At 56.0% G+C, this 115,343-nt stretch carries 107 protein-coding genes, 2 tRNA genes and 1 pseudogene (1 of these 110 running past the window's edge); 22 read left to right on the top strand and 88 right to left on the bottom strand.

The window, feature by feature from the left end; all coding sequences use genetic code 11:
- The 11 genes from QGM61_RS04360 to uvrB form a co-directional block, all read right to left on the bottom strand.
- A protein-coding gene (locus QGM61_RS04360; protein ID WP_281132132.1) for a TonB-dependent receptor plug domain-containing protein crosses the window boundary here: on the bottom strand, window positions 1-1,066 show its start. 1,853 nt of this gene lie to the left of the window's left edge; the window shows 1,066 of its 2,919 coding nt (coding positions 1-1,066); it begins with the start codon at window positions 1,064-1,066; the stop codon falls past the left edge of the window.
- A 326-nt stretch (window positions 1,067-1,392) separates the two neighbouring features.
- Entirely contained in the window at window positions 1,393-1,746 is a 354-nt protein-coding gene (locus tag QGM61_RS04355; protein WP_237134212.1) for a MerR family transcriptional regulator, read from the bottom strand.
- Window positions 1,730-2,035, bottom strand: coding sequence for an integration host factor subunit alpha (ihfA, locus tag QGM61_RS04350; protein WP_237134213.1), 306 nt, complete (start codon window positions 2,033-2,035; stop codon window positions 1,730-1,732). The genes QGM61_RS04355 and ihfA overlap by 17 nt, the downstream gene beginning before the upstream one ends.
- A gap of 2 nt (window positions 2,036-2,037) precedes the next feature.
- Window positions 2,038-4,425, bottom strand: coding sequence for a phenylalanine--tRNA ligase subunit beta (pheT, locus tag QGM61_RS04345; RefSeq protein ID WP_281132131.1), 2,388 nt, complete (start codon window positions 4,423-4,425; stop codon window positions 2,038-2,040).
- Between the two features lie 31 nt (window positions 4,426-4,456).
- On the bottom strand, window positions 4,457-5,512 hold the full coding sequence (pheS, locus tag QGM61_RS04340) for a phenylalanine--tRNA ligase subunit alpha (protein ID WP_237134215.1): 1,056 nt from the start codon (window positions 5,510-5,512) through the stop codon (window positions 4,457-4,459).
- A 128-nt stretch (window positions 5,513-5,640) separates the two neighbouring features.
- Window positions 5,641-6,000: a 50S ribosomal protein L20 gene (gene rplT / locus QGM61_RS04335; RefSeq protein WP_237134216.1), complete on the bottom strand. Its 360-nt coding sequence runs from the start codon at window positions 5,998-6,000 to the stop codon at window positions 5,641-5,643.
- Between the two features lie 29 nt (window positions 6,001-6,029).
- Window positions 6,030-6,224: a 50S ribosomal protein L35 gene (gene rpmI, locus QGM61_RS04330; protein ID WP_237134217.1), complete on the bottom strand. Its 195-nt coding sequence runs from the start codon at window positions 6,222-6,224 to the stop codon at window positions 6,030-6,032.
- Window positions 6,225-6,292: 68 nt separating this feature from the next.
- Window positions 6,293-6,823, bottom strand: a complete 531-nt coding sequence (gene infC, locus QGM61_RS04325) for a translation initiation factor IF-3 (RefSeq protein ID WP_411268276.1) — start codon at window positions 6,821-6,823, stop codon at window positions 6,293-6,295.
- A 41-nt stretch (window positions 6,824-6,864) separates the two neighbouring features.
- The gene (gene thrS / locus QGM61_RS04320; RefSeq protein ID WP_281132130.1) at window positions 6,865-8,790 is read right to left on the bottom strand and encodes a threonine--tRNA ligase; all 1,926 of its coding nucleotides are present in this window, start codon (window positions 8,788-8,790) and stop codon (window positions 6,865-6,867) included.
- Window positions 8,791-8,839: 49 nt separating this feature from the next.
- Window positions 8,840-8,916 (bottom strand) — tRNA-Val (locus QGM61_RS04315).
- Between the two features lie 178 nt (window positions 8,917-9,094).
- Window positions 9,095-11,119 (bottom strand): excinuclease ABC subunit UvrB, encoded by a 2,025-nt coding sequence (gene uvrB / locus QGM61_RS04310; RefSeq protein WP_411268277.1) that lies wholly within the window; start codon window positions 11,117-11,119, stop codon window positions 9,095-9,097.
- A gap of 190 nt (window positions 11,120-11,309) precedes the next feature.
- Here uvrB and QGM61_RS04305 point away from each other — a divergent pair.
- Together QGM61_RS04305 and QGM61_RS04300 are read left to right on the top strand one after the other, a co-directional pair.
- A tRNA-Asn gene (locus tag QGM61_RS04305) sits at window positions 11,310-11,384 on the top strand.
- Between the two features lie 209 nt (window positions 11,385-11,593).
- The gene (locus QGM61_RS04300; RefSeq protein WP_317622138.1) at window positions 11,594-12,313 is read left to right on the top strand and encodes a peptidylprolyl isomerase; all 720 of its coding nucleotides are present in this window, start codon (window positions 11,594-11,596) and stop codon (window positions 12,311-12,313) included.
- Between the two features lie 32 nt (window positions 12,314-12,345).
- Here the strand turns inward: QGM61_RS04300 and QGM61_RS04295 are convergent, their stop codons facing one another.
- The 11 genes from QGM61_RS04295 to gyrA all read right to left on the bottom strand — a co-directional run bounded on the left by QGM61_RS04295 (window position 12,346) and on the right by gyrA (window position 25,099).
- Complete coding sequence (locus QGM61_RS04295) at window positions 12,346-14,304, bottom strand: polysaccharide biosynthesis protein (protein WP_281132129.1); 1,959 nt, start codon at window positions 14,302-14,304, stop codon at window positions 12,346-12,348.
- A complete protein-coding gene (locus tag QGM61_RS04290; protein ID WP_281132128.1) occupies window positions 14,301-15,353 on the bottom strand; it encodes an MraY family glycosyltransferase in 1,053 nt (350 codons plus the stop codon). The genes QGM61_RS04295 and QGM61_RS04290 overlap by 4 nt, the downstream gene beginning before the upstream one ends.
- Window positions 15,354-15,432: 79 nt before the next feature.
- Window positions 15,433-15,789: a ComEA family DNA-binding protein gene (locus QGM61_RS04285; RefSeq protein WP_237134222.1), complete on the bottom strand. Its 357-nt coding sequence runs from the start codon at window positions 15,787-15,789 to the stop codon at window positions 15,433-15,435.
- A 99-nt stretch (window positions 15,790-15,888) separates the two neighbouring features.
- Entirely contained in the window at window positions 15,889-16,590 is a 702-nt protein-coding gene (gene pyrF / locus QGM61_RS04280; RefSeq protein ID WP_281132127.1) for an orotidine-5'-phosphate decarboxylase, read from the bottom strand.
- A gap of 61 nt (window positions 16,591-16,651) precedes the next feature.
- A complete protein-coding gene (locus QGM61_RS04275; RefSeq protein WP_237134224.1) occupies window positions 16,652-16,945 on the bottom strand; it encodes a lipopolysaccharide assembly LapA domain-containing protein in 294 nt (97 codons plus the stop codon).
- A gap of 94 nt (window positions 16,946-17,039) precedes the next feature.
- Window positions 17,040-17,330, bottom strand: a complete 291-nt coding sequence (gene ihfB / locus QGM61_RS04270; RefSeq protein WP_237134225.1) for an integration host factor subunit beta — start codon at window positions 17,328-17,330, stop codon at window positions 17,040-17,042.
- Window positions 17,331-17,348: 18 nt separating this feature from the next.
- The gene (gene rpsA / locus QGM61_RS04265) at window positions 17,349-19,025 is read right to left on the bottom strand and encodes a 30S ribosomal protein S1 (RefSeq protein ID WP_237134226.1); all 1,677 of its coding nucleotides are present in this window, start codon (window positions 19,023-19,025) and stop codon (window positions 17,349-17,351) included.
- Between the two features lie 202 nt (window positions 19,026-19,227).
- A complete protein-coding gene (gene cmk, locus QGM61_RS04260) occupies window positions 19,228-19,911 on the bottom strand; it encodes a (d)CMP kinase (protein ID WP_281132126.1) in 684 nt (227 codons plus the stop codon).
- Window positions 19,911-21,707, bottom strand: a complete 1,797-nt coding sequence (locus QGM61_RS04255) for a prephenate dehydrogenase (RefSeq protein ID WP_281132125.1) — start codon at window positions 21,705-21,707, stop codon at window positions 19,911-19,913. The genes cmk and QGM61_RS04255 overlap by 1 nt, the downstream gene beginning before the upstream one ends.
- On the bottom strand, window positions 21,694-22,533 hold the full coding sequence (gene pheA / locus QGM61_RS04250; protein WP_237134229.1) for a prephenate dehydratase: 840 nt from the start codon (window positions 22,531-22,533) through the stop codon (window positions 21,694-21,696). Before pheA ends, QGM61_RS04255 begins: the two co-directional genes overlap by 14 nt.
- On the bottom strand, window positions 22,526-25,099 hold the full coding sequence (gene gyrA, locus QGM61_RS04245; RefSeq protein WP_281132124.1) for a DNA gyrase subunit A: 2,574 nt from the start codon (window positions 25,097-25,099) through the stop codon (window positions 22,526-22,528). Before gyrA ends, pheA begins: the two co-directional genes overlap by 8 nt.
- A 175-nt stretch (window positions 25,100-25,274) precedes the next feature.
- On the opposite strand from gyrA, the gene QGM61_RS04240 reads away from it, so the two are divergent.
- The 6 genes from QGM61_RS04240 to QGM61_RS04215 all read left to right on the top strand — a co-directional run bounded on the left by QGM61_RS04240 (window position 25,275) and on the right by QGM61_RS04215 (window position 30,391).
- On the top strand, window positions 25,275-26,624 hold the full coding sequence (locus QGM61_RS04240) for a TRZ/ATZ family hydrolase (protein ID WP_281132123.1): 1,350 nt from the start codon (window positions 25,275-25,277) through the stop codon (window positions 26,622-26,624).
- The gene (gene ubiG / locus QGM61_RS04235; protein WP_237134232.1) at window positions 26,621-27,331 is read left to right on the top strand and encodes a bifunctional 2-polyprenyl-6-hydroxyphenol methylase/3-demethylubiquinol 3-O-methyltransferase UbiG; all 711 of its coding nucleotides are present in this window, start codon (window positions 26,621-26,623) and stop codon (window positions 27,329-27,331) included. Before QGM61_RS04240 ends, ubiG begins: the two co-directional genes overlap by 4 nt.
- A complete protein-coding gene (locus QGM61_RS04230) occupies window positions 27,328-28,044 on the top strand; it encodes an HAD-IA family hydrolase (RefSeq protein WP_281132122.1) in 717 nt (238 codons plus the stop codon). The genes ubiG and QGM61_RS04230 overlap by 4 nt, the downstream gene beginning before the upstream one ends.
- Window positions 28,041-28,805 carry a YciK family oxidoreductase gene (locus QGM61_RS04225; RefSeq protein WP_237134234.1) on the top strand — a complete coding sequence of 255 codons (765 nt, stop codon included), beginning with the start codon at window positions 28,041-28,043 and terminating at the stop codon, window positions 28,803-28,805. The genes QGM61_RS04230 and QGM61_RS04225 overlap by 4 nt, the downstream gene beginning before the upstream one ends.
- 192 nt (window positions 28,806-28,997) lie before the next feature.
- A complete protein-coding gene (locus tag QGM61_RS04220; RefSeq protein WP_281132121.1) occupies window positions 28,998-29,960 on the top strand; it encodes a GGDEF domain-containing protein in 963 nt (320 codons plus the stop codon).
- Window positions 29,961-29,974: 14 nt separating this feature from the next.
- On the top strand, window positions 29,975-30,391 hold the full coding sequence (locus QGM61_RS04215) for a hypothetical protein (protein WP_237134236.1): 417 nt from the start codon (window positions 29,975-29,977) through the stop codon (window positions 30,389-30,391).
- Between the two features lie 31 nt (window positions 30,392-30,422).
- Here QGM61_RS04215 and rluB read toward each other — a convergent pair whose 3' ends face one another.
- The 5 genes from rluB to QGM61_RS04190 all read right to left on the bottom strand — a co-directional run bounded on the left by rluB (window position 30,423) and on the right by QGM61_RS04190 (window position 34,886).
- The gene (rluB, locus tag QGM61_RS04210) at window positions 30,423-31,229 is read right to left on the bottom strand and encodes a 23S rRNA pseudouridine(2605) synthase RluB (protein ID WP_237134237.1); all 807 of its coding nucleotides are present in this window, start codon (window positions 31,227-31,229) and stop codon (window positions 30,423-30,425) included.
- The gene (gene scpB / locus QGM61_RS04205) at window positions 31,219-32,103 is read right to left on the bottom strand and encodes an SMC-Scp complex subunit ScpB (RefSeq protein ID WP_272907277.1); all 885 of its coding nucleotides are present in this window, start codon (window positions 32,101-32,103) and stop codon (window positions 31,219-31,221) included. The genes rluB and scpB overlap by 11 nt, the downstream gene beginning before the upstream one ends.
- A gap of 24 nt (window positions 32,104-32,127) precedes the next feature.
- Complete coding sequence (locus tag QGM61_RS04200) at window positions 32,128-32,952, bottom strand: segregation and condensation protein A (RefSeq protein WP_237134238.1); 825 nt, start codon at window positions 32,950-32,952, stop codon at window positions 32,128-32,130.
- A gap of 13 nt (window positions 32,953-32,965) precedes the next feature.
- Window positions 32,966-34,180, bottom strand: coding sequence for a tryptophan--tRNA ligase (locus QGM61_RS04195; protein ID WP_237134239.1), 1,215 nt, complete (start codon window positions 34,178-34,180; stop codon window positions 32,966-32,968).
- Window positions 34,181-34,265: 85 nt separating this feature from the next.
- Window positions 34,266-34,886, bottom strand: coding sequence for an L-threonylcarbamoyladenylate synthase (locus tag QGM61_RS04190; RefSeq protein ID WP_237134240.1), 621 nt, complete (start codon window positions 34,884-34,886; stop codon window positions 34,266-34,268).
- Window positions 34,887-35,140: 254 nt separating this feature from the next.
- Here QGM61_RS04190 and QGM61_RS04185 point away from each other — a divergent pair, with 254 nt between their 5' ends.
- Window positions 35,141-35,440, top strand: coding sequence for a YciI family protein (locus QGM61_RS04185; RefSeq protein WP_237134241.1), 300 nt, complete (start codon window positions 35,141-35,143; stop codon window positions 35,438-35,440).
- Between the two features lie 14 nt (window positions 35,441-35,454).
- Here QGM61_RS04185 and QGM61_RS04180 read toward each other — a convergent pair whose 3' ends face one another.
- From QGM61_RS04180 to rd, 48 genes and pseudogenes are all read right to left on the bottom strand, one after another.
- Entirely contained in the window at window positions 35,455-36,081 is a 627-nt protein-coding gene (locus QGM61_RS04180) for a peptidylprolyl isomerase (RefSeq protein ID WP_317622137.1), read from the bottom strand.
- A gap of 35 nt (window positions 36,082-36,116) precedes the next feature.
- A complete protein-coding gene (locus QGM61_RS04175; protein WP_281132120.1) occupies window positions 36,117-36,908 on the bottom strand; it encodes an exodeoxyribonuclease III in 792 nt (263 codons plus the stop codon).
- Window positions 36,909-37,578: 670 nt separating this feature from the next.
- Complete coding sequence (gene moaB, locus QGM61_RS04170) at window positions 37,579-38,097, bottom strand: molybdenum cofactor biosynthesis protein B (RefSeq protein WP_237134243.1); 519 nt, start codon at window positions 38,095-38,097, stop codon at window positions 37,579-37,581.
- Window positions 38,098-38,106: 9 nt separating this feature from the next.
- A complete protein-coding gene (moaA, locus tag QGM61_RS04165; RefSeq protein ID WP_237134244.1) occupies window positions 38,107-39,225 on the bottom strand; it encodes a GTP 3',8-cyclase MoaA in 1,119 nt (372 codons plus the stop codon).
- Window positions 39,226-39,296: 71 nt separating this feature from the next.
- Complete coding sequence (gene ccmI, locus QGM61_RS04160; RefSeq protein ID WP_281132119.1) at window positions 39,297-40,595, bottom strand: c-type cytochrome biogenesis protein CcmI; 1,299 nt, start codon at window positions 40,593-40,595, stop codon at window positions 39,297-39,299.
- Window positions 40,596-40,604: 9 nt separating this feature from the next.
- Window positions 40,605-41,180 (bottom strand): cytochrome c-type biogenesis protein CcmH, encoded by a 576-nt coding sequence (locus QGM61_RS04155; protein ID WP_237134246.1) that lies wholly within the window; start codon window positions 41,178-41,180, stop codon window positions 40,605-40,607.
- Entirely contained in the window at window positions 41,177-41,728 is a 552-nt protein-coding gene (locus tag QGM61_RS04150; protein ID WP_281132118.1) for a DsbE family thiol:disulfide interchange protein, read from the bottom strand. Before QGM61_RS04150 ends, QGM61_RS04155 begins: the two co-directional genes overlap by 4 nt.
- A gap of 2 nt (window positions 41,729-41,730) precedes the next feature.
- Window positions 41,731-43,728 carry a heme lyase CcmF/NrfE family subunit gene (locus QGM61_RS04145; RefSeq protein ID WP_281132117.1) on the bottom strand — a complete coding sequence of 666 codons (1,998 nt, stop codon included), beginning with the start codon at window positions 43,726-43,728 and terminating at the stop codon, window positions 41,731-41,733.
- Window positions 43,728-44,183, bottom strand: coding sequence for a cytochrome c maturation protein CcmE (gene ccmE, locus QGM61_RS04140; protein ID WP_237134249.1), 456 nt, complete (start codon window positions 44,181-44,183; stop codon window positions 43,728-43,730). The genes QGM61_RS04145 and ccmE overlap by 1 nt, the downstream gene beginning before the upstream one ends.
- A complete protein-coding gene (ccmD, locus tag QGM61_RS04135) occupies window positions 44,180-44,431 on the bottom strand; it encodes a heme exporter protein CcmD (protein ID WP_237134250.1) in 252 nt (83 codons plus the stop codon). The genes ccmE and ccmD overlap by 4 nt, the downstream gene beginning before the upstream one ends.
- 11 nt (window positions 44,432-44,442) lie before the next feature.
- The gene (locus tag QGM61_RS04130) at window positions 44,443-45,183 is read right to left on the bottom strand and encodes a heme ABC transporter permease (RefSeq protein WP_237134251.1); all 741 of its coding nucleotides are present in this window, start codon (window positions 45,181-45,183) and stop codon (window positions 44,443-44,445) included.
- Between the two features lie 107 nt (window positions 45,184-45,290).
- Window positions 45,291-46,001: a heme exporter protein CcmB gene (ccmB, locus tag QGM61_RS04125; RefSeq protein WP_237134252.1), complete on the bottom strand. Its 711-nt coding sequence runs from the start codon at window positions 45,999-46,001 to the stop codon at window positions 45,291-45,293.
- On the bottom strand, window positions 45,998-46,738 hold the full coding sequence (ccmA, locus tag QGM61_RS04120) for a cytochrome c biogenesis heme-transporting ATPase CcmA (RefSeq protein WP_237134253.1): 741 nt from the start codon (window positions 46,736-46,738) through the stop codon (window positions 45,998-46,000). Before ccmA ends, ccmB begins: the two co-directional genes overlap by 4 nt.
- 27 nt (window positions 46,739-46,765) lie before the next feature.
- Window positions 46,766-47,164 (bottom strand): DUF2802 domain-containing protein, encoded by a 399-nt coding sequence (locus QGM61_RS04115; protein WP_281132116.1) that lies wholly within the window; start codon window positions 47,162-47,164, stop codon window positions 46,766-46,768.
- Between the two features lie 13 nt (window positions 47,165-47,177).
- The gene (locus QGM61_RS04110; protein ID WP_237134255.1) at window positions 47,178-47,651 is read right to left on the bottom strand and encodes a chemotaxis protein CheW; all 474 of its coding nucleotides are present in this window, start codon (window positions 47,649-47,651) and stop codon (window positions 47,178-47,180) included.
- Between the two features lie 149 nt (window positions 47,652-47,800).
- Window positions 47,801-48,709: a chemotaxis protein CheW gene (locus tag QGM61_RS04105; RefSeq protein ID WP_281132115.1), complete on the bottom strand. Its 909-nt coding sequence runs from the start codon at window positions 48,707-48,709 to the stop codon at window positions 47,801-47,803.
- Window positions 48,702-49,511, bottom strand: coding sequence for a ParA family protein (locus QGM61_RS04100; protein ID WP_237134257.1), 810 nt, complete (start codon window positions 49,509-49,511; stop codon window positions 48,702-48,704). The genes QGM61_RS04105 and QGM61_RS04100 overlap by 8 nt, the downstream gene beginning before the upstream one ends.
- 1 nt (window position 49,512) lies before the next feature.
- Entirely contained in the window at window positions 49,513-50,583 is a 1,071-nt protein-coding gene (locus QGM61_RS04095; protein ID WP_281132114.1) for a chemotaxis response regulator protein-glutamate methylesterase, read from the bottom strand.
- A gap of 14 nt (window positions 50,584-50,597) precedes the next feature.
- Complete coding sequence (locus QGM61_RS04090) at window positions 50,598-52,796, bottom strand: chemotaxis protein CheA (protein ID WP_281132113.1); 2,199 nt, start codon at window positions 52,794-52,796, stop codon at window positions 50,598-50,600.
- Window positions 52,797-52,847: 51 nt separating this feature from the next.
- Complete coding sequence (locus QGM61_RS04085) at window positions 52,848-53,528, bottom strand: protein phosphatase CheZ (protein ID WP_281132112.1); 681 nt, start codon at window positions 53,526-53,528, stop codon at window positions 52,848-52,850.
- 10 nt (window positions 53,529-53,538) lie between these two features.
- The gene (gene cheY, locus QGM61_RS04080) at window positions 53,539-53,931 is read right to left on the bottom strand and encodes a chemotaxis response regulator CheY (RefSeq protein ID WP_237134261.1); all 393 of its coding nucleotides are present in this window, start codon (window positions 53,929-53,931) and stop codon (window positions 53,539-53,541) included.
- 145 nt (window positions 53,932-54,076) lie between these two features.
- Window positions 54,077-54,799 carry an RNA polymerase sigma factor FliA gene (locus tag QGM61_RS04075; protein ID WP_237134262.1) on the bottom strand — a complete coding sequence of 241 codons (723 nt, stop codon included), beginning with the start codon at window positions 54,797-54,799 and terminating at the stop codon, window positions 54,077-54,079.
- 3 nt (window positions 54,800-54,802) lie between these two features.
- Window positions 54,803-55,615, bottom strand: coding sequence for a MinD/ParA family protein (locus QGM61_RS04070; protein ID WP_317622154.1), 813 nt, complete (start codon window positions 55,613-55,615; stop codon window positions 54,803-54,805).
- A 28-nt stretch (window positions 55,616-55,643) separates the two neighbouring features.
- On the bottom strand, window positions 55,644-56,795 hold the full coding sequence (gene flhF, locus QGM61_RS04065) for a flagellar biosynthesis protein FlhF (RefSeq protein WP_281132110.1): 1,152 nt from the start codon (window positions 56,793-56,795) through the stop codon (window positions 55,644-55,646).
- Between the two features lie 33 nt (window positions 56,796-56,828).
- Window positions 56,829-58,952 (bottom strand): flagellar biosynthesis protein FlhA, encoded by a 2,124-nt coding sequence (gene flhA, locus QGM61_RS04060; protein ID WP_281132543.1) that lies wholly within the window; start codon window positions 58,950-58,952, stop codon window positions 56,829-56,831.
- A gap of 196 nt (window positions 58,953-59,148) precedes the next feature.
- Entirely contained in the window at window positions 59,149-60,324 is a 1,176-nt protein-coding gene (gene flhB / locus QGM61_RS04055; protein ID WP_281132109.1) for a flagellar biosynthesis protein FlhB, read from the bottom strand.
- Window positions 60,325-60,339: 15 nt separating this feature from the next.
- Complete coding sequence (gene fliR / locus QGM61_RS04050; protein WP_237134266.1) at window positions 60,340-61,119, bottom strand: flagellar biosynthetic protein FliR; 780 nt, start codon at window positions 61,117-61,119, stop codon at window positions 60,340-60,342.
- 4 nt (window positions 61,120-61,123) lie between these two features.
- Window positions 61,124-61,393 carry a flagellar biosynthesis protein FliQ gene (gene fliQ / locus QGM61_RS04045; RefSeq protein WP_237134267.1) on the bottom strand — a complete coding sequence of 90 codons (270 nt, stop codon included), beginning with the start codon at window positions 61,391-61,393 and terminating at the stop codon, window positions 61,124-61,126.
- A 21-nt stretch (window positions 61,394-61,414) separates the two neighbouring features.
- Window positions 61,415-62,215, bottom strand: a complete 801-nt coding sequence (gene fliP / locus QGM61_RS04040; RefSeq protein ID WP_237134668.1) for a flagellar type III secretion system pore protein FliP — start codon at window positions 62,213-62,215, stop codon at window positions 61,415-61,417.
- A 34-nt stretch (window positions 62,216-62,249) separates the two neighbouring features.
- Window positions 62,250-62,642, bottom strand: coding sequence for a flagellar biosynthetic protein FliO (gene fliO / locus QGM61_RS04035; protein WP_281132108.1), 393 nt, complete (start codon window positions 62,640-62,642; stop codon window positions 62,250-62,252).
- Window positions 62,643-62,657: 15 nt separating this feature from the next.
- Entirely contained in the window at window positions 62,658-63,056 is a 399-nt protein-coding gene (gene fliN / locus QGM61_RS04030; RefSeq protein ID WP_281132107.1) for a flagellar motor switch protein FliN, read from the bottom strand.
- A 38-nt stretch (window positions 63,057-63,094) separates the two neighbouring features.
- Complete coding sequence (fliM, locus tag QGM61_RS04025; protein ID WP_317622153.1) at window positions 63,095-64,069, bottom strand: flagellar motor switch protein FliM; 975 nt, start codon at window positions 64,067-64,069, stop codon at window positions 63,095-63,097.
- 12 nt (window positions 64,070-64,081) lie between these two features.
- Window positions 64,082-64,600 carry a flagellar basal body-associated FliL family protein gene (locus QGM61_RS04020; RefSeq protein WP_281132106.1) on the bottom strand — a complete coding sequence of 173 codons (519 nt, stop codon included), beginning with the start codon at window positions 64,598-64,600 and terminating at the stop codon, window positions 64,082-64,084.
- Between the two features lie 295 nt (window positions 64,601-64,895).
- Window positions 64,896-66,899: a flagellar hook-length control protein FliK gene (locus tag QGM61_RS04015; RefSeq protein WP_281132105.1), complete on the bottom strand. Its 2,004-nt coding sequence runs from the start codon at window positions 66,897-66,899 to the stop codon at window positions 64,896-64,898.
- A gap of 83 nt (window positions 66,900-66,982) precedes the next feature.
- Entirely contained in the window at window positions 66,983-67,426 is a 444-nt protein-coding gene (gene fliJ, locus QGM61_RS04010; protein ID WP_237134273.1) for a flagellar export protein FliJ, read from the bottom strand.
- Between the two features lie 164 nt (window positions 67,427-67,590).
- Window positions 67,591-68,925 (bottom strand): annotated as a pseudogene (fliI, locus tag QGM61_RS04005) (flagellar protein export ATPase FliI); the annotation flags it as partial.
- A 1-nt stretch (window position 68,926) separates the two neighbouring features.
- Window positions 68,927-69,919 carry a flagellar assembly protein FliH gene (locus QGM61_RS04000; protein ID WP_281132104.1) on the bottom strand — a complete coding sequence of 331 codons (993 nt, stop codon included), beginning with the start codon at window positions 69,917-69,919 and terminating at the stop codon, window positions 68,927-68,929.
- Between the two features lies 1 nt (window position 69,920).
- Window positions 69,921-70,931 (bottom strand): flagellar motor switch protein FliG, encoded by a 1,011-nt coding sequence (gene fliG / locus QGM61_RS03995; protein WP_237134275.1) that lies wholly within the window; start codon window positions 70,929-70,931, stop codon window positions 69,921-69,923.
- A gap of 2 nt (window positions 70,932-70,933) precedes the next feature.
- Entirely contained in the window at window positions 70,934-72,649 is a 1,716-nt protein-coding gene (gene fliF, locus QGM61_RS03990) for a flagellar basal-body MS-ring/collar protein FliF (RefSeq protein ID WP_281132103.1), read from the bottom strand.
- 49 nt (window positions 72,650-72,698) lie between these two features.
- Window positions 72,699-73,067 carry a flagellar hook-basal body complex protein FliE gene (gene fliE / locus QGM61_RS03985; protein ID WP_237134669.1) on the bottom strand — a complete coding sequence of 123 codons (369 nt, stop codon included), beginning with the start codon at window positions 73,065-73,067 and terminating at the stop codon, window positions 72,699-72,701.
- Between the two features lie 21 nt (window positions 73,068-73,088).
- On the bottom strand, window positions 73,089-74,513 hold the full coding sequence (locus QGM61_RS03980; protein WP_281132102.1) for a sigma-54-dependent transcriptional regulator: 1,425 nt from the start codon (window positions 74,511-74,513) through the stop codon (window positions 73,089-73,091).
- Window positions 74,510-75,787, bottom strand: a complete 1,278-nt coding sequence (locus QGM61_RS03975) for a sensor histidine kinase (RefSeq protein ID WP_237134278.1) — start codon at window positions 75,785-75,787, stop codon at window positions 74,510-74,512. The genes QGM61_RS03980 and QGM61_RS03975 overlap by 4 nt, the downstream gene beginning before the upstream one ends.
- A 485-nt stretch (window positions 75,788-76,272) precedes the next feature.
- Window positions 76,273-77,715 carry an L-serine ammonia-lyase gene (locus tag QGM61_RS03970; RefSeq protein WP_281132101.1) on the bottom strand — a complete coding sequence of 481 codons (1,443 nt, stop codon included), beginning with the start codon at window positions 77,713-77,715 and terminating at the stop codon, window positions 76,273-76,275.
- Between the two features lie 361 nt (window positions 77,716-78,076).
- A complete protein-coding gene (locus tag QGM61_RS03965; RefSeq protein WP_281132100.1) occupies window positions 78,077-79,060 on the bottom strand; it encodes an IS110 family transposase in 984 nt (327 codons plus the stop codon).
- Window positions 79,061-79,375: 315 nt separating this feature from the next.
- A complete protein-coding gene (gene dcd, locus QGM61_RS03960) occupies window positions 79,376-79,945 on the bottom strand; it encodes a dCTP deaminase (RefSeq protein WP_237134280.1) in 570 nt (189 codons plus the stop codon).
- 27 nt (window positions 79,946-79,972) lie between these two features.
- A complete protein-coding gene (locus QGM61_RS03955) occupies window positions 79,973-81,520 on the bottom strand; it encodes a S1C family serine protease (protein ID WP_237134281.1) in 1,548 nt (515 codons plus the stop codon).
- Between the two features lie 147 nt (window positions 81,521-81,667).
- The gene (metG, locus tag QGM61_RS03950) at window positions 81,668-83,764 is read right to left on the bottom strand and encodes a methionine--tRNA ligase (RefSeq protein ID WP_281132099.1); all 2,097 of its coding nucleotides are present in this window, start codon (window positions 83,762-83,764) and stop codon (window positions 81,668-81,670) included.
- A 36-nt stretch (window positions 83,765-83,800) separates the two neighbouring features.
- Entirely contained in the window at window positions 83,801-83,965 is a 165-nt protein-coding gene (gene rd / locus QGM61_RS03945; RefSeq protein WP_237134283.1) for a rubredoxin, read from the bottom strand.
- Window positions 83,966-84,049: 84 nt separating this feature from the next.
- Between rd and rsxB the strand changes: the two genes are divergently transcribed.
- The 3 genes from rsxB to QGM61_RS03930 are packed head-to-tail and all read left to right on the top strand — an operon-like array spanning window position 84,050 to window position 86,322.
- Window positions 84,050-84,730 (top strand): electron transport complex subunit RsxB, encoded by a 681-nt coding sequence (gene rsxB, locus QGM61_RS03940; RefSeq protein ID WP_281132098.1) that lies wholly within the window; start codon window positions 84,050-84,052, stop codon window positions 84,728-84,730.
- A 30-nt stretch (window positions 84,731-84,760) separates the two neighbouring features.
- A complete protein-coding gene (gene nth / locus QGM61_RS03935; protein WP_237134285.1) occupies window positions 84,761-85,396 on the top strand; it encodes an endonuclease III in 636 nt (211 codons plus the stop codon).
- A 56-nt stretch (window positions 85,397-85,452) separates the two neighbouring features.
- Window positions 85,453-86,322 carry a glycosyltransferase family 2 protein gene (locus tag QGM61_RS03930; RefSeq protein WP_281132097.1) on the top strand — a complete coding sequence of 290 codons (870 nt, stop codon included), beginning with the start codon at window positions 85,453-85,455 and terminating at the stop codon, window positions 86,320-86,322.
- On the opposite strand, the gene QGM61_RS03925 is transcribed toward QGM61_RS03930, so the two are convergent.
- From QGM61_RS03925 to QGM61_RS03910, 4 genes are all read right to left on the bottom strand, one after another.
- Window positions 86,312-87,130, bottom strand: coding sequence for a phytanoyl-CoA dioxygenase family protein (locus QGM61_RS03925; protein WP_281132096.1), 819 nt, complete (start codon window positions 87,128-87,130; stop codon window positions 86,312-86,314). The genes QGM61_RS03930 and QGM61_RS03925 overlap by 11 nt on opposite strands.
- A 17-nt stretch (window positions 87,131-87,147) precedes the next feature.
- A complete protein-coding gene (locus QGM61_RS03920) occupies window positions 87,148-88,362 on the bottom strand; it encodes an argininosuccinate synthase (protein WP_281132095.1) in 1,215 nt (404 codons plus the stop codon).
- Window positions 88,363-88,583: 221 nt separating this feature from the next.
- Window positions 88,584-90,731 carry a TonB-dependent receptor domain-containing protein gene (locus tag QGM61_RS03915; RefSeq protein WP_281132094.1) on the bottom strand — a complete coding sequence of 716 codons (2,148 nt, stop codon included), beginning with the start codon at window positions 90,729-90,731 and terminating at the stop codon, window positions 88,584-88,586.
- 290 nt (window positions 90,732-91,021) lie between these two features.
- Window positions 91,022-91,885, bottom strand: coding sequence for a flagellar protein MotY (locus QGM61_RS03910; protein ID WP_281132093.1), 864 nt, complete (start codon window positions 91,883-91,885; stop codon window positions 91,022-91,024).
- 127 nt (window positions 91,886-92,012) lie between these two features.
- On the opposite strand from QGM61_RS03910, the gene pyrC reads away from it, so the two are divergent.
- A complete protein-coding gene (gene pyrC / locus QGM61_RS03905) occupies window positions 92,013-93,074 on the top strand; it encodes a dihydroorotase (protein ID WP_281132092.1) in 1,062 nt (353 codons plus the stop codon).
- Window positions 93,067-93,711: a ribonuclease T gene (gene rnt / locus QGM61_RS03900; protein WP_281132091.1), complete on the top strand. Its 645-nt coding sequence runs from the start codon at window positions 93,067-93,069 to the stop codon at window positions 93,709-93,711. The genes pyrC and rnt overlap by 8 nt, the downstream gene beginning before the upstream one ends.
- A 183-nt stretch (window positions 93,712-93,894) precedes the next feature.
- Here the strand turns inward: rnt and QGM61_RS03895 are convergent, their stop codons facing one another.
- Both QGM61_RS03895 and QGM61_RS03890 read right to left on the bottom strand, forming a co-directional pair.
- A complete protein-coding gene (locus QGM61_RS03895) occupies window positions 93,895-94,965 on the bottom strand; it encodes a DUF2235 domain-containing protein (RefSeq protein ID WP_281132090.1) in 1,071 nt (356 codons plus the stop codon).
- A 35-nt stretch (window positions 94,966-95,000) separates the two neighbouring features.
- Window positions 95,001-95,399 (bottom strand): hypothetical protein, encoded by a 399-nt coding sequence (locus tag QGM61_RS03890; RefSeq protein ID WP_281132089.1) that lies wholly within the window; start codon window positions 95,397-95,399, stop codon window positions 95,001-95,003.
- A 117-nt stretch (window positions 95,400-95,516) separates the two neighbouring features.
- Here QGM61_RS03890 and QGM61_RS03885 point away from each other — a divergent pair, with 117 nt between their 5' ends.
- On the top strand, window positions 95,517-96,683 hold the full coding sequence (locus QGM61_RS03885) for a nucleotide sugar dehydrogenase (RefSeq protein WP_281132088.1): 1,167 nt from the start codon (window positions 95,517-95,519) through the stop codon (window positions 96,681-96,683).
- Here QGM61_RS03885 and QGM61_RS03880 read toward each other — a convergent pair.
- Window positions 96,680-97,993, bottom strand: a complete 1,314-nt coding sequence (locus QGM61_RS03880; RefSeq protein ID WP_281132087.1) for a PQQ-dependent sugar dehydrogenase — start codon at window positions 97,991-97,993, stop codon at window positions 96,680-96,682. The two genes, QGM61_RS03885 and QGM61_RS03880, sit on opposite strands and share 4 nt — an antisense overlap.
- A gap of 184 nt (window positions 97,994-98,177) precedes the next feature.
- On the opposite strand from QGM61_RS03880, the gene QGM61_RS03875 reads away from it, so the two are divergent.
- Window positions 98,178-98,753 carry a type 1 glutamine amidotransferase domain-containing protein gene (locus QGM61_RS03875; protein WP_281132086.1) on the top strand — a complete coding sequence of 192 codons (576 nt, stop codon included), beginning with the start codon at window positions 98,178-98,180 and terminating at the stop codon, window positions 98,751-98,753.
- Window positions 98,754-98,866: 113 nt separating this feature from the next.
- Window positions 98,867-99,775: an AEC family transporter gene (locus tag QGM61_RS03870; protein WP_281132085.1), complete on the top strand. Its 909-nt coding sequence runs from the start codon at window positions 98,867-98,869 to the stop codon at window positions 99,773-99,775.
- Between the two features lie 49 nt (window positions 99,776-99,824).
- Here the strand turns inward: QGM61_RS03870 and cysQ are convergent, their stop codons facing one another.
- From cysQ to QGM61_RS03850, 3 genes are all read right to left on the bottom strand, one after another.
- On the bottom strand, window positions 99,825-101,165 hold the full coding sequence (cysQ, locus tag QGM61_RS15250; protein ID WP_317622136.1) for a 3'(2'),5'-bisphosphate nucleotidase CysQ: 1,341 nt from the start codon (window positions 101,163-101,165) through the stop codon (window positions 99,825-99,827).
- Window positions 101,146-102,198: an NAD-dependent epimerase gene (locus QGM61_RS03855; RefSeq protein ID WP_281132084.1), complete on the bottom strand. Its 1,053-nt coding sequence runs from the start codon at window positions 102,196-102,198 to the stop codon at window positions 101,146-101,148. Before QGM61_RS03855 ends, cysQ begins: the two co-directional genes overlap by 20 nt.
- A gap of 185 nt (window positions 102,199-102,383) precedes the next feature.
- Entirely contained in the window at window positions 102,384-104,537 is a 2,154-nt protein-coding gene (locus QGM61_RS03850) for a TonB-dependent receptor (protein ID WP_281132083.1), read from the bottom strand.
- A gap of 130 nt (window positions 104,538-104,667) precedes the next feature.
- On the opposite strand from QGM61_RS03850, the gene QGM61_RS03845 reads away from it, so the two are divergent.
- Window positions 104,668-105,771, top strand: a complete 1,104-nt coding sequence (locus QGM61_RS03845; protein WP_281132082.1) for a PepSY-associated TM helix domain-containing protein — start codon at window positions 104,668-104,670, stop codon at window positions 105,769-105,771.
- Window positions 105,772-106,015: 244 nt separating this feature from the next.
- Here QGM61_RS03845 and QGM61_RS03840 read toward each other — a convergent pair whose 3' ends face one another.
- The 3 genes from QGM61_RS03840 to QGM61_RS03830 form a co-directional block, all read right to left on the bottom strand.
- Window positions 106,016-106,846 carry an acid phosphatase gene (locus QGM61_RS03840; protein ID WP_281132081.1) on the bottom strand — a complete coding sequence of 277 codons (831 nt, stop codon included), beginning with the start codon at window positions 106,844-106,846 and terminating at the stop codon, window positions 106,016-106,018.
- 109 nt (window positions 106,847-106,955) lie between these two features.
- Window positions 106,956-109,715 (bottom strand): hypothetical protein, encoded by a 2,760-nt coding sequence (locus tag QGM61_RS03835; protein WP_281132080.1) that lies wholly within the window; start codon window positions 109,713-109,715, stop codon window positions 106,956-106,958.
- A gap of 351 nt (window positions 109,716-110,066) precedes the next feature.
- Entirely contained in the window at window positions 110,067-110,603 is a 537-nt protein-coding gene (locus QGM61_RS03830) for a hypothetical protein (RefSeq protein WP_281132079.1), read from the bottom strand.
- Window positions 110,604-110,884: 281 nt separating this feature from the next.
- Here QGM61_RS03830 and QGM61_RS03825 point away from each other — a divergent pair, with 281 nt between their 5' ends.
- From QGM61_RS03825 to QGM61_RS03810, 4 genes are all read left to right on the top strand, one after another.
- Entirely contained in the window at window positions 110,885-112,312 is a 1,428-nt protein-coding gene (locus tag QGM61_RS03825; protein WP_281132078.1) for a mannose-1-phosphate guanylyltransferase/mannose-6-phosphate isomerase, read from the top strand.
- 57 nt (window positions 112,313-112,369) lie between these two features.
- Entirely contained in the window at window positions 112,370-113,344 is a 975-nt protein-coding gene (locus QGM61_RS03820; protein ID WP_281132077.1) for an NAD-dependent epimerase/dehydratase family protein, read from the top strand.
- A gap of 156 nt (window positions 113,345-113,500) precedes the next feature.
- Window positions 113,501-114,391, top strand: a complete 891-nt coding sequence (locus QGM61_RS03815; protein WP_281132076.1) for an alpha-1,2-fucosyltransferase — start codon at window positions 113,501-113,503, stop codon at window positions 114,389-114,391.
- Window positions 114,388-115,260 (top strand): glycosyltransferase, encoded by an 873-nt coding sequence (locus QGM61_RS03810; protein WP_281132075.1) that lies wholly within the window; start codon window positions 114,388-114,390, stop codon window positions 115,258-115,260. The genes QGM61_RS03815 and QGM61_RS03810 overlap by 4 nt, the downstream gene beginning before the upstream one ends.
- Window positions 115,261-115,343: the final 83 nt, after the last annotated feature.

Below are 115,343 nucleotides of genomic sequence, written 5' to 3'. Positions count from 1 at the left end.
CTCGGACGGTCGGAAGCTCACCGACGCGACCACCCGGGTTTGAGGGAGAACCACGGTTGTAAGTGCGGCGCTTGAAGTAGCCCCACTGCCCTGACAAAGTCAAACCAGAACTGAAGTCATACGTGGCATGTGCAAAAGCCTGACCCTGGTCCTGAGCTGCGCGATAGTCCCAGAACTCACCGAAGTCGAACCAGCACTGGCCAGCAAAAGTAAACCCGTTCGGGTTGTTGCCTGGTACCGTTGGATCTTCACGTGTTCCACCACAGTTTGGATCGGAAATCGTACGGAAACTACCTGTAAGATCACCATTGGCATCACGTACAGGAACACGATAACGGCCCGGATTGGGCGTACTGGATGATGTCAGACCAGAGTTAAAATTGTCAGGGCGGTCGATCATCTCCAATCTGCCATTGGAGCGGTATTCACCTGCCACAACGAGATCGATACCGTTCCACTCGGTACCAGCGAGAACGCTGAACTGATCATCAGTGTAGTCGCCACGCGAATCGCCCTGGCGATAGGCTTCAAAACGAACGCCGTCATAGGATTTGCGTGGGACAAAGTTGACAACACCGGCTACGGCCTGCGAGCCATACAATGCGGCAGCGCCATCTGTCACGATATCCATGCGGCCGATCGCGATCTGCGGCAGAAAAGTATTGACGTTGGTGCCGATGACACGCATGCCATCAACCAGATTAAGAGTAGCGCCCGAACCCAGACCACGCAGGTTAATTGAGGTAGATGTGCTTGATGCTCCAGTAAAGGAGTTCTGCGTAACTGATGAGCCCTGGTTAAAGCTCAGGTTATGGATCACGTCACCCATATTGGGTGTGCCTTCAGCGGCGATATCTTCAGCTGAAACCTGAAGGATTGGCGATGCAGCCTGAAAACCTTCCGAACGACGAATAAAGGAGCCAGTTACAACAACTTCTTCGACTTCCGGTGTATTGGAGTCCTGCTGTGCAAGCACGGACGTTGCGGGGAGCATCATGGCGGCAGCGATAGCTGCGGACAACAGTTTTACTCGGGGATTACTAGTGAATTGAGTATTCGACTTCATCCATGGACCTCTTGATGATTCTTATTAGGTTTATGGTCGTCGATGCAGAGGCAATGAATAGCGCCGGTTTTCTCTCCAGAAACCGGGTCGACAGGACGTGCTGACATTCTGAGGACTACACTAAACAACAACTTCCCTCAGGCAGTGACATTATTTTTATTCAATCATACTGCTAGAGCAATAGGAAACGGTGCGACATGCCCCGCTTTCCGGTGATGGACTATATCACTGGAGTCAATGATGTAAAGGAAAAATTCGAAAAAAAACCAGAAAGTCGTCGTGCGAACGTTCGAAAAAGTGATGTCAGGCGCCGTAGAAACTGGCTATTACAGCAGCGCCAGAGCCTCTTCCAGTTCTTTGATCATCTGCTTGAGCTCGGCCTTTTCAACTGCAGCACCCGGTTGCGGTTCCTGATGGCCGCTCATACGCTGACGGGCCCCACCGATGGTGAAACCCTGATCGTATAGCAGGGATTTGATCTGTCTGATCAGGAGGACGTCTTCACGCTGATAGTAGCGGCGATTGCCACGGCGCTTGACGGGTTTAAGCTGGGGAAATTCCTGTTCCCAGTAACGCAGCACATGCGGCTTTACCGTGCAAAGTTCACCCACTTCACCGATGGTAAAGTAGCGCTTTGACGGTATGGGCGGCAGATCCTGCTTGTCACTGGCTTCCGGCATATTTCTCTACCCTCGCCTTTAGCTTTTGGCCAGGACGGAACGTCACCACGCGACGTGCCTTGATAGGAATTTCTTCACCGGTCTTGGGGTTGCGTCCGGGGCGCTGTTTCTTGTCACGCAGATCAAAATTGCCGAATCCAGACAACTTGACCTGTTCGTTGCTTTCCAGGGCCTGGCGAATTTCCTCGAAGAACAGCTCGACCAGTTCTTTGGCCTCTCGCTTGTTAACGCCGAGTTCATCAAACAGACGTTCTGCCATTTCCGCTTTTGTCAGGGCGCCGTTTTGCATGTTCAATTCCTTAACTTAGCATTAAATTTGTCTTCCAGGCCTTTGACGCAACGCTCAATTATGACATTGATCTCGTCGTCGCTAAGAGTGCGCGAAGGATGTTGCCAGGTCAAGCCCAAAGCTACACTTTTTTTGTCACTTTCGACTTTATCACCTTGATAAACATCAAATATTCTAATTCCGAGCAGCTCTGGGCCTGCCAGTTCACGCAAATGCTGCTCAATATCAGCCACAGCCACAGCCCGGTCCAGCACCAGCGCCAGATCACGGCTTACCTCTGGATAGCGTGACAAAGGCTTGAAAGCCGGTACCGTTGCGGCGCGAATCGCAGCCAGATCCAACTCGAACAGGTACACCCGCCCGTTGATATCCAGTGCCCGTTGCAGTGCAGGATCCAGTGCGCCGACCAGTCCAATGCGCTGTCCATCCAGCGCCACAGCGGCCGCCTGGCCGCCATGCAGGGCCTGATGCTCTGCCTTCTCGAAACGGCAGCGTGGCAACAGTGCACCCAGCTCCAGCAGGCCTTCGACATCACCTTTGATGTCAAAGAAATCAACAACTTCCCTGCCCTGAGACCAGGTGGTAGGGAAACGCTCGCCGTAGATCAGACCGGCCAGTCTTTCCGGCTGACGGATTCCTTCAGGCTCAGGCAGAAACACCTGACCGGTCTCGAAGATGCGAACCCGGGTCTGCTGGCGATTTATATTGTGCTGCAATGTCCGCAGCAGCCCTGCCCAAAGGCTGGTACGCATCACCGACATATCTTCCGAGATGGGGTTCTGCAGTGCCACGGGAGCGGGCGATGCAGAAACCTGCGCCATCAGCTTTGGCTCGACAAAGCTGTAGGTGATGACCTGTTGGTAACCCTGTGCTACCAGACGCTCACGGATCCGTGACAGCGCCACTTCGCGCTCGCTGGCCTCAGGCATCTGAGTGCGCATAACAGGGCGTGTCACGGGCAGGCGGTCATAGCCATGGACGCGTGCCACTTCTTCAATCAGATCTGCCTCAATGGCGATATCGTGACGGAATGACGGTACGTCAAAGGTCAGCTCATCTTCCGAGCGACCAACAAGAGTCACTCCCAGACCATTGAGAATACTGATAATTTCCTCTTCATTCAGCTCCATACCGAGCACGCTCGCCAGGTAGGAAGGACGCAGCTTTACCTCGCTGGCAGTTGGCAGCGTACCGGTGCTCTCGGTAACCGGACCCGGCTTGCCACCGGCGATGGCAATCAGCAGCTCGGTTGCGCGCTCCATAGCCAGCGCCTGCAGGTTATAGTCGACACCACGCTCATAACGGTGGGAAGAGTCGGTATGCAGGCCATAGCGGCGCGCCCGGCCAGCCACCGCAAGTGCATCAAAGCAGGCACATTCCAGGAAAATATGCTGGGTCGACTCTGTCACGCTGCTGGGTTCTCCGCCCATGATACCGGCCAGCGCCAAAGGACCACTGGCATCGGTGATCAGCAAGGTATCGGTGGCGGGTTCAACTGATTTGCCGTCCAGCAGTGTCAGCGTGTCGCCCGCCACTGCCTGACGCACGACGATCTCGCCGCTGAGGCGCTCAAGATCGAAAGCGTGCATCGGCTGACCCAGTTCCATCAGCACGTAATTGGTCACATCAACGACAGGATCGATGCTACGCAGTCCACAGCGACGCAGGCGCTCCTGCATCCATAATGGTGTTGTGGCATTAATATCGACATCGCGTATCACTCGTCCCAGGTATCGCGTACAGGCGTCTGGCGCGTCAACACGGACCGGGAAGGTGTCATCAATCTGAGCGGCGACAGGCGTCACCTGCAGATCCTTGAAGCTAAGCTGATTCAGGGTTGCGATCTCGCGTGACAGGCCGCGAATGCTCAGGCAGTCACCCCGGTTAGGCGTCAGATCCAACTCAAAGTATCGATCATCAAGCTGCAGGTACTCTCTGACGTTCTGACCGACGGGTGCATCGGCAGGCAATTCCAGCAGGCCGTCCGATGAATCGGCCATACCCAGCTCTTCGGCCGAGCACAGCATGCCGAAGGACTCAACGCCACGCAGTTTGGCTTTTTTAATACGGAATGGTTTGTCCGGAGACTCACCAGGCAGTTCAGCCCCAAGGGTGGCGTAAGGGACTTTCATGCCTGGCCTGACATTTGGTGCACCGCAGACAACCTGTACCTGCTGACTGCCATCATTGACCTGACAGACGCGTAGTTTGTCAGCATCCGGGTGCGGTTCGACGCTGACCACCTCTGCTACCAGAATACCCGTAAACGCGGCCGCCACCGGGCCTGAGGCGTCCACCTCCAATCCTGCCATGGTCAGCTGATCAATCAGTGCCTGCGGCTCAAGTGGCGTATCCAGCCACTCACGAATCCATTGTTGTGTGAAAATCATGGTAGTTTGCTCTTGGCTATCAGCTCGCGGTTCAGTTGAACTGCCGCAAAAATTTCAGATCATTTTCAAAGAACAGACGCAGATCATTGACGCCATATCGCAGCATGGCGAGACGTTCGACGCCCATGCCAAACGCAAAACCGCGATAACGACTGCTGTCTACGCCGGAGGCCTCCAGCACTTTGGGATGCACCATGCCGCAGCCCAGCACTTCCAGCCAACCGGTCTGTTTGCAAACACGACAGCCCTTGCCTTCGCACATGACACAGCTCATATCGACTTCGGCAGAAGGCTCTGTGAACGGGAAATAGGAAGGACGGAAACGTACTGCCAGATCGGCCTCAAAAAACGCCCGCAGAAACTCTTCCAGCGTGCCTTTCAGATCGGCAAAGCTGACATGCTCATCGATCAGCAGCCCTTCCACCTGGTGGAACATCGGCGTGTGCGTCAGATCGGAGTCGCAGCGGTAGACGCGACCCGGACAGATCATGCGGAACGGCGGTTTGCCCTGCTCCATGACACGCACCTGCACCGGTGATGTGTGGGTGCGCAGTACCCAGGACATCCCGCTGGCAGCAGCGCCTGCAGCTTTCGCGTCAGCGAGGTTTACATAAAAGGTATCGTGCATTGCCCGCGCAGGATGATGCCCAGGAATATTCAATGCCTCAAAGTTGTGGTAATCGTCCTCGATCTCAGGTCCCTCTGCCACGCTGTAACCGGCAGACTGGAACAGCGTCTGAATTCGCTCGATCGTCCGACTCACCGGATGCAGGCCGCCGGCGCTCTGACGACGCCCAGGCAGACTCACATCAACAGTCTCAGCGGCCAGCTGCGCGCTCAGCGCCCGCTCAACCAGAATCTCACGCTGCGCATCAATTGCCTGCTGTACCTGACGCTTGGCCTCATTGATTTTCTCACCGGCCGCCGGTCGCTCTTCGGCTGGCAAAGATCCCAGGCTCTTCAGCAAAGCCGTCAACTGTCCCTTCTTGCCCAGATAATCAACCCGCAGTTGATCAAGCGCGCGCTCATCTGCGCTGGCCGCAACCGCCTCCAGGGCAGTCTGCAAAAGCGAATTTGTGTCGGTCATGGATTCATCCACTCTGCCATGATGATTCTAATACCTGCATGGACCTGCCATGCACAGAACCCTGAATGCACAAAGCCGGCACGGGCAAACAACTCCCGGACCGGCTCTGCAGGAAAGTACCGCGATTGTTACTGTGCCAGGCTAGCTTTAGCCTGGTTGACCAGTGCAGCAAATGCCGCCTTGTCGTGCACAGCCAGATCCGCCATTACACGGCGGTCCACGGCAATATTGGCTTTCTTCAGACCAGCAATCATCTGGCTGTAGGTCATTCCGTTCGCACGAGCCTGCGCGTTGATACGGGTAATCCACAGAGAGCGGAATACACGTTTCTTCGTGCGGCGATCTCGGTAAGCATACTGGCCGGCTTTGATGACTGCCTGGAACGCTACGCGATAGACACGACTACGGGCACCATAATAACCCTTAGCCTGCTTCAGAATTTTTTTGTGACGGCGACGCGCCGTTACGCCACGTTTTACTCGGGCCATATCAGTCTCCTGTCAAAATCCGCTAAGGGTTACACTTTACGCAACATACGATCGATCAACGGCTTATCGCAGGCAGCTACCAGCGAAGTACCGCGCAGATGACGTTTGCGCTTGGTGGTCATTTTGGTGAGGATATGGCTCTTGTTGGCGCTTTTACGCTTCCAGCCAGTGGCTGTTTTTTTGAAGCGTTTGGAAGCACCGCTGTGGGTCTTCATCTTGCTCATTACTGCAACTCCGCATTTATTCGCCATCACTGGCGACTCAGATTAAGTAATAGAAGCCCTGAAACCTATCAGGCCTTCTTCTTTTTGCTTGGTGCCAGAACCATAACGGCCTGGCGACCTTCCATCTTGGGTTCCTGTTCCACCTGACCATATTCCTCCAGATCCTGGCGAATACGGTTCAAGAGTTCCAGTCCAAGATGCTGATGGGCCATTTCACGGCCGCGGAATCGCAAAGATACCTTGGCCTTGTCCCCATCAGACAGGAAACGTATCAGGTTGCGTAGTTTTACCTGATAATCCCCTTCTTCCGTCCCTGGTCGAAACTTGATTTCTTTTAACTGTGTCTTGCGCTGCTTTTTCTTGTTGGCAGCCTTCTGCTTTTTCAGATCGAAGATATGCTTGCCATAGTCCATGACTTTGCACACCGGCGGCTCGGCGTCGGGCGCAATCATCACCAGGTCGAGTTTGGCCTCAGCCGCCTCAGCGCGGGCCTCTTCAATGGTCACTACTCCTTTCTGCTCACCGTTGGCGAGCACCAGACGCACTTCCGTGGCGTCAATGTTTTCGTTGATGACCGGCTTCCTGGAACTACTCTTCATATTTGACAGCGTCTTCTCTCCTGTTCGGATTCAATTTTCATTCAGTGGTCCGACTGGGTTCTGCCGAAGCGCGCAACGTCTGCCTGTAAATGATCGGCAAATGCTTCCAGAGACATGGTACCCAGGTCCTGGCCGTCACGGGTTCGCACCGCCACCTGACCGTTTTCCATCTCACGATCACCGACAACCAGCAAATACGGAACCTTCTGAATGGTGTGCTCGCGGATTTTAAAGCCGATCTTCTCATTTCTCAAGTCCGCACTGACCCGAAAACCCTTTTCGGCCAGCATTTTACGGACTTTTTCGCAATATTCGCCCTGTTTGTCGGTAATATTGAGAATAACTGCCTGCTCCGGTGCCAGCCAGGCTGGCAGCGCGCCGGCGTAATGTTCGATCAAAACACCGATAAAACGTTCGAAGGATCCCAGGATCGCACGGTGCAACATCACTGGTACTTTGCGGCTGCCATCTTCGGCCACATATTGCGCGCCGAGTCGGTCTGGCATCGAGAAATCGACCTGAATCGTGCCGCACTGCTGCACACGACCCATACAATCTTTCAATGAAAACTCAATTTTGGGACCATAGAAGGCGCCCTCGCCCGGCAGCAGTTCCCATGCCAGCCCACTGTTGTCCAGCGCCTGGCGCAGGGCCGCTTCAGAGCGATCCCAGATTTCGTCACTGCCCACACGTTTCTCAGGGCGGGTTGAAAGACGCAGAATGATCTCGTCAAAACCGAAATCGCGATAGACACCAAACAGCAGCTGCATAAAGGAAGCAACTTCGCTCTGAATATCATCTTCAGCGCAGAAAATGTGTGCATCGTCCTGCGTAAAGCTGCGCACCCGCATCAGACCGTGCATGGAACCTGATGGCTCAAAGCGGTGACAGGAGCCGAACTCAGCCAGTCGCAGCGGCAGATCGCGGTAACTCTTCAGGCCCTGATTGAACACCTGCACGTGACAGGGACAGTTCATTGGCTTGATGGCATACATACGGTTTTCTGACTCGACGCTGAACATCTCGTCAGCAAATTTGTCGGCATGTCCGGACTTCTCCCACAGCGTGTAGTCAACCAGCTGTGGTGTGCGGATTTCCTGATAGCCGTGCTGACGCTGCAGCTTCTGCATGTAGTGCTGGATTTCCTGATAGACCGTCCAGCCTTTGGGATGCCAGAACACCATGCCAGGTGCTTCTTCCTGGAAATGGAACAGATCCAGCTTTTTGCCGATCTTGCGATGGTCGCGCTTCTGCTGCTCTTCCAGTCGGAACAGGTAGTCGGCCAGCGCCTTTTTATCCTGCCAGGCAGTGCCGTAAATGCGCTGCAGCATTTCATTGTTCGAGTCACCGCGCCAGTAGGCACCGGCGACCGATGTCAGTTTGAATGCCTTGAACTTGCCAGTGTTGGGCACGTGCGGGCCGCGACACAGGTCAACAAACTCACCCTGGCGATAGAACGACAACTCTTCGTTGCCGGGGATGTCCTTGATGATCTGCACTTTGTACTGTTCGCCCATTTTCTCAAACATGGCTACAGCTTCGTCGCGCGACATGACTTCGCGGCTGACTGGCAGATTTTCATTAACGATGTCACCCATTACCTTTTCGATCTGCTCCAGATCTTCGGGTGTAAAAGGACGCTCGTAAGCGAAGTCGTAATAGAAGCCATCATCGATCACTGGGCCGATGGTAACCTGCGCGTCCGGGAAAAGACGCTGCACCGCCTGCGCCATCAGGTGGGCACAGGAGTGGCGAATCACATCCAGGCCGTCTTCGTCACGATCCGTCACGATGGCCAGCTCGGCATCATTTGCGATCGTGTAGGAAGTATCCACCAGCGTGCCATCGACACGACCGGCCAGAGCGGCCTTGGCCAGGCCGGCACCAATGGATTCTGCCACCTGGGCAACTGTCACGGGTTGTTCAAACGAGCGCTGACTACCGTCGGGGAGTGTGATTACAGGCATAGAAAGTGATGTTCTGAATTCGGTTAACGATGTGGCACCCGCAAAGGAGTGGTAGGCACGACCAGATTCGAACTGGTGACCTCTACCATGTCAAGGTAGCGCTCTAACCAACTGAGCTACGCGCCTGCTATTACAACCTGCAACGTCACAATGACGCCTTTCCATCCTGTCGCGGGATTTGCCGCTGCTTGCGTCAGGTATTCTGCTTCGGGAATCGATTATTTGATGCCCTGCTGATACACCCGCCGTCAAAGGAGTGCGATTATAGGGGCTGATCGGCAAAACTACAACACAAAATCAGGCGTCAACCCGCTGCCATCAGCTGTTTTTTTAATGCCTGGACTTCATCGCGCAGTAATGCCGCTTCTTCGAACTCCAGGTTACGGGCGAGCTCCAGCATTCTTGTTTCGAGGCGGGTAATTTCCTGACCAAGCGCTTTCGGATCCGCAGCCAGCTCGGCAGGCACACTGCCATAGCTGGCAATCTTCTCGGCGACAGCCGCTTTGCCACGTTTACGCTGCCGTCCGCCAGTGACACGATTCTCTGAATAGGCACCTTCCATCACATCCATCACTGATTTTGTAACACCAGCGGGTGTGATGCCGTGCTCCTTGTTAAAGGCCAGCTGGGTTTCACGCCGGCGCTCGCATTCGTCCATGGCACGACGCATGGAGCCGGTAATATTATCGGCGTACAAAATGGCTCGGCCATGAATATTCCGTGCTGCGCGCCCCATCGTCTGAATCAGTGAGCGTTCCGAGCGCAGAAAACCCTCCTTGTCCGCATCAAGAATGGCAACCAGTGACACTTCGGGAATATCCAGCCCCTCACGCAACAGGTTGATGCCCACCAGCACATCAAAATTTCCAAGCCGCAGATCGCGGATGATTTCGGATCGCTCCACTGTATCGATATCCGAATGCAGATACCTTACACGCACGTCGTGATCCATCAGATAATCGGTCAGGTCTTCTGCCATGCGTTTTGTCAGCACCGTCACCAGCACCCGCTCCTGCCGCACCACAACCTGCCGGATTTCCGATAACAGATCGTCTACCTGATTGGCGGCTGGTCGTACATCGACGGCCGGGTCTATCAGACCGGTCGGCCGGACTACCTGGCGAACGACCTGCCCAGAGCGTTGTTCTTCATAGGGGCCAGGTGTGGCTGAGACAAAAATCAACTGCGAGGTCAGCGACTCCCACTCTTCAAATCGCAAGGGACGATTATCCAGCGCGGACGGGAGACGGAAACCATACTGAACCAGTGTCTCCTTGCGCGAGCGGTCGCCTTTGTACATTGCACCAATCTGCGGAATGGACACATGCGACTCATCAACAATCACGAGTGCATCGGGTGGCAGATAATCAAACAGCGTTGGTGGCGGCTGCCCGGCAGCGCGGCCAGACAGATAACGCGAATAGTTTTCGATGCCGGTGCAGTAGCCGAGCTCGCTCATCATTTCCAGATCAAAGCGCGTGCGCTGCGCCAGACGCTGTGCCTCTACCAGCTGATGATTACTCTCCAGCTGCGTCACACGCTCATTCAACTCTTCCTTGATCTGCTCCAGCGCTTCCATCACTTTTTCCCGGGGCGTCACATAGTGTGACTTCGGAAATACAGTGAGTCGCGGCACCTTTCTGACAACCTCACCTGTCAGAGGGTCAAAAAACGACAAACCTTCTATCTCGTCATCAAACAGCTCCACTCTTATGGCGTACTGCTCTGAATCGGCCGGATAGATATCAATCACGTCTCCGCGCACGCGATAGGTCGCTCGCTGCAGATCCATATCATTTCTGGTGTACTGCATGTCTGCAAGCCGCCGCAGAATGTAGCGCTGATCCACTTTGTCGCCGCGATCCAGGTGCAACACCATTTGCAGATACGACCCAGGATCACCCAGACCATAGATAGCTGAAACAGTCGCCACCACGATGACGTCGCGCCGCTCTAGCAGCGCCTTGGTTGCAGACAGACGCATCTGTTCAATATGATCATTGATTGAGGCGTCTTTCTCAATATAGGTATCAGAGGAAGGAACGTATGCTTCAGGCTGGTAGTAATCGTAGTAGGAAACAAAATACTCGACGGCATTGTCCGGAAAGAACTCTGCGAACTCGCCGTAAAGTTGTGCCGCCAGCGTTTTGTTGGGCGCCATCACCAGAGCCGGACGTTGTGTCTGCGCAATTACATTGGCAATCGTGAAGGTTTTACCGGAACCGGTTACGCCCAGCAGCGTTTGGGCATGCAGCCCCTCTTCCAGCCCCTCGCTCAGACATCTGATCGCTTCGGGCTGGTCACCTGCGGGCTTGAATGCGGACTTCATACTAAAGGGTATACTCATCCGCCCAGTATACACAGATGTCCGCGCGCGACGGTAGTCACCAGTCTGTCCGACACGCCAGACCGGACCACCTTAAAGACAGTGTAAATTTTGCACATCAGAGGTTGACCCCCCGCAAAAATCTCATTAGTATACGCGTCCTGTTGGGGCCACGACACATGGCCAACATTACTGCCCAATAGCTCAATGGTAGAGTAGGTGACTGTTAATCACTTGGTTCCTGGTTCGAGTCCAGGTTGGGCAGCCAAACTCTGAAAGACCTCATCAATACCCCCTGTAAATTGCTAACCAGCAAACGATTGCGCAGCAGCGTGGTCGCGACAGGTCTTTGTCTGCAAAATCATCCGTGTAATTGGCCTTTGTCGGCTGGAACGACCGGCTCTGTTCAAGCCTTGCTCGACTGTGGTTATAATCAGCCACTCGTTTAACCTTATCACCACGAACCGGGAATGCATTATGACCTTAACTACTCGCTACAGACATGTATTGATGGCCCTGTTGTTCGGTAGCGCCCTATCGCTCGCCGCCTGCTCGGGAGAAGACACCCCATCAACCGAGGACGTCGCACAAACTGCCGAGAATGTTGCCGAGACCGTTGCACAGACGGCGGAAGATGCAGCTGCTGCAGTATCCGATGCAGTTGATCAGGTCACCGACGACGATACAACCATGACCGGCAACCCGGTGGTTGTGATGACGACCAGCATGGGTGATGTGGAAATTGAGCTGTGGCAGGACGAAGCCCCGATAACCGTCGCCAACTTTCTGCGTTATGTCGACAATGACCTGTATGACGGTCTGACATTTCACCGCGTAATTCCTGGCTTCATGGTTCAGGGCGGCGGCTACGATGAGGATTTTGTCGAGCTGTCAGGCTATCCGGCCATCAAGAACGAAGCCAGCGCCGAACTGAGCAATGATCGCGGCACCATCGCCATGGCGCGCACCCAGGTTGTCGACAGCGCCACCAGCCAGTTCTTCATTAACCTGGTCGACAACGACTTTCTGAATCACCGCAGCACCAATCCCCAGGAGTTTGGTTATGCAGTGTTTGGTGAGGTGATCAGTGGCATGGAAGTCATGGATGAAATTGCACGGGTCCAGACCACCAGCCAGCGCGGCCATCAGGACGTGCCGGTGGAGCCGGTCATGATCGTATCAATTGACCGTCGATAGAAATTGACGCGGAGTCCCGGGGCTGTGCGGGACTAGCGTTTGTGCAGCGGTGTCACCTTGGCAGTAGCCGAGGACACCGCTGGCAGTTCAACCACCTGATCTGATGACACAACCCACAGTGGATCATCATGCAGATCATCAGGCTGAAAGCCATCCACAGCGCTGATCAGAACCTGACGTATCTGCTGTAGATCCAGCATTCGACAGGCACGTTCCAACTCTGCCAGCATCGGCTCCAGCTCTTCCCAGGTTAGAAAGTCTTCCTCAGCCCGCATGATTTTGGGGTGTTCAGTGCCCGTAACTGACTCGCCGATCAACAGCTCTTCAAACAGCTTTTCACCAGGACGCAGGCCGGTATATTCGATGGCGATGTCGCCATGGTAGGCATTCTCATCTTTAACATCGTAGCCCATCAGGTGAATCATCTTGCGGGCCAGATCCACAATTCTGATTGGGTCGTGCATATCCAGCACAAAGACGTCACCGCCACTGGCCATCGAACCTGCCTGAATCACCAGCTGTGCGGCCTCTTCCACCGTCATGAAATAACGTGTGACCTCAGGGTGCGTCACAGTAACCGGCCCGCCCTCACTGATCTGGCGTCGGAACAGCGGCACTACCGACCCGGATGAACCCAGCACATTGCCAAACCTGACCATGCTGAAACAGGTACCCTTCTGTCTCGCTGCCAACGCCTGGAGCACCTGTTCGGCGAAGCGTTTGGTGGCACCCATGACATTGGTGGGACGCACCGCCTTGTCAGTGGAGATCAGCACAAAATGTCGAACTCCGGCATTCATTGCGGCCTGCGCGGCAATCGCGGTGCCAAAGATATTATTGTAGGCACCCTCCACTACATTTTTTTCGACCATCGGTACCTGCTTGTAAGCAGCCACATGATAGACCGTCTCAATGCTGAAGCGATTGATCACCGCGTCCATCAGCGTTCGATTGCAGACGTTACCCAGCATCGCCACAATCTCGGTGCTGGAGCCTTCTGCCCGCAAGCCCTGCAGCTCAAGCTCCAGGTCGTAGAGTCCAAACTCAAAACTGTCCAGCAGTATCAGGCGCTCTGGTTCCAGACCAACAATCTGCCGACACAGCTCAGAACCGATGGAGCCAGCCGCTCCCGTAACCAGTACCGAGCGGCCAGTAATGCAGGCGCCCATCAACTCTACGTCAGGCGGTACAATGTCACGACCCAGCAGGTCTTCAATGTCGATGTCGCGCACTTCATCAACATGAAACTTGCCTGAACGCATATCAAACAGCTCAGGCACTGTTTTCACATGAACTGGCAGATGCTCAAGACGATTGAGTATTTCCTTGCGCTCGGCATGTGTTGCAGACGGGATTGCCAGCAGGATCTGACGTACAGAGAAGTTGTTGATCAGCTCTGATAACGATGAGGGACTGTAGACACGCACGCCGCTGACGGTGCTGCCGATGATGTGACGGCTGTCATCCACAAAGGCTACCGGCAAATACTGATTGCCATTCTGCAGTGCTGCAACCAGCTGCATACCCGAGCTGCCGGCACCGTAAATAATCACGGGCTCTTTGGGGCGGAAGTTCTGTATCAGGCTCTGCAGCACCATCTTGGCCACAAAGCGGCTGCCACCGATGCTCAGCAGAGCAATCATCCAGAACATCGGAACAACGGCGTTGTTGGGTGACTCGGGTGACAGAATAAGATAGTAGACTGCACCGAACAGTACCGCAGCAACCGACACACCCTGCAGGACGATAAATCCCGATTGCACGCCCATGTAAAGCAGCAGCGCGCGGTAAAGACCTATTCGGTAGAATCCGCCGACGCTGATCATGATGGCGGCAGCGAAATAGAGCGTAAGACGCTCGCCCTGCCCCTCTGCGCCGATCCCCAGCATGTTGAATGACAACCAGGTTGCCAGGGCCAGCATGAGCCCGTCTGCCAGCATCAGCAGTATCTGCTTGACGGTGCGGGACAAGGGGATGGTGTATAGGTTCATTGACGCTCCCTGTTTCCGGCGCCCAGCAGGGCTGCCACGATCATTAACGGTACTATACCAGATATGGCAAATAACACCCCATATTCGGGTCTGGTCAGAGCCAGCCATGCCAGGGGCAGCGACCACAGGACATTGACCATCATATAAGCTGCTGTAACCCTGAGATGACTGCCCCATCGCCGCGACAGATGCTGGTAGGCATGCGTGCTGTGCCCTTCAGTAATTGAATGGCCGGCCAGCAGACGACGCAGCAGGGTCAGCGTGGTATCCGCAATGAACGTGGCCATCAGCAATACCCACACCCAGACTGACAGCACTCCATTGAAATGTGTGATAAGGCCCAGAAGTCCCAGGAAAAAGCCCAGGAATGTGCTGCCAACGTCACCCATAAACAGCCTGGCGGGCGGGACATTCCAATACAGAAACCCTAATGTCGCGGCAAACAGCGCGGCACATACCAGCATCAGGGGATCATCCAGGCGCCACAGCAGCAGGCCAGCAGCCGCGCAGACAAACAGACACTGGGCAGCTGCCAGCGTATCGATGCCATCCATGAAGTTATAGAGATTTAACAGCCAGACCAGAGCCAGCATAAGTATCAGCGCCTGCAACCAGCTGGGCATCACCAGCCAGCCACTGAAAAATGGCTCTGGCACAGGGCCCAGCAGCCACAACGCAGATGCCGCGCTGATCAAATGCAGAGGGAGGCGGATGCGCACCGGCAGCGCTTTGAAATCATCTATAAAGCCGACCATGGCCACCGGCAGGGCGCAAGCAAGGATCAGCGTATTCTGGAGAGTCAGGGTGCCAGAAAAAAGCAGTACCGCAATCGCCAGTGCAAGACCTGTCACTATCGCGGCGCCACCACCACGCGGCACCGCCTGCTGATGAGCACTGCGTGCAACCGGCACGTCCAGTAAATGACGCCGCCCTACGACCACCAGCAGGGAGCACAGACACCAGGCTGCAAGCAGGCCTGTCAGCAATGCCAGGATGTCCGTTCCAGTAATGAGATGACCAGCCAGGTCCTGGCCGGATGTGTCCTGCATGCTTTATCCAGTTATTACAGAAAAGGGGCTAAACAGCCCCTATTCTAACGTATTCACTGTCACATGTGCGTAAACAGAATCACTCGCCGTCACTGGACAATCGAATTTTGTGGCGATTACGCTCAAGCGTTGCCTTGCCAATCCCGCGAACACGCTCCAGGTGATCAACCTGTTCAAAGTCACCGTGCTCTTCGCGGTAGGCAATGATGTCCAGCGCACGAGTCATACCCACACCATCCAGTGCGAGTGCCAGCGTATCAGCATCGGCTGTATTGATATTCACCTGGTCCTCGACCAGCAGCGCCATGTCTGCGGTGTCAGGTGCATCATCTGACTGGGCATGAGAGACCGTGGCACCAAACAAAGCCAGTGTCAGCATGCTGAACATGGCTGACCGGCGAAGAAAACGTATTACTGAAATTGCTGATTGAGACATGAGGAAACTCCTTTTCCGATTGTGTATTTCTCAATTGATCAAATCATCCATGAGCCGCCAATACTAACGGGCGTCGTACTGGTTTTAGCACACCATGGATCAATTGCCAGAAATTTCCTCAAGAATGGCCTGAAGTTTGACATCCGGATGGCGCGCGCGGGTTATCGGACGACCAATCACCAGATAATTACTGCCTGCATGGACAGCATCACCTGGCGTCACAATGCGCTTCTGGTCATCCGCCGCATCACCTGCAGGGCGGATCCCGGGCGTCACCAGCAGGAAGTTTTCACTCAGCAGCTTACGCAGCGACGCAGCTTCTGATGCGGAACAGACCACGCCATCCATGCCGCCTTCCTGGGCAATGGCAGCCAGGCGCTGGACCTGTTCCTCTGTCGCCCGGGAAATCCCCTGAGCCATCAGATCTTCTTCTGCCATGCTGGTCAGCACCGTGACGGCAACCAGCAGTGGTTTGTGATCGCTGTCGGCCAGCGCTTCACGCGCGGCCCGCATCATTGCTTCACCGCCACTGGCGTGCAGGGTCAGCATCCACACGCCCAGTTCGGCAGCCGCGGCAACTGCTTTGGCCACAGTATTGGGAATGTCGTGGAACTTAAGGTCCAGAAAAACTTCAAAGCCGCGCTGCTGGACTTCCCGCACCAGATCCGGGCCAAAACGGGTAAAGAGCTCCTTGCCAACTTTGACGCGACAGCTTTGCGGTGAAAGTTTATCAAGCAGCGTCATTGCATCAGCACGATTATCAAAATCCAGGGCCACGATGATGCGATTGTTGTCGTTCACAGAGCTTCTCCTTGAATGAGGCAATCCATACCAACTAATAAATCTGGTGATAAAAAAAGAGTCAGATATCACGTTCCGCGGGCGGGAATCGTGGTCGCTGTTTAAGTTCCTTTTCCAGGCGGCGAATGCGCATGCGAAGTTTCATGTCGCGAACCAGGCCAGCTCCAAGAATCACGCCAGCGAGTCCACCAACACAGAATGCAGCGATTATCCAAAGCGCGAGCGGGCGCGCCGAAAAACTCACAAATCCGAACGACAACGGCACCGGTGTTGTATTCCACAGACTGAAGGCGGTGCTGAGCAGCACAACCATCAGCAACAGCAGAATCAGCAACCAGCGTTTCATGCCTTGCATATATTGACTCTCCACAAAATAAAAGCGGCGATATTCTTGCGAATTCGCCGCTTTATTAACTGTCAGGGAAGCGTGTCCGCCGACCGCAAAATCATCACTGCTCCATAGAGCTGTTCACACGGTCACGCAGTTCTTTGCCGGGCTTGAAGTGCGGCACATACTTTCCACTTAGATTCACCGGGGTGCCCGTTTTCGGATTACGTCCGACACGTGGTACCCGGTAATGCAGTGAAAAGCTGCCAAACCCGCGGATTTCAATTCGCCCGCCGTCTGACAAAGCCTCGGACATATACTCAATGATCGACTTGACGGCAAACTCACAGTCTCTTGCTGACAACTGTGTCTGTTTTGCTGCAATGCGCTCGATAAGCTCTGACTTTGTCATAACGATTCCCTGCCAGTATTATTTCTTTTCCATTTCGGCTTTGATCAGATCACCAATCGTGGTCGGGCCAGAGGCTGGCGCTTCCTGATTTTTGTGATCCTGAATCGCGGCTTTCTCGTCGTCAATTTCGATTGCCTTGACAGAAAGACCCAGTACACGATTCTTGCGATCAACGCTGACAACTTTAACTGTGATCTCGTCACCAGCATTCAGCACATTGCGGGCATCTTCGACTTTGTCACGGCTGATTTCGGACGCGCGCAGCGTACCAGTGATGCCGTTACCGAGGTCTACAGTTGCAGACTTGGCGTCAACTTCGGAGATGGTGCCCTTGACAATGCTGCCCTTGTCGAACTCACCGACGTAGTTGGCGAACGGATCGTCAGACAGTTGCTTGATGCCCAGAGAAATACGCTCACGTTCCGGGTCGATGGACAGGATGACTGTCTCGATTTCATCGCCTTTCTTGTAGTTGCGCACGGCTTCTTCGCCAGTCTCATCCCAGGAGATGTCAGACAGGTGAACCAGGCCATCGATGTTGCCTTCCAGGCCGATAAAGATACCAAAGTCAGTGATTGACTTGATGCTGCCAGAGATCTTGTCGCCCTTGTTGTACTGCTCGGCGAAACGATCCCATGGATTCTGGAAGCACTGCTTGATACCCAGAGAAATACGACGACGCTCTTCGTCGATATCCAGGATCATCACTTCCACTTCATCGCCCAGCTGTACGATCTTGGACGGGTGAACGTTCTTGTTGGTCCAATCCATTTCGGATACGTGAACCAGACCTTCAACGCCCTCTTCCAGCTCCGCAAAACAGCCGTAGTCGGTCAGGTTGGTAACACGCGCCTTGACCTTGGTGTTTTCCGGATAACGGGACTTGATATCTACCCATGGATCTTCGCCCAGCTGCTTCAGGCCCAGAGATACGCGATTACGCTCACGGTCGTACTTCAGTACTTTAACCTTGATCTCATCGCCAACATTGACGATTTCGCTTGGGTGCTTGATACGCTTCCAGGACATGTCAGTGATGTGCAACAGACCATCAACACCGCCCAGGTCAACAAACGCGCCGTAGTCGGTCAGGTTCTTGACGATACCCTTGATGACCAGGCCTTCCTGCAGCGTAGCCAGCAGTTCGTCGCGCTCTTCCGAGCTGACAGCTTCCAGCACGGCACGACGTGAAACAACCACGTTGTTGCGCTTCTGATCCAGTTTGATCAGTTTGAATTCCAGCAGCTGGCCTTCCAGGTGCGCGGTATCGCGAATCGGGCGAATGTCCACCAGAGAGCCTGGCAGGAACGCGCGGATGTTGTTGAGGTCGACAGTGAAACCACCTTTGACCTTGCCGTTGATGATACCCTTGACCACTTCGTTCTTTTCGAAAGCCGCTTCCAGCTCCATCCAGGACTCGGCACGCTTGGCCTTCTCTCTGGACAGACGAGTTTCACCGAAACCGTCTTCTACGGTTTCCAGCGCCACTTTAACTTCGTCACCGATGTTCAGGGTAAATTCGCCATCTTCATCCAGGAACTGGCTCTTGGGGATGACGCCTTCGGATTTCAGTCCGGCATGGACGGTCACCCAGTCTGAGTCGATGTTTACAACGGTGCCGGTCACGATTGCGCCGGGGGTCATGTCTACATCGTTCAGACTCTGTTCAAATAATTCAGCGAAACTTTCACTCATGTTTAATCCTGTTAAATAATCAGGCCGCGGGATCACCTCGGTGGGTGTCAACGTGGCTTCTTTTCAACCGTGTACCAGCACACACGGGCCAATGACAAAAAGCCCGCAGACGGACAGTGCTGGCTCCGTCATCAGGCTGCTCTTGTTAACGCTTTTCTCAGGCACGCAGTTGCAGGCTCGCAACCGTTCGATCAAGTCTTTATCAAGTCGACTCCCGGACCTTATTGATAACAATATCAAGGACCTGGGATATACTTAATTGTGTCGTGTCAACGCTGATCGCATCATCGGCAGGTCGTAAAGGTGCCACGGCCCGCTGACTGTCACGCGCATCACGCGCCCGGATATCCGCCAAAAGGTCGCCGATCTTAACATCAATACCCTTTGCAATCAACTGCTTATAACGGCGATCTGCACGCTCTTCAGCAGAGGCTGTCAGGAAGATTTTAACAACCGCCTGAGGGAATACAACCGTACCCATGTCACGCCCATCGGCCACCAGCCCGGGCGGCTGGCGGAAGTCGCGCTGACGCTGTAACAACGCATCCCGAACGGGCGGCAGGGCAGCCACGATCGATGCGTCGGCCCCGGCCTGCTCTGTGCGGATAAACCCTGACACTTCTTCGCCCTGAAACCAGACACTGTCATCAGTACCCGTTCCAAAGCGGATATCCAGCACGGCTGCCAGTGCCGCGACGGCGTTGGCATCATCAAGCTCAATGCTGGCGCGGCGTGCAGCCAGTGCCGTGAGTCGGTAAAGAGCGCCACTATCCAGATAGTGCCAGCCAAGCTGTTCTGCTACCAGGCGGCTGATGGTGCCCTTGCCGGCGCCACCTGGTCCATCAATGGTCAGTACCGGGACCAGTTCTTCACGGCTGAACGTCATCAAACCACCTCCGACAGGACTGCCAGCGGCACGCCGAGCCTGTGCCATATTGCGGCCAGCCCCGGGAAGCGCTGCCTATACTCACCTGCTCCGTTAATATAAGCTGCATGCTGTGTGCTGGTCAGCCAGGCTACTGACAGCATGGCGAGCACACTGTCTCCACGACAATCGATCTGGTTCGGTACAGTCATCCGGTCGCGTCGCAATCCGCTCACCTTCAGGGTATCACCGTCTGCTGCACGCTCGATGGGCAGCCCTGCAGCAACCCAGGGTTGCAGTCGCTGCCAGACGCGATCACAAAAAACTTTATCCAGTTTGATATCCAGTATCTGCTGCCCTACCAGCCCGGCAGCCACCAGGGCCAGACACTGATCATCGGTCAGTGAACCCACGGGCACATTCAGGGCCAGCCGTTCATCGGACAGAGCAGCTGTACCAATCAGGATATCCCGCCCCTCAAGCATAATGTTGTAGCCAATGCCCTGCAGCGTATCCAGCAACTCCGGAAGCTGCGCGGCACCACCTTCTCCAGCAATAACGCGCACCCCCGACCCTTCGAGAGCGGTGGCGGCAATCGCCAGCGCCGCAACCTGGACCGGATCCGCCGGCAGACTGAGCTGGCGCATGTCCTGCCCAACATCCGAAAACACCAGCAAGCTACCATTATCGGGCCCACTGACAGGGACGCCGCCAAGCCTGAGCGCCTGCAGACGCTGCAAGGCCTGTCGATCGTCGGGAAAATTCTCCAATTGCCAGGTACCACCCTCCTTCAGAATCTCGTCCAGACACTCAAGGGCCGACTCGCTGTCGGCGCTCAGCCGGCAGCGGCCGAATACACGCACGGCGACCCCGACGGTCAAAACCTCGGACGCACGCGGTGCCGTCTCACTCACGGAACACTGACCATTGCGAAAGCGCCGGATGAAATCATCCCTGACCTGCTTCGCCCGCCTGAACCTCGACTGCAGAGCATCCCCATCGGCGCGCAACAACAGCGCGCGCATCTGCTGCAGGTCCGCCATGTAGTGATCAAGGACAGCTACGGTGGCGTCGCGGTTTGCCAGAAAGATATCGCGCCACATGACTGGGTCGCTGGAGGCGATACGGCTAAAATCGGCAAACCCGCCCGCTGCAAAATCAAACACCTGCTGGCTGCGATCAGGCTCTCCTACCGACTCGACCAGTGTATTCACCAGCGTATAGGCCAGCAGATGCGGCAGATGGCTGGTGCCAGCCAGCACCTGGTCGTGACGCTGCGCATTCATCGCCCGCACATCCGCGCCCAGACATTGCCACAGCGCCATCACAGTGCGCAGCGCCAGGGGATCATTCTCAGGGATGGGTGTCAGAATAACCTTTCGATTCTGATACAGGTCGGATCGCGACGCAGCATAACCACTTTGCTCCGAACCGGCGATCGGATGCCCGGCAATGAAGCGGCTAACACGTGTACCGAGGGCTGCACGAGCATCCGCGATGACATTGGCTTTGACGCTGGCCGCATCGGTCACAATTGTGTTTTCTCCAAGCAGCGGCGCTATCTGCTCAAGCATCCGCACCACCGTTAAAGTCGGCGTGGCGATCAGGATGATGTCAGCTTCGGGAACCAGCGTACTGAGGTCAGTCGAGAAAGCGTGAATACTGCCATCCAGCAAGGCAGCCTGCAGCTGGCTCTCGTCGCGGCCGCAGGCCAGCACTCGGGCGCAGTGGCCTCCTGCGATCAGCCCACGCGCTACGGAGCCGCCAATCAGACCCAGGCCAACAATAAGAACTGTTTTTCCTTCAAGAAGTTGCACGAGGATACGAACCCAAATTCTTGATTTTCACTGCGCAATCCGCAAGCTGTTTGAATACCTGCCTGACCGCCGTGTCATCATTGTGACCTTCAAAGTCGATAAAAAATACGTACGACCACATGTCGTCCCGCGCCGGCCGCGTCTCCAGCCGGGTGAGACTCACCTGATACTGATCGAAGGGCGCCAGCAGGCGAAACAGCGCTCCGGGCTTGTTTTCGGCGTACACCAGAATGGATGTTTTGTCGTGACCGGTGGGAACTGTCACGTGCTTGCGTGACAGGACCAGAAAGCGGGTGGTGTTGCTTTTGCGGTCATGAATATTCGCGGCCTGAATCTCCAAGCCATAAAGTGCGGCTGCAATATCGCCGGCTATGGCTGCAGTTGATGCGTCTTCTGACGCCAGCCGGGCAGCTTCGGCGTTGCTGCTCACCTCGACCAGTTCCATACCAGGATGATTGGCACGCAACCACAGGCGACACTGTCCCAGCGATTGCTTGTGAGAAACTATACGGCGCAGACTGCCCAACTGGCTGGAGTCCTTCACCAGTAGATTGTGCGCTATCGGCAAAAACACCTCGCCAACAATGGTCAGCGAGGTATCCATCAGGCAATCCAGTGTGGTGTTGACGGCGCCTTCTGTAGAGTTCTCAACCGGGACCACGCCGTAATCAGCCTTGCCGGCTTCAACTTCCAGGAACACATCGTCAATGGTTGCTACGCTGTGCCGGCCAACAGACTTATCATCACCGAAATACTGATTTACCGCCGCATGAGAGAATGTCCCCAACGGTCCGAGGAAGGCAACTACTGGTGCCACCTCAGTCATCGAGCTGTTCCAGCGGCGGCAGATCCTCTTCGGGTTCGGCAACCTGTTCGATGCCGACCAGCGTTTCATCTGTCTTCAGGCGGATCAGGCGCACGCCCTGCGTATTACGGCTCAGTACCGGTACTTCTTCCACGCGTGTGCGCACCAGCGTGCCACGGTCGGAGATCAGCATGATCTGATCGCCGTCGGCAACCTGTACAGCACCCACCAGAGAGCCGTTACGCTCACTGGTCTGCATGGCGATGACACCCTGGCCACCGCGCCCGTACTGCGGGAAGTCTGACGTTTCAGTGCGCTTGCCATAACCGTTTTCACTCACCGTCAGCACCTGCTTGTCCTCTTCCGGAACAATCAGGGAGATGACGCGCTGTCCTTCCTGCAGACGGATACCACGAACACCACGGGCCGTACGACCCATAGGACGCACGTCCGACTCCTTGAAGCGCAGCACCTTGCCAGCAGAACCAAACAGCATGATGTCTTTTTCACCATCGGTCAGTGCGGTGCCGATCAGAGTGTCACCTTCATCCAGCTCAACTGCGCGCAGGCCAACGCTGCGCGGACGCGAGAAGTTCTCCAGCGGTGTCTTCTTGACGGTACCGTTAGCGGTAGCCATAAAGATGAAATAGCCCTCCGTATACTCACGGATGGGCAGCATGCTGGTAATACGCTCACCCTCTTCCAGCGGCAGGATATTGACCAGCGGACGGCCTCGCGAAGTGCGGCTGGCCAGCGGAATATTGAATACACGGATCCAGTAGACTTTGCCGGCACTGCTGAAACACAGCAGCGTATCGTGACTGCTGGCGATCAGCAGATGCTCTACCACATCTTCGTCCTTGACCGACGCTGCCGCCTTGCCCATGCCACCACGGCGCTGCGCCTGATAGTCGGCCAGCGGCTGAGACTTGGCATAACCACTGCGTGAGATGGTCACAACACGATCTTCTTCCGTGATCAGGTCTTCCATGCTCAGGTCAAGTTGCGAACCGACGATCTCGGTACGACGCGGATCAGCATAGTTCGCACGCACCAGATTCATCTCTTCGCGCATCACTTCAAACAGACGGGACTCACTGCCCAGAATCTCCAGAAAATCTGCAATTTGCTGCAGCAACTCTTTGTAATCATTAATGAGTTTTTCGTACTCAAGTCCAGTCAGACGATGCAGACGCAGGTCCAGAATCGCCTGCGCCTGGGCGGGAGACAGGTAGTACTGATCCCCTTTCAGGCCAAACTCTTCAGGCAACTCTTCCGGGCGGCAGGCATCGGCACCGGTCTCACCCAGCATGGCCAGCACGCTGCTGGACAGCCAGGAACGCGCCAGCAGCTTCTCTTTGGCTTCTGCAGAGCTTGGCGACTCCTTGATCAGCTGAATAACAGCATCGATATTGGCCAGCGCAACCGCCAGACCTTCCAGGATATGACCCTTTTCACGCGCCTTGCGCAGCAGATAAATGGTGCGCCGGGTGACCACTTCACGACGATGGCGGATAAAGGACTGCAGAATCTCTTTCAGGTTCAGCAGTCGTGGCTGGCCGTCGACCAGAGCCACCATGTTAATGCCAAACACCGACTGCATCTGGGTCTGGGCATACAGGTTATTCAGCACCACATCGCCGACTTCGCCACGACGCAGTTCGATCACGATTCGCAGGCCATCCTTGTCAGATTCATCACGCAGCTCGGTGATGCCTTCGATTTTCTTTTCCTTGACCAGCTCGGCAATCTTTTCAACCAGACGCGCCTTGTTCAGCTGGTAGGGGATCTCGGTGACGATGATGCTCTGGCGACCTGACTTCTCGTCCTCGATCACCTCCGCCCGCGCGCGCATGTAAATGCGTCCGCGGCCAGTACGGTAGGCCTCTACAATGCCCGCCCGGCCATTAATAATGGCCGCCGTCGGGAAATCGGGTCCTTTTACATACTCCATCAGCTCATCAATGGTGATGTCGTCGTTGTCCAGCAGCGCCAGACAGGCGTCAATCACCTCGCCCAGATTATGCGGCGGAATATTGGTGGCCATGCCCACGGCAATACCGGACGAGCCGTTCACAAGCAGATTGGGGATCTGGGTCGGGAAAACATCCGGGATGCTTTCGGTGCCATCATAGTTATCGGAGAAGTTGACGGTTTCCTTGTCCAGGTCAGCCATCAGGTCATGGGCCATCTTGGCCATGCGGATTTCCGTGTAACGCATGGCAGCTGCCGCGTCACCGTCAATCGAGCCGAAGTTACCCTGACCATCCACCAGCGGATAGCGCAATGAGAAATCCTGTGCCATACGCACAATGGTGTCGTAAACCGCAGAATCGCCGTGTGGATGGTATTTACCGATGACATCACCGACAACACGGGCTGATTTTTTGTAGGGCTTGTTGAAGTCGTTGGACAGGACATTCATTGCGAACAGCACGCGGCGATGTACAGGCTTTAGTCCATCGCGAACGTCCGGCAGCGCCCGCCCCACAATCACGCTCATCGCGTAAGCCAGATAGGATTCCCGCATTTCGCTTTCCAGCGATACCGGCAATACCTGGTTGGTAGATTCCGTCGATTCCGTCATAGTTATTCCGTTTTTTTCGCTTGATCGAGGCGGCAAATGCAGGGCCGCAAAAATTGCTCAATTCTAGCACAACCGACCGTATTCCGGGCATATAAATGCAGGCTCAGATCAAGCTCCTGCTCGCTGGTGTTATTCGTTATAATCCGGGCCTGAGTTTGTCCAACCGGGAGCCTCAATGACGTCACCCCAAATGCCTGACTCCGGTCAGATGTCCATAGATCTGCTGATCAACGCCCGCTGGGTCATTCCCATGGATGACCAGTCCGCGGTACTGGAAAACCATTCAGTCGCCGTGGATCAGGGCCGCATCGTCGCCGTCCTGCCCAGCGCAGTGGCCGACCAGCGCTTCACCGCCAGAGATCAGGTCGATGCCTCCACCCACGCTGTCATGCCGGGCCTGGTGAATGCGCATGGCCATGCTGCCATGAGCCTGCTGCGCGGTGTCGCCGATGATCTGCCCTTGCAGACCTGGCTGGAACAGCACATCTGGCCACTGGAAGGCCGCTGGGTCAGTGAGGATTTTGTCTACGACGGCACCCGTCTCGCTATCGCCGAGATGCTGCGCGGCGGCACTACCTGTTATGCCGACATGTATTTTTTCCCTGAGGCATCTGCGCGGGCAGCGACCGAGGCCGGTATGCGCGTGCAACTGGCTACCCCCATCATCGATTTCCCAACACCCTGGGCGCAGGGCCCGGATGAAGGCATCAGCAAAACCATCAAGCTGCATGATGAATGGCGTCGCAGCACCCTGGTCAGTACCGCTTTTGGTCCGCACGCGCCGTACACAGTGTCCGATCAACCAATCAGCCGAATCGCGCCGCTGGCTGAGGAGATGGACGTGCCTGTGCACATGCACGTGCATGAGACCGCCGGCGAAGTCACTGACTCGCTGGCAAAATTCGGCCTGCGTCCGATTCGCCGACTCAATCAGCTGGGGCTGATGAGTCCGCGCCTGCTGTGCGTTCACGCCACCGCGCTGGACGAGGACGACATCGCCATGATCCGCGATAGCGGTTCTCATGTAGTGCACTGCCCGCAATCCAATCTGAAACTGGCCAGTGGCTTCTGCCAGGTCGACAGATTGATGCGCGAAGGCATCAATGTCGCATTGGGCACCGACGGCGCTGCCAGCAACAACGATCTGGATATGTTTGCCGAGCTCAGCACGGCTGCGATGCTCGCCAAAGCGGTCTCTGGTGATGCCGCCGCCCTGCCCGCCCTGCAGGCGCTGCGCATGGCCACCATTAATGGTGCACGGGCCATGGGACTGGACTCGCTTACCGGCTCCCTGGAGGTCGGCAAACAGGCCGATATCATCGCCGTCGATCTGCACAGCCTGAATACCGTGCCCGTCTACCACCCCGCTTCGCATCTTGCCTACAGCACCCGCAGCGATCAGGTGTCGCACGTCTGGGTCAATGGCAAACGACTGGTGGACAATGGCGAACTGACTAGCATTAACCAGCGTAAACTGTTCGACGACATTCAAGGCTGGCAAACCCTACTGCAGGAATCCTCATGACTGTGAATACCCCGAACCGCGACGACAGCGAAATCCGCAAATTTGAAGCGCTGGCTGCGCGCTGGTGGGACCCGAACAGCGAATTTCGACCTCTGCACGAAATCAATCCGCTACGCATGGGTTTCATCAATCGCAAGGTCAATGTGGCTGGCAAGCGATGCATTGATATTGGCTGTGGTGGCGGCATTCTGAGCGAGGCTCTGGCCCGTCAGGGCGCTTCCGTGACGGCAATCGACCTGGCAGAGGCCTCACTGGCCGTTGCCCGTCTGCATCAACTGGAGAGCGGTCTGGACGATATCCGTTACGAGAACATCTCTGCAGAGGAAATGGCAGAACAGGAAGCCGGACAATACGATGTCGTGACCTGCCTGGAAATGCTTGAACACGTGCCTGACCCGGAAGCGGTTGTGGCCGCCTGCGCCCGGCTTGCCAAACCCGGCGGCCACCTGTTCTTCTCGACCATCAATCGCAACCCGAAATCCTGGCTGTTTGCCATCGTGGGCGCAGAATACGTACTCAACCTGCTGCCACGCGGCACACATGACTACGCCAAATTCATCAAGCCCTCGGAACTGGCCAACTGGTGCCGCCATCAGGACCTTGAACAGGGAGAACTGACGGGCATGACCTACAATCCGCTGACCAAGCAGTACAAGCTGGCGCCGGATGTCAGCGTCAACTACCTGGTTCATTACCAGAAGCCATGAGTATGCAGACCCCGGAATTTCCACTGCAAACACAGGTGGCCGCAGTGCTGTTCGACCTGGACGGCACGCTGGTCCATACGGCGCCTGACTTCAGCGATGTGCTGCAGCAGCTTTGCCAGCAGGCCGGCATCGCTGCGCCCAGTGAGCAGGCGGTGCATGCCACCGTGTCCAGCGGCGCAAGAGCACTGGTTAAACTTGCTTTCGACAGGGAGCCAGGCGATCCGGACTTCGAGCCGCTGCTGACCGAACTGCTGGAGCGCTATTTCGATCGCATTCAGCAAACACAATCTGCGCTTTATCCCAATATGGCCGCACTACTGGCCACGCTGGCCGGTCGCGACATACCCTGGGGCGTAGTGACCAACAAGCCGGTACGCTTCAGCGAACCTCTGATGCGATCGCTTGGACTCCATGAGCAGTGCGCCGTGCTGATCTGTCCGGATCACGTCAGCCGCAGCAAGCCCGACCCTGAGCCCCTGCTGCTGGCCTGTAAGCAATTGGGAGTTTCCCCGAAGCAATGTATTTACGTAGGAGATCATCCACGCGACATCGATGCTGGCCGCGCGGCTGGCATGCACACCGTGGCGGCCGGCTGGGGGTATCTGCCCCCGGAGCCACCGATTGAACAATGGCAGGCGGATTTTATCGCCGGCCAGGTAATCGACCTGGCAAACCACATGAGCCAACACGCACAACAAAAGGAGTTTTCATGAGCGATCAATTGTCCGGCAAACTGATTCTGGTGACCGGCGCAGGCGACGGCATCGGCAAAGCCGCCGCGCTTGCTTACGCGCAACAGGGCGCCACCGTCATTCTGCTGGGCCGGACGCAGGCCAAACTGGAAGCTGTCTATGACAGCATCGTCGGGCAGGGCCTACCCGAACCGGTAATTCACCCGCTGGACCTGGCCAGTGCGACGGTCGACGACTACAACCTGCTTGGCAAATCAATTCTGGAGCAGTTTCCGGCGCTGGACGGCCTTTTGCACAATGCCAGCGTGCTGGGCGCTCTGGGTCCTATCGAGCACTACCCGGCTGAACAGTGGACCAAGATCATGCAGATCAACGTCAACGCCATGTTCATGCTGACAAAAGCGCTACTGCCGGCACTGGCAAAATCGGACGATGGCCGCATTCTGATGACTTCTTCCAGTGTGGGCCGCAAAGGTCGCGCCTACTGGGGTGCCTATGCAGTCAGTAAATTCGCAACCGAAGGTCTGATGCAGGTGCTGGCTGAGGAACTGCGCAACACCTCATCCATTCGCGTCAACTCAATCAACCCGGGAGCCACCCGCACGGAAATGCGACGCGCAGCCTACCCGGCTGAGGACCCGGCAACGTTGCCAACCGCTGAATCCCTGATGCCCGCCTACGTTTACCTGATGTCAGCGCAAAGCAGGGCCATTCACGGGGAAGCGCTGGATATACGTGAACTGCTGGCGAGGGTGCAAAACGACCATGCGTCGGCGAACTGACGCCGGCAGGCGGCAAAGCGACGGGAAACCGGCAATTCTTGCCGCTTTCCCGTGGCAATAAGCGGCAAACTCCTATCAAAAACATCATATTTCATCTGTATCTAATTGTTTTGAATAACAAATAAAACAACTTCAAAAATTCTGGCACGTTTTTCGCTTCTTCGGCCCCATAAGTCCAGGCCGGAGACAGACATGGCATTACCACTCAGCACCGCCGAAACTACGGAACTGCGCATCGTCAAAGCTGACGATGCTGTACTTGCGTCAGCCAGCCCGCGCGTTACCAAAGCGCTAGGGACCCTCGAGTCGCGTGTACAACTGATGACCGCACTGCAGGCGTCGCTGTCCGTTGATGCAATTCTGCTGGCTTTTTTCAGACATGCCCAGACTCGCCTGAGAATCAGCGGCATGTGGTACCGACATAACGAAGCATCTGAGCAACTGACTTTTGGTACTGAGGGCACTCATTCGCTTGCCTATCGCTTGATTACCCGCGAGCTGCACCTTGGCGAGCTGATTGTGTCACGACAGCGCGTATTCTCCGCCAATAACATGGCAGAGTTTGAAGACATGCTGATGTCACTGCTGCACCCCCTGAATAACGCACTCAGATACGCCGCTGCCCTGAAGGCTGCCCGAACTGACAGCCTGACCCAGATCGGCAATCGTGCCGCACTGCACGAGTCGCTCGATTTCGCCATCAACTCTGCCAAACGCTACCAGCACTCCCTTTCGGTGCTGCTGGTCGACCTGGATAGTTTCAAACAGATAAACGACGGTCACGGTCACGAAACAGGCGACCGGGTGCTGCAGGAAGTTGTGGCGGCCATCATTGATGCCACCCGCAATACAGATCAGTGCTTCCGCCTGGGTGGTGATGAGTTTGTGGTTCTGTTGGGCAGCACACCAGCGACCGGTGCAGCAATCATCGCCGAACGGGTCTGTCAGGCAATCGCCTCACTCAACATCTGCAGCGACAGCGGCAACATTGTTACCTCTGCCAGTGTTGGCGCGGCGACATGGCAGGCCGATGAATCGCTGACCGAACTGCTGGAACGTGCAGACATGGCCATGTACCAGGCCAAAGCTCACGGTGGCAACACAAGTCTGAGTCAGAACAACAACAACGCTACTCCCCACTCGATATCGCTCTGAAAAGGAAACTTTCAATGCCATCAGCTACCTATGAACTGGCGACCGCCGACACACTCAAGCCCGACGTGTCTGACAGTCAGCTTACTGAACGCAAAAGCAGGTCAGAGCGACTGCGTGAACAACTTCTTAACAACCTGAATGGCACCACCGAGCTGGCCGCTCTGCAGGAGCGCCTGCTCAACAGCCTGACCCAGGGCATGGGTGTGGATGGCTTGCACTACCAGCACGAAGCACTGGATGTTGACATACAGATTGGTAGCGAAGCCCTTCACAGCTGCGGTTATCGCCTGCTGGCAACCAATGAGTACCTGGGGGAAATCACCTTCAAGCGTAATCGGCGTTTTAGTGAACGTGAACTGGCACTGATCGAATCAGTCATCCCGGCTCTGATGAAACCGCTGCGAGCCAGTCTTAAGACCCGCGAACGCTGATCAGGCGCCGCGGGCCAGGCGGTCAGTCGTGTCAGCGACGCCGCTTGTTGTTGCGGGTCGGGCGTCGGGTTGTCCCCGTCGGAGGCGTCATACCTGCTGTTTCATACAGACCAATGACCTCGGCAGTTTTCATCTCGTAGAACTGACCCTTTTTGACGCGGCTGGGAATGAATACCGGCCCGTAACGCACTCGCTTCAGGCGGCTGACACGCACGCCCTGCGATTCCCAGAGTTTACGCACCTCGCGGTTACGTCCTTCCATGATCACCACGTGATACCAGCGATTCCTGCCCTCACCGGCAAAAAACTGCACATCTGTAAAGCGACACAGATGTTCGTCAATCATCACACCCTTGAGCAGGGTCTTGATCATTTCATCGCTCACCTCGCCCATCACGCGGACCGCATATTCACGATCGATGTTGGCTGAGGGATGCATCAGGCGATTTGCCAGCTCACCATCAGTGGTGAACAGCAGCAGTCCACTGGTATTAAAATCCAGACGTCCTACCGCAACCCAGCGACCATGTTTGATGGGCGGCAGATGGTCATAAACTGACGGACGACCTTCAGGGTCCTTGGCACTGCAGATTTCATTTTCGGGTTTGTTGTAAAGCAGCACGCGTGGCAGATTGCCGTCACCCGAAGTGTTGGCTACCTTTTTGCCATCCACCATGATGGTGTCAGTTGCCGATGCGCGGTCACCCAGCGTGGCGATCTTGCCGTTAACACGGACACGCCCGTCACTTATCCAGGTTTCCATTTCGCGGCGCGATCCGAACCCGGCGCGCGCCAGTACTTTCTGTAATTTCTCGTCCTGTTGGACTTCATTTGTCATCAGATTCTTCTTCCTGCTTTTGGCGGCCGTAACCCAGAATATCGTCCAGTGGACGTTTGGCCAGCGCCATCGCCTCGTCCTCGTCAATCAATTTGTCCGGATCTACCGGCTCGGCATCGGGATCCTCTCCTGCATCGCTGTCTTCATCAGGCAGAACAAGTACGCGACCCTCGTGCTCTTCACCCAGGTCCAGCTCCGGGTTCAACTGGTCAAGGTCACGGATTTCGGCCAGTGGTGGCAGTTCCTGAAGGCTCTTTAGATTGAAATGATCAAGAAAGTGCCTTGTGGTCGCAAACATGGCTGGCCGACCGGGCACATCACGGTGCCCCACTACCCGTATCCACTCGCGATCCAGCAGGGTACGGATAATCGTCGAGCTGACGGCAACGCCCCGGATTTCCTCAATATCCCCGCGGGTTATCGGCTGGCGATAAGCGATCAGACCCAATGTCTCCAGCAGAGCACGGGTATAACGCTGTGGTTTTTCCTCTGACAGCCGGCCTATCCACGGACTGAGATGCTGACGTACCTGAAAGCGGAACCCCGAGGCCACTTCCTTGAGTTCGAAGCCGCGACCCTCGCACTGCTCTGCGATCCGGGCCAGTGTCTCACGGATCTGATCGTTTGCGGGGCGTTCTTCTTCCACGAACAGCTCTGCCAGCGCTGCTACCGACAGCGGCTTGCCAGCAGACAGCAGCAGCCCTTCAATGATCTGCTGCAGCAGGCTCTCGTCTATTTCCTGCGGCGCGTGGGTAATTTCCTCTACTGCCGCTTCCTGCTCTTCAGTCTGGCCATCGCTGGCGTCTGTGTCGGGACCCTGAGCATTTTGCTGCTCGTCATCCCGCTCATTGTCTGTCATTGCATCCGTACTCATATCAACTGACTCATTTCTGTTCTGTTAGCTGCGCGCCTTGATGTGGATGGGAGCAAACGGTTCATGCTGCACGATATCCACCAGTGAATCCTTGATCAGTTCCATTACCGCCAGGAATGTAACTACCACGCCTAACCGGCCCTCTTCCCGCATCAGCAGGGATACCAACGGCACAAAACGCTCACTGGACAGACGCACCAGGATCTCAGCCATTTTCTCCCGGGTGGAGAGTGTCTCGCGCTGCACCTGGTGATGCTCGAACATATCAGCACGTCGCAGGGCACCTGCCAGCGCCGCCAGAATTTCGTGCAGCTCCACGACCGGGTCAGGTGAGGTCCGCTCAAGCTGCGGGCCTTTGGCACCGGCCAGATAAATGTCGCGCTCTATGCGTGGCAGATTATCCAGGTCCTCGGCAGCCTTTTTATAGCGCTCATACTCCTGCAGACGGCGAATCAGCTGGGCGCGCGGATCCTCTTCGTCCTCTTCCTCGTCCTTGCTGCGTGGCAACAGCATGCGCGATTTGATCTCTGCCAGCATGGCAGCCATCACCAGGTATTCGGCAGCCAGCTCAAACTGGTGCGACTCCATCAGATCAACATAGGCCATGTACTGCTCGGTGATCAACGACACATCAATATCGAGGATATCGATATTCTGTCGTTTGATCAGGTACAGCAGCAAATCCAGCGGCCCTTCAAAGGCCTCAAGAAAGACTTCCAGCGCATCCGGCGGGATATAAAGATCTTGCGGCAGCTGAGTGATGGCTTTGCCGGCAACATAGGCAAATGGCATCTCGGTCTGCGGTCTCAGCTCCTGATTGCTGGATTCAGTGTCGGTCATTTCACTCATCGCAAATTGGTCTTCATCGATAGGCCAGCCCCATCGCTTCGCGAACATCACGCAGCGTTTCACGGGCGGACTCGCGCGCCTGCTCGCAGCCATCAGCCAGGATGGAGCGCACAAGGTCAGGGTCTTTTTCGTACTGACGGGCTCGATCCTGGATCGGTTCAAGTTCAGCCACCACCGCATCAATCACTGGCTTTTTGCAGGCCAGACAGCCGATACCCGCATTGCGACAGCCGTCCTGCACCCAGGCTTTGGTGCTATCGTCGGAGTACACTTCGTGAAGCTGCCATACCGGACACTTGTCCGGGTCACCCGGATCGGTCAGACGCACCCGCGCCGGATCGGTGGGCATGGTGTTTATTTTTTTGGCAACCGTGTCCAGTTCTTCGCGCAGAGGAATGGTATTGCCATAGGACTTGGACATTTTCTGACCATCCAGACCCGGCATCTTGGCAGCAGGCGTCAGCAGCGCCTGCGGCTCCGCCAGAATCATCTTGCCACTGCCTTCCAGGTAACCATACAGACGCTCTCGGTCACCCAGAGAAATATTCTGTTGTTCACGAATCAAAGCCTGCGCTCGTTCCAGGGCATCGTGGTCACCCTTCTCCTGATAGGCGGTGCGCAGCGTCTGGTAAAGGCGCGCGGCCTTCTTGCCCATTTTCTTGACGGCAGCAACCGCATTCTCCTCAAAGCCAGGTTCACGACCATACAGGTGATTGAAGCGGCGCGCCACTTCACGCGTCAACTCCACATGCGCAACCTGGTCAGCGCCCACCGGTACCTGGCCGGCTCGGTAAATCAGAATGTCGGCGCTTTGCAGCAGGGGGTAACCCAGAAAACCATAGGTTTCCAGATCCAGGTCTCGCAGCTTCTCCTGCTGGTCCTTGTAGCTCGGCACTCGTTCCAGCCAGCCCAATGGCGTCATCATGGACAACAGCAGATGCAGCTCAGCGTGTTCCGGCACGCGCGACTGGATGAACAGCGCAGCCGAGCCCGGGTTCACACCGGCAGCCAGCCAGTCAATGACCATGTTCAGAGCATGTTCTTCAATCATTTGAGGGGAGGCGTAATGGGTGGTAAGCGCATGCCAGTCAGCCACAAAAAAGAAGCACTCAAACTCGTGCTGTAGTTTGACCCAGTTCTTCAAAACGCCATGATAATGGCCAAGATGCAGCTGCCCGGTCGGACGCATCCCCGACAGTACCCGTTTTTGTGATTCCACTGTAGACAAACGACCCTCTCCCTTTCGCTAAAAAACAAGGCCGTATTATGGCATGAAACAATGACGGCGTACGGACTTTAAACGCGCCGCAGCCTTACTGGAATGGCGCCGGATCACCCTTGCCTGCACGGACAAGTTGTGGACTGCCGTCGACCAGATCGACAACCGTGGTTGCCTCAAGGCCGCAGGCGCCACTGTCCACGATCAGATCCACCAGATTACCCATCTGTTCCTCGATATCATAGATCTCGGAAAGCGGATGTTCCTCGCCCGGCAGAATCAGACTGGTGGTCATCACCGGCTCGCCGGTTGCTTCCAGTAGCGCCTGCGCAACCGCATGATCGGGGATTCGCAAGCCGATGGTTTTTCGCTTTGGATGCATAAGCCGGCGCGGCACTTCGGCGGTGGCCGGCAGGATGAACGTATAAGGGCCAGGTGTGTAGGCCTTGAGCAGACGATAAGCACTGTTGCTGACACGAGCATAGGTGGCAATTTCCGAGAGATCCCGGCACATCAGAGTCAGGTTATGCTTGTCAGACAACTGCCGAATACGGCGAATGCGCTCCAATGCGTTCTTGTCGCCAATATGACAGGCCAGTGCGTAGGTCGAATCTGTCGGGTAAACCACCACACCGCCACCCAGCAGTATATCGGCGGCCTGACTGATTTTGCGCGGTTCCGGATTATCCGGATGTATTTCCAGCGTTTGTGCCATAACCGTTAATCGAGATCCTTGGTTGTTCCGTGTGTTAATGGGGCTGAGTTTGACTCAAGACCTGAGAGCCTTTCGGTTCGCCGTCAGCCCGGGTTTGCCTTTGTACAGGGACTTTCCTATGATCGGCATCCTCGATTGGCGCCGCATCACAAAGGGTGCTAACCCGAAAAAGTAGCAAACAATAACAGGCCGCCTGAGCAAAGTCGACCAATGCAGGTCGGCATGGCCGGCGGCTACACAAACGAGGAATTTCAATGCTCTATGCCATCATCAGCGAAGACGTCGAGAACAGCCTGCCACTGCGCATGCCGGTCCGCCCGGCCCACCTGACACGCGTGGAAGCGCTCAAGGCCGAAGGTCGTCTGATCATTGCCGGACCGCACCCGGCCATCGACAGCAATGACCCCGGCGATGCCGGATTCACTGGCAGCCTGATCATCGCCGAATTCGAGTCTCTGGAGGCCGCCCGCGCCTGGGCTGACGAAGACCCCTACGTCAAGGCTGGCGTCTACCGCAGCGTCACGGTCAAACCCTTCAAGCAGGTATTGCCCTGACAAGCGGCCCGCAATCAGGGCGTGGGTGCCGGTCGCAGATCCGGGTATTCACGATCCAGAATCGCGTTCCAGACTATCAGATCAATGGACTTGCGCTCCCACAGGGGCGCAATGTCACCCTCAATGGTCACCTTGACCATCGTATCCCCGCGACGAATGCTGTTAACAACATCCATGCCACTGGTCACATAACCGAAGACCGAATGCCCACCATCCAGATGCGGCGTGGGCAGGTGAGTTATAAAAAACTGGCTGCCATCTGTACCCGGACCCGCATTGGCCGTGGATATCACGCCCGGCCGATTGTGACGCAGATTGGTCTCACCGCTAAAGGTATAACCCGGGCCACCACGGCCGGTTCCTTCCGGATCGCCGGTCTGGATCATGAAGCGCGGCTCGACGCGGTGAAAAGTCAGACCATCGTAGTATCCACGCATGGCCAGATTGACAAAATTGGCCACCGAGGTCGGCGCGGCCCGCTCGTTCAGGCTCAGCACGATGTTGCCCCGACTTGTCTCTATGGTGGCGGTAATACCCTGGGCTGACACACTCGCCATCCAGCTGAGCGAGAGACCTGCTGTCAGCACAAACTGGAACACAAACTTCAGCAAACCACGCTTTGCATACAATCCGAATTTCAACGCAACCTCCCATTCAATCGCATTAACCATCTACGTCACTTCGTATCAACAGACATCAAACCCGCATCCAGATCCAGTGTTACCGGTGCGTGGTCAGAAAAAAATGCGTCCGTATAAATACTGGCCGCTTTCACTGCAGGCACCAGGCCTGGCGTTATCACGTGGTAGTCGAGACGCCACCCAACATTCCTGGCGCGTGCCTGACCGCGATTCGACCACCAGCTGTACTGCTCTGGCTGCTGATTGACCAGCCGGAACGAATCAACATAACCGACTTTATCATATAGCGTATCCAGCCACGCGCGCTCTTCAGGCAAAAAGCCCGAGTTTTTCTGGTTGGCCCGCCAGTTCTTCAGATCAATCGGCTTATGACACATATTCCAGTCAGCGCAGATGACATATTCGCGGCCATCAGCGCGAAAACCCTTCAGTAGTGGCAGAAAGCGATCCAGAAATTCGAACTTGAAGGCCTGCCGCACTTCGCCGCTGGAGCCGGAGGGCATATACAGCGATATGACACTCAAGCGACCAAAATCCGCCTGCAGATAGCGCCCTTCACTATCAGCTGCCTCCCAGCCAAGGCCGAACTGGACGCGATCGGGCTCGCGGCGCGAGAGAATTGCCGTACCCGAATAACCCTTTTTCTCAGCATCACAGTAGTAACAGTAGTAGCCCTCGGGCCGGAAAACAGAGTCCTGCAGCTGGGCATCCTGCGCCTTGGTTTCCTGAATACAGAGAACGTCCGCGCCATGATCAGCAAACCAGTCGAAAAAGCCTTTTCGGGCGGCCGAGCGGATGCCGTTAGCGTTAAATGTGGTGATACGCATACCTGTTCCCGTCTGCCAGAGCTAAAAACGCGCAAGTGTAACCCCGCAGGGATGGGTCAGCAATTGACTCAACCCGACCAGTCGGACTGAAAACCCGTCATTTTGCCGCTAAAACGTTACGCTCCACCGCATAACGAAAAATATTTACAAAAAAGTGTTACCTTAATTCGCATTTGTGTTACTATACGCATCGTTGCCAAGGCCCAAAACGCCGAAAGTAACAAAACAGGAAACACACCGTTGTTTTAAAACGTTTCGAGAGCCCAAAAGGAGAGATATTCATGAGCGAACTGATCATCAGCGCACGAGCCGCATTGATCACAGTCACTGTTGTAACAGCTTCAATCGCTGTTCCAGTACTGACCATCCTGGCAAACAGCTAATTGCCAGATGGTTCTGCCCCTTAAAGGCAGACCTTGCGCCAGGCGCACAATTTCGGTGTCGCACCACAGACTCAGGTAGCTGACACCCGTCTCAGGATCCGACCCTGAGCAAATTAAAGATTCAGTGAATTCGCGGCTACACTGCCCAACAGGAAGACGCAGATTCAACAGGTTTTGCTAGTGCTATATCCGCGTGGACGGTTTTTTCGCCAGCTCTGACTTGTCAGCGCTGGCGTTTTTATTTTTGGTCCTGGAATGTTTTCAGGGGCAGGCTTGCCCAGAATGCATCAGGCCACTGTTTTCAGCTTGTCCACAAAATGACATGGTTTGTGGCGACTATCGAGCTGCTGCGCAATGATCCCTTCCCACGCCGTTCTGCAGGCGCCCGTTGAGCCAGGCATACAGAAAACGATAGTGCCGTTGCTGATCCCGGCAAAGGCGCGGGACTGAATGGTAGAACTGCCGATCTCTGCGTGAGAAAGATAACGGAAAATCTCACCAAACCCATCAATATGCATGTCCAGCAGCGGCGTGACCGCCTTGACGGTATTGTCCCGATGCGTAAAACCGGTGCCGCCGGTCAGTAACACGGCCTGCACCTGATCATCTGCGATCAGTGTGGCAACCAGCGCGCGCAGTTTGTAGGTGTCGTCTTTGACAATATGCTTTGCAAGCACCTGATGCCCGGCGTCTGTCAGACTCTGCTGCAGAAAACGCCCTGAACTGTCTGTCTCCTCAGTGCGGGTATCAGAGACGGTCACAACGACCGCATTCACAGGCTTGAAGCCTGATTCACCTTTGCTCATGCTTGCTCACTAACCTCCAGTCATGTTCATCAAACGCACAGGCTGCGCATAGTCCTGCTCATAAAAATGGTGTCGCTCTGGCTTCAGGTCCATGGCCGCGATAATCGCTGCCTTGAGCTCATCGCTGGCGGGCTCCCGCTCCAGATCAGCCAGTGACAGTTCATCCGGTGGTGGAGGTGCCAGATCAGCCACCGCCCCGCGATGTCCGCGCAGTACCGCGCGCAGATCTGAGGAGTGTTCGTTGCCAAGGCACAACAGCAGGCGGCCTTCCACAGTAACGCGCACGCGATTGCAGTCAGCGCAGAAATTGTGCGACATCGGTGAGATAAAGCCGATTCGGTTGTCGTAGCCGGCTACGTTGTAATATTTTGACGGGCCCGCAGTCTGAGCATCAGTGCTGACAAGCGTATACCGACTCTGAATCTGCTCGCGGACCCAGTCGTTACTGCAGACGGTGTCTTCACGGGCATGATCCGAGGCCTGCCCCAGCGGCATTTCCTCAATAAAAGCAATATCCACGCCCTGCTCCAGCGCGTAGTCGGTCAGGGCCATTACTTCGTCATCGTTATAACCCTTCATGATGACGCTGTTAAGGCGTATACGCTCGAAACCCTGTTTTCTGGCCTCGGCTATACCTGCCATGACGCGCTGCAGACTGCCAACCCGGGTAATACGTTTAAAGCGATCGGCATCCAGGCTGTCGATACTGATGTTGATGCGATTGACACCTGCATCACGCAGCGGCCCTGCCAGTTTTTCCAGTTGCGCTCCGTTGGTGGTAAGCAGCAGCTCATCCAGCCCTGGCAATCGTCCAAGCGCCTCGATCAGCGACATGACGTTGTTGCGAACCAGCGGTTCACCACCGGTCAGGCGCAGGCGTCTGACACCCAGTTCAGTAAAGGCCTTGCCGAGCTGGTAAATCTCTTCAAGGCTCAGCACCTGCCGTCTGGGCAGAAAGGTCATTTCTTCGGTCATGCAGTACACGCAGCGAAAATCGCAACGGTCTGTCACCGACAGACGCACATAGTCGACACGCCGTCCGAAGCGGTCAATCAGACCCTCTTTCTCGGCATTCGCTATCACGGCATCAGTAACCGCGTTGTCAGTGGTACTACTGCTTACACTCATTATCCACACTCAGAGGGAGGCAACACATTTTGCCTGCCATTTGAAAACGACTTGTCGAGCCAACTGTCGGCTCAGGGTACAGCATCGCTGATCAGCATCTGCAATCTGACCGGCTCCGCCCCGGAACTGTCAGCATCTGCAGCTGGCTCATCAGCTGATGTGTTCAGCTTAACAGGTTCTGAGCGCACCTGATAATCGCCGCTTTGCACATCAGCGGTTCCACCCACAGCCACAGTGGCCACCACAATGACCTCCTCTGCCGAGGAAAGGTTAAATGGGCCCACCGCATCAGTATCACTCAGGCTGACAATTGCCGGCAGATCCGCGACAGTCATCAATTTCGCCGCCAGCGGTGGACCGGGACGGCTGGTGTCCTGTGCCGACACAAACACGCGCGTCTCGCCAGGGACATCGATTTCAGGTGACAGTGCCAGGCTGATCTCAAGTTGCGGCGTGCCTGCCGTATCGACTTCACCACCTTCCTGCTGCATCAACTGAGCCTGCGCCTCGGCGATCATGGCGCGCAGGAACTGGGCATCTTCACTGCCCTGCACGGTACTTCCCAGCAGCTGCTGCCAATAGGTCAGAGCTGACTGATAATCGCCGTTAACAAATGCGTCGGCGCCAAGCAGCTGCAATACCGACGGTTCGGACGGGTTGAGACGCTGCGCGCGGGTGATGATTTCCTGCACCCGCCCGGTCATCTGCTGACCCTCCGCAACATACTGTGCCTGCGCGTATTGCCCGAGGATAACAGCCTGGTCCTGCGGATGCTCAATATTGTCTGCAGCATTTCGGAACGCCAGCGCGGCTTCATTGAACTGTCCCAGCGACACCAGGTTACGGGCCATGAAATACCAGGCCCAGCCATTACTGCGATCGTTCTCGATCACGGCACCCAGTTCAAATATCAGGTCCTGCAGGGCCTGCGGATCGTCTTGAGCCTGTCGGCTGCGCTCAAACAATTCGGCGACGCGCAGGTCATTGCCAGCTCCCCATACACTGTACAGATAAATAGTGGCTGGCAGCATTGCCAAAACCATGATCACTGGGATCAGGCGCGATGGACCAAGCCATGACAAGGGTTTGCCTGGATTCTTTTTGCGATCAGCAGGGTTCAGGGCATCGGCACTGACGTCACTCAGCACTGTACGTGACAGCTCCGCCTCAAGCGCATCGTACTGCGGCTTATCGATCAGCCCTTCATCAAGCTCTGCCTGCAGTTCGGCCAGGCGTTCGCGGTAAATCCTCAGGTTGGCGGCGTCGCGCTCGCGCTCACCCACCACCACACGCTTCGAGTGTCGCAGCAGCGGGAGCACCACAAATACAATCGCCAGCACAAAGAGCAGGCTGCTGATTATCCAGAACAAGTAGTCACCTCAAGATCGGTTGGTGGGGTTGTCGGCATCGGGCTGATCATTCAGCAGGCGGGACAACCGGGCTTTTTCCTCGGCGCTCAGCGTCACTGCCGTTTCGCGCTCAGTCTCATCAGTCGTCTCCGCTCTGCCGCCACTGCTGCGGGTGATGTTGCGTGCAATCCACACACCAGCCAGCAGGAACAGGATGGGACCAAACCACAGTAAAACTGTCTGCAGCGTCAATCGGGGACGATACAGAATAAAATCGCCATAGCGCTGCAGCATGAACGCTTCAATTTCTTCATCGCTCATGCCTTCCATGATCATGCGATAGATCTCGCGACGCAGATCCGCTGCAACGCCACCCGGCGAGCTGCTCAGATTGGCGTTCTGACACATCGGACAGCGAAAATCATTGGATAGCTGGCGAAATCGCTGCTCCTGCTCGGTGGTCTCGAAATCATAGACATCCACCGGCGCCTGCGCCTGAACCTCAGGACTGATGATCATCCACACGGCGAACACGCAAGCAAGGCAGGCCAGCAGGTACTGCGGCTGCAGTCGGCGGCCCGGTATCAGGGTTGCAGAAACGCTCATGAGCCTGCCACCTGGTTCTCCGATTGCAACTGACGGACAACCGGCATTATCTCATCCTGCCAGGCACGGTAATCGATGGTGCCGATATGCTTGTAGCGGATGAAACCATTGGCATCCACAATAAAGGTTTCAGGTGCACCATATACACCCAGGTCAATACCATAGCGGCCAGTGTCATCAACTATATTCAGCGTGAAGGGATTGCCGTTAATGTCCAGCCATTCACGCGCGGCATCATCGGTATCTTTGTAGTTAACGCCAATAATGGGCACGAGGTTTTGCTCACGCGCTGCCATGAAAATCGGATTTTCCTGCAGGCACGGCAGACAGTAGCTGCCCCAGATATTCAGGATAAACGGTTCATCCGGTAGATCCTCGACAGTCGCCAGTTGATCGCCAGGTTCCAGCGTGCGCAGCTCAAAGTCGGGCAACTCCCGGTCGATCAGCATGGATGGAAGCGTTCGCGAATCCAGATACAGACCGCGCCACATGAACACCGCCAGTACTGCAAACACAATAACGGGAAGAAACAGCTTCAGATTTTTCATGATCAGTGCTCTCCTGCCAGCCTGGCTTCAGCTGGCTGCTCATCAGCGCTTGCCTGCTTGCTGACCTTGTAGCGTCGATAACGTTTATCAGTCACTGCAAGAATGCCACCAAAGGCGATGAAGATGGTTCCCAGCCAGATCCAGCGCACAAAGGGTTTGACGTACAGGGTCATCGACCAGGCACCATTGTCTCGCGGGTCACCCAGCGTCACGAACAGATCGCGCAGGAAGCGACCATCAATACCCATGTGGGTCGCGGGTGTATTGCTGGCCGTGTAGAGCTGCTTCTGCGGATGCAGCGTACGCAGGAACTCGCCGTCACGCAGCACCCGGATCGTGCCCTCATCAGCTATATAGTTGGGCCCCTGCACTGGCCGCGTACCTTCAAACACAAAAGTGTAACGCCCCAGATCTGCCTGTTGACCGGCCTGCAGCAACACACTGCGTTCAATGCTGTAGATACTGGTCAGGCAGGCGCCGGCCATGGTCATGACAAATCCAAAATGTGCCAGCTGCATGCCCCAGTAACTGACCGGCAGACTCTTGAGCCCCGCCATCAGCGACGGTTTGTTGGCCACTTTGCCGGCCACATCACGCAGCATCGAGAACATGATCCATAGCGCCAGAACACACACACCAATAGTGCCAAGTGGTACAGACATGGTCAGCAGCACCGGTATCGCCACACCCAGCACTACCGCAGCAATGGCCACGCGTGTCAGCTGTTGCCGCAGATACTCACGTGAAGTGCGCTTCCAGCGCGCCACCGGACCGATGCCAAGAAGTACAACCAGAATGCCCATCAGGGGTACAAAAATGGTATTGAAGTACGGCGGACCCACCGATATCAGGTCTCCACCGGAAACCGCCTGGTACACCATGGGATACAGGGTACCGAGCAGGATTGCGGCACTCGCCACGACCAGGATAAGGTTGTTGGCCAGCAGGAAAACTTCCCGAGACCAGTTGCCGAATCCGAACTCACTTTTGAGAATGGGCGCACGGATGGCATACAGCAGCAGCGACCCGCCGACGATCAGACCCAGAAAACCGAGGATATATACGCCGCGCGTCGGATCCGTTGCAAACGCGTGGACCGAGGTCAGCAGACCCGAACGCGTGATAAAGGTACCCAGCAGACTGGAGGCAAAGGCCATGATGGCCAGTAGCACGGTCCAGCTCTTGAACACGCCACGCTTTTCTGTTGCCGCCAGCGAGTGAATCATAGCCGCACCGAGCAACCAGGTGATCAGCGGCGGATTCTCTACCGGGTCCCAGGCCCACCATCCACCCCAGCCCAGTTCGTAATAGGCCCACCAGGAGCCCAGTGACAGCCCCAGCGTAAGAATCGCCCAGGCAGCATTGGCCCAGGGCCGGCACCATCGCGCCCAGGCCGCATCCAGACGCCCGCTGAGCAGTGCGGCGACGGCAAAGGCAAACACCACAGAAAAGCCAACATACCCCATGTACAGCGACGGCGGATGCACAATAAAAGCAAAATCCTGCAGCGCCGCATTCAGGTCAGCACCGTCTGCCGGTGGCAGCGGCAGGACACGATCAAAGGGGTTTGATGTCGCCAGCATGAACAGCGTGTAACCCACGCAGATCAGACCCATGACACCGAGCACACGGGCGATGAATTCCTCCGGCACAGATTTGCTGAAAATGGACACTGCCAGCATCCAGCCCCCCAGCATCCAGGTCCAGAACAGGAAGGAGCCTTCGTGACCACCCCACACTGCCGTTATCTTGTACTGCAAAGGTAGATTGGTGTTGGAATGGTTGGCAACAAACTGCACGGAAAAATCATCGGTGACAAAGCTGTAGCCCAGAATCACCAGACTGATGCTCAGAAAAACAAAAACACCAGCCGTCAAAGGACGTGCCAGCGACATCCACAGCGTGTTGTCACGAGCGGCACCGATTATCGGCAATGTGCCCAGCACAATGCTCAGGCAGAAGGCCAGGATCAGCGCAAAATTACCAAGTTCCGGAATCATCAGGTGCCTCCCTGCGTCATGCTGCGCTGCAGCTCGGCAGCATCCATGGCGGCTTTGACCTCGGGACTCATATAGTTTTCATCGTGCTTGGCAAGGACCCGCGATGCTATGAATGTGCCATCTGCTCCCATAGCTCCTTCCACCACAATGCCCTGCCCTTCGCGGAACAGGTCGGGCAGTATGCCGCTGTAATAAATATCGACGTCATGGCTGTAATCAGTGGCAATAAAACGCACCTGCAGGTCCTGCTGATTGTGCTCGACAGAACCTTCCTTGACCATGCCACCAACGCGGATTCGCTGACCTGGTGTCACTTCTCCAGCAGCCACCTGTGACGGTGTAAAAAACAGATCAATATTGCTGCTGAGTGCATACAGCGACAGGCCAATGGCAACACTCAAACCTGTGGCAATAAACAGAATAATACCCAGCTTCTTTCTGCGATGCGGTTTCATGACTGGCTCCCATTGTCCGGGCCAGCGTGGCCCGCCCCTGATGACGTCGACCGGGCCCGCGCTGCCAGCTCGGCATCACGGTTGGCCCGGCGTTTCTGTTCCTGAACAAACTGTTTGCGCTGCAGGCGCGGCTGCAGCAGGTTGTAACTGATGAAGATGGCAAACAACAGGTAGACAATCCACACGTGAAAGGTGTAATTGCCCATCTGGAGAAACTCACCCAGGCTTGAAAACTGCAGTGTCGGCATGATCGCTCCCCTCAGGCCCTGGCCACCAGATCTTTCACCCATTGCGACCGGCGTTCGCGAACCAGAATTTCATTCCGGGTGCGCAGAATCAGGGTAATGACAAAAAATACGTAAACGGCGCAAATCATGATGACCAGTGGCACCCACACTTCCGGCGGATTGGGTGATACAGGATCCATGGAGTAGTCGCTGGAGGGCTGGTGCAGTGTATTCCACCACTCCACGGAGTACTTGATAATTGGCACGTTGATGGCACCCACTATAGACAGTACTGCGCAGGCTTTGGCAGCGTTGTCAGGGCTTTCAATCGCCGAGCGCAGAGCCACTACGCCAATAAACAGGAAAAACTGGATCAGCATGGAGGTCAGTCGTGCATCCCAGGCCCACCAGGTACCCCAGATCGGCTCACCCCAGATCGCGCCGGTAGCCAGCGCCAGGCCGGTAAACCACAGGCCTATGGGTGCCGCACATTTGGCAACCATATCTGCCAGTTTCATCTTCCAGACCAGGGTAATAGTGCCCGCTACGGCCATCAGCGGAAATGCCGCCAGTGAAATACTCGCCACAGGTACGTGAACGTACATGATGCGGATGGTTTGCCCCTGCTGATAATCCTCAGGGACGAACAATAAGGCCCAGGTCAGTCCAATCACGCCCAGTAATACCATCGCTGCGTACAGCCAGGGCAACCACTTGCCGGACAGTTCATAAAACCAACGCGGCGACCCCAATTTAGAAAACCACAGCCACATGACCGGCTCACCCTACCCCAAGCTATTGATAAGTGGACTATAACATGGGCATTCTAACGCCCCTGTTACGCTTTGTAACGCTCTATCGGCGTTATCATTCAGATCGATTAATTCACGCTGATCCGCAGTGCGGCGGCTGATGCCAGTGGCGCCATTGTCAACGTCAGCGCCAGTATGGCGCCCAGCAAGGCGAAATGAGTGCCGACTGGCAGGCCAAACATAATGTCGCTCACCGCTTTGGCGCCGATTATAAGCACGGGCATGGACAGTGGTAAAACGATTACGGCCAGAATCAGCCCACGACTGCCCAGTCCCACTGTCAGTGCCACGCCGATCGATCCGATCAGACTCAGTACTGGTGTGCCAATCAGAAGGCTCAACACCAGCGTGACATAGGCTTCTTGCGGCAGGTACAGCATATAAGCCAGCAACGGCGACAGCAGCACAACCGGCAATCCCGCGATCAGCCAGTGGGCAATATTCTTGGCCAGCACCAGAAAAAACAGCGGCTGGGGTGACAGCAACAGCTGCTCCAGCGAACCGTCTTCGTAATCTGCACGATAGAGATTGTCCAGTGACAGCATGGACGCCAGTAGCGCTGAGACCCAGACTACACCTGCCGAGATGCGGGCCAGCTCCACCGGATCCGAACTGACCCCAAGCGGGAACAGGGTCACAACAATCAGAAAAAACATGATGGGATTGAGCAGGTCGTTGCGACGCTTGAAAGCCACCAGCAAATCTCGCTTCAGCGTAGCGACAAACGCTGCACTGGTGCTGACAGTCACCGCAGATGATGTGGAGGTCGGCTGCGTCATGAGGCAGGCACCACCGTGCGTTCCGAGGGATTGTCGAGATTGACTCGGTGCAGTTCGCAGGGCACATCCAGGCGGTGGTGGGTTGTCACCAGCACCGCCCCACCCTTGCCCACATGCTCGGCCAGCAGCAACTCAAGGTCGCGGACACCGTAGACATCAAGCGTGGTAAAGGGTTCGTCGAGAATCCACAAGGCAGCCGGACTGATCAGCAACCGGGCCAGCGAAACCCGCTGGGTCTGCCCTGCGGACAGATTGCGACAGGGAATATCTTCGTAGGCTCGCAGGCCTACACGCGCCAGGGCCGCTTCGATTCGATCGTCTTCTACTGGACTATGTAGTGAGGCACTCCAACGCAGATTCTCGCGCGGTGTCAGGATTCGGTTTACGCCCACTCGATGCCCGATATAGAGCAGTGATGCCAGAAAGGTCTCACGCTGCTCTTCAACGGGCTGACCGCGCCACAGAATCTCGCCTTCGTAACTATCGTTCAGGCCGCACAGGATTCGCAGCAGCGTAGTTTTACCGCTGCCATTGCTGCCCAGCACCTGCACCAGCTGACCGGCATGAATATCGAGCTGAAAATCACTGAAAAGCACGCGCTCATCTCGTTCACAGAACAGCGAGCGGGCCTGAAGCAAGGGGACGCCGCCGGACTGCTCACGCGCAAAGGTCGCGGATCCAGGCGCAGCGGAGACGGGAGATTCTGAAGAAGAAGTCGGCAGGCTCATCCCTGCCATTATAAACGCTTTGCAGGACGCTTGTCTTTAAGACACGCGTCCGACACCACGCGCGGCCATCAGTGAAACCAGTTTGGCTTCGGCCTCTGAAAGCCCACAGGACTTGACCAGATCTTCCGGCGCCGCGCCCATCTGAATCAGTTTGCTCGCCTGGGCATAGGTCAGACTGCCGCTGTCCTTGTTTTCCAGGTCTTGTTGACGACGCTGGGTCTGGCCCAGCCGTTGATCAACGGCCGCCAGCGCCTTACCCAGCGTGAGAATGGTTTTGTTGCTCTCGCGCTGCAGTGCCTCCTGTTTTTTGCGGCTTTCCAGCAGCGACTCCTCCAGACCGCGGATACGGCGTAGATTGGCCCATTGCATCCCCATGACCACCAGCATCAGCAGCGCGGAGACAGCGGTCAGTGCAGCAAGTACGATTAATGTCATCGTGTTTTCCTGGTTAGTTGTCCAGCTCGGCCAGTTCTTCTTCCGTTAACAGCTTGTCCAGCTCGACCAGAATCAGAAGCTGATCTTCGCGATGGCAGACACCGGTGATGAATCGGGCTGTTTCGTCTTTATTGACCTGCGGGGCAGTTTCGATTTCCGACCCGCGCAGGTAAACGACTTCCGCCACACTATCAACAACAATACCAAGCACGTGTTTGCCAATTTCCAGAATCACAATACGTGTGTTGTCATCTGGCTCACGATCATGCAGACCAAAACGGCGGCGCGTGTTGATCACAGAGATGACAGTGCCACGGATATTGATGATGCCCATGACATAGTCGGGGGCACCCGGAACCGGGGCAATATCCTGAAACTTCAGCACTTCTTTGACGACCATGACATTGACGCCATAGGTCTCGTTTTCCAGGTTGAATGTCACCCACTGCAGGACCTGATCGTCCAGTTTTTTAGTTGCCTCTGCCATATCTACCTCTATCCAGGCGTCAAATTTTTAGCGGCCACACAGCGGAATTGTACGTCTGAGGTCAATTTCCTGCCGATCAGCTGGGCCTTTGCCGGCATGAGTGCCAAAAAACGGCACTGATACCGATGAGCATGCAGTTTTTGTACCAATTAGCTCTTGTTCTTGTCCAAGCCGCGGTCGGCAGCTGCCAGCATTGAACTCAGCACTTCCACATCCAGCAGGCTGCACAGACGATCAAGCAGTGTTCCCGCCAGCCAGGGCCGACTGCTGCCGCCCTCACGCCAGCGCAGCTGCGATGGCTCAAGGCGTACTGACTCTTCAGCGTGACTGACGGCAAGACCCCAGAGCGAATCGCCGAGCACAATCACAGACTGGTAGTCCTGCCGGTGCTTGCGATCAGCGGGGCAACGCTCCGGCATTAACAGATCAGCAGTATCAATCACCCGAATGTTTTTCCCATTCCAGCGCAGAAGCCCCATAAACCAGCTTGCCTGACCGGCAACCGGCTGAATTTTGCCGTCTTCAATCGGACAAATGCCGCCCAGATCGTGCAGTGGGGCCGCCATGTCCATCTCCAGGACACTAAACAGCAGACTGGCGAAGGGTTTGTTTGCCCATTCCGGCGCCTGGCGAAGCCCCCGAACCTGCTGGGCCGCTTGGGCGATATCCAGCGTATTAAGCTGAGTCTCGGCATCCACATCAGCCTTTTTGGCGGCGATGGGCTCTTGGTCAGATTCTTTTTCCGCTACTTTTCCCGCGACCCGCTGTTCCGTTTTTTCCTCCGCTGCAACTGCCGCTGCGGAGGTAGCCTGCAGGACCGGCTCTTCGACAGGCTCTTCAAGCGCCGGCTCAGCCACAAATTCCTGTTCAACAACTGGCGGGACGACGACTTCCTCGTCAGCAAGGGCTATGTCGGGATCAGCGAATGTTGGTATGCGTCGGGATTGTGCAGGCACGGCCCGAACCGAGGGCATGAAATCCTGCGTGACATCTCTCAGCAATGCGTCAAGGTAGTCCTGAACAACATCCACTTTTGCAGCCGTCCTGATCTCACGCATGGCTTGCCTCCACAGTGCCGGCCAGTCGATCAGCCTCCATCTTCAAAAGCGTTTTAAGCAAACTGCCATAGGCCTGCACTCCACGGCTTTCAGGGTCCAGCGACAATGGCGTTACACCCTGAGAGCTGGCATCGCGCAATCGGGTATCGACTGGAATGGCCGCCTGCCAGGTAACCTCCGGCCAGGTTTTTCGCATATAGCGAAAACTGCTGACGCTGGCGTGAGTGCGGCGGTCAAACAGCGTTGGCACCATAAGGAATGGCAATGGGTGGCGGCGTGACCGGTTGACCATCTGCAGGGTATTCAGCATTCGCTCCACGCCCTTGATGGCCAGAAATTCCGTCTGCACCGGGACAATCAACTGTTCCGAGGCTGCCAGGGCATTGATCAGCAATACACCCAGTGTGGGTGGGCTGTCGATCAGTACATAATCAAAGTCATCCCAGAGCTTGCTCAGCGCTCTGGAAATGGCCAGCCCCATGCCCTCCTGGGTGACAGCGCTGCGCTCAAGAGTAGCCAGCGCAGTACTGCCCGGGACCAGCATCAGATTCTTGTAGGCCGTTGGCTGGATGCTCTGGCGCAATACCTGGTCCGACAGGCGCCCGGGTCCAACAAACCACTCAAAGCTGCTGCCGGCTGCATTCTCGGGTGCGTGTCCGAAGTAACTGCCCAAGGACCCTTGCGGGTCAAGGTCCAGCATCAGCACACGTTTACCCCGATCAGCCAACAGGCTCGACAGCGCCACCGTTGTGGTGGTCTTGCCGACTCCGCCCTTCTGATTGGCTACCGACCATACATGCATGTCAGCATATCTCCTGACAAAGACGCGCTGCCACCTTGTTCAACGGCAGCACCTCGTCTACCAGACCTGCTTTGGCAACAGCCATGGGCATTCCATAGATGACTGAACTTTCTTCATCCTGTGCCCAGATTGTTGCCCCGTTTGTTTTTAACATCCTGGCACCATCACGACCGTCAGAGCCCATGCCAGTCAACACAACTCCCAGCACTTTGTTACCCAGGTCGCGTGCTGCCGACCCGAAGGTCACGTCCAGCGATGGTTTGTAATTCAAGCGCTCATCACCGTCAATGACTCTGACCCGCAAAGAACTGCGCCCTTCCACCAGCATCTGCTTGCCACCTGGCGCCAGATAGGCATGCCCGGGTTTCAGCACGTCACCATCACTGGCCTCGGCAATGCTTATCCGGGCGATGCGGTTCAGACGCTCGGCAAACGCACGTGTAAAGGTGCCAGGCATATGTTGTACCAGCAGTATTGGCAACGGAAACGAGTCTGGCAGCTTTGTCAGCACCTCCTGCAGTGCCATCGGGCCACCGGTTGAGGCTCCAATAATCACCAGTTGCGCGTGACGCAGATTGCCACGCCCTGATGCCGCTGGCTCGAAGCTGCGCGTCTCCGCCTGCGCCGGCGCTGCCGCGGGTGCGCTGGCAATGGCTGCCGGCGCTGACCGGCTGCGGCTGCGTGATACAACCACAATGCGTTCACACAGAATCTTCTGCAGTTCTTCAGCGTGGTGCGAAATATCTTCAAAGTTTTTGGGCAGGTAATCAACCGCCCCGGCTTCCAGCGCATCAAGTGTGACACGCGCCCCCTCATAGGTAAGCGAGGAGAACATCAACACAGGTGTGCGACTGGCCTGCACAATGTGCCGCACGGCCGTAATGCCGTCCATGACCGGCATTTCATAGTCCATGGTGATGACATCCGGCTTCAGTCGAGCCGCCTGGTCCACAGCTTCCTGACCATTGACCGCCGTTCCGATTACCTCCAGGCGACTGTCGGCATTGATCAGCTCACTGAGACGCCGGCGAAAGAAGCCCGAATCGTCAACTACCAGAACCTTTATTGTCATAGTGTCAGTTCCTGTTACGCTGCATATCGCTTCAGCAGACCGGGCACATCAAGGATAACGGCAATGCGACCATCACCGGTAATCGTGGCACCAGCCATACCCGGAGTTCCGTGCAGCATACGACCCAGGGGTTTGATGACAACCTCTTCCTGACCGATCAGCGTGTCAACCACAAATCCGACTCGCTGTGTACCCACGTGCACTATGACAACGTTCGCTTCAGTCTTGATGGCATCGCTGCCACCCTGATGGGTCAGCCAGCGGCGCAGATGGAACAGTGGCAACGCCTTGTCGCGTACCGTCACCACCTGCTGCCCGTCGACGACGTGGGTTCGGCTGAGATCCAGATTGAATATCTCACTGACATTCGCCAGCGGCAGCGCAAAGGTCTGGTCTCCAACAACGATCATCAGCGTCGGCATGATGGCCAGGGTCAGGGGTACCTTGATTTCAATACGCGAGCCTTTGCCCGGATTCGACTCGATGGCGATGGTGCCATTGAGCTGCGAAATTTTGGTCTTGACCACATCCATACCAACGCCACGGCCAGAGACATCCGAAATTTCGGTTTTGGTCGAGAAGCCTGGTGCAAAAATCAGATCAAAACATTCAGAGCGGCTCAGTCGATCCGCAGCATCCTTGTCCATCAAACCTTTTTCAACGGCTTTGCGGCGCAGCACATCAGGATCCATGCCATTGCCGTCGTCACTGATGGTCAGCAGAATATGGTCGCCTTCCTGCTCAGCTGCGAGCAAAACTGTTCCCTGACGCGATTTGCCATTCTTCTCACGCTGCTCAGGCAGTTCGATACCGTGGTCCACGGCATTTCGCACCAGGTGCACCAGCGGGTCTGCCAGCGCCTCTACCAGGTTCTTGTCCAGATCGGTTTCTTCACCGTGCAGCTCAAGCGCGACTTCCTTCTTGAGATTACGCGCCAGGTCTCGCACGACGCGCGGGAAGCGACCAAACACTTTCTTGATTGGCTGCATCCGCGTCTTCATGACAGAGGTTTGCAGGTCGGCTGTCACAAGGTCCAGATTGGCAACCGCCTTGGACAGTGTTTCATCTGCAGCAGTGGAGCCTATACGAACCAGACGGTTTCGGACCAATACCAGCTCACCCACCATGTTCATGATTTCGTCCAGGCGACGGGTATCAACACGGACGGTTGTTTCCGGCGCCTCTTTGGCAGCTGCGTTAGCGGCCGCTGCCGGAGCGGCTGGCTGGGCACTGGCCGCCGGCTTGCTGTCTGGCACTGCCCGCAATGCTGGCTTGGTGGCGCTGGCTGGTTTGGCCGCACTGCCCGTTTTAGCACTGGCGGGTTTGTCATTTTTGCTGGCTTCAGCAGTTTCAGCCTTTTTCTTAGCCGCGCTGACAGCGCCAGATGGCACACCACCATGTGAACCTGAACCATGCAACTGGTCCAGAAGGGCTTCAAATTCTTCGTCGGTTATTTCATCGCCGCCACTGGCTGAGGCAGTCGCGCTCTGCTCTGTTTCTGCAGGCTCTAATGAGCTTTCGTCAGCCGATGGCTGGCTGGACGAGCCGACGGACTGCTTCGCGGTATCGGCCGGCTTCTCGGGAGATACTTCCTTTGCAGCTGAAGGCTCTGGCGTTTTGCCCTGCAACTGATCCAACAGTGCTTCAAATTCTTCTTCAGTGATTTCTTCGTCGTCGCTGGCACTGATGCTGCCTTCGGCGTCCGCCGCGATATCAGCAGAGTCGAGAGAGGCCAGCAGCTGGTCAAATTCCTCATCACTCATATCGTCCGTGCTTTCTTCAGCAACGGGTTCGGGATTGTCAGCCAGCGGCTCTGTGATATCTTCGCCGCTGGCCAGGGCCTGCAGTGCATCAAGCAAAGCCTGGGGGGCTGGATCAGGAGCCTGCCCCTCCTTGACCTGGGCAAACATGCCATTAACGGTGTCCAGCGCCTGCAGTACCACATCCATCAGCTCGGCCGTTACTTTGCGGTGACCGTTGCGCAGATTGTCAAACAGGTTTTCGGTGACATGGCAGCAATCCACCATGGCATTCAACTGAAGGAAGCCGGCGCCTCCTTTGACGGTGTGAAAACCGCGAAAAATGGCGTTCAACAGGTTCTTGTCATCCGGTTGTTTTTCCAACTGGACCAGCTGTTCAGAGAGCTGTTCGAGAATTTCTCCGGCTTCAACCAGAAAATCCTCAAGAATCTCTTCGTCGTCAAAAAAACTCATGTTGTCCACCTTTTCTACCTGAGCGTTATCAGCTGCCCGCTGTTGCGTTAGTCAAAAACCCAGGCTGGATAACAGATCGTCTACATCATCCTGACCCGAAACAACATCCTGACTGGTTTTTGTCTGCGGGCCTTCAGCACGCAGGCGCCGTTCAGCATCCTCTTTCGGATCGTTAACTTGCACCACTCGTTCAATCCCGGCTACTTCTTCAACACTGCTGGCCAGCTTGACCAGATTAACCAGGCTTTTTTCCACATCACTGACCAGACCGATGACGCGCTTGATCACCTGACCGCTAAGATCCTGAAATCCCTGTGCCATCAAAATGTCGGTCAGGTTGCCGTGCAGGCCACTGCCTTCCGAATTGACGCGTGACAGCAGGCCACTCACGTCTTCAAAAAGCTTTTTCTCATCATCGGAGCAAGAGCGAGAGGCGACGTACTGAGCCCAGCGATCACCAACCTCATTGCTCTGCTCCACCATGCTCTGAATAATCGGGATCGAGTCATCCACCCGATCCATGGTCTTGTTGGCGGCTTCTTCTGTCATCTTGATAACGTAGTTAAGCCGGCTTCGGGCGTCCGCCATCTCAGACAGTTCGTGTTCAACCTCGGCGCTGCCTGTCACGTTAATGCCAACGTGAAAGTCGCGGATGGCGTTGTGCAGGGCCCGGGTCAGGCGCCCCACTTCACGATAGAGCAACTCGTAGCGTTCCTGGTCTATCTCAGCCATTGACGGTCCCTCAGCTGGTGGCTTCAATGCGCTCAAAGATCTTTTCGATCTTCTCCTCCAGCGCAGCAGCCGTAAAAGGTTTAACTACGTAGCCATTGACCCCTGCCTGCGCAGCCGCAATGATCTGATCCCGTTTGGCCTCCGCGGTTACCATCAGCACAGGCAGTCCGCGCAGCTTCTCGCTGGCCCGCACAGCCTTCAGCAGATCGATTCCGGTCATGCCTGGCATGTTCCAGTCGGTAATCAGGAAGTCAAAACTTCCGTTTTCCAACATGGGCAGGGCGGAGTTGCCGTCATCAGCTTCGGCTGTATTGGTAAAACCAAGATCCCGCAACAGGTTTTTGATAATTCGACGCATTGTTGAGAAGTCATCAACAATGAGAATCTTCATGTTTTTGTCCAAAACCGCCTCCAGGTCATGAAATCTGTCCGGGGGCAACCTGAACAATATGGTTTCCCCTGGCAATGTTATCGCTTGGAAAGTGAAAAAATTTAGAGCGAACTGCTAAATAAGTGCAATTAATGCAATTTTAGCGGACGGAAGGGGCTCAACGCCATTCCTGAAGACGCGAACGAAGCCGCAGGGCGGCCTGGGAATGGATCTGGCTGACCCTGGATTCGCTGACACCCAGAACCTCGCCAATCTCCTTGAGATTCAGTTCTTCGTCATAATACAGGGCAAGGACCAGCTTTTCGCGCTCGGGCAGCCCATCTATGGCTTCGGACAGATGCTCACGGAAGTTATCCTCCTGCAGCTCTTCCGAGGGACCGGATACTTCACCCGAGGCTACTTCGATCGAGGAATCATCACCACCCTGCGTCAGATCATCAAAGCTGAACAGGCGGCTGCCACTGGCATCCTGTAGAATGGTGTAGTAGGTATCGAGATCGACACCCATTTCGGCAGCAATCTCATGATCTTTGGCGTCAGTGCCGGTGCGCGCCTCAATGGCCTTGACGGCTTCGGCTACCTGCCGGTTCTTGCGGTGTACAGACCGCGGTGCCCAGTCGCCGCGCCTGATTTCGTCCAGCATGGCACCGCGAATTCGAATGCCTGCATAGGTTTCAAAACTGGCTCCCTTGCTGACATCATACTTACGGGCAGCTTCCAGCAGGCCAATCATGCCTGACTGGATCAGATCGTCGAGCTGCACGCTGGATGGCATACGCATCAACAGATGGTGCGCAATCCGCTTCACCAGCGGCGCATGCTGTATGACCAGGTCGTCTGCCCCGGCTACTTGAACGTCCTGATAAAGTGTTGCACCCATATCTCAGGCCATGCCCTGTACAAGTCGTTCCACAAAAAATTCCAACTGACCAGTTGCCTCAGTTCGCACCGGCCAACCCAGCACTTCCGACGCCAGACGTCGGTATCCATCAGCCGCTCTGCCGCCCGGATAGCTCAAAAGCACTGGCTTCTGTCGCTGCACGGCCTTGCGTACTGTCTCATCAAAGGGGATGTCACCGGCATACCGCAGATTAACATCCAGAAACTTGCTGGTAACTGCCGCAAACCGATTGAACAGGTTGCGACCTTCCTGTGGCGATCTTGTCATATTCGCCAGAATCCGGAAATCGCGCAACTGGCAATCACGGTTCAGCAACTTGACCAGTGCGTAAGCGTCCGTCATCGACGAGGGCTCATCGCACACAACAACCAGCACTTCCTGCGCCGCGCGCACAAAACTGACCACGGAGTCAGAGATGCCAGCCGCCGTGTCGATGACCAGTACATCAAGCTCATCGGACAGATCGCTGAAGGCATGAATGATGCCCGCATGCTGATTGGCGCCCATATTGACCAGCGTCTGTACACCAGATGATGCCGGAATGATCTTGATGCCCTGCGTCTCGATCATGACATCGCGCAGATCACAGACTCCCGCCATGACCTCGGCAATGGTCTTGTCGGCCTTGACGCCCATCAGGATGTCAACGTTCGCCAGTCCCAGGTCGGCATCCATCAAAACCACACGTCTGCCAGCCTGGGCCATTGCCAGACTTAAATTCACCGAAATACTGGTTTTTCCGACACCGCCCTTGCCGCCGGTTACTGCCAGTACCTGTATGGGATGCATCCCTATAAATCTCCTACCTGATCAGCCCGTGCCCCTAAATCGCGGCACGTTTTGCTGCGGCCGCTCTGCTCGGCGGCTGGCTGCCAAAATTGTTCATGACGCGTGCGCGATCCACGGGCGTCGCGGCCTGAGCCCGACCCAGTGCCACCGCCCGTTTGACGAGCGCCTGCGCAGTCGCCACAGCCAGGTCATCGGGGATGGCCTGGCCAAATGTTTCGTATACTACTGGCACGGCGCGATCAATACACAGCGCCAACGCCTCGCCCATCACACAGGCTTCATCCAAGTGTGTCAGAATACACCCTGACACGCCTGCCGTCGAACAGGTTTTCCACGCCGCCTGCAGCACCTGGCCCTGAGCCGTGCAAGGCAGTACCACCCAGTTTTGAACCTGTGGCTGGTCAGCCAGCTCAGACAATTGTCGCTGCTGCTCCGGATGCCGCGATGGCAGACCTGCTGTATCGATCAAAACCAGACGCTTGTGGGCCAGACTCTGCAGCGTATCGCCCAGTGAATGCTGATTATCAACAATCCGTACCGTTACGCCAAGTATGCGACCCAGCGTGCGCAGTTGCTCGTGGGCAGCCAGTCGGAAGCTGTCCGTGGTAACCAGCGCAACCTCTTCCGGACCATTCGCCAGCACAAACCTGGTGGCAAGTTTGGCGATGGTGGTCGTTTTACCAGCGCCGGTCGGACCCAGGAAGGCAAAAATGCCGCCGGTGCTGACAGGATCGGCACTGTGTACCGGCGTCATTTTGACCAGCGCCGATAAGGTCTGGCGCCAGAGTTGATCCAGCGTGCGGGCCTGGCCTGCCAGATCCAGCAGCCGCTGATTGATATTGCCGGGCAGGCCCATCGCCACAAGTCGCTCCCAGATCGCAGCCTGAGCTGGTGTCTGGCGGGCAAACTGATCCCAGGCCAGTCCATTCAGGCGCTGCTGCAGCAGGCTGCGAATGCTGTTCAGTTCAGAGCGCATGGCGCCAAATTCCGCTTTGCTGACCGAAGGCTCATTGGCAGCATTAAACTCCGCCGCTTTGTCAGGCGAGGCCGGCGCAGGCGTGGCCACCACCTCAACACCGCCCTCAACGCTGCGGGTTGACAGAATAGCCGCATCTTCACCAAATGCCTGGCGCACGTCCATCAGTGCTTTGCGCATATCTTTGGCCACGAATTTCTTAAGCTGCATGCTCTGCCCTCTTCGATCTCAATGTTGTTTCTGTCATTGTCCCAGTGTGGCGACAATGGTGATTTGCTTGTTGTCCGGAATTTCCTGATAGGACAACACCCGTACCCCTGACGTGGTAAATCTCACGAATCGACTCAGCGTCGGACGCAGCGGCGCGGCAACCAGCAGAACGGCAGGATTGCCGGCAATTTCCTGCCGCTGCGCAGCCTGAATCAGTGACTGCTGCAGCCTTTCTGCGATGCCAGGCTCAATAACCACGTTCTCTTCCGCCGATCCGTCACCATGCTGCATCGCCTGCTGTACTGCTTTAAGCAATATCTGTTCCAGCGAAGGATCCAGCGTAATAACCGGCAATTCCGAACGGTTTCCATAAATACCCTGGACGATCACACGCGCCAGAGAAACCCGGACAGCTGCCGTCAAAGCGGTCGGATCCTGCGTTCGGGAAGCGGTCACAGCCAGCGCCTCGCCGATGGTGCGCATGTCCTTGACAGGAATATCTTCCTGCAACAGGTTCTGCAGCACCCGGCGCAGAATATTGGGATTGATCAGACTGGGCAGTTCTTCAGCCAGTTTTTTGGACGATTTGCCCAGAATGGACAGCAGCTCATGAACCTCGTCATGGCCCAGCAGTTCGTGGGCGTGCTTCTGCAACAGGGTATTCATGTGGGTAGCGATAACCGTGCTGGCGTCAACCACGGTGTAGCCCAGCCCCTGCACCTGTTCACGCTGGGATGGTTCGATCCAGATGGCGTCCAGTCCAAATGCGGGATCTTTGGCATTGATACCCTGGGCCTGTCCGTAGACCTGTCCCGGATTGATGGCCATTTCCCGCTCCGGATAGATGTCAGCGCCGCCGATATTGACGCCCATCAGGTTGATACGATATTCGTTCGGCTGCAGATCCAGGTTGTCGCGAATATGCACAGACGGCACCAGGAAACCCAGCTCCTGCGACAGCTTTTTGCGAATTCCCTTGATGCGGGCGAGCAATTGTCCGCCCTGGCTTTTATCGACCATGGGAATCAGGCGATAACCCACTTCCAGACCTACTATATCCACAGGCGTGACATCGCCCCAGCCAAGCTCCTGGGGTTCCGCGGCCTGTGCCTGCTTCTTCTCCTGATCGGCTTTCTCGACGGCCTTCTGTTCCGCGGTCGGCTGCAGCGCGCGCTGACCTTTCATATAGATAAACACTGCACCACAGGCGGCCGCCAGGGCCAGCGACAGGAAGGCAAAATGCGGCATGCCCGGCACGATACCCATGACAAACAGAATGGCAGCGGCAATACCCAGCGCGCGCGGTGTCGCGAACATCTGCCCGACGACCTGGGCGCCCATCATTTCGGAGTTGTTGTTGCGGGTTACCATGATGGCAGCTGCGGTGGACAGCACCAGTGCCGGAATCTGAGCCACCAGACCGTCACCGATAGTCAGCAGTGCATAGCGCTCGGCTGCCGTGGCAAAATCCAGGCCGTGTTGCATCATGCCGATTGCCAGACCGCCCACGATGTTGATCACAAGAATCAGAATGCCGGCGATAGCGTCGCCTTTAACAAACTTGCTGGCACCGTCCATTGCACCGTAAAAGTCGGCTTCCTGGGTAATGTCCTGACGACGCACCCGGGCCTGCTCCTGGTCAATGATGCCAGCATTCAGGTCAGCATCAACGGCCATCTGTTTGCCGGGCATCGCATCCAGGGTGAAACGCGCGCTTACCTCGGCGATTCGGCCCGCACCCTTGGTCACAACCACAAAGTTGATGATGATCAGAATCATGAACACGATCAGACCAACCGCGTAGTTGCCACCGATCACAACCTCACCAAAGGACTCGATGACCTTACCGGCTGACGCGCCTCCCTCGTGACCATTCAGCAGTACCACACGTGTGGAGGCAACGTTGAGCGCCAGGCGCAGCAGTGTGGAAACCAGCAGAATGGTCGGGAACACCGCGAAGTCCAGTGGACGCATCGCGTAGACGGCCACACACAGCACAACCAGTGCGATGGTGATGTTGAAGGTGAAGAAAACGTCCAGCAAAAACGGCGGAATCGGCAGCGTCATCATCGCCAGGATGACCAGCAGCAACACCGGGATACCCAGGTTGCCGTCGGTAAAACTGCGCGCGTTTGACATCAACGTGCCGCGATTCATGTTATTGCCGATATTCATCATCGCTGTTGCGAAGTTCCTGTGACGGATAACTGTCACTTACCAGTATCCGCGGTCGAATTATTGACGCTTTTCTGAGCCAGCACCGCCAAACCAGGGGTTTGTCTGGCGCTGATCAGCTATTACACAGGGGTATCGCAAGAGTCGTGCCAGTATAGGCACCAGCTTCAGATCAATATCAGTTCGGCGCGTCCGGGTCAGGCGTTATGCCGTCACGGCGCAACTCTTCAGGTACAGTCAACTTCGTCAGATCAACTGCTTTGGGCTTGGGACCGCTGCCACGTGCGTGCTGCCGCAGCTGGAAGACATAGGCAAGCACTTGCGCAACGGCCTTGTACAGACCTTCAGGTATCTCATCTTCAAGCTTGGTGTTGTAGTAGATGGCTCGCGCCAGGACCGGCGCCTCGACAATGGGGATCTTGTTCTCTGTCGCCACTTCTCGGATACGCAGTGCCATATGATCAATACCCTTGGCCACCAGTGTCGGGGCACCCTGCCCTCCGCCCTGCTGATATTTCAGAGCCACCGCGTAGTGTTGCGGGTTGGTGATGACCACGTCTGCCTGTGGCAGCTCCTTGAACATCTTGTTCTGTGACATCTGGTACTGCAGCTGACGTATACGCTGCTTCACCTCAGGCTTGCCCTCGGTGTCCTTCATCTCGTCCTTGACCTGCTGGTGCGTCATCCGCAGCTTCTGGGTATGCGAGTGAATCTGAAACGGTATATCCACCATGGTGATCAGAATCATCGCGCAGGACATTGCCAGCACAGACCAGCCGATGATGCCTAGAGCATGCGCGATCGCAGGCACAGTAGGCTCCTGCTGAATGGCCATGATGCTGTCCATATTCATGAAAAACAGCAACAGGGCAATGCCGGCCACCACAAGTACTTTGGCGGCGGCCTTGGCCAGCTCAACCAGAGCCTTGGGACCAAACATGCGCTTGAGACCGGACATCGGGTTCATCCGGCTGGCCTTGGGCATCACCGCCTTGAAGGTAAAGTTCCAGCCGCCAAGCCCAATCGGCCCAAGAAACGCGGCCAGCAACAGCAGTGAAAAAACCGGTAACAAGAGCCGCAGCCCCTCCATGATTGACACATCAAGAAAACGCAGCATCGCGGTGGTGTCAAAAATGGATTCGCGTGGCACATCGAAGTTGTAGTTCATCATATCGATGACGGACTGTCCCATGGAACCACCAAACACCAGCATGCCGCCCACCCCAGTCAGCAGAATGGCCATGGTATTCAGCTCCCGCGAACGGACGGTGTCGCCTTCTTCTCGAGCCTTTTCAAGTTGTTTCGGGGTGGGGTCCTGGGTTTTTTCTGCCGAGGAGTCCTGTTCTTCAGCCATACAGTACCTCCTGCGTCAGATGGGCTGCATCAGCGCCCGCATGCGAATGAAAGCCTCGGCAAAAATTGCCTCGGTGGCGTCGAGAAAATATGACATACACAACCAGATCACAAACAGACCAAACATCAGCGCAATGGGAAAACCCAGTGCAAAAATGTTCATCTGAGGTGCTGCTCGCGTCATGATGCCGAATGCAAAATTGGTCATCAGCAGGGCTGTCAATGCTGGCAGCGCCAACAGCAGCGCGCTGGAAAATGCCCAGCTGATGGTGCTGATCAGTTGATAATACACACTTGTGTCCAGACCTGAACTGGACACCGGGATCAACTCAAAGCTCTCAACCAGAATTTCTATCATCACCAGATGTCCGTCGAAACTGACAAACAGAATCGTGACAAACATCATGTAAAACGTACTTAGAATCGCAACGTTGATGCCATTGGCCGGATCCACCATCGATGCGAAACCCAGCCCCATCTGCATGGCAATCAACTGTCCCAGCAACACAAAAATCTGAAACACAATCTGCAGGAAAAAACCCAGCGCCACACCAATCAGCACCTGCTGGGCCACTATCAGCATCGCACTGACTGATACACCCTCTACGGCCGGCATTGGCGGCAAGGTAGGTGCAACAATCAGGGCAAGCGCAACAGCCAGAATCAATCGTACACGTTGCGGCAGAAAGTTGGAGCCCAGTACCGGCGCCGCCAGCATAAAACCCATAATGCGGAACAGCGGCCACATGAAGCTGCCAATCCACGCACCGATTTCTGCGTCGGTGAACGACAACACTGCCCTACCCCACCATACTGGGAATGCTGAGAATCAGGCGCTCGGCGTAGTCCAGAATCTGACTCAACAGCCAGGGCCCGGTGGCAATAATGACCACCAGAGTCACCAGCAGACGAGGCAGAAAACTCAGCGTCTGCTCGTTGATCTGTGTGGCAGCCTGGAAGGTACTGATCACCAGGCCGACCACCAGGCTGGGCATTACAATCACAGCCACCAGCAGCACGATCAGCCACATTGCGTCCCGCCAAACCATCACCGCTACATCAGGGGTCATACGTCACACTCCATCAGCCAGCTATTGGCCAAAACTCATTGCCAGCGTTCCCATGATCATTGCCCAGCCATCGACCAGAACAAACAGCATGATCTTGAAAGGCAACGAAATAATAATCGGCGAGAGCATCATCATACCCATCGCCATCAAGACACTGGCTACCACCAGGTCGATCACCAGAAACGGAATAAACAGCAGAAAACCTATCTGGAATGCTGTCTTCAGTTCGCTGGTTACAAATGCCGGAATCAAAACAGTCAGCGGCACTTCGTCGATGCTGCTTACCGGATCCATATTGGAAAGCTCCATGAACAGCTGAAGGTCAGACTCACGTGTCTGTGCTGACATAAAACTGCGGAACGGAATCTCCGCCTGCGCCAGCGCTTCGGTGGCACCGAGCTCTTCATTGATGTATGGCTGCAGCGCATTCTCATTTACCTGCTGCAGGACTGGCGCCATGATAAAAATAGACAGAAACAGTGCCAGTCCCAGCAGGATCTGATTCGACGGCGTCTGCTGCAGACCCAGTGCCTGTCGCAGGATGGCGAACACCACAATAATGCGTGTGAACGAGGTCATCATCATGGCCAGCGCCGGCAACAGTGTCAGCGCGGTCATAATGAACAGAATCTGCAGCGTCACCGAATACTGCTGCGAGCCATCCTGACCGGTGGTGACACTCAGTGCCGGAATACCACCGAGCCCGCCCAGGCCATTGTCCTGCTGGGCGTTAGTCTCTGCCGGCTGGAGGGTTGAGGTCTGCTGTGCCACCGATGGTGCGCTGACCAGCAGCGCAGCAAGGCACAACAGAACAAACAGAATGTATCTGGTTTTTGTGAATGTCATTGGGTAGCGCTCAGGGCTTTTTGTGCAAAGCATTTTTCAGAATGGTCTGAAAGCCGCTGGTGTCAGGTGTGCCAGGTGTCTGGCTTAATACTGGCTCATCAAATACATGCAGAAGATTCACATTGCCCGGCGCAACACCCAGCAACAACTGCTTGTCACCGACCTGCACCAGGGCAACGCGTTCGCGGTTACCTACCGGCAGCGCACTGATCACTTTCATGCCCTGCCCGCCAAAGCCGGTGGCGCCAGAGAAGCGCCTCGCCACCCAGGCCAGGGCCAGGATCAGACTAATGATGACCATCAGCCAGAGAACGGTCTGGGCGACTGCGCTGGCACCGCCCGCTCCGAGCATCGCCGTCTGTGTGGCAGCCTGTTCCGCTGCCTGTGTCATGTTCTCTGCCATGGTCCGCCTACCCGCTTAGCGCAGTTTCTTGATTCGTTCTGACGGACTGATCACGTCGGTCATGCGGATACCGAACTTGTCGTTCACCACGACCACTTCGCCATGCGCAATCAGGGTTCCGTTGACAAGCACGTCCAGCGGTTCACCCGCCAGTCGGTCCAGCTCGATCACCGACCCCTGGTTAAGTTGCAGCAGGTTACGAATGGTGATGGCAGTACTGCCGACTTCCATGGAAATGCGTACCGGAATATCCAGAATTACATCCAGATCAGGAGACGCACCATTCGCCTTGCCCTGGTCCGCGCCGTTGCTGTTCGCCTGCGCAGCCACCTTGGACTGCTTGCCCGAACCGGCACTCTCTTCTTCCATGGCCTGTGCCCACTCGTCCGCCATATCCTGTTCATCTTTGCTCATGCCGTTCTCCTCGTTCGTGCCTGGTTTTCGAAACCACGCTAGTCTTCAATACCGCGATAGATGCCTTCGACTCTCAGTGCCAGATTACCGTTGGATGTGCCCACCCGCGTTTCAAACAACGGGACACCATTGGCTTTCAACACAACCGTTTCAGGCATCTCCACCGGAATGATGTCGCCCTCTTCCAGGTCAACAACATCACGCAGTGTTATCTCACGCTCAAACACATCACAGGTGAAATTGACTGTGGCATGTTTGATCTGTTCTTTCAGTGCCTTGCCCCAGCGCTCATCGTGTTCATCGACGTCGCTCTGCATACCGGCGTCCAGCAGTTCACGGATCGGTTCGATCATTGAGTAAGGCTGGGTAATGTGGATGTCACCACCACCACCGTCCAGTTCCACATGGAAGCTGCTCACCACCACGACTTCACTGGGGCTGACGATGTTGGACATTGACGGATTGACTTCAGAGCGCAGGTGATCGAACTCCAGCTTGTAGACATTGCGCCAGGCTTCGCCAAGATCCACAAAGATCTGGTTCAGAACCATTTGCACAACACGCAGCTCGGTCGGAGTAAATTCACGACCCTCAATCTTGGCGTGACGACCATCACCACCAAAGTAGTTGTCTACCAGTTTGAAAACCAGTTTGGCATCCAGCACGATCAGCGCAGTACCGCGCAGTGGACGAAACTTAACCAGATTCAGACTGGTCGGTACATACAGCGTATGCAGGTATTCACCGAACTTGGTGATCTGCACACCGCCCAGCGATACATCCGCAGAGCGACGCAGAAGGTTGAACAGGCTGATACGGGTATAGCGGGCAAAACGCTCGTTGATCATTTCCAGCGTAGGCATACGCCCACGCACAATCCGGTCCTGACTGGTCAGGTCATAGGCACGGACGGTACCCGGATCATCAAGTGAATCCTCTTCCAGAGCGCCTTCATCAACGCCGTGGAGGAGCGCATCAATTTCGTCTTGCGATAACAGATCCTGCATCAGGATATCCCCAACAAGCTATTGCATTACAAAGCTGGTAAACAGAACTTCTTCAATACCCGGGCGACCGATCTCACGTTCCAGCACCTGCCGGACTTCAGCAGTGGCCAGCTCGCGCAGGGCCTCAATGCCCGACGGATCTTCAAAAACCAGAATCAACTGCGCGCTGAACAGATTGTTGAGCGCATGCCTGACAGCCGGCATGTGCAGCCTCAGGGCCTCCAGGGCAGCAGCATCACGACTCATCACACTGATCTCAGCCTGCAGGTAGCGTTGGCGACCCTGGTAGGGAAAGTTCACAACAAACGGCGGCGCCAGACTCTGGTACTGCATGGGCTCCAGTGGCGCGGCCTCTGTCTCTGCCTCTTCGCCCTCTGCTGTCGCCGTTTCAGCATCACCCGGTGCCAGCAGGAAGAACCATGCCGCGCCGCCACCAGCGCCAATCAGCACCAGCAGTAAAATTATGATCAGCATGAGCTTGTTTCTGGCGCCTTTCTTTTGCGCCTTTTCCTGGGATTCCAGATCGTCGTCAGCCATTTTTTCCTCGTTTTGTAACGGTTTGCTGCCGCACAGTCATCTTGTGACGTCGATATGACGCTCACGTTTACCAGTGGGGAAGCAATCCTTGTGCCAGTATTAACCAGGCTTGCGGAGTGGAAGGTAAGTTTAAAGTTTTCAATTATATAGCGAATGGTGCAGGCGCACCAAGGACGAAGTATTAACGATACCAGCGCAGCAAGCGCCAATTTTGTGACGTCAAAAAAATCCTGGAGTATGCAGTCGCGGCGGGATTCTGTGTGCTTACGCCTCCCGCCGCCAACCTCAATGGCAATTAAACATGTTCATCAACCAGGTGCAGGCTGCGCGCCGGAATATTGGCCAGCGCTTCTGCGCTATCCCGATCGCTGTCGAGCTCGCCGCCCGAATGTCGCGAACCACGTCCATCCTGTCCATGCCCATCCCCTTGTGCAGACGTCTGCTGATCAGAGACTGTCACATCAAGCAGATCAATTCCTTCGTTGCGGAACAGATCCTGAAGTCGCGGAATCTGGGCGTCCAGCGCATCGCGCACCATGGCATGCTGGCTGACAAAATTCACGGTAGCCGACTGATCAACCATCTGTACGCGAACGGTCAGGGTACCGAGCTCTGGTGGATCCAGACGAATCTGCGCACTGTTAATGCCATTGGCAGTCATGACCATCAGCTGCCGCGCAACGTTATCGCCCCAGCCAGCCTGACCAAAGCTGCCAACCTGCAGCATCAGACTGGAGTCAGCGCCACGCGCGGCTGGTGCCATGCTCGCAGCATTGCTCAGTGTCGCGGCGGACTGTGAATTCGCACGACGCTGGTCAGCCGCACCAAACAGTTCAGCAGCAAGTTCCTGCGCAGTCGGGGTTGCCGACTTAAGCAGGCTGGCTTCCTGGCGTGCAGGTGAATTGCTATCCGTCCCCGCCGACTCAGCCATGACCTGCTCAATCGCCAGGCTCAAGTTCCCGCCTGCGGGTGCCATGGGCTCACTGACGGTGAATCCGGCGGCCGCCTGCAGCGGGCCTGCCGTTGCAGAGCCAAGTGTAGTCGTTCCGGCATCAGCGCCCCGTCTGTTGGCCGACGAAAGCTGCTCAGCCAGGGTTGAGCGCCTGGATTCGGCTGGCGGCGCCGCCGGAATCGCTGCATCGACGGATGCGGTCACCGCAGTGGCTGCGGCCGCTGCTGCACTTTTCTCAGTATTGGTGCTTAGCTGCGGTGTGCTCAGACCATCGTCTGCCGTCAGAGGTTCAGAGCCAACCGACTGACTCGCAACGGTGGTGTTGGCAGCCAGCTGATTGCTTGCCTCAGTGCCGACAGTCTGCAGCTTCGCGTTAACAGCTGCCCCACCAGGCGTCGACGCACCGGGCTGGACTGCGGACAAATCGGGCGCAGCTGGCTGTGGCTGTGAATTCTGCAGGTTTACTGCCTGATTAGCTGCAAGCGTCGCGCCTGCATTGTCGTCAGCGAGTGATGCTGCCGCTTCATTTGTCTGTGCGGCTGCGGCTGCCGCCGCCGCTTCGCTGGTAGCAGAAGCCAGCGCTGCCTGCGATGAGATCGTTTCGCTTATCCGGGCTGCCTTATCGGCTGTCGCATTACTGACGTCAGCAGAAACTGTCTGCTCGCCTCGGGGCTGAACGGCATCAAGGCTCAGCTTAAGGCCTGGCACTGGCGCTGAAGTCTGGGCAGTAGTCGCAACGCCAGCAGATGACAAGACGTCAGTCGCCGATGTGGCAGTTGCCGGCGAACTCTGAGCTGGTATACCCAACGCTGCCGACATCGACCTCGCCGAACCGGACGGTTCCAGTCCGGCAAGCAGAGCGGCAAGCTGTTGAGGCAAATTCTGACCGTCCTGCCATGCCGCTTCCGGCAATTGTTTTCCGTCAACCAGGAATTGCTGTGCCAGTTGCGAAAGTTCGTCCAGCGTCCATGGCTGAGCCTGCGTGCCTGGTTCGCCCGTCATCAGCAGCGATCCGACTGGCTGCTGTGAGACTGTGCTCAATGCGCTGCCGTTCTGTGCGAACCAGTCAGCATTGCTAACTTCGGATGCCAGCAAAGACTGCAGGTCGTGCAGGAAAGTGCGAGCAAATTCACTGTCTTCCCCCGGCTTTTCCGGGTTTGCACTGTCCAGCCGGGACAACATCTCGCTGATTCTAGCGCGCGCGTCCTCGCTGCTGTGCTCACCGGAAAGAAGCGATGAGGCGGAACCTTCGACGGGCACAACGGCATGGCTGCGATCGATTGCCGGCTTCGTGGCTGGCATGATCGCGCCAGACAAAAACTGCATAAATTCATTGGCTGACAACATGGAGAGCTTCCTGTAACTCATTTCACCGGAAAGTATGAGCAAGAAGCTTGCCAAGAGATGGTGCGGTGCAGATGCCCTGAAGCTTAACGCCAGCCACCGCCAGGACGGCGGCGTGCGTATTCGTCGTGGTTGCGCTGTTCATTGCGTGCCTGTGCTTTCTCTGCCTCAAGCTGCAATCGACCCAGCATTTTTTCCAGGCTCTTGTGACGGATATCGAGCTGCTGCCATTTGCGATGACAGGCCGCCACTTCCTGTTCAAAGTGTGCAATGACAGTTTTTTGATGAGTCATGGCATTGTCGAGCTGACGATTGAAGCCGTCGAACAGACGCAGCCGATCAACTGACATGCCCTGCTTGCCGGCACTCTGTAATCGTTCACGATAGTCCTGCTGATAGTCACCCAGCTGAGTCAGTTTTTGCTGCTCTGCCTGCAGTCGCTGCTGCGCCATGGCCAGCATGCGGCCAGCCTTGTCGGCCTCCAGCTCAGCAATCCGCAGTACCGGCTGCATGCGTTTGACGCGCTGCATCAGCGACTGCCACCCGCCTGGTCAGGACTCTGGCGATCCCGTCCACCCAGCGTACGGCCTGGTGCAGAAGCGACACTGTTCTGACTGTCACGCGGAGGCATCTGGGTTACATTGCTGGCAGCGCCGTCCGCGCCAGGTCGACTGCCTGGCATGGTTCTGGTGGGTGGCGCGATGGCGCGTCCCAGACGAAGCACGGCCTCACTCAGGGCAACGCTTTCGGTCAGCCCCTGTTGCAGGAACTGACGCAGGTGCGGCATGCGCTCAATGGCAAAATCGATATCGCGGTCAGCGCCCATGGTGTAAGCCCCGACACTTATCAGATCACGATTCTGCTGATAGCGGGAATAGGTGCGCTTGAACAACTGCGCTTTGGCCAGATGGTCGGCACTGACCACGGCCGGCATGACACGACTGATAGAGGCTTCCACATCAATGGCCGGATAGTGGCCCTGCTCGGCCAGTGCCCGCGACAGTACAATGTGACCATCCAGAATCGCACGTGACGAGTCTGCAATTGGATCCTGCTGGTCGTCACCCTCGGTCAGTACGGTATAAAACGCGGTGATTGTACCTTCGCCCTGATCGGCATTACCGGCGCGTTCCACCAGTTGCGGAATGCGCGCGAACACCGATGGCGGATAACCCTTGGTCGCCGGTGGTTCACCAATCGCCAGCGCGATCTCACGCTGAGCCATGGCATAACGTGTCAGTGAATCCATCAGCAGCAAAACGTCTTTGCCCTGATCACGAAAGCCCTCGGCAATCCGGGTAGTCACGGTCGCCGCCCGCAGTCGCATCAACGGTGAGTCGTCGGCCGGTGACGCCACAACCACAGAGCGGCGCAGCCCCTCTTCGCCGAGGATTTCATCAATAAATTCTTTAACCTCACGGCCCCGTTCACCAATCAGGCCAACCACAATCACGTCCGCTTCAGTAAAGCGTGTCATCATGCCCAGCAGCACTGACTTACCGACACCAGAGCCGGCAAACAAACCAATACGCTGGCCTTTGCCCACCGTCAACAGGCCGTTGATGGCCGCAATACCCACGTCCAGAGTCTGCTTGATCGGCTGGCGTTTCAGCGGGTTGATACTGCGTTCTGGACCGGCCGGACGGCATTCCTTGATGGACAGCGGTCCGTGGCCATCAATGGGCTCGCCGAAACCGTTCAGAACACGACCCAGCAGCCCATCACCCACCCACAGGCTTTCTGTGGCAGGTGCCGGCACGATACGGGCACCAGGCTGCAGGCCTTCAACACTGTACAGCGGCATTAAAAAGATACGTGGACCGTCAAAGCCAACCACTTCGGCTTCAATATCCCTGCCGCTGGGGTGAGCAACCAGACAACGACTCCCCAGCGACACGTTGCAGCCAACGGCTTCCAGTGTGAGACCAACTACGCGGGTCAGACGTCCGACAATAACCGGCTCAATGGCCAGCGGACGATCGGGACGATAACAGCGCAGTCGCTGCGCCAGACTCTGACGCTGAAACACTTCAGGACTCCTGCTCGGACGCGATATCGGTAGCACTGCCAAGGTCGGCAGCCTCCTCCGCCAGCGAGCGCTTGCTGCCTTTGGCGCTGCTTGTTTTTACAACCGGTTCTGGTGCCGCCTGCAGGTCTTCACCCGGTGGCACGCCCTTCTGGCGTGGATCATCATCTTCCATAAACTGTTTGGCGACGATCTGTTCCACTGCCTGATTGAATCGTGTGCTGACCGTAAAGTCGACCGCACTGTGATCTGTTTCAACACGACAGCCGCCGCGCTCAATCTGTGCGCTGCCGATGACTCGCCAGTTCTCGCCGCCCTCTTCGGCAGCTCGCATCACCAGCTCCTTGTCGGCGCTGTTGACCAGGATTCGCACGTTGTCACGGGTCGGTGGCAATGTATTCAGGGCCTGCTGCACAATCTGCATGATATGTTTGCTGTCGATGCTCAATTCACGCTGAATCACCTGACGTGAAACCTCTCGGACAATACCAAGCAGTGCCTGTTCCAGCTGATAATCCTGTTCATTAAGTGCGTGTGTCAGATGAGTCATCACACTGTTCAGCACGTTGAGCTGCTGACGAACCTGCTGATCGGCATCCTGCAGCCCCTGCTGCAGACCCTCGGCGGTGCCCTTCTCAAACCCCTCGGCATGGCCCTGTTCAAAGCCCAGCTTGTGGCCCTGCTGGCGACCCTCTTCCAGGCCTTTCTTCAGCCCTTCGCTGCGGCCCAGCATCAGCCCCTGTTCATAACCCTCATCGTAACCTGTACCGGTACCCTGAAAGTCAGAAACCTGACCATCTTCAGCGCCTGCGCCTGCCTCGGCGGCCGCGCCCTGATGCGCTGTTACTGTCTGACGAAACTGCGACTCAGCGCGAGGTTCCACCTGTACCAGTTTACCGGCCTTGTCTATTGTCGGTGGCGCCCAGCGCATGATGCGTTGCGACTCCACGGCCTTCTGGCTGACCCGATTGGTACCGTCAAATATATGTCGTTGCATATCAGATCATCGCCTCGCTGCCGCCGCTCAATTGAATTTCGCCAGCATCGGCCATACGTCGCGCCACCACCAGAATTTCTTTCTGTGCCGCTTCCACTTCGACGATACGCACCGGCCCCTTGGCCTCCAGGTCGTCGCGCAGCAACTCGGCAGCCCGCTTGGACATGTTGCCGAAGAATTTCTCCTTGAGGAAATCGTCTGCGCCTTTGAGAGCCAGAATCAAGACTTCGGACGATACTTCGCGCAGCAGTGCCTGAATACCACGGTCGTCAACTTCACGCAGGTTGTCAAACACAAACATCAGATCCTGAATCTGATTGCCCAGGTCTTCGTCCAGGCCCTTGATGGACTCCATAAGTTCCTGCTCAACCGCATTGTCCAGGTGGTTCATGATTTCGGCCGCAGTCTTGGTACCACCGATAGTGGTCGACGGATTCGAGCCCTTGCCTGAGAACTGTTTCTCCAGAATTTCATTGAGTTCCTTCAATGCCTCTGGCTGAACGCTCTCCAGCGATGCAATTCGCATCATGATTTCCAGGCGCACTTTTTCAGGGAACTGCGCAAGAATACCGGCTGACTGATCCGGCTCCAGATAGCTCAGAACCACGGCCTGGATCTGCGGGTGTTCCATCTTGATGACGTCGGCAACCGAGCGCGGATCCATCCATTTCAGGCTGTTGATACCGGCCCCGGAGTTGCCCAGCAGAATACGGTCCAGAAAGCTGCGGGCGCGCTCTTCACCCAGCGCCTCAGTCAGCATGTTGCGGATGTAACTCTCCGCGCCGATACCCAGACCACTCTGGGCTCCACACTCGGTCAGAAACTGGTTCAGCACACCCGAGACAGTATCCTGGCTGACCGATTTCAGAGCCGACATGGCAGTACCCACACGCTGTACTTCCTTGGGTCCCATCTGCTTGAGCACTTCAGCGGCGTCTTTTTCGCCCATGCTCATCAACAGTATCGCGGCACGCTCCAGATTGTTCATGTTGTCAGCCATTCTCTCAGCCATGATTAGTCGTTAGTTATCCAGTTTTTCACAACCTGCGCCACACGCGCCGGATCCTGTGCCACCAGTCCTTTAATGGCGCTGAGTTGTCGCTCGTAACTGTCGCCAGGGCCAGTCAGCATCATATCTTCACCGCCGCTGAGCGTAACAGATTCTTTGGGGCCGGACGACGCGTCAGGTTTAACCTCTGTGAATCGCACCTCGCCATTTCCACCCTGCGACTGGGCACCTGCAACAGCGGGCAGATTGTTGCCGCTGCTGCCGACCGCCGCCAGTCGCTTCAGGGTGGGCATCAGCACGCCAAACACCATAATCAGCAGGAACGCTGCAGCGCCCAGCTGTCGCAGCACACTGCCAAACCAGGGCTGTTCCCACATAGGGATACTTTCCATGGTCATCGCGTCGGCCTGTGCAAATGCCCGGTTGATCACCGTAACACTGTCACCACGCTCAGCGTCAAAACCAACCGCATCGCGCACCAGCGCAGTAATGCGATCCAGATCCTCCTGTGCCCAGGGCTGGGCACCTTCGCCGGTAGGTTCATCAACCACAACCGCAACAGACAGGCGTCGCACTGCCACAGGGTCATAGCTGGTGTAGCTGATCGTTCTATCCACTTCGTAGTTGCGGGTGGCCTGGGTTCGGGTATTGCTGTTGTCGCCATTGGCAGCGGTAGCGGCACCAACGCCATTGACGGCCACTTCTGGTGCGACACCGGCGGCCGGAGGCTGGTTACTCAGGGCACCCGGAATGCCGGCGATGATATCGCCACCATTGCGCCGCTCATCCATTGACTGCTCGCTGCGCAGCACCGTGCTGTCAGGGTTATAGGTTTCGGCCGCTTCTTCGCTGCGTGTAAAGTCAATATCAGCGTTCACTTCGGCAGTAAAATTTCCACTGCCCAGCAGTGGCATCAGAATGCGACTGATACGGCCAGACAGGGTCTCTTCGTAACGACGCACATACTCAAACTGTTCGCCGGCAATGGCCAGTTCGCGATTCTCACCGCGACGCGACAGCAGATTGCCGGACTGATCAACAACCGTAACGTCCTCGGCTGCCATTTCCGGCACGCTGGAGGCCACCAGGTTGGCAATTGACTGAACCTGAATTTCCGTCAGACGCGCGCCGGTGTTCAGTGTCAGAAACACGGACGCAGTTGCCTTGCGGGCATTACGGATGAACACACTGCGCTCAGGTGTAGCCAGGTGCACACGGGCAGCCTGTACATGGCGGAAGCTGGCAATGGTACGTGCCAGCTCGCCCTCAAGGCTGCGCTTGTAGCGATTGGCTTCCATGAACTGGCTGGTACCCAGCCCCTGCTCCTGGTCCATGAATTCATAACCGTAGCCATCATCACGACTGATACCAGCGGCCGCCACCTGCAGGCGTACTTCATTGACGCGCGCCGCCGGCACCAGCAGCACACCGCTGGCCGGGTCGATACGATACTCCATCGCGCTGGTTTCCAGTACCTGTGCCAGCTCTGACACATTGTAGCCCTGCATGCTCGGATACAGAGGCTGGAACTCTTCCTGCTGTGACCACAACACAACCGAGAAGCCCAGTGCGATACTGGCCGCCAGTCCCAGTAACAGACCAGCCTGGCGCAGCATGTTCAGCCGATTGAAGCCCGACAGAAAACTGCCACCTCCAAAAAGCGACTTGCTGTTGTTGGCGGGTGTCCCGCCGGCGTTACCTGATGTTTCGGCAGCAGCCATGATTCATTTTCCTGTGTGTGTCGCGCGTGCGCTGATGTCGTAGTGAGTCTTACAACGGCATATTCATGATGTCCTGATAGGCGCTTACCAGGCGGTTACGCACCTGGTTCATGGCCTCGAAGGATACACTGGCTTTCTGCATCTGGATCATGACCTGAGTGATATCAACCCCCGGCTCACCCATTTCAAACGCGCGTTGCAGCTCAGAAGATTTAGCCTGGGTATCAGCCACAGAATCGACCGCCTGTTTGAGCATCTCGCCGAAACCCGTGCCCTCAGTCTTGCCCGCGCCGTTGACGCCCTGGCTGCTGTTGACAGCCTGACTCATATCCGGTTTGTTGACTTCCGGAGACTGGATCTGGCCGCGTATTTCACGCATTTGCATCAGTAGTTGATTGATATCGCTGCGATCGCCAATCGTGTTCATCACGGCCTCCCTTTATGCACTTACCAGTGAATCAATATTTATGCCCATATCACGCATTCTCGCCAGCTTGTAACGCAGCGTGCGCGCACTGACGCCCAACACCTCTGCGGTTTCCTTGCGGCGGCCACCCTGCTGTTTGAGGGTGGACAGAATGATTTCAAACTCGCGCTGCTTCAGATCGTTACCCAGTGGACGGTTTTCGTCGCTGCTGTCGGCTTCCTGTGCAGTGACAGGCACAGTCACGCTTTGACTACCGGCGCTGCTGCTGACCGCACCACTACTGACAGTACCAGCGAAGCGATGAGTCTGACCCTGCTCCAGGCCCAGGCAGGATGCGGTAATGGTGTGCCCATCCTGAATGATCAGTGCCCGTTGCAACACATTGTCCAGCTCGCGCACATTACCTGGCCAGGCGTACTGGCTCAGGGTCAGCTTGGCTTGCTCGTCCAGACGGACTGTGCTGCGGCCCATGCGTCCTGCGTGCTGCTCCAGCAAACGTTCAGCCAGCGGCACGATGTCCTGACGACGCTGACGCAGTGGCAACCAGGCCAGCGGAAATACGCTCAGGCGGTAATACAGGTCTTCGCGGAAGTTTCCTTCACGCACATGCTGACGCAGATCGCGGTTGGTGGTTGCAATCACACGCACATCCAGCTTCATGGTCTTGCGGCTGCCAAGACGCTCAACCTCGCGCTCCTGCAGCACACGCAGAATTTTGGCCTGCAGACCAATATCCATTTCTGAAATTTCGTCCAGCAGCAGCGTGCCACCATCAGCCTGTTCAAACTTGCCCGGGCTGCTGTTGTAAGCGCCGGTGAACGCACCTTTTTCATAACCAAACAGCGTCGCTTCCAGCATGTTCTCCGGAATCGCCGCACAGTTGATGGCTACAAACGGGCCTTTGGCACGATTGGAATGCTGGTGAATGAACTGGGCCAGTACTTCCTTGCCCGTGCCGCTTTCACCAGAAATCAGCACGGTTGCATCGGTACGTGCCACCTTTCCTGCCAGAGACAGCAACTGCTGGCTGGAAGGCTCAATGGCAACTGGCTCATTGCCACCCAGTACACGCGTGGTCAGATACTTCTCCACCGTTGCCAGCAGCTGCTCCGGTTTGAAGGGTTTCAGCAGGTAATCCACGGCGCCTTCGCGCATCGCACGCACGGAACTGCCGATGCTGCCAAAAGCAGTGATCAGAACCACCGGCAATGCCGGGAAGCGACCACGAATCCGCTGCAACAGTTCGTGACCATCCATTCCATCCATATTGATGTCGGATACCACCATGTCGACGGCCTGGCTAGCCAGAACGCTCAGCGCTTCATCGCCGCTTTCCACCGCGAGCACATTGTAGCCGGCGTAATCCAGCGTATCGCTCAGCGCATCACGCAGCTGTGGATTGTCTTCAACGATCAAAACGGTTGCCTTGTCAGTCATACAGTCTGCTCCTGTGTAGCTTTACCCTGGCAAGGCAGCACAAAACCGGCACGAATGCCGCTGACCTGCTCTGCCTCAGGGTCCAGATTCCCGCTTGCGAGGTTCTCAATAAAAAATCGTCCGCCGTGTGCACGCGCAACAACCTGCGCCACGGCCAGTCCCAGCCCGGTGCCCTGGGCACGGGTGGTATAAAATGCTTCCGTCACCTGGCTCAGCACTTTCGGATCAATGCCAGGGCCGTTGTCCTGAACAAAAAAGCGCAGATGGCCAGCTTCGCAGTTGTGATCAGCGATCACTTTCAGCTGCACCTGGGCGCCGCCGTTCTGCTGGGCGTTTTCCAACAGATTCAATATGGCACCTACCAGCGACTCCTGATTGCAGTCCAGCTGGCAGTCAGGGGCCTCGTTGGTCCACTGACAGCGTGTGCGGCTGTCGCGCAGCAGCACCTCAGCAGCTACCCGCGTTTCATCAAACAGCTGGGCCATGCTCAGACGTGCATCCAGCACCGCCTCGCCACGTGCAAACACCAGCATGTCTCGCACCTGGCGCTCCATGTTGTGCAGACGGGACATCAGTCGGTCGTGGGTGCGCTGCAGTCTGTCCGCATCAGCTGGCTGATCATCACCTGCTTGCGCAGCCTGTGACGGCAGTGCGTGTGCCAGGTGTCCGGCATACAGCATGGCGGCTGCCAGCGGTGTGCGAATCTGATGCGCCAGGGACGACACCATCTGACCCATTTCCGTAAGACGCTGGTGACGGCTCAATCGCTGCTGCAGGCGTCGGGTTTCTGTCTGATCGGTAATCAGGATGATCTGGCCGGGCTCTTCTTCCAGCGAGCGGCTCAGCAGACTCACGCGCTTGCCGTTTACCAGGGAAATCTCGTGGCCGTCGTCGCTGCGTGGCGCAAAGCGCGTGCGAATGATCTCCACCCACAGCTCACCTTCCAGAGGCGAACCCAGCAGATCCAGGGCAGCAGCATTACATTCAGAAATCTGGCCGCGAGCATTCAGGACCAGCACGCCGCCTGGCAACAGCTGCAGCAGTTTGGTCAGCCGGTGCGCAATGCGCTCTTTCTCGGCCAGCTCGCGTAGGCGCTGGGCATTGGCAGCTTCCAGCTCGGCTGTCAGATCCCGCACCTGGCTCTCTAGTGCCTGATAGGTCTGCGTGAGCTCGCCGGACAGTTCGTTAAAAGCCTTGAACGCCAGTTCCAGTGCCTGTGCACTATTTGGCTGACTTTGTATGTCTCTTACCAGCGTCAGGCTGCTTGCTGCCATGTGTGTCCCGCCCCTTGGATGTTCTGTTTCCGCAGGGGTGGCAAGCAATGTCCGTGCCAGTCGTATCAGCTCTTATTTTTCAACCACTTAGGGTGCGGCAAGGTTTTGCCGCTGGCAGAATACAGGCGGATTACTGTCACTTTGACGGGAAATTGACGCGCCAACCGCCATGGACGGCGGGAATGCAGGTTTTGCAGGAGCAAAAACCTGCGGCGCGTATGTGTACATTTAGACAACGGTCCGGGAGGTGGGTATCAGGGCTCGCCCGGAGCGCATCCTTTCACCTGTCACCCGGCGGGGGGGAACTCGACCTCGCGGCAACGCCGCTCGGGACTCGGACAGTCCCGCCCGCTGATCGGGTGACAGGCAAAAGGATAAGCGCGCTCTTTATTGGGCGAGCCCTGATACCCACCTCCCTACCCTTGTGCCGAATTCAAACACGGTCGCCGGATGCGTTACAAAGAGGAGCGATGATGCGCTGAAGCTCAGCACTCGCTCAAACTGATCGGGATATTGACGGCCAGGCCGGCTTCGGATGTTTCTTTGTATTTGTCGCTCATGTCCGCCGCTGTCTGCCACATGGTGCTGATGACCGCATCGAGTGACACTTTGGCCTTGGCGGGGTCGCCGAAGAGCGCGAGCTGTGAGGCGGTGACGGCCTTTACTGCGCCCATGGCGTTGCGTTCTATGCAGGGAATCTGCACCAGTCCGCCGACGGGGTCACAGGTCAGGCCCAGGTGGTGCTCCATGGCTATCTCGGCGGCCATGGTGACCTGGTCGACACTGCCGCCACGGCAGGCGGTCAGTCCCGCAGCCGCCATGGCAGACGACACGCCGATCTCGGCCTGGCAGCCACCCATGGCTGCAGAAATTGTTGCGCGCTTTTTGAACAGGCATCCGATCTCTGAGGCGGTCAACAGGAATTGCATGATGACATCGTCGTCAGGCTGCTCCTGTTCAAACACCAGCAGGTACCAGAGGACGGCGGGAATCACACCTGCCGCGCCATTGGTCGGCGCAGTGACCACGCGGCCAAAAGCCGCGTTTTCTTCGTTGACGGCCAGCGCGAAGCAGCTCAGCCAGTCAAGCGCATGAGAGAAACCCGTGCCCGAATTGCGGATAGCATCGCGCCAGGTCTCGATGGTGTAATCAAGGTCATTATCGAGCAGTCGGCGGTTGAAGGCTGGCGCGCGGCGAGTCACCTGCAAATCCCCCGGCAGCTCGCCATCAGTATGGCAGCCCCGATACAGACACTCATACATGGTCTGCCAGATTTTCAGCACCGCCCGACGCGTTTCGCTGGCGTCGCGCCAGGCCAGCTCGTTTTTCTCGACCACGCCAGCGATCGACAGACCGGTCTCCCTGCACCAGCGTGTCAGATCAGCTGCGGTGTTAATCGGGTACGGCAGCTCAACAAAATCCACAGCACTGACGCCCAGCTCATCCTGACGACTGACAAAACCGCCACCTATCGAGAAATACACCGCCTGATATTCATCACCATCCTTATACTGCACCTCAAAACGCATGCCATTGGGGTGTTCAGGCAAAGACTCAGCGGGACAAAAAAGCAGGCACGATTCCGGATCAAAGGACAGCAACACCTCATCATTCAGCCGGATCTCTTTCTGCTGGCGAATCGCCTTGACGGTCTCAGCCAGCCGATCGGTCGGAAAGCTCACGGGATCAGCACCCGTCAAACCCATCATGATGGCCAGATCCGTGCCATGGCCCTTACCTGTCTTGGCCAGCGAGCCATACAGACAGACACGTAGCGACTTCAACTCACGTTCAAGATCCAGCTCAGCCACAAACCGCTGCGCCGCCCGCCACGGCCCCAGCGTATGAGAACTACTCGGCCCAACGCCGATCTTGAACATATCAAGAACCGACAAAGACTCCCGAGCAGATGCAAACCGACGCGACATAACCCCTCCCCCAATAGCACCCCGCGCCTGGAAGCGGCACAAAGTTTAATCGAGGCCTCGGGGATCGGGTGGCAAGGAGCGAGGAAAACCTGACGAGGACTGCCACCCGAGTTCCGAGGCCGGAAGCGAACAGTTTAGGGCCCGACCAGGCGCGGCACAACGCTCAATCAAGGCGCCCCGCTGACCTCCCCCAACACCGCCGCACGCTGGAAGTAGCAGCTAAAGCAGCGACGCCGCACTCAGCCAAATCGAGGCCTCGGGAACAGAAGTACAAGATTAAATCGAGGCGTCGGGAGTAGCGGGAAAAGGAGCGACGAAAACCTGAGGAGATACCATCTCTCCAATCCAGCCACAACCTCCTTCAAACTATCATTTGCGGCTGGTATCTGCTCTGGTGTTTAAGCACACCATAGCAAATCTGTATTAATTTTCTCATCGCAGCCCCGATGGCCTGCATCTTGCGTTTGCCGGCTTTCAGTAGCCGAACATACTGCGCGCGTATGTCCGGGTTGTATCGCACTGCCACAACGGCAGCCATGTACAGCTTGGCTCGTATTTCACCGTTCCCGCTTTTGCTTAGGCGGCTTCGTCCCTGCCATTGTCCCGACTCACGGATCCTCGGCACCAAGCCAACAAAGGCTGCCACCTGACCGGCATTGCTGAAGTGACGGCTGCGCAGCACCGCCAGTAGCTGTCGGGACATCGTCTGGCCAATTGCCGGCACAGACTCCAGTAGCTCCCGGTCATTCTTCAGGCCAGGGTGCTTATCGATATGATCATCGATCTGTTGTTTAACGCGTTCAATTTCCTGCTTCAGCTGATCAATCATGCCTTCAATCGATGTCAGTACCACCTTTGAAGCCTGGCTGACCTGCGCCTTCTCAAGGCGGTTATGCTCGCGCATCAGATCCTTCTCCAGCGCTGACAAGCGCCCCAGCAGAGCCTTTAATTCACGCACTTCATCGGGTTCGGGCACCCACAGTGCAGGCTTCGCAGATAGCCCGTAGCGAGCCAGCACGACGCTGTCTTTCTTATCGGTCTTGTGCTGACTACCCAGGCTTTTCGCAAAATCGTGCACCCGTGCCGGGTTCACCACACTGACCTGTAAACCTCGCGAATTAAGCGTATATGCCAGTGCCTCGTGATAGATCCCCGTCGCTTCCATGATGACGTGGATGGACGACAGATCGTCGCTGACCTGGGCACTGAGCCACTGGATCAACTGCTCAAACCCCGCTTTGTGGTTTGGCAGCGCCTTGGTTTTAATCTTGTTGTTGTCCGGGTCACGCAGCCAGGCGCAATCAATCTTTTGCTTCGCAACATCCACTCCGACGTAACTGGTCATTTTCCTAACACTCCCCTTATACATGCAGCATCACTTTGCCGGAGCAAAGGCGCTTGGATACCATCCAGTTTGTTAAGAAAGAAAGCGTCAGTTGCTTATCTCCTCACCAGTATCCAGGTACTCAGGACTGCCACAGCGATACTGACGCTTCGCCACATTGGTTAGCTAAACCAGTGTAGCAAAGGAGAGAAATTCAGATATAAGGACTTTCCCGCTGATTCCGGCGCCGGACGCGCTGAAGCTTTGCACTACCACTGAAGTCCCGAGGCCGGAAGCGCTGAGGTAAAACGCGTCGCGGCAATCAACAGACACACATCAAGCGCGCGGCGGAGTTACCCCCGTTTGACCCATGTATTTCCCCCCACGCTGCTTATAAGTCACCTCACACTGCTCATCCGACTGATAGAACAGCATCTGCGCGACGCCTTCGTTAGCGTAGATCTTGGCGGGCAGCGGCGTGGTGTTAGAGAATTCCAGCGTGACGTGGCCTTCCCACTCCGGTTCCAGCGGCGTCACGTTGACTATGATGCCGCAGCGCGCGTAGGTGGATTTGCCCAGGCAGACGGTCAGCACGTCCGATGGAATACGGAAGTACTCCACAGTGCGGGCCAGCGCAAAGGAGTTGGGCGGGATGATGCAGTATGGCTCGTCGATGGAGACAAAACTGGTTTCATCGAAGTTTTTCGGATCGACCACGCTGGTGGTGTGCACGTTGGTAAATATCTTGAACTCGGAGGCGCAGCGCACATCGTAGCCGTAACTGGAGGTACCGTAGGAGATCACCTTGCCGCCATCGACATAACGCACCTGCCCCGGCTCGAACGGTTCGATCATGCCGTGTTCCTGAGCCATTTTACGAATCCATTTGTCTGACTTGATGCTCATACTGCGGGTAAACTCCTGCGGTTGGTGTCATTCTTCATGTTGGGCCAGCGCGGACTGATCAAACAGCCCCTCGGAATAGCTGGCGGGAATACGATAGCGTTCCAGTATTTCGGCTTCCGAGTCACGCGCCTGCTGGTGGTCAACCACCATCTGGAAACCCGACTCTGCCTCAAAGACCACATAGGGTTCCTCATTGTTGCGCAGCAGGCGGGCAAACTCGGCAAAATCGCGGATTGGCTCGCCATTGACAGACTCAACGATCACATTTCGCACATCGTGATAGCCCAGATTGACGTCGGCAGCCAGCACCTGCAAAGCCACGATCACCTCCCGTTTCTCAGGCGAGGACCACTGGCTGCGCGCATGCAGCAGATTGACCGGCGCGGTGCGCGTCCAGTCGCTGCCCCAGCGCTTGATCAGATTCATATTCAGTGGCACAAACACAATGCCGCCATAGATATAGTAGTCTGGAATCGCATCGAATTCTTCGGAGCGCACCAGGCTGTAGCTCTGCTGGCGGCGTTGCGCGGTCAGGTCAACATCCATGGCCACACCCTGACGCGCAATGCGCAGCGGCACGGTATCGCCAATCTGTTTAACGTCGATCGCATGTTTATAGTTGGTTTGCAGGTCGCGATTCAGACGGATGCTGCTGTCGCCAGCCACTTCGTAACCATCAATCGACAGCAGCACATCATTGGCCTTCAGCAGACCGTCAGCGGGTGAATCCTCAAAGACCTTGATCACCAGTACACCGGTCTCATCCTCTTCCAGTCCGTATCGGGCCTTGGCAGCCGGGCTTTCCAGATCCTGGGTGCGGAAACCCAGATCGGGGAAACCGTCAAACTGACCATCACTGGCATCAGTCAGCATATGACGCACGATGTCGGTGGGTACAAAATAACCCAGCGCCTCTGTGCGTCCGCCACCGGCCGACTGCATTACCACACCGACAATCTCACCGTCGGCGATCACGGGACCACCGCTATTGCCAGGATTGATGGCTGCATCGATCTGCCCGGCCAGCAGAAACTCACCGGAATGCGCGTAAACCTGCTGCTCCACGCGGGACAGCACGCCTTTGGTCACACTGAGGGTGCGACCACCTATGGGGTAGCCGAATACCAGCACTTCGGTATTGGGGTCAGGCAGGTCGCCAATTTCCAGTGGCGGCGCATCGTCAAAGAAGCCGGGCTCTTCGACCTGAATCAGGGCCAGGTCTGAGGAATGGGAGACAAATTCAACGCGCGCCAGGTAACGGCGGGGATCACTGTTCTTCTGCACCTGCACGTAACTGGCGTTGGCCACTACATGCGCATTGGTCAGAATGCGGTTGCCTTCAATGACCGCACCCGAGCCGCTGCTCTGGTTGGGGTTCATCAAACGCCAGGGGGTGAAATAGTCGGGATCGGCCGTCGTCGTGTAGATTTTGACAATCGAGTCTTCAATTTCGCGTATTTCGTCACTGGTCTGTGCGTTGGCAGCACCGCCGGTCAGGATCAACAGGCAACTGGCGACCAACACTGCAGAGAGCAACAACCATCGCCGGGTGGCGACCAGGCCTGCTGCAGTCATTGGGTGTCCTCTTGTTTTGCTTCTTTTATTATTCGGGTGGTACAGATGACCGAGTAAACCCGAAAAATTGTGCCGCCGTCAAATCCTGTTTGTGCCAGGCAGGCGTTATCCGTCCCCGGGGTCACCCTGCCTGAGCGCTCCGTCTGGTTAAACGATGCGCATCCCCGGCTGGGCGCCACTGTCCGGGCTAAGCAGGTAAATATCCTTGCCGCCCGGGCCTGCCGCCAGCACCATACCCTCCGACAGGCCAAACTTCATCTTGCGTGGTTTCAGGTTGGCCACCAGCACGGTCAGCCGGCCTTCCAGGTCCTCTGGTTTATACGCTGAACGGATACCCGAGAACACATTGCGCACCGCCATCTCACCATTGGCATCAGGGCCCAGCTCCAGGGTCAACTGCAGCAGTTTGTCGGCACCTTCCACGTAGGCTGCCTTGCTAATGCGTGCCACGCGCAGATCCACCTTGATGAAATCGTTAAAGTCGATCTCATCGGCAATGGGCTCTTTGGCCAGCTGGCTGTCTTCGGCCGCGTTCGCGGACGCTGCTGTATCAACGCCTGGCTGATCGACAGGCGCAGCCGTCAGCTTGCGGGTCTCAGCTGCCTCGGTACGAGACGCCTCCAGCAAGGCTTCAACCTGCGCCATCTCGGCACGTTTCATCAGCGGCTGGAAGGGGTTGAGCTGATGACCATTCAGCAGTTCTCTGGCATCAGCCCAGCTCAGCTCGCCAGCATTCAGAAAGGCCTCGGCGCGCTCAGCCATGGCCGGCAGCACGGGCTTCAGATAAATCATCAGCAGACGGAACAGATTGATACCGGTTGAACAGATGGCCTGCACGGCCGGGTCCTGCGGGTTCTGTTTGGCCAGCACCCAGGGCTGCTTTTCGGCGATGTACTGGTTGGCCTTGTCAGCCAGCTCCATGATTCGGCGCACCGCCCGACTGTACTCGCGCTGCTCGTAAAAAGCGGCAATCTCTTCTGCGGCGCCCTGCGCTTCCGCCACCAGTTCCGGATTGGAAACGGCCTGCGCCAGATTTCCGTCAAACCCCTTGGTGATGAAACCAGCACAGCGGCTGGCGATATTGACCAGCTTGCCCACCAGGTCGCTGTTCACCTTGCTGACAAAGTCTTCCAGGTTCAGGTCCAGGTCATCCACACCGCTGCCCAGCCGCGAGGCCAGGAAATAGCGCAGATATTCCGGATCCAGATGCTGTAGGTAGGTATCGGCATTGATGAAGGTGCCGCGCGACTTGGACATTTTTTTGCCATTGACGGTGACAAAACCATGCGCGTAGACCGCAGTAGGCGTGCGATAGCCGGCATCGGACAGCATGGCTGGCCAGAACAGCGCGTGGAAGTTGATGATGTCCTTGCCGATAAAATGATACAGCTCGGCATCGCTGCCAGGCTTCCAGTACGCGTCAAAGTCCACGCCGGTGCGCTCACAATAGTTCTTGAAGCTGGCCATGTAACCAATCGGCGCATCCAGCCAGACGTAAAAATACTTGCCGGGTGCATCCGGAATCTCAAATCCAAAATACGGCGCATCGCGGCTGATATCCCACTCCTGCAACCCGCCTTCCAGCCACTCGGCCAGCTTGTTGGCCACCTGCTCCTGCAGCGTGCCACTACGGGTCCAGCTCTTCAGGAACTCGGTGAACTCTGGCAGTTTGAAGAAATAGTGCTCGGAGTCCTTTTCTATGGGCGTTGCGCCAGACAGTGTCGAGCGCGGGTTGATCAGCTCTGCCGGGCTGTAGGTTGCACCACAAGCCTCGCAGTTGTCGCCGTACTGATCGTCGGCCTTGCATTTGGGACAGGTGCCTTTAACAAAGCGATCAGCCAGAAACAGGCCTTTCTCAGGATCATAAAGCTGACGGATGGATCGTGTGGCAATGCGCCCGTTGTCACGCAGGGCTCGATAAATCACCTCGGAATAGTGACGATTTTCCGGCGAATGGGTGGAGTGATAATTATCAAAGCCGATCCGGAAGCCATCGTAGGAGGCCTTGTGCTCAGCACGCACCCGGTCAATCAGCTGTTCTGCGGTGATGCCCTCATTCTCGGCCCGCAACATGATGGCGGTGCCATGTGCATCGTCAGCACAGACATAGACGCAATCGTGACCACGCATTTTCTGAAACCGTACCCAGATATCAGTCTGAACGGCTTCCAGCATATGCCCCAGATGAATTGGCCCATTGGCATAGGGCAAGGCGCTGGTAACAAGAATTTTGCGTTTGGTCACGGGTGGGGTCCTTGGAATCTGGTATCAGGGGTAAATTTAAATCTCGATCATCTCAAAGTCTTCTTTGCCGACGCCGCACTCAGGGCACATCCAGTCATCCGGGACGTCCTCCCAGGCAGTGCCCGGCTCAATGCCGTCATCCGGCCAGCCTTCGGCTTCGTCATAGATAAGGCCACAAACAATACATTGCCACTTCTTCACAGCGTTTCCTCAGTGTCATTCCGGGGTGCAGATGATACTGGATCGCAGCGCTGGCGGCAAAAGGGTGTGGTAAACTTCGCGCCCATGGAACAGACTTCACTCACAGACCGGATCAACGCCGCCCTCCCCCAGACCCAGTGCACAAAATGCGGGTACCAGGGCTGTCGTCCTTACGCCGAAGCCATCGCGGCTGGCGAGGCGATCAATCGATGCCCGCCGGGTGGCCCACAGACCATCACCGTCCTGGCTGAATTAACCGGACAGCCCGCTCAGCCCCTGAATCCGGAAGTCGGCCAGCACGTGCCGCTGCAGCGCGCTGTGATCCGCGAAGACGAATGTATCGGCTGTACCAAATGCATTACGGCCTGCCCGGTGGACGCCATAGTCGGCGCGGCCAAACTGATGCACACCGTGATCGCCAGCGATTGCACCGGCTGCGATCTGTGTGTCGAGCCCTGTCCGGTCGACTGTATCGACATGATTACCGTCGGCACCGAAATCGAACCACCGAGTCGTGCGCAGGCGCAGGAATGGCAACTACGCTACGAGCAGCGCAAGGCCCGACTGACACGCGAAGCCGATGCACACGAGGCACGTCGTCAACTGCGTCTGCAGGAAAAACTGGCGACGCTGGACCGCGGTGAACAGCTGCAGAAAGACAGCATCGTCAATTCGCCCTGGGCCAAGTCTCCCGAACAGCTGCGCGCCGAGATCATGGCGGCCGTGGCGCGCAAAAAAGGAGGTAAAGGGGACGGTGGGATTTAGTAAGCTAAATCCCTCCGTCCCCTTTTATCGATGAACAAACAGAAACGCACAGAAATATTCCAGCGACTGCGTGCCGAAAACCCCAATCCGACGACAGAGCTGGAATACAGCAGCACCTTTGAACTGCTGATTGCGGTAATCCTTTCCGCACAGGCCACAGACGTCGGCGTCAACAAGGCCACCCGCAAGCTCTATCCGGTAGCCAATACACCCGAGGCGATTCTGGCGCTGGGCGTTGACGGCCTGAAGTCCTACATCAAGACAATCGGCCTGTTTAACACCAAAGCCGAGAATGTCATCAAGACCTGCCGCGCGCTGGTTGAAAAGCATCAGGGCATTGTGCCATCCACCCGAGAGGAACTGGAGGCACTGCCCGGCGTGGGCCGCAAGACTGCCAATGTGGTTCTCAATACTGCTTTTAAACAGCCGGCCATGGCGGTCGACACACACATTTTCCGCGTCTCCAACCGGACTGGCATCGCGCCCGGCAAAAATGTCCTGGAGGTGGAAAAGCGCCTGATTCGTCTGGTGCCAGCCGAATTTCTGCTGGATGCCCATCACTGGCTTATCCTGCATGGTCGCTATGTGTGCGTGGCACGCAAACCCCGTTGCGGTGCCTGTGTCATTTATGATCTTTGTGAGTACAAAAAGAAAACCGAAGTCTGATATTCTGCAACTGATCGGCCAAATTCACCCAGGGACTGCCCGCCAGTATGACCACCATGACAACTTCTGCAAAACCTGTCGCCAGCGTCATCATCTCCACCTACAACTCTCCTGCCTGGCTGGAGAAAGTGCTTTACGGCTATTTTTATCAGGATCGTCATGACTTCGAGATCGTCATCGCTGATGACGGTTCAACTGAAGAGACCCGCACACTCATTGATGCCATGCGAACAAAGTCACCTGTCCCCATCATCCATGTCTGGCAGCGCGATGATGGCTTTCGCAAGTGTCGCATTCTCAACAAGTGTGTGTTGCACGCCAACGCCGAATATCTGATCTTCACTGACGGTGACTGTATTCCACGCCGCGACTTTGTCAGCACACACCTTGGTTCTGCCGAACCTGGCCTGTTTGTTTCTGGCGGCAGCCTGTTATTGCCAATGCCAACCAGCAAACTGATCGACCGCGACGATATCGAACAGCAGCGCTGCTTCGACAAACGCTGGCTGTATCAACATGGCCTAAAACCCACCCGCAAAATTCTGCGTATCAGCGCCGGCCCTACCCTTGCCGCGATACTGAATCGCTGCTCGCCCGCTGCGTGCAACTTCAAAGGCTCCAACGCAGCCGCCTGGAAAACCGACGTACTGGCGGTCAACGGCTTTGACGAGCGCATGGCCTATGGAGGCGAAGATCGGGAGTTTGGTGTGCGACTGCGCAACCGTGGAATCAGAGCACGCGACGTCAAGTACAGTGCGGTGCTGGTTCACCTGGATCACGCCAAAGGTTATCGGGACCCTGCCCTGATGGCGCAGAACAAAAACCTGAGGAAGCAGGTGGAGCGCGAGCGGATTACCCGCACGGAGTTTGGTATCCAGCAACTGGTCAACACGGGTTATACGGCAGACGCCGGCTCTACCCAATAGATCGACGCAGTTTGTTTACAACGCGGCGTAGCAGGCTCGGAGTCGGCGGCAATCCTGACTCTACAGGCTCGGCATAAGGTTCAAATGTCACCCACTCCGGTTCGCGAATATGCGGTTTGTCCGCCGTACTGCGCATCGGTATATAGTACTGACAATCCGCAAAATAATAGTGCGTCACCTGCGAATGGCGGCTCAATGTCGGATCCGTCTGAGGCGCACCGCCATGAATCAGATTGGCATGCCAGATCAGCGCCTCACCCTTGCGGATAGTGCCAAGTTGCGGCTTCAGACCATTCAGCTCAATGTGCTCGCGCATCATCTCTTCGTATTCTCGGTAATGCTCGTAACCCGGCTCAAGACCAAAGTCCTGCATCGACATTTCTGGCAGCTTGTGACTGCCAGGATAATAAATCAGTGGTCCGTTGTCCGGCGTAATATCTTCCAGCGCCACCCACACTCCCGCCATGTAACCATGCGGCAGACTGTTAAAGTGGATGGTGTCAGAGTGTGCGGCCTGGCGCGTGCCAGTGGGAAAGTTCAGGGTCTGAAATGGCCGGGCGCGGCGGCCCAGCAGTTGCTCCAGCGCCTGCAGCACATTGTCATGCACTGCCAGCTGCCGGACCTCATCCACGCGCTTCCAGAGATCCTGCAAGCGCGTGGGAAAAGTAGGATTGGCCTGAAACGCAGGATCATAGTGCACAAACACCTTCTCCTTCAGATCGTCAACAAACGCTTCATCCAGCCCCGGGTCAAACACCAGAAACCCTTGCTCATGAAACTGCGCAATCTGTTCCTGTGCCAAAACCATCCTGGGCCTCCGTACACTTATACTTTTCTGCCTTTATTCGCCGCGATTCTTAATCTCAGCGCATTGAGCTTGATGAATCCACCAGCATCTGCCTGGTTATAAGCGCCAGCATCATCCTCAAAGGTCGCGATATTCACATCGAACAGCGAATCTGCCGACTCACGACCTACCACGATGACGTTACCTTTGTAGAGCTTCAGACGCACGGTGCCGTTGACGTACTGCTGAGAGTAGTCGATCAGCTGCTGCAGTGCTTTACGCTCGGGGGCAAACCAGTAGCCGTTGTAGACCAGTGATGCGTATTTTGGCATCAGCTCGTCTTTCAGGTGGGCCAGTTCGCGGTCCAGTGTCACTGATTCAATGGCGCGGTGAGCTTTCAGCATCACGGTGCCACCGGGTGTTTCGTAGCAGCCGCGTGACTTCATGCCAACGTAGCGGTTCTCGACCAGGTCGGCACGACCGATGCCATTGGCGCCAGCAACCTTGTTCAGGTGCGCCAGTACGGTAGCAGGTGACATTTTTTCGCCGTCGATAGCTACAATGTCGCCCTTCTCGTAGGTCAGTTCGATATAGGTTGGTGTATCCGGAGCGTTTTCGGGAGATACCGACCACAGCCACATATCTTCTTCCGGCTCGGCACCCGGATTCTCCAGGATGTCACCTTCGTAGGAGATGTGCAGCAGGTTGGCATCCATGGAGTATGGAGACTTCGTGCCGCGCTTTTTCTCAACCGGGATGTTGTGCTCTTCACAATAGGCCAGCAGCTTGTCACGAGAAGTCAGATCCCATTCACGCCAGGGGGCAATCACCTGAATGCCGGGTTTCAGCGCGTAGGCACCCAGCTCGAAGCGCACCTGATCGTTACCCTTGCCGGTGGCACCGTGGGCGATCGCATCGGCGCCGGTTTCGTTGGCGATTTCAACCAGACGTTTGGCAATCAAAGGACGGGCGATTGAGGTACCCAGCAGGTATTCGCCTTCATACAGGGCGTTGGCACGGAACATCGGGTTCACGAAATCGCGCACAAACTCTTCGCGCAGATCTTCGATATAGATTTCCTTGATGCCCATGGCCTTGGCTTTAGCGCGCGCCGGCTCCAGCTCTTCACCCTGACCCAGGTCAGCGGTAAAGGTGACAACCTCACACTGGTAGGTTTCCATCAACCACTTGGCGATGACCGAGGTATCCAGGCCGCCGGAATAGGCCAATACCACTTTTTTGATGCCAGACATGCTGTGCTGCTCCAATTGAAAGGGATGAAAAAACAGGGCGGCAATTGTAGCAGATAAAAAGGCGGCGCTTAAGTCAGGGCTGGTCCGGGCCTGATCAGGCAAAAAAAAGGCCAGCCTGACGGCTGGCCTGAAATTCCCGAGGGAACACTCCGCTCACGGAAGGATGGCACAAAGCGTTTGAAGGACCCACAGGGCCTGCGGGTCCTTTTCGACAGCGGTCGTCAGAAGTCCATCTTGAAGCCGGCGCTGACGTTGCGGCCCGGCATCGGGATCACATCTGCCAGGAAGGAAGACGCATTGCGTACTTCCTCGTCCAGCAGGTTGCTGGCACGCAGGAACAGGTTGTAGCGGCCATTCTCGTCAAAGCTATGGCTGACGCTCAGATTAACCATCTTGTAGTCATCAACACCGGCTTCAAACGCGGCCGTGCGCTGCTGTTTGCCGCTGCGGTAGAACTCCAGCTCTGCGCTGGTCCGCGAAGCCACCTGGGCGTCCAGACGCACACCAACGCGACGCGGCGGGATTCGTGGCAGACGATCTGCAGTGTCTTCCAGCCCGACGCGTACGTAGTCACTGAACACCTCAGCTGCAAAATTGTCATTGAAGCGGTAGGCAAGCTCTGCCTCGTAGCCGGTGAACTTCGCATCACGCTGGGTGTACTTCACCAGACGAAAATCTTCGTACTGATCCAGCGTCCGCGCATAGATATAGTTGTCTACATTGTTGCGGAACAGGTTAAAACTGTAAGTCACCGGACCGGTCACCTTGCGCAGACCCAGTTCGATGTTGTCGGCCGACTCCTTGCGCAGCGGCTGATTATTCTCGAGACCACCACAGGTCAGCGGATCGGGAATCAGACCACACTCGAAGGTATTGGTCGCCACGTGAATTCCACGTGAGTACAGCTCCTGTGCGTGCGGCAGGCGCTGGGCACTGGCGTAGGTAGCAGACAGAATGATGCCGTCGCCCGCTTCCCAGATCGCCGAACCCGACCATGAACTGGCAGAGTCACTGAATGCCGGGCGACCACGAGGGTCATTGACCGGACGGTGTTTCTGACGGTCATAACGCGCGCCAGCTTCCAGATGCCAGGCATCGCTCAGCTGGAAGTGCTCAACAACAAAGACACCCGTTGCTTCAGATTCGATGGTCGGCAGGAATGGCGACTCGCCCTGCGAGCTGAACTCGGTATCAGAAACCTGCACACCGAACAGACCCTGCCACCCCATCAGTGAGGCATGATCAAACTCGATCCGCGCTTCGTAACCTTTATTGAAAAAGGCCGAACCTACTTCCTCTTCTTCAATTTCGTAGTGCTCGTAATCCGTGTTGCTGGCACGGAAGCGGACCTTGTTGATGCCCGGCAGTGGCGCCAGCAGCTCGCCACGAAGATCGACACGCTTGCTGGTCAGATCAATGAACGGGACACCATGCTCGTGGTCGTGTTCATCGCCATGATCATCGTGATCGTCGTCGTGTTCTTCATGATCGTCATCGTGAACATCTTCGTCATGATCGTCGTGCCCTTCACAGTGAAGATGGTCGCCGTGCGGATGACAGTCCCCGAATTCCTCGCTGTGCCCGGGAATACCGTAATCATCTTTGCGGTAGGAATAGGAAAGGCCAATAAAGCCACGCTCCCCTATCCACGATGCGCCCACACTGGAATTATTGCTGTCGGCAAAGGTGCCTTCGACACGGGCCTCATCCCAGTTGGGCGCCTCGTAATCATCTTTTTTGACCATAGAGGTCTCAAAGTGCACAGCAATGTTGTCACTCGCACGACTGGTCAGGCTGATCGCACCCGCACGTTCATTGGCGACCGTGTTGCCACGCAAGGCCACAAAACCATCATAGGTCTGGCCACCGTCTGCTCCCGGCATGGTGGATGGGATCTTGTCATCCAGCACGTTCACTACACCACCAATCGCGCCGCCGCCGTAGAGCAGCGTTGCCGGGCCACGTAGAACCTCAACACGCTGCGCAAGAATCGGGTCAACGGCAACCGCATGGTCTGGCGAAACATCAGAGGCATCGAGCACATTGCTGCCATCCGACAGCACTTTGGTGCGCGGCGTGGTCTGCCCGCGGATGACCGGTCGGCTGGAGCCTCCGCCAAAACTGTCAGCATGCACACCGGTCAGACCATTCAGCAGATCTCCCAGGGTGCCACCACGACTCAACAACTCATCTGAATCCAGCACACTGAATGGCGCCACAATCAGATCGGCGCTCTCGGTCACACCCAACGCCGTGACCCGGATCTCGGTCACATCTTCGGTTTGTGCCTGGGCGGCGCTTCCTGCGGCCGCAGTAATTCCGGCAACGGCCATGGCTATTGCGACGCTCAGCGGTGTTTTATTGTTCATTCTCAGTGATCCCTGTCATTTCAGTTTCAATATCAGCGCACCCAGGGGCGCGAGTAAGAGTATCGCCTGGCTGGACATGGTGTAATCAGGCAACTGACGCAGGATGATACAGCATATCATTTGATGGTGACAAGACGTTATATCATCACAAGACAAATGAATGGCAACAGGTAAGATAAGATCGCCAGATGATGTGGCATCAGGTACTGGCGAGGTTTCTGGACTAATTATCAGTGTTCGGCGTAGGAAGAAAGGGCTGAACAATCGCGCCTGTTCAGGTCAGTCCCAGGTCAGTCGTCGTCGGCATGGCGATGCAGGCGCAGCGTGACACGCCGGTTGCGGTCGCGGTCTTCGGCTGACTGCTCATTGCGCACAATGCGGAACTGGGGGGTGGAACCAAAATAACGGGTGGTGAGCATGTTCTCGTCAATGCCCTGCTCGATCAGATAGGTCTGCACGGCAAAAGCACGGATGCGTGACAGCTCAAGGTTGTCGCGGGCGTTTCCGGCGCTGTCAGTGAAACCATTGATATCAACAGCATGAACAGCGGGATCAGCTTTCATGTAGGTGACAATGTCATCCAGCTGCGCGCGCTGCTCGTCATTCAACTCGCGCTGACCAGTGGCCCAGAACACTGTGGATCGCTCAATCTGACCAAAATTGACCGGCAGCAGGTTGCCCTGACACTGATGGTACTCAGCATAGGCCTCACCGAATCGAACCGGCGAAATACCCACGTGCACTGATTCGGTATCACTGAACCACGCTCTGCGCATCAGGGTGGGCACCATGCCGCGACCCAGTTCCGCGATCAGCAGCTGGCTTTGCGCAGCATCCATGACCACCGGCTGTCTGGAACGCTGCACGTCCACGTATGCCAGATCACGCACTTGCAGATCCTGGCGCCAGCGCGGTGGCTGCGAGGTCAACAGCGCCCTGCCTTCCTGCATGGGACTGTTCGGAGACCGCAGATAAAAACGCATGGACTCACCGGCCTGATGATAGAACACGGCGGTACCAAAATTGGGAATCTGCTGAATCAGAGAACATTCGAAGATAGAGGTATCAACACTCCAGCCATCTTCGCCCAGATCAGGATAAAAAGAAGACACTGACCCGGCGTGCACCGATGTCGACAGCACTTGTGATGCCAACGACACCGCTGCCGCAGTGAGCATTACAGGCCAAGATAGGATAAACTTGCGCATTCGAGTCATTCGCCCGCCGAGTCAATGTCTTTCTACATCCCCTGACATCGGCCACAGTCACAGAAACTTTACTATGCAGACACTGACAATCACCCGCCCCGACGACTGGCACCTGCACCTGCGCGACGGCGACGTGTTACAAGACCTGGTCGGCCACACTGCCAGCCAGTTCGCCCGGGCCATCGTCATGCCCAATCTGAAACCACCTGTCACCACCACCGAAGCGGCCCTGGCCTATCGCCAGCGCATTCTCGCGGCGCGGCCGGCAGGCAACAGCTTTGAACCGCAGATGACACTTTACCTCACCGATCAGCTCAGCCCTGAGGAAGTTCGCAAGGCGCACGAGAGCGGCTACGTGCGCGCCGTCAAATACTACCCGGCCGGCGCCACCACCAACTCTGAAAGCGGCGTCACTGCGATAGAAAAAGTCTACCCGGTGCTGGAAACCATGGCCGAGATTGGCATGCCGCTGCTGGTGCATGGCGAAGTTACCGACAATGAAGTCGATATCTTCGACCGTGAGAAAATGTTCATCGATAACATACTGGCGCCGCTGCGCCAGCGCTTCCCCGAGCTGCGCGTGGTGCTCGAACATATTACCACCGCCGATGCGGCGCAGTTTGTCCGCGGCAGCGAAGGTGAGCTGGCGGCCACCATCACACCGCAACACCTTATGTACAACCGCAACCACCTGCTGGTCGGGGGTGTGCGCCCACATCTGTACTGCCTGCCAATCCTGAAGCGCAATGTGCACCAGCGCGCCCTGCTGGAAGTAGCCATCAGTGGCGACTCACGTTTCTTCCTGGGTACCGATTCCGCGCCGCACGCTCGGCCCACCAAGGAGACCGCCTGCGGCTGTGCCGGCTGCTACAGTGCCCACGCTGCCATTGAGCTTTATGCCGAGATCTTTGAGGACGCCGGCGCGCTGGACAAGCTCGAGGCCTTTGCATCTTTCCACGGGCCGGACTTCTACAAACTGCCACGTAACAGCGACACCATTACCCTCGAACGCAAGGAGTGGCAGGTGCCAGCCACTTACCCCTTCGGCGATGGCACGCTGGTACCGCTGCGTGCTGGTGAAACCATGCGCTGGCGTCTTGTCGGTTCCGTCACAGGGAGCAGTGCCAATGCATGATCACGACGATAACGACTCAACAGAAAGCCCACTGGGTAATCGCTTTCGTGGCTACCTGCCAGTAGTCGTGGATATCGAATGTGGCGGCTTCAATGCCAAAACCGATGCCATTCTGGAAATTGCTGCCGTCATTCTGGGCATGGACGAAAAAGGCCGGCTGCTGCCAGAGCAGACGCACTTTCATCGTGTCATCCCCTTCCCGGGCGCCAATATCGAAGAGGCCGCGCTCAAGTTTACGGGTATCAATCCCTACCACCCCTTGCGCATAGCCCGTAACGAAAAAGATGTGTTTGGTGACCTGTTCAAAGTCATCCGCACGGCCATGAAAACACATGGCTGCAAACGCGCGATTCTGGTGGCGCACAACGCCCACTTCGATCACGGTTTTATCAATGCCGCCACTGCGCGTCATGACCTCAAGCGCAACCCTTTCCACCCCTTCTCAAGCTTTGATACCGCCACCCTCAGCGGCCTGGCCTACGGACAGACCGTGCTGGCCCGCGCCTGCGAAGCGGCTGGCATTGAGTTTGATACCAAGTCGGCACATTCGGCGAAGTATGATGCGGAACGGACTGCGGAGTTATTCTGCGGAATCGTTAATCGTTACCAGGCTTTAGGTGGTTGGCCTTTGAAGTAACAGAACGCCCCAGGACGCTGACATGCGGCGTTAAAATCGCGGCGCGAAATGCTCATTTACGGGTTTGTAAACTCCGCTTTCGCGCCGCAATTTTGCCTTGCCTGACCGCGCCCTGAAACGCTCTTAAGTTAAAACTGAACTTCCAAATCCCGACCCCTGCTGTAATCCGTCATGCATGAGTGATCAATTCAAGATTAGATTTTTAGGAGGCTCTTCCGGCCGGCTGGGCGCCGCCCATCTCTGGGAAACGCTGGGGTGGATCGATTCGCCCGGCGCGCCGGTGAGAATCTCACGCGGGCCGGCGCGGCCCAGCAGTGGTGCCCGGTACATCGGAGACAAGGAGCAGCGCAGCTCGCCAAACACATTGGGGTCTATGCGCTGCTGCACGTAGTCGTGATTGATCAGCAGGCCGTGCTGCTCGGCTTTTTCCAGCATCCACTTCAGGGCGATATCTGACAGGCCGGCATCCACATAGCCACCACCGACATTGGAGTGCACGCCGGCAAACCAGACCTGCTCAATGTTCTGAATCTGCTGCGGCAGTGGCCATTGCCACAGCGTCGGCTGAAATGGCGCGCGTTTTTCGTTGATGGCCAGCGCGTGATAGGCATTCAGGATATTGGTGCCCAGCCGTGCGTTGTGAAAGCCATGCCGACGCCGGGTGAGCCAGCCTACAGGCCCGCGTGTGGGCAGACCCAGTGCACCTACCGTGTCCCAGACACCGATAAAGTTTACTGTGCCGTCATTGCTGTAATGGCGGGCACGAAAGTTCCGTGTGGCGATGTTCCGCGCAGGTCCGGCTGACATCCTATAGATGCGCGTCGCCTGCCGGCTTATCTGGGCAGCCTGTTGAGCGTTGGGAGGCGAAAATCGAGGCGCTTGCGGTGATACCTGTCTGGGTATGCCGCACACATCCAGCAGACCAGCCAGGCTGCGTGCGGCAAATGCACCCCGGCTGAAACCAATCAGAAACAGGCGATCGCCGTCCCGATAGTGCTGCATCAACCAGGCGTAGGCCTGACGCATATTGCCGAACAGGCCACGTCCGGCCACCCCGCCCCAGATCTTGTCGATGCGCCCTGCCGTGCCGACGCCAGCATCGTAATAACGCAGCTGTCTCTCGTCGCCGCCGGCCGATTCATCAATCGCGGCCGCGCGCACCATTTTCACTACATTGCTGGGCACCACCCGCTCGTGGTCGCGTTGGCCAGGCTGATTCCAGGTGCCATCCAGGGCTATCAGTATATTTCGCATGGTCTCGCCTCCTATTGGAGGTTATAGACCATCAATCAATGTGCTGCGTAATTTTTTTCGTCGATGTCTGCCGGACCGGCCAGGAAGTTGATTTGCCGTTTCACCGAGGCCCTTTCGTCTCGGGTGATATAGGCACTGCGGGCCAGGCGAATAAAGTATTCCGAGAAGTCATGAACCTGCTCACACTCACGCAGGGCGTCCTCAATCTCCCACAAGGCTTCATTCATGCCCTGCAGTTCCTCAAGCAGCGGCTGCAGCGCCGGATTGGTCAGCAAGGCAGAGCCTGTCAGCTCCAGCGCCGCCAGTTCCTGCTCCACATTGAGCAAATTGTCCGTGTCGTCCATGCGTTGCTGCTTGATGCGCAATATACTGATCCTGTCGACCAGCTCGCCGGCCAACACCGGTGCGCGATAGAAATTGCCTGGCTCAGCCATGCTCGTATCCCCTTGCTTCCGTCCTGTCCTGAGCGTAGCACAAATGACACAATGCCGTGATAAACTCCATCGTCAACTTGATTGTTAAAGAAACGTCTCGCAGGAGATTTATTCAGGATGAAACTAGCGATAGTCGGTACAGGTTACGTGGGTCTATCCAATGCTGTACTGCTGGCTCAGCATCATCACGTGGTTGCTCTGGATATCCTACCTGAACGGGTCGCTATGATTAATGCCGGCCAAAGCCCGATCGTGGACAGCGAGATTCAAGACTTCCTTAGCAATAAACCCCTGCACCTGACGGCCACGCTGGATAACCGGTTGGCCTACGAAGATGCCAATTATGTCATCATCGCGACCCCCACCGACTACGACCCGGTAACCAACTACTTCAATACCACCTCAGTCGAGTCGGTCATTCAGGATGTCATGCGCATCAACCCCAGGGCCGTGATGGTCATCAAATCGACCGTACCTGTCGGATTTACCGCGGATGCACGCAAGCGTTTTGGTACGGACAATCTGATTTTCTCGCCAGAGTTTCTGCGTGAGGGCCGTGCCCTGTATGACAACCTGCACCCCAGCCGCATCATCGTTGGTGAACGCTCAGAACGTGCGCAACAGTTTGCGGATCTGCTCAGAAGCAGCTCATTAAAACCCGATGCTGCCGTGTTGCTGATTGACTCCACCGAAGCGGAAGCGGTCAAACTGTTCAGCAACACTTACCTGGCCATGCGCGTTGCTTACTTCAATGAACTGGACAGCTACGCGGCCACGCACGGGCTTAACACGCGTCATATTATCGATGGCGTTTGCCTGGACCCACGTATCGGCAATCACTATAACAACCCCTCCTTCGGCTACGGCGGCTACTGCCTGCCCAAGGACACCAAACAACTGCTGGCCAATTATGAAGATGTGCCGCAAAACCTGATACGCGCCATCGTTGACTCCAATACCTCACGCAAGGACTACATTGCCAACGCCATCATTGCCCGGCAGCCAAAATGCGTGGGTATCTACCGACTGATCATGAAGGCCGGCTCCGACAACTTCCGCGCCTCCAGCATTCAGGGCATCATGAAACGCATCAAGGCCAAGGGCATCCCGGTCGTGGTTTATGAACCCGAGCTGGACCAGCCCGAGTTCTTTAAGTCTCGGGTCACCCACGACCTGGAATCCTTCAAAGGCGAATGCGACATCATCATCGCCAACCGCATGACCGAGCTGCTCGCCGATGTTGCGGACAAGGTCTATACGCGGGACCTGTTTGGCAGCGACTAGCTGCCCTCCACCCGCCAGACGCGACCACCAACATCATCGGCCACCAGCACGGCGCCACTGTCTTCGACCAGCACACCGACGGGACGGCCATAGGCCAGCGTCTCGTCATCGCTCAAGAACCCAGTGAGCAGGTCCACAGGATCGCCGGCAGGTTCGCCATTCTCAAAGGGGACAAATATCACTTTGTAGCCACTGAGCGGGTCACGATTCCAGGAACCATGCTGACCAACCAGCATGCCATTTGCGAACGGCGCCGGCAGACCAGCCTCGTTACCTATCCAGTCGAGACCCAGCGATGCGGTGTGCGCACCCAGCGCGTAGTCCGGTTCAAGCACTTCGTCCTCGGTATACGGCATGGGCTCCTCGACTCGAGGGTCAACGTTGTTACCCCAATAGCGCCAGGGCCAGCCATAAAAACCGCCCTCTTCCACGCTGGTCAGATAATCCGGCACCAGGTCACTGCCCAGCTCGTCACGCTCATTGACAGATACCCACAATTCACCCGTCTGCGGGTGCCAGGTCATCCCTACAGGATTACGCAGACCCTCTGCATAAATGCGCGGTTCTCCGGTCGCCACTTCGATCTCCCAGATTGCGGCGCGGCCATTCTCCTCATCCATGCCATTCTCTGCCACATTACTGTTCGACCCGATACCAATATACAGGTGCTCTCCGTCGGGGCTTGCCAACAGACTCTTGGTCCAGTGGTGGTTGATGCTGCCCAGGGTCAGATCCTGAACAAGTTCCGGCGGCTCGCTAATCATGTTCTGGCCGGACTGGTAGGGAAAACGCACCAGGGAATTGGCATTGGCAACGTATAAATAATCACCGACCAGCGCCATACCATACGGTGAGTACAGGTCATGTAGAAAGATATGCCGTTCATCTACCTCACCGTCATTGTTACTGTCGCGCAGCAAGGTGATGCGATTGGCATTTCGCACATCAGACGTGGCATCACTCTGCACCATGCCGGCCACCCAGCTTTTCAAGCCATCCGGACTGGACCCTGCAGGCGCTTTGCTCTCCGCTACCAGGATATCGCCGTTCGGCAACTCATAGAGCCAGCGTGGATTCAGCAGATCATCAGCGAAAACGGATACCTCTGTCCCGACCGCCGGCTCTGGCATTCGGCCATCAGGCCAGCCCTCTGCTTCGGCGATATTCAAGGTAGGTACTACATTGTCAGCAGGCGTGGTCAACTGGGGTTCTTGGCCCACGGTTGCTTCCAGGGGCAATTCTGCTTCATGACCACAGGCACCGAGCAGCGCCGCCCCGGTCATTGCGATCAGACTTGAACGCATCTTCATTCGCGATCCTCCTATGCTTTGCATCACATCGCCAGTCATCCCGACCGGAAATTTATTGTGAACATGCCCTCCGATAAGTTGTCCTATAAATAAGGCTGTAATTATTTAGTCAGCAATCTGGCGCTGGTGTTCCTGAGAAAATGCCCGCTGCCAGCGCAGGCTGTCATAATGGAGGGAGGATATTATGGATAAGCAGACTCGAAAAAATGATGCAAACGAGCATGTAAAAGGCAAGAAAGTCGCCATACTCGTAACCAATGGCTTCGAACAGAGTGAATTCACCGAACCGCGCCAGGCACTGGACGATGCCGGTGCCGTCACGACCGTCGTGTCACTGGATAAAGGCCCCATTCACGGCATGCACCACCAGACACTGGGGGATCACTTCGATGTGGATAAAACCATTGACCAGGTCAACAGCGATGATTTTGACGCGCTGCTGATCCCCGGCGGTGTCGCCAATCCGGATGCACTGCGGGGTAACGAGGCGGCTGTCGCCTTCGCTCGTGATTTTGTCAAAGCAGGCAAGCCAACCTTTGCCATTTGTCACGGCCCGCAAGTGCTGATTACTGCCGGCGTGGTCAAGGGTCGCAGCATGACCTCCTACAAAACTGTCAGAATCGATCTGGAGAACGCCGGTGCTCACTGGGTGGATCAGTCAGTGGTCGTCGACGAAGGACTGGTCACCAGCCGCAGCCCCAAGGATATTCCTGACTTTAATGCCAAGATGCTGGAGGAGCTTGCAGAGGGTCGGCACTAAGAGGGACGGCACTGATTGCCTGACGGCGCGCACCCTGCTGTCAATGCGGAGGGACTGCTGCATAGCGGTCTCTCCCACTTGCTCTAACGGCATGCAGGCCTCATGATGCAGCCATGATTGCCAACGCCCTTGGGCCCATTTTTCTGCTGATTCTTTTCGGCGCGCTGTTGCGGCGGGTCAACTTTCCAGGCACCGAGTTTTGGCCAGGCATTGAACGGCTGACCTACTACATTGCCTTTCCCGCCCTGCTGGTCCACCGTCTGGCACTGGCTGATTTCAGCAATGCCGACTTCGGACGTTTCGCGCTGGTGATCTGCTCGGCACTGCTGCTGATCAGCGTGTTGACCTGGATAATAAAGCCCTGGGTCAGTAGTAACGCCGCCGATTTCACATCCTTGTTTCAGGGCGCGATCCGGTTTAACACCTACATTGGTCTGGCCGTTGCCAGCGCGCTGTTTGGCGATGACGGCCTGGTTATCGCAGCGATAGCCGTCAGCATCATGATTCCCCTGGTCAATGTATTGAGCGTCATCTGTTTTTCGCTGGCCATCGACGGCCCGCTCAAATCACCGGCACAGGTATTGAGCGGCATGCTGACCAATCCGCTGATTGATGCCTGCCTGCTGGGGGTGGCGCTGAATCTTAGCGGCCTGGGACTGGCGGGGGCCTGGATCGAAACGCTGCTGGCGACTCTCGGCAGCACCGCCCTGCCACTCGGCCTGCTCGCCGTGGGCGTGGCGCTGAGCCTGGACACGGTCAGACAGGACTGGTCCATCATCCTGAGCTCCAGCGTGCTCAAGTTCATCGTATTCCCCGGGCTGATGTTGGCTCTGGCAATCTGGTGGCAACTGGATCTGCTGAGCAGGCAGGTTTTGCTATTGCTAGCCTGCCTGCCTACCGCCACCTCGGCCTACATTTTGTCTCGACAACTAGGCGGCAATGCGCCCATGATGGCCAATATTATCAGTGCGCAAACGCTATTGGCATTTGTGGTCATGCCCCTGTGGCTAAGCATAGTGTGACGCTGGCTGTCGATCAGGTTTACTTAGCCGTGAAATGCCGAAGGTTGAGTCAGGCACAGGCCAGAAAGTTAGGGTTCTCAAATCCGGGTTTGCCATAGCCCAGCTCGCGTCCACCCTGCTGTGTTTCAGCAACAGAACCCTCAAGAACCATGAGTCGGCCGCCGGCTGCACGCAGCACCGCATGCCCTGCCGCCGTATCCCACTCCATGGTGCGGCCCAGGCGTGGATACAGATCGCCCTCGCCCGCGGCAATCAGGCAGATTTTTAAGGAGGAACCAACCAATCGCCAGTCCGCAACGACCTGCCCCTCCAGACGCTTGTGCAAGGCATCATAGTCGCCATGGGAGCGGCTGGTCAGCACAACGGCACCAGCGTCAGGTATATCTCTTACAGTGATTTCGCGTCTGGCACCGGCATCAACAATAAATGCGCCTTCTTTCTCACTGCCGGCAAACACGGTGTCTGTTACCGGCGCATACACCACGCCCAAAACGGGAGCCCCATCCTGTATCAGCGCAATATTGACCGTGAATTCTCCATTGCGGCTGACAAACTCCTTGGTGCCATCGAGCGGATCGACCAACCAGAATTGTCGCCCCGGCGACACTTGCTTGCCTGCAGACATGGCCTCTTCGGCAACAATGGGAATATCCGGTGTCATCTGTCGCAGCGCCGCGGTGATGACAGCCTCTGCGCGCTCATCAGCTGCCGTCACCGGAGAATCATCGCGCTTCTCATGGACGGCAAAATCAGTGGCGTAGATTTTCATGATCACGTCACCGGCATGACGCGCGACCGCGATCAGTTCTTCAAGTAACTGGGTCTGATTCATAGCCTTACCTCCTGCTTCAGTTAAAGCCAGCAGAATCTCCATCACACGCGAAGCTGACTGCTCAGGTGACTCCGCGTCAGTGCGTATGGCAAGTGTCGGGTCGACTGGCGCCTCATAGGGCGAATCCACGCCGGTAAAATGCGTCAGTTCACCGCGCCGCGCCCGCTTATACAGCCCTTTTGGATCACGTGCCTCTGCCACCGACAAAGGTGCATCAACAAATATCTCAACAAATGCGGCGCCGCTGGCCTCAATGATCTGTCGGGCCATGTTCCTGTCCGCCTGCATCGGTGAGATCAGCGCCACCAATACAAGTTGACCGAACTGACTCTGTTCGCTGGCCAGCACTGCGGCCCGGCGCACATTTTCTGCACGGTCTTCCGGGGTAAACCCCAGATCACGACAGGGACCGGCACGCAGTTCATCGCCGTCCAGCGTCACCACGGGCAGTGACTGCTCCCGTAACAGGGTCGCAACCCGTTGCGACAAAGTGGTCTTGCCGGCACCGGACAGACCCGTAAACCAGACAACGGTGGGCTTAAACTTTAAAGAACTCACGATACCACGTCACAAAGTTATCGATGCCCTGCTGCACCGGAGTGCCCGGTTTGTAACCCATATCCTCTACCAGATCATCCACGTTGGCAAAGGTGGCAGGGACATCACCTGGCTGCAATGGCAGGTATTCTTTCTCAACTGTGACACCCAGCGCCTTTTCAATTGCCTCAATAAAATCCAGCAATTTGACGGTATTGTTATTGCCAATATTGTAGATCTTGTAGGGTGCGGACGAACTGCCAGGGTTGGGATCCGCACCCGACCAGTCCGGATCGGCAGAGGCCGGGTTGTCAATCACTCGCACCACGCCTTCAATAATGTCATCAATATAGGTGAAGTCTCGACGCATATTGCCGTGATTAAACACCTTGATCGGCTCACCGGCCAATGCCGCCTTGGTAAACAGGAACAGCGCCATGTCCGGCCTGCCCCACGGCCCGTAAACCGTAAAGAAACGCAGCCCTGTGGTGCGAATGCCAAACAGATGCGAGTAGGTATGCGCCATCAACTCGTTGGATTTTTTGCTGGCCGCATACAGGCTGATCGGGTGATCCACATTGTGTGTGGTGGCAAACGGCAGTGATTCATTCAGACCATAGACTGACGAGCTGGAGGCATACGACAGACTCTCCACACCAAAATGACGGCAGGCTTCCAGCAGATTGATAAAACCCACAATATTGGAATCAATGTAGGCCTGCGGGTTGGTCAGCGAATAGCGCACACCTGCCTGGGCTGCCAGGTTGCAGACAGCGTCAAACTTCTCACTGGCAAACAGCGCATCAATCGCAGCCTTGTCTTCAAGCTGCAGTTGAATAAACCGGTAGTTGGCCGAGGTGGAGGACTGGGCAAGCTTGCCATAAGCCAGTGACTCACTAGCAATTCCAGCCTCAGCCAGTCGCCCGTACTTCACATTGACATCGTAGTAATCATTGATGGAGTCCAGGCCCACAACTTCGTCGCCGCGGGCAACCAGACGCTGCGCCAGGTGGAATCCAATAAAGCCGGCAGTCCCGGTAACCAGGATCTTCATGATCAACCATTCCTTGAGTTTGATTTCAGGACATCAAAGCCTGACAGTTTAGCGCGGAATCGCGACAGTTTGCACGAATTGAGGGGCAGCCGCCGGGCTGGAAAGGAATGGCGCTAAGGCGGCGGTCAGCATCCCGAAGGATGCAGACCGCCAGCGACGAGCGTAAACACAGTTTATGAAATGACTCAGAACTCGACGGTCAGACCCGCTTTAACAGTGCGGCCCAGCCCCATGGTGTTATAACCAGCATAGGTAAACGCCTGAGCACGGGCTGGAAAATAGGCCTCGTTAAACAGGTTCTCAAAACCCAGCGACACGCGCCAGTTGTCGCGGCTATACAGCGCGCTCAGATTAAACACATCGTATCCTTCGACCGGCGCTTCCGCACCGGTGTAACGTCCCGTTACCGGGTCTACCGGCGCAAACCGGTTACGGTTCATCACTTTCATCCACTGCAGGCTGGCAGACAGCCCGTTGCCCACAGTGTAGTCCGCCCACGCAGTGAATTTTGGCGGAGCGATCTTGCGCGCATCAATATAGGCGCCGGTATCCGGATCCTGACCTTCCACATAGGTATAGGTAGTTCCAAGCTCCAGACTTTCGTTCACTGTCAGGCCCAGCGCAAGTTCCCAACCTTCAATTTCCTGCGGGGCGCGCACGGGCACATAAAGGCCACTGCCCGGGGGATTTTCGACAGTCGCAGTACCCAGTTCCGATTCACTTTCATAGATCGCAAATTCGTAATTCAAGGCCCGGTAGCGACCGGCGACACCCAACTCGTAATGATCGATCACAGATGCCTCGGTCTGCACCTGATCCAGGTCCGGCACTGACGCCGCGCGCAGCAGCAGACCCAGGTCGGACACATCAAATCCCTGCGAATAACTTACAAATGGGCTGAATGCAGTGCTGAAGTTATATCGCACACCGGCATTGTATGTAGTATCGCTGTAAGACAGCTTGCCACCTTCTACCGGATTGCCACCGCGACAGACATTATTGGCGCCACACATACGCAGCGTTGTGTAGTCAGGCACATCAATATCGACACTCTCGTCACGCACACCGGCTTTCAGTACCCAGTCATCAATAACAAACTTCGATTGCAGATACAGCGCCTCATTGCTCATGTCCATCTCTGGCACCCAGCTGCGGACATCAGCCAGCGGCTGGGAAGTGACATCATTCAACACGTCCGCACCATAGATAAAGGTTGCTTCCACACCACTCAGGTCAAACACACTCTCCAGATTCAGGCGCAGACCTTCTTTCTCCGAGACAATAACAGAATTGCCGCCGGAGAAGCCGGCTGCCGGATCAGCAAATGTGGTTGAGTAGAAAAATACGTTCTCAATCTCCTGGGTGTAGGCGTCAACCGTCAAACTGGTATTCGACAGTAACTGCGCATCACGGTACTGCAGGACAAAGTTGCTGTTACCGTCAACACCCTGAGGCTCTCCGGGGAACGTCTGTCCAGGCGCGGGTTTGACTGCATAGGTTTTGGTGCCATCGTTAATGCTGCTGGTGACATCGATCAGTCGATCTACCTGTTCGGCGTCATAGTAGTTGGCAGTAAAGCTCAGCGACTTGTCGTCATCAATCTGATAACCGAGCTTGGCAAACAGGCTCTGCGTGCGCACACCGGACAGCCCATACAGCGCCTGACCGATGATGTCGCCCTCCGCATCGCGTTGCACACCGTTGTCATCCACGGTAGCGTTAAACACATAACTGAAACGCTCAACGGTGCCGTCGATGGTCGCGCTACTGCGGAAGCTGGCTGTGTCATCGGTCTCTTCCGCGTTCATGCCCACTTGCTGGGTCAGCGACACATTAAACGCGTCCTCACCCGCCTGACGGGTAATGTAGTTGATGATGCCACCAGCGGCGCCATTGCCGTAAATAGACGTGGCACCTTTAACAACCTCCACCCGCTGCAGGGCGGCCGGATCGATGGTTCTTACATCCAGCGCACCGTTGCGCAGTGGCGTGGACTGCGGCACACCGTCAATCATGACCAGCGTCGTTCTGCCTCGCAGGGTCTGCCCGAAGTTGCTGGTGCTGTTGGTCGTAGGCGCCAGACCCGGCACCCGAAAACTGAGGATGTTCTGCAGTTCTGCAGTCAATTGCAGGTCCTGTTGCAGGGCTTCAGCGTCTACAACCGTCACAGAGGCGGTCACTTCATCCAGCCGCTCGGGCGACCGGCTGCCAGTAACAATCAGCTCCATGATCTCAGACTGGTCGGCGGCCTGAGCCGAGGGTTGTGCCAATACAGCCGTACTTGAAAATGTTGTGCCGCAAACCGCCGCGATAGCGCCTGCCAATGTCAATTGTTTCATTTCCTTCAAACCGCTCCATAGTTCACTGCCCTAAAGTGGCGCGTATTCTAGAGCAAAGATCAGGTGCAATGCAAATAGTTATCATTTATACTATCGCTCGCATTGTCACCACGGAACGTGCATATTCATCATGCGACTGCTCAGAAAACTTCACTTGTACAGCGGACTCCTCCTCTCACTTGCCCTGTTTCTGATCGCCATCTCCGGCGCCGCCCTGCTTTACAAGAATGAGTACTGGGCGCTGCGTTACACACAGATAAACAGCCAGGATGTCAGCCCCAGCGCCAGTGAGCAGGCGGCGGCCATCGCGCAGGCATACGCGCTGTATGGAACTGATCTTGGCAGCCTGAAAATGCCGGAACCCGATCTGGCCGCCTATCATGTCTATCTGCCGGATCATGAGGAAGCATTGCTGGATACAGAAAACCACGCGGTTGTCGATGAGTGGCAGCCAAGACAACGGCTAATGGGCCTGTTGTTTGATATTCATGCCCACCTGATGGCAGGTGATCGCGGGGAAATCGTGGCGGGCATAATCGGCCTTATCGGCGGTCTGATGGCGATTACCGGCATGATTCTGTGGTGGCCCACTCGACGCGCCTTCCGCTGGCAGCAGCTGTGGCCTACAGATACAAGTCGCGCCAGTTTACTCGCCTGGCACCGCGATGCCGGCATGCTGCTCAGCCCATTGCTGTTGCTGTTCATTCTAAGCGGCAGCGCCATGGTGTTTTACACCAGCGTGCAGAAAGGCATGAATGCGATGTTCGGCGACCCCGTGCCAACCATCGAACTGCCCCCGGGGACGCCTGTCGATATTGCTGATCCGGCGCGACCTCTGCCCAGTGCTGACACCATTATGCGCGTGCAACAGGCGCTACCCGATGCAAGGTTGATGTTCTACTACGCTGATGCATTGCCGCAGGGGTTTCATCGCTTTCGCCTGAAGCGTAGCTGCGAACTGCACCCCAACGGCCTGAGCTTTGTTTACACCGATGCCCGCAGCGGAGAGATTGTTGCCGTCAAAGATGCCTGCGCCATGCCGCCCGGGGAGCGTTTGACCAACATGATTTACCCGCTGCACGCCGGCAAAACGGGCAGCGAGTTATACCGGACATCGGGTTTACTGACCGCGCTGGTGCTGGCGGGCTTGGCGGCGACCGGTGTAGTGACATACGCGCAGCGCATTATGCGCCGTGGACGACGGCGCACCGCTTACGCGGCTCGTGGGGCTTAAGGAACCGCCGTCTCCTCCACCCCGCTCTGGCGCGGCTCCACTGGATCAGGGTAAGCCGCGACAATTTCGTCAACCACGGTTCGGAATGATGGAGAGTAATTCTGCCGGGTCGCCAGCCAGTTTACCCGCGCCACACGCCCGCCAGAAAGACCATGCCCTGAATCACTGCCAGACCAGTAGCAAGGTTAAGCCAGTGATGCATTTTTTCAGTCATTCAACATTACTCTTTGCAAACTATCAGCCTTTAGCGCTCAACAGCAATCTGCAGCGCAGCCGCCTCAGCCTCACAATCCCGGTTGGTGCCCAGGCCCTTACCGCTGAACTGCTCAATCTCTCGCGCGGCACCGGCCATGTCCTCACGGAATGTGGCATTGGCCTGCAGGCGGGCCACCGTTGCGGCCGCCACAATCTGCCCCTGAATTACATCCATGGGCCAATGCACGTTACACACCATCCGGCTGTCACCAAACGCCAGGCCCCGTTGGGCAATCGCATCGCCACGTTCGGGCGCCAGTTCACTCAGAATCAATGCCCAGGCCCAGCCGATGGCTGTGTGGCCGGACGGATACGAGCCATCACTGGCCAAACGCTCCTCCTGCCCTTCTACGCAAATAGGCTGCCCGTTGACCACAAAGGGACGCGTGCGCTGATAGTGATCCTTGGCACTGTAGGTGGCCAGTCCGGCATCCGGTATTGTGCGCCGCAACAACTGATAGAGGTAAGGTGTGTCCTGTTCATTAATGGGCATATCCAGCGCACAGGAGAAGGTGCCGGCGGCAGTCGGAAAACTGAGGTCATTGTCCAGGGTTGCCAGATCCCAGCGCGGTGTGTCCCGCAGTGCCAGCATGTTCTGGTTGACGGCCTGTTCCCAGGCAAATGCGGGGGAGTCCGGTTCGGGCGCGGGTGGGATGATGCTCAAGGCATGTGGCAGCTCTTCCGGCGTCAGATAACCAATCAGCATGCCGGGGCGCAATTCCTCAACCGGCGCTGGCTGGCCCATGACGTAACCGTTGGCGCCAAGAGCAAGTACACTGGCAAACAGTGCGGCATTAAGCAGTTCTTTATTGTTTTTCATATTGATGCCCCCGTGCTGTCAGACCCCGAATGAGGTCAGACAGCACGAGTCTATCACGGCAGGATGACGGATCAGAACCAGAGGTTCAGTCCGCCTGACAAGCTTAAGCTCAGGGCACGCCGTACAGCACTTGCGCGCCCCGCAGGGATAACACTTTGTAGTCGGTGACACCGTCTCCGTTATAGTCACCGGCAACAAATGCCACATCATTGATGTCTTTACCCTGCTGCCAGGCGTCAATCTCTTCCTGAGTCAGACCTGTCGACACAAAGCTGGGTCTGAAGACACCGACGTCGACCACATGCACAAAGCCGGTGGCTCGATCCGTGCCTACTGTCAGGTCGGCTTCGATCATCGACAGATAGAAGGCGCTATCCAGCACGGCTGGCGTAATGTTTTGCACTACACCGTTATTGCAGACCAGCTGGTAACGCATATCAGGTGATGTGACCGCACCTGGCACTTCCCGGATGCTGACATCCGTACAGTCGCCATTGGCTGATCGCAGGTCATCATAGGCAAAAACGCCTGAGAACCGCTGCGCACTGCCAAGATCAATGACCACCTTGCCCTTCTCTTCCAGAGCAGGAATATAGCCCATGTCGCCGATTTCCTGCAGGAACCCTGTCAGGTTGGCTGGCGCTGCGGCAACATCCAGGCCCAGATCCCCGTAGACCACAAACAGGCTGCCATCTGCGCTGGGATAGACACCACCGGCCAGTCCATCGGGCAGGAAGGCGACACCGCTGAAGGCCATGCTGTAAAGCGAACCGTCATCCAGACGCCAGCTCATAGTGCTGTCTTCATGGCGGGTAATCCCCGGCGTCGTGCTGGTCGACAGGCCAATAACCTGTCGGCCATTAAGCTCAGAGAGGCCTTGTGAGCCCGACGACGATCCGCCAATGAAACGACCACCGAATCCGCCGCCCAGGCCACCGCCCAGGCCACCTGTTCCCAATCCACCGGAAGGGGCGCTACCAGCTGAGAGGGAAAGACCCCCACCAATGCCGCCGCCGAGCCCGCCGCCAGTGCCGCCAGTGCCGTAGAAGCTGCCGATGCCAGCACCAGAGCCGGTCCCCGTGTTGATGGTGCTCACTCTTACCGGTGTTCCTGTACCACCACCAGAGCCAGTACTGACAGTGACCGTCGTAGTCCCCGACGGTTGGACGCGAGGAAGTGCCTCGCCTGAGCGGGAGATGGACTGACCCAGGCCACTGGCGCCCACTGGAGTCTGTGAACCACCATTACCCAGTACCGCTGAGCTGACGCCTTTCGCACCGTTCACATGACCAGTTTGTAGCGTACCGCCCAGATTTGCGGTACCCGACAAGATCTGAGTAACGCCAGAGCTTGTCGTGGTCGATGGGCGAGTTCCGCTGCCTTGCGTCACCGCTCCGACATTACTGACTACGCTCCCAGTCGACTGCGACAACTGGCTCCTTTGATCGTCGTTCAGCGTTTTGCCGGTCTGATTCAAAGCGGTCAAGACCCGACCGGTCGACTGAGCCAGGGTGTTGGCGGCATCCCGCCGGACCTGATCGGCCGAGCTCGTCCCCGTACCGCCCACGGCCTGGCTGTTGACGACATTGCTTAACTGACCGGCATTATTCAGCGTGGTCAAGGCCTGCCCTGTGTCAATACCGTTCGTGACGGCGTTGGACGAGATCAGGTTGGCGCCCTGCTGCAGCGTACCCGTCACTGATTGCAGGTCACTGCCCGGAATCGTGCCCGACCCACCGGAGCTGCTTTGTGACAACAGGTCATTGGTTCGTCCGCCAACAAAATTGTTCACGTCATTCACACCCGGCGTCGGCACGTCCCCGGTTATCGGCGAAATATACACCGGCGGAGTAGGCGACGTCGCGGGTGGCGGCGCGGGTGGCGGCGCGGGCGGTGGCAAAGGTGGCGGCGCAGGTGGTGTCACCGTCGGTGGAATGGGTGGCGGCAACGGTGGCGGCGGCGGTGGTGGTGGCGGTGACACCGGTGGTGGTGGCGACACAGGTGGTGGCGGCGGTGGCGGCGGTGGCGGTGGACTGCACTCCTCCGTCAGCGCGCTAAACCCCGTACCCGCGCTCGCGCCACCCAGCAACAGAGTGCCATGTACCGCGTAGGCGCTACCGAACTGGCTCGCCTGCCCCAGCGTGAAATTCGAACTGCTCTGTGACGAGGTCGATTCCGAGCAAGTCGTCTGCATCCGCGCGAAAGGCGTAAATGTTGCGCCCGACAAGGTTCCGACACGAGGCGCACCCGCCACCGGCTGCAAGGCAATCCGGTAGCTGTACGCGCCCTGCTGCAGCAGTTTGTTAACAATTTCTGCAATGACCGGGCTGGAATTAGTCAGCCCGGACAGGATGTTCGACGGGGCAATCGTGACCGTCGCGCCCGCAAAGGACAAGACGCCGATATCAGCCGGCCGGCTGTCACTGACAGTGACATTGCTGTTGCGATTTACGTCACGCACGCTGAGTTGCAGATTCTCGGTGCTCAACAGCGTCATACCTGAAATATCACCGTTGGCATCTGTGCTCACCCGCACCACACCCATGACAGCCTCCAGACGGCGCTGGGCATTCTGGTCCTGAATAATCAGTCCCATCCGCAGGTCGTAACTGGAATTGGCCACCTTGTTGTTGTTCACTAACGTGAACGACATGGAAGGTATCTGGCCCGGCAGCGGGTTGCTGATGGTGGAGGAAATGTTGGAAATCAGACCCGCGCTGGTAATGGCGTATTGGCTAGTGCTTGGACCAGGTTCCGTAACAGTGAGCTGATTGTTCTGCAGACTGAAGTCGCTGGCTGCGGCCAGACTGCCAAATCCGATACCGGCAATGGCAGTGCAGATACTCAGCGGACGTTTCTTGAATCGCATAAGGGAGACACTCGGAATGAATTTGTTTTTGGTATTAGCGAGCCGAGTTTATCCTGATCAGAGGCGCGTGGAAACCCCGGCGTGCCAGTTGTTCCTGATTGGATAAAAAACGGGGGAGCGTCAAGAAAATGACACTTTTTCATAGAAACAGGAACCTAGCATCGCTACGTCCCTGTCAATGTAAATGGTGGCAGGCATTTGCCCGGCACCCACGGCTGCCGCACCTGCCCGCCATGTCGACCTTTGATCAGAATGCTGCCGTCAGGCATGCCTTGACAGTGCGACGCGTTCCCATCGTGTTATCACCCGCTTGGCTAAACGCCTTTGCGCGTGCTGGAGAATAGGCTTAGTTTAACAGGCTCTCAACCCCCGGCAACAAGCGCCAGTAGTCACATCTGTACGTGCACTCAAATTCAACACATCATAGCCTTCAACCGGAGCTTCCGCGCCGGCTGAGCGTCCCGCTACCGGATATAACGGCGCAAACCGCTCACGGCTCATCACTTTCATCCACTTCAGACTGGCAGACAGCCCATCGCCTAGTATGTAGTCCGCCCACGCGGTAAATTTCGACGGAGCGATCTTGCGGCTGTCCAGATACACTCCGGCATCAGAATCCTGCCCTTCCACATAGGTGTAGGTGGTGCCGAGCTCCAGGTTTCCGCTCGGCGTGAACCTTAGAGCGGCCTCCCAGTCCTCGTTGATCCGGGGCGCACGCACCGGCACGCTAAGACCGCTGCCGCGCAGGCTTTCCACGGCGACAGGCTGGACAGCCTGAAAATGCCAGAACCTGATATGTCGGGCGATCGCGGCGAGATTGTGGCGGTTAAGGACGCCTGAGCCTTGCCTTCGGGTGAACGCCTCACGAATATGATCTATCCGCTGCATGCAGCTAAAACAGGGGGTGAGGTGTATCGAGTGCTGGGACTGGTGACCGCGCAGGTGCTGGCGGGGTTATCGACGACCGGAGTGATGACTTATTGGCGGCTATTGTTGAGGCGGCGACGGCGGCCGACGGGATCTGCGAGTTCGCGGACAATGTTGGAGTTTTTACCCAAAAATGTGTTGCGGGACACCTATTTGGGCTATGGACCGGCTGATGCCTCCTTGTTAGACTGACGTTGCGGCATATCCGCGGCTGGAAGCAGCGACAGGAGCTCAACAAGAACATGCAGGTCATCCCGGTCATTCTCTCTGGTGGCTCAGGCACTCGCCTGTGGCCTCTTTCACGTAAATACTATCCAAAACAGCTTCACAAACTTACTGGTAGCGACTTCACACTGCTTCAAGAAACAGCTATGCGTTTACGACACCTTGCAGCGCCCATAGTCGTCTGCAATGAAGATCATAGGTTTATGGTCGCGGATCAGCTCCTTTCTATCGGCATTAAACCAACAGCGCTTATATTAGAGCCTGAAGCCAAAAATACCGCACCAGCAATCGCATTGGCTGCCCTCAAAGCCTTGGATACAGACACAAATGCTGTAATTGCTGTTTTCCCAGCTGATCACGTTATTCATGACCAATCAGCATTTGAAAAAGCGTTAGGTACCGCTATCAAAGAAGCAGAAAAAAGCGATGCCTTGGTGACATTTGGTGTAGTGCCGACTCACGCTGAGACAGGCTATGGATATATAGAAGCAACTAGCACGTCCACCTCGTCTAAAACTAGCAGCCCACGAAAAGTGAAACGCTTCATTGAAAAGCCGAATCAAGATGACGCTGAACAATATGTGTCATCACCTGACTTTCACTGGAACAGCGGCATGTTCGTCTTTAAGGCGAACGCATACATCAAGGCATTAACCGAATATGCGCCAATTATTGCCAATTGTTGTAAGTCTGCGTTTTCCGAGTCCGTTGTAGACTTGGATTTTATCCGAATTGGAGAGAACGCTTTCAAGCAATGCCCCAGTAATTCCATTGACTATGCGGTCTTGGAGAAAAGTAAGAACGTCTATGTGGTTCCGTTGGATGCTGGTTGGAGTGATATTGGGAGCTGGACAGCATTATGGGAAATATTACCCAAAGATGAGAACCAATGCGCCACTATCGGTGATGTCATAAAAATTGACTCGCAAAACGCTCTTATTCACAGTGACAATAAAGACAAATTAATAGTTGCAATCGGTGTGCAAGATATCATTGTCGCTGATACACCGAATGCTTTGCTAATCGCACACAAAGATAAAGTGCAGAACGTTAAGCAGGCGGTCGAGCAAATTGCCCATAGTGACAGGAATGAGCATCTGTTCCACCGCGAAGTACATCGTCCCTGGGGTAGTTACGATCGCATAGACTGTGGCGATCGATATCAGGTAAAGCGCATCACTGTAAAGCCTGGCGCATCTTTGTCTCTACAGATGCATCACCACCGTGCTGAGCATTGGGTTGTAGTGACTGGCACCGCACGAGTACAAGTGGGGGACAATGAATCGATACTGAGTGAAAACGAATCTGTTTATATTCCGCTTGGCGTGATTCATCGTTTGACTAATCCTGGAAAGGTTGCTCTAGAGTTAATCGAAGTGCAGAGTGGGAGCTATTTGGGAGAGGATGATATTGTCCGGCTTGATGACGCATTTGGTCGAATGTAGTTTTAAACTACGAGCTGGATAAAACTGGCATTTACAAATATTCAATTGGAAAACGTTATGAACGTTTTGGTAGTAGGTGGAAGCGGATTTATCGGGACCAGGCTTGTAAAAGAGCTAATTGAAGCAGGACATTACGTTAAAATATACGATCTTCAACAAAGCATTTCTTATCCGGATAACACTATCATAGGTGATATCCGTTCAGCGGATAGCCTCGTTCGGGCTGCACGTGGGTTCGATGTAATATATAACTTGGCGGCGGAACATCGTGATGATGTAACCCCCTCCTCACTTTATCATGATGTCAACGTTGCCGGTGCTGACAACGTGATTCAAGCAGCTGTGCGGAATGGCATCAATCATATAGTCTTTACATCATCCGTAGCCATCTACGGACTTAACAAGAACCATCCAGACGAAGGTTCTCCGATCGAACCTTTTAATGAGTACGGTCGGACAAAATGGGCCGCGGAAATGCTATATCAGCAATGGGCCAACGAAGACACATCGCGCAATTTGGGCATTGTGCGACCGGCGGTAGTTTTTGGAGAAGGTAACAGAGGCAATGTCTATAATCTTATCTCTCAAATCAGTACCGGACGTTTTTTAATGGTTGGCAATGGGGAAAACCGAAAATCAATGGGATACGTGGGAAATATAGCCTACTTCCTAACAATATTGGGTAACTTAAAAGGAATTCAGGTATTTAATTTCTGCGATAAACCGGATTTGACCAGCTCAGAAATAGCGGAAATTATTGCCAACGGACTTGGCAAAAAACTGCCTAGCGTTAAGTTACCACTCTCATTGGGGCTTATCGCTGGTTCCTTCTTTGATCTTGTCTCGACTATTAGTGGGAAAAAATTACCTATTAGCGCAATACGAATCCGTAAATTCGCAGCTGAAACTACTATTTCTACTGCAAGACTAAAAAACTCAGGTTATAAACCAAAATTTGAACTAACTGAAGGAATAATTCGAATGATTGAACATGAGTTTGGCCATCAAAACAAACCATCTGTTGCCGATTAAAAACTATCAAATCGCTCTTATGTCCGCTCCAGCTCTCATCTAGTATGGAGAAAACAGTCGAATTCTGATGAGGGTCGCTCTCAGGAAATCAACTCATTTGAGCTGATAAGTAATAGGCAGTACCACCACACAAATTAATCTACAAAATGTGGAATCATGAAGAAAATAGTAATTGCAAATATTACCGGCGGGCTTGGAAATCAAATGTTTCAATACGCCGCCGCTAAGTCGCTCTCGCTGTCATTAGGATTCAATCTATATATTTGCATTGACTCTTATGCCTTAAAGAAACAACACAATGGGTACGAGCTAAATAGTGTTTTTGATATCGAAACACCTGCACTTAGTAGATCGGACTTAGCAAAGTATCTCGGCAGGATTTGCTCAACGTACGTCATTCGTCAATCACTGGCGAGAATGAAGTACTGTAGATATTTAAACAAAAGCTTTATTAATGAACATTATCTCAGCAGACAAAAACACCTGATTACTTCGCGAAGACCATACTATTACTTACACGGATACTGGCAGAGCGACAAATACTTTCAATTACACGAAACTGAAATAAAGAAAATCTTTTCCTTCGAAAAAGCCAAAAAACTCTGCATGGAACATGCGCAACAGATTGAAGACACGAACTCTGTGTCGATTCATGTTAGAAGAGGTGACTACGTTACAAACCAGAAGGCCAATAAGCTACATGGCCAATGCAGCCTTGATTACTATAAAAAAGCAATAGAGCACATGCTGCAATCTCACAAGAATTGTACATTCTTCGTTTTCACTGATACTCCTGAGTGGGCGCGGGAACACATTAAAGCCAATGGAGCACCAATGAAGTTCGTTCACTATACCGGGAAAAACGCATACGTAGACATGTATCTGATGTCTATATGCCGACACAATATTATCGCGAATAGCAGTTTCAGCTGGTGGGCAGCAAAACTTAATGAGAATATACAAAAAACTGTGATAGCCCCCTACAACTGGTTCAATAAAAAAGAAACACCTACCGATCTTTTACCTAAGACATGGAAACTAATGTGAACATTAAGCCTACTGATGTCTTTGGAGACAACTTTGAATTCAGTGTCCTAATGTCGGTTTATCGCAATGACAATCCACAACTATTAGTGAAAGCTGTCGAAAGTTGCTTTTTGAATACAGTAACCCCATTGGTGCTGATATTAGTAATCGATGGACCTATTACAGATCAGCTAGAACAAAAGATTTCCGATCTTGAATCAAAATATCCACTATCTATCGTCAGGCTACCTGAGAATGTCGGCTTAGCAGAAGCGCTGAACGTAGGCCTAAAGCACGTGAAGACTGAATGGGTAGCTCGCGCCGATTCAGATGATATCAACATGCCATTTAGGTTTGAAACCCAACTGCGGGTGCTTTCAGACAACGACTACAATTTGGATATAATTGGCTCTTCAATCATCGAGGTAGATTCGAATGGCAGTAAAGTCGCGACACGGCGCCCGCCCTATACTCACCAAGAAATCTTGAATTTTTCAAAGCAACGTAATCCCTTCAACCACATGACAGTAATGTACCGAAAATCCAAAGTGATAGCGTGTGGAGGGTATCCTAATATATATTTAAAAGAAGATTACGCATTGTGGGCCACAATGCTTGTCAACAATGCCAGAGCAATTAACATAGAAACACCTCTCGTCACCGCGACTGCTGGCAAGGACATGTATAGGAGACGAGGCGGAATCAAATATGCGTTGGCTGAAGTTAAACTGCAGAAACATCTAGTAAACTTAGGATTGAAATCTATGCTTTCTGGCGTAATTGACGGTTTCTTGAGAGCCTCAGTATTTCTTATGCCTGCAAAATTTAGAGAATTGATCTATCTGGCGTTTTTACGGAATTCAAGCCATTCCCCCTCAGAAATCAGCTAGTTATCTTGTAATCCCCCCATTTCCCGCAGCAGTTACTCGTAGAAACTTATGCTGCCATCAGTAATCGTCGAGGTGGTATGCCT

This window comes from Pseudohongiella sp. SYSU M77423, assembly GCF_029911965.1.
Classification (GTDB): Bacteria; Pseudomonadota; Gammaproteobacteria; order Pseudomonadales; family Pseudohongiellaceae; genus Pseudohongiella.
This window is presented reverse-complemented; position numbering and strand designations above follow the sequence as displayed.

Bases quoted from the DNA above. Each gene is read 5' to 3' on its own strand.
- QGM61_RS03830 (WP_281132079.1), bottom strand. From the start codon at position 110,603: ATGCAGCGGATAGATCATATTCGTGAGGCGTTCACCCGAAGGCAAGGC.
- flhF (WP_281132110.1), bottom strand. From the start codon at position 56,795: ATGCAGCTTAAGAAATTCGTGGCCAAAGATATGCGCAAAGCACTGATG.
- rnt (WP_281132091.1), top strand. From the start codon at position 93,067: ATGCATGATCACGACGATAACGACTCAACAGAAAGCCCACTGGGTAAT.
- fliJ (WP_237134273.1), bottom strand. From the start codon at position 67,426: ATGCAGCGCGTCAAACGCATGCAGCCGGTACTGCGGATTGCTGAGCTG.
- QGM61_RS03885 (WP_281132088.1), top strand. From the start codon at position 95,517: ATGAAACTAGCGATAGTCGGTACAGGTTACGTGGGTCTATCCAATGCT.
- QGM61_RS04285 (WP_237134222.1), bottom strand. From the start codon at position 15,789: ATGTCTCAATCAGCAATTTCAGTAATACGTTTTCTTCGCCGGTCAGCC.
- QGM61_RS04200 (WP_237134238.1), bottom strand. From the start codon at position 32,952: ATGAGTGAAATGACCGACACTGAATCCAGCAATCAGGAGCTGAGACCG.
- QGM61_RS04145 (WP_281132117.1), bottom strand. From the start codon at position 43,728: ATGATTCCGGAACTTGGTAATTTTGCGCTGATCCTGGCCTTCTGCCTG.
- ihfA (WP_237134213.1), bottom strand. From the start codon at position 2,035: ATGCAAAACGGCGCCCTGACAAAAGCGGAAATGGCAGAACGTCTGTTT.
- QGM61_RS04150 (WP_281132118.1), bottom strand. From the start codon at position 41,728: ATGAAAAATCTGAAGCTGTTTCTTCCCGTTATTGTGTTTGCAGTACTG.
- nth (WP_237134285.1), top strand. From the start codon at position 84,761: ATGAACAAACAGAAACGCACAGAAATATTCCAGCGACTGCGTGCCGAA.
- infC (WP_411268276.1), bottom strand. From the start codon at position 6,823: ATGAAGAGTAGTTCCAGGAAGCCGGTCATCAACGAAAACATTGACGCC.
- ccmE (WP_237134249.1), bottom strand. From the start codon at position 44,183: ATGAAACCGCATCGCAGAAAGAAGCTGGGTATTATTCTGTTTATTGCC.
- ccmB (WP_237134252.1), bottom strand. From the start codon at position 46,001: ATGACGCAGCCGACCTCCACATCATCTGCGGTGACTGTCAGCACCAGT.
- scpB (WP_272907277.1), bottom strand. From the start codon at position 32,103: ATGAGTACGGATGCAATGACAGACAATGAGCGGGATGACGAGCAGCAA.
- flhB (WP_281132109.1), bottom strand. From the start codon at position 60,324: ATGGCTGAAGAACAGGACTCCTCGGCAGAAAAAACCCAGGACCCCACC.
- QGM61_RS04185 (WP_237134241.1), top strand. From the start codon at position 35,141: ATGCTCTATGCCATCATCAGCGAAGACGTCGAGAACAGCCTGCCACTG.
- QGM61_RS03880 (WP_281132087.1), bottom strand. From the start codon at position 97,993: ATGAAGATGCGTTCAAGTCTGATCGCAATGACCGGGGCGGCGCTGCTC.
- QGM61_RS04355 (WP_237134212.1), bottom strand. From the start codon at position 1,746: ATGCCGGAAGCCAGTGACAAGCAGGATCTGCCGCCCATACCGTCAAAG.
- QGM61_RS03890 (WP_281132089.1), bottom strand. From the start codon at position 95,399: ATGGCTGAGCCAGGCAATTTCTATCGCGCACCGGTGTTGGCCGGCGAG.
- QGM61_RS04240 (WP_281132123.1), top strand. From the start codon at position 25,275: ATGACGTCACCCCAAATGCCTGACTCCGGTCAGATGTCCATAGATCTG.
- fliF (WP_281132103.1), bottom strand. From the start codon at position 72,649: ATGGCTGCTGCCGAAACATCAGGTAACGCCGGCGGGACACCCGCCAAC.
- QGM61_RS03925 (WP_281132096.1), bottom strand. From the start codon at position 87,130: ATGGTTTTGGCACAGGAACAGATTGCGCAGTTTCATGAGCAAGGGTTT.
- QGM61_RS04220 (WP_281132121.1), top strand. From the start codon at position 28,998: ATGGCATTACCACTCAGCACCGCCGAAACTACGGAACTGCGCATCGTC.
- fliN (WP_281132107.1), bottom strand. From the start codon at position 63,056: ATGAGCAAAGATGAACAGGATATGGCGGACGAGTGGGCACAGGCCATG.
- QGM61_RS03975 (WP_237134278.1), bottom strand. From the start codon at position 75,787: ATGGCAGCAAGCAGCCTGACGCTGGTAAGAGACATACAAAGTCAGCCA.
- gyrA (WP_281132124.1), bottom strand. From the start codon at position 25,099: ATGACGGAATCGACGGAATCTACCAACCAGGTATTGCCGGTATCGCTG.
- QGM61_RS04190 (WP_237134240.1), bottom strand. From the start codon at position 34,886: ATGGCACAAACGCTGGAAATACATCCGGATAATCCGGAACCGCGCAAA.
- ccmA (WP_237134253.1), bottom strand. From the start codon at position 46,738: ATGGCAGGGATGAGCCTGCCGACTTCTTCTTCAGAATCTCCCGTCTCC.
- thrS (WP_281132130.1), bottom strand. From the start codon at position 8,790: ATGCCTGTAATCACACTCCCCGACGGTAGTCAGCGCTCGTTTGAACAA.
- uvrB (WP_411268277.1), bottom strand. From the start codon at position 11,119: ATGAAGTCCGCATTCAAGCCCGCAGGTGACCAGCCCGAAGCGATCAGA.
- QGM61_RS03840 (WP_281132081.1), bottom strand. From the start codon at position 106,846: ATGAAAAACAATAAAGAACTGCTTAATGCCGCACTGTTTGCCAGTGTA.
- QGM61_RS04095 (WP_281132114.1), bottom strand. From the start codon at position 50,583: ATGACAATAAAGGTTCTGGTAGTTGACGATTCGGGCTTCTTTCGCCGG.
- QGM61_RS03835 (WP_281132080.1), bottom strand. From the start codon at position 109,715: ATGCGATTCAAGAAACGTCCGCTGAGTATCTGCACTGCCATTGCCGGT.
- flhA (WP_281132543.1), bottom strand. From the start codon at position 58,952: ATGAATCGCGGCACGTTGATGTCAAACGCGCGCAGTTTTACCGACGGC.
- QGM61_RS03845 (WP_281132082.1), top strand. From the start codon at position 104,668: ATGCGACTGCTCAGAAAACTTCACTTGTACAGCGGACTCCTCCTCTCA.
- QGM61_RS03980 (WP_281132102.1), bottom strand. From the start codon at position 74,513: ATGACTGACAAGGCAACCGTTTTGATCGTTGAAGACAATCCACAGCTG.
- rluB (WP_237134237.1), bottom strand. From the start codon at position 31,229: ATGACAAATGAAGTCCAACAGGACGAGAAATTACAGAAAGTACTGGCG.
- QGM61_RS04175 (WP_281132120.1), bottom strand. From the start codon at position 36,908: ATGCGTATCACCACATTTAACGCTAACGGCATCCGCTCGGCCGCCCGA.
- QGM61_RS03955 (WP_237134281.1), bottom strand. From the start codon at position 81,520: ATGACTGCAGCAGGCCTGGTCGCCACCCGGCGATGGTTGTTGCTCTCT.
- QGM61_RS03930 (WP_281132097.1), top strand. From the start codon at position 85,453: ATGACAACTTCTGCAAAACCTGTCGCCAGCGTCATCATCTCCACCTAC.
- QGM61_RS03850 (WP_281132083.1), bottom strand. From the start codon at position 104,537: ATGAAACAATTGACATTGGCAGGCGCTATCGCGGCGGTTTGCGGCACA.
- QGM61_RS04110 (WP_237134255.1), bottom strand. From the start codon at position 47,651: ATGGCAGAGGCAACTAAAAAACTGGACGATCAGGTCCTGCAGTGGGTG.
- pyrC (WP_281132092.1), top strand. From the start codon at position 92,013: ATGCAGACACTGACAATCACCCGCCCCGACGACTGGCACCTGCACCTG.
- QGM61_RS04020 (WP_281132106.1), bottom strand. From the start codon at position 64,600: ATGGCTGACGACGATCTGGAATCCCAGGAAAAGGCGCAAAAGAAAGGC.
- QGM61_RS04000 (WP_281132104.1), bottom strand. From the start codon at position 69,919: ATGCAACGACATATATTTGACGGTACCAATCGGGTCAGCCAGAAGGCC.
- QGM61_RS04105 (WP_281132115.1), bottom strand. From the start codon at position 48,709: ATGCGTGAGATCAGGACGGCTGCAAAAGTGGATGTTGTTCAGGACTAC.
- fliQ (WP_237134267.1), bottom strand. From the start codon at position 61,393: ATGACCCCTGATGTAGCGGTGATGGTTTGGCGGGACGCAATGTGGCTG.
- QGM61_RS04075 (WP_237134262.1), bottom strand. From the start codon at position 54,799: ATGGGTGCAACACTTTATCAGGACGTTCAAGTAGCCGGGGCAGACGAC.
- rpsA (WP_237134226.1), bottom strand. From the start codon at position 19,025: ATGAGTGAAAGTTTCGCTGAATTATTTGAACAGAGTCTGAACGATGTA.
- QGM61_RS04225 (WP_237134234.1), top strand. From the start codon at position 28,041: ATGAGCGATCAATTGTCCGGCAAACTGATTCTGGTGACCGGCGCAGGC.
- QGM61_RS03875 (WP_281132086.1), top strand. From the start codon at position 98,178: ATGGATAAGCAGACTCGAAAAAATGATGCAAACGAGCATGTAAAAGGC.
- ccmD (WP_237134250.1), bottom strand. From the start codon at position 44,431: ATGCCGACACTGCAGTTTTCAAGCCTGGGTGAGTTTCTCCAGATGGGC.
- QGM61_RS04015 (WP_281132105.1), bottom strand. From the start codon at position 66,899: ATGTTGTCAGCCAATGAATTTATGCAGTTTTTGTCTGGCGCGATCATG.
- rpmI (WP_237134217.1), bottom strand. From the start codon at position 6,224: ATGAGCAAGATGAAGACCCACAGCGGTGCTTCCAAACGCTTCAAAAAA.
- fliG (WP_237134275.1), bottom strand. From the start codon at position 70,931: ATGGCTGAGAGAATGGCTGACAACATGAACAATCTGGAGCGTGCCGCG.
- QGM61_RS03970 (WP_281132101.1), bottom strand. From the start codon at position 77,715: ATGTCGCGTCGGTTTGCATCTGCTCGGGAGTCTTTGTCGGTTCTTGAT.
- QGM61_RS04275 (WP_237134224.1), bottom strand. From the start codon at position 16,945: ATGCAAGGCATGAAACGCTGGTTGCTGATTCTGCTGTTGCTGATGGTT.
- QGM61_RS03820 (WP_281132077.1), top strand. From the start codon at position 112,370: ATGAACGTTTTGGTAGTAGGTGGAAGCGGATTTATCGGGACCAGGCTT.
- pheA (WP_237134229.1), bottom strand. From the start codon at position 22,533: ATGACTGAGGTGGCACCAGTAGTTGCCTTCCTCGGACCGTTGGGGACA.
- QGM61_RS03920 (WP_281132095.1), bottom strand. From the start codon at position 88,362: ATGTCTGGCATCAAAAAAGTGGTATTGGCCTATTCCGGCGGCCTGGAT.
- QGM61_RS04295 (WP_281132129.1), bottom strand. From the start codon at position 14,304: ATGAACCTATACACCATCCCCTTGTCCCGCACCGTCAAGCAGATACTG.
- QGM61_RS04100 (WP_237134257.1), bottom strand. From the start codon at position 49,511: ATGCATGTATGGTCGGTAGCCAATCAGAAGGGCGGAGTCGGCAAGACC.
- rplT (WP_237134216.1), bottom strand. From the start codon at position 6,000: ATGGCCCGAGTAAAACGTGGCGTAACGGCGCGTCGCCGTCACAAAAAA.
- moaB (WP_237134243.1), bottom strand. From the start codon at position 38,097: ATGAGCAAAGGTGAATCAGGCTTCAAGCCTGTGAATGCGGTCGTTGTG.
- fliO (WP_281132108.1), bottom strand. From the start codon at position 62,642: ATGGCAGAGAACATGACACAGGCAGCGGAACAGGCTGCCACACAGACG.
- QGM61_RS04290 (WP_281132128.1), bottom strand. From the start codon at position 15,353: ATGCAGGACACATCCGGCCAGGACCTGGCTGGTCATCTCATTACTGGA.
- QGM61_RS03895 (WP_281132090.1), bottom strand. From the start codon at position 94,965: ATGCGAAATATACTGATAGCCCTGGATGGCACCTGGAATCAGCCTGGC.
- QGM61_RS03870 (WP_281132085.1), top strand. From the start codon at position 98,867: ATGATTGCCAACGCCCTTGGGCCCATTTTTCTGCTGATTCTTTTCGGC.
- QGM61_RS04130 (WP_237134251.1), bottom strand. From the start codon at position 45,183: ATGTGGCTGTGGTTTTCTAAATTGGGGTCGCCGCGTTGGTTTTATGAA.
- QGM61_RS04115 (WP_281132116.1), bottom strand. From the start codon at position 47,164: ATGACATTAATCGTACTTGCTGCACTGACCGCTGTCTCCGCGCTGCTG.
- QGM61_RS03915 (WP_281132094.1), bottom strand. From the start codon at position 90,731: ATGAACAATAAAACACCGCTGAGCGTCGCAATAGCCATGGCCGTTGCC.
- QGM61_RS03965 (WP_281132100.1), bottom strand. From the start codon at position 79,060: ATGACCAGTTACGTCGGAGTGGATGTTGCGAAGCAAAAGATTGATTGC.
- QGM61_RS04085 (WP_281132112.1), bottom strand. From the start codon at position 53,528: ATGGCTGAGATAGACCAGGAACGCTACGAGTTGCTCTATCGTGAAGTG.
- ihfB (WP_237134225.1), bottom strand. From the start codon at position 17,330: ATGACAAAGTCAGAGCTTATCGAGCGCATTGCAGCAAAACAGACACAG.
- QGM61_RS03815 (WP_281132076.1), top strand. From the start codon at position 113,501: ATGAAGAAAATAGTAATTGCAAATATTACCGGCGGGCTTGGAAATCAA.
- QGM61_RS04155 (WP_237134246.1), bottom strand. From the start codon at position 41,180: ATGAGCGTTTCTGCAACCCTGATACCGGGCCGCCGACTGCAGCCGCAG.
- QGM61_RS04090 (WP_281132113.1), bottom strand. From the start codon at position 52,796: ATGAGTTTTTTTGACGACGAAGAGATTCTTGAGGATTTTCTGGTTGAA.
- moaA (WP_237134244.1), bottom strand. From the start codon at position 39,225: ATGAGTGTAAGCAGTAGTACCACTGACAACGCGGTTACTGATGCCGTG.
- ubiG (WP_237134232.1), top strand. From the start codon at position 26,621: ATGACTGTGAATACCCCGAACCGCGACGACAGCGAAATCCGCAAATTT.
- rsxB (WP_281132098.1), top strand. From the start codon at position 84,050: ATGGAACAGACTTCACTCACAGACCGGATCAACGCCGCCCTCCCCCAG.
- QGM61_RS04215 (WP_237134236.1), top strand. From the start codon at position 29,975: ATGCCATCAGCTACCTATGAACTGGCGACCGCCGACACACTCAAGCCC.
- pheT (WP_281132131.1), bottom strand. From the start codon at position 4,425: ATGATTTTCACACAACAATGGATTCGTGAGTGGCTGGATACGCCACTT.
- QGM61_RS04230 (WP_281132122.1), top strand. From the start codon at position 27,328: ATGAGTATGCAGACCCCGGAATTTCCACTGCAAACACAGGTGGCCGCA.
- QGM61_RS04300 (WP_317622138.1), top strand. From the start codon at position 11,594: ATGACCTTAACTACTCGCTACAGACATGTATTGATGGCCCTGTTGTTC.
- QGM61_RS03825 (WP_281132078.1), top strand. From the start codon at position 110,885: ATGCAGGTCATCCCGGTCATTCTCTCTGGTGGCTCAGGCACTCGCCTG.
- dcd (WP_237134280.1), bottom strand. From the start codon at position 79,945: ATGAGCATCAAGTCAGACAAATGGATTCGTAAAATGGCTCAGGAACAC.
- QGM61_RS03855 (WP_281132084.1), bottom strand. From the start codon at position 102,198: ATGAAGATCCTGGTTACCGGGACTGCCGGCTTTATTGGATTCCACCTG.
- pheS (WP_237134215.1), bottom strand. From the start codon at position 5,512: ATGACCGACACAAATTCGCTTTTGCAGACTGCCCTGGAGGCGGTTGCG.
- cmk (WP_281132126.1), bottom strand. From the start codon at position 19,911: ATGACGTTCAGCCGTGAAGAACTGGTCCCGGTACTGACCATTGATGGA.